Origin of the sequence: Pseudonocardia sp. ICBG162 (assembly GCF_020496225.1) — a bacterium.
Lineage (GTDB): Bacteria > Actinomycetota > Actinomycetes > Mycobacteriales > Pseudonocardiaceae > Pseudonocardia > Pseudonocardia alni.
This window is the reverse complement of sequence record NZ_JAHLJD010000013.1, coordinates 2,060,712-2,173,899: the sequence shown is the minus strand read 5'-3', so window position 1 is coordinate 2,173,899 and position 113,188 is coordinate 2,060,712. Positions and strand designations below refer to the sequence as shown.

115 protein-coding genes (2 of these 115 only partly in view) are annotated in these 113,188 nt (G+C 74.6%); 73 read left to right on the top strand and 42 right to left on the bottom strand.

Going from position 1 to position 113,188, the window contains the following annotated elements:
- From KPL60_RS13250 to KPL60_RS13185, 14 genes are all read left to right on the top strand, one after another.
- Window positions 1–627 carry the end of an ammonium transporter gene (locus tag KPL60_RS13250; RefSeq protein WP_226365986.1) on the top strand. Its footprint begins 702 nt before the window's first position, so the window shows 627 of its 1,329 coding nt (coding positions 703–1,329); its start codon lies beyond the left edge, outside the window; the stop codon is at window positions 625–627.
- A 3-nt stretch (window positions 628–630) separates the two neighbouring features.
- The gene (locus tag KPL60_RS13245) at window positions 631–969 is read left to right on the top strand and encodes a P-II family nitrogen regulator (protein WP_226365985.1); all 339 of its coding nucleotides are present in this window, start codon (window positions 631–633) and stop codon (window positions 967–969) included.
- A 138-nt stretch (window positions 970–1,107) separates the two neighbouring features.
- A complete protein-coding gene (locus KPL60_RS13240) occupies window positions 1,108–3,507 on the top strand; it encodes a [protein-PII] uridylyltransferase (protein WP_226365984.1) in 2,400 nt (799 codons plus the stop codon).
- A 99-nt stretch (window positions 3,508–3,606) separates the two neighbouring features.
- Window positions 3,607–4,899, top strand: coding sequence for an ammonium transporter (locus KPL60_RS13235; protein WP_226355742.1), 1,293 nt, complete (start codon window positions 3,607–3,609; stop codon window positions 4,897–4,899).
- Window positions 4,896–5,234 (top strand): P-II family nitrogen regulator, encoded by a 339-nt coding sequence (locus tag KPL60_RS13230; protein WP_226355743.1) that lies wholly within the window; start codon window positions 4,896–4,898, stop codon window positions 5,232–5,234. Before KPL60_RS13235 ends, KPL60_RS13230 begins: the two co-directional genes overlap by 4 nt.
- A 113-nt stretch (window positions 5,235–5,347) precedes the next feature.
- On the top strand, window positions 5,348–5,986 hold the full coding sequence (locus tag KPL60_RS13225) for an AAA family ATPase (RefSeq protein WP_226365983.1): 639 nt from the start codon (window positions 5,348–5,350) through the stop codon (window positions 5,984–5,986).
- Between the two features lie 10 nt (window positions 5,987–5,996).
- Window positions 5,997–7,565: a signal recognition particle protein gene (gene ffh, locus KPL60_RS13220; protein WP_062401008.1), complete on the top strand. Its 1,569-nt coding sequence runs from the start codon at window positions 5,997–5,999 to the stop codon at window positions 7,563–7,565.
- 15 nt (window positions 7,566–7,580) lie between these two features.
- Window positions 7,581–8,699, top strand: a complete 1,119-nt coding sequence (locus KPL60_RS13215) for an amidohydrolase family protein (RefSeq protein ID WP_226365982.1) — start codon at window positions 7,581–7,583, stop codon at window positions 8,697–8,699.
- Window positions 8,696–9,700: a CPBP family intramembrane glutamic endopeptidase gene (locus KPL60_RS34265; protein ID WP_226365981.1), complete on the top strand. Its 1,005-nt coding sequence runs from the start codon at window positions 8,696–8,698 to the stop codon at window positions 9,698–9,700. Before KPL60_RS13215 ends, KPL60_RS34265 begins: the two co-directional genes overlap by 4 nt.
- 147 nt (window positions 9,701–9,847) lie before the next feature.
- A complete protein-coding gene (gene rpsP / locus KPL60_RS13205) occupies window positions 9,848–10,351 on the top strand; it encodes a 30S ribosomal protein S16 (protein ID WP_226355747.1) in 504 nt (167 codons plus the stop codon).
- 5 nt (window positions 10,352–10,356) lie between these two features.
- Window positions 10,357–10,587: an RNA-binding protein gene (locus KPL60_RS13200; RefSeq protein WP_149663515.1), complete on the top strand. Its 231-nt coding sequence runs from the start codon at window positions 10,357–10,359 to the stop codon at window positions 10,585–10,587.
- Window positions 10,584–11,135, top strand: a complete 552-nt coding sequence (gene rimM / locus KPL60_RS13195; RefSeq protein ID WP_226365980.1) for a ribosome maturation factor RimM — start codon at window positions 10,584–10,586, stop codon at window positions 11,133–11,135. Before KPL60_RS13200 ends, rimM begins: the two co-directional genes overlap by 4 nt.
- A 94-nt stretch (window positions 11,136–11,229) precedes the next feature.
- Complete coding sequence (locus KPL60_RS13190; RefSeq protein WP_062401017.1) at window positions 11,230–11,445, top strand: helix-turn-helix domain-containing protein; 216 nt, start codon at window positions 11,230–11,232, stop codon at window positions 11,443–11,445.
- A 13-nt stretch (window positions 11,446–11,458) separates the two neighbouring features.
- Window positions 11,459–12,016: a Clp protease N-terminal domain-containing protein gene (locus tag KPL60_RS13185; protein WP_226365979.1), complete on the top strand. Its 558-nt coding sequence runs from the start codon at window positions 11,459–11,461 to the stop codon at window positions 12,014–12,016.
- A gap of 31 nt (window positions 12,017–12,047) precedes the next feature.
- Here KPL60_RS13185 and KPL60_RS13180 read toward each other — a convergent pair whose 3' ends face one another.
- On the bottom strand, window positions 12,048–12,806 hold the full coding sequence (locus KPL60_RS13180; protein ID WP_226365978.1) for an MgtC/SapB family protein: 759 nt from the start codon (window positions 12,804–12,806) through the stop codon (window positions 12,048–12,050).
- A 51-nt stretch (window positions 12,807–12,857) separates the two neighbouring features.
- Between KPL60_RS13180 and trmD the strand changes: the two genes are divergently transcribed.
- From trmD to KPL60_RS13130, 10 genes are all read left to right on the top strand, one after another.
- Complete coding sequence (gene trmD, locus KPL60_RS13175; RefSeq protein WP_226355750.1) at window positions 12,858–13,634, top strand: tRNA (guanosine(37)-N1)-methyltransferase TrmD; 777 nt, start codon at window positions 12,858–12,860, stop codon at window positions 13,632–13,634.
- A gap of 398 nt (window positions 13,635–14,032) precedes the next feature.
- The gene (rplS, locus tag KPL60_RS13170) at window positions 14,033–14,389 is read left to right on the top strand and encodes a 50S ribosomal protein L19 (protein WP_226355751.1); all 357 of its coding nucleotides are present in this window, start codon (window positions 14,033–14,035) and stop codon (window positions 14,387–14,389) included.
- A gap of 42 nt (window positions 14,390–14,431) precedes the next feature.
- Entirely contained in the window at window positions 14,432–16,693 is a 2,262-nt protein-coding gene (gene lepB / locus KPL60_RS34650; RefSeq protein ID WP_226365977.1) for a signal peptidase I, read from the top strand.
- Window positions 16,694–16,785: 92 nt separating this feature from the next.
- Window positions 16,786–17,556 (top strand): ribonuclease HII, encoded by a 771-nt coding sequence (locus KPL60_RS13160; RefSeq protein WP_226366078.1) that lies wholly within the window; start codon window positions 16,786–16,788, stop codon window positions 17,554–17,556.
- Entirely contained in the window at window positions 17,553–17,876 is a 324-nt protein-coding gene (locus KPL60_RS13155; protein WP_020627284.1) for a DUF2469 domain-containing protein, read from the top strand. Before KPL60_RS13160 ends, KPL60_RS13155 begins: the two co-directional genes overlap by 4 nt.
- A 134-nt stretch (window positions 17,877–18,010) precedes the next feature.
- Entirely contained in the window at window positions 18,011–18,373 is a 363-nt protein-coding gene (locus KPL60_RS13150; RefSeq protein ID WP_062401027.1) for a YraN family protein, read from the top strand.
- Complete coding sequence (locus KPL60_RS13145; RefSeq protein WP_226365976.1) at window positions 18,373–19,887, top strand: YifB family Mg chelatase-like AAA ATPase; 1,515 nt, start codon at window positions 18,373–18,375, stop codon at window positions 19,885–19,887. The genes KPL60_RS13150 and KPL60_RS13145 overlap by 1 nt, the downstream gene beginning before the upstream one ends.
- The gene (locus KPL60_RS13140; protein WP_226365975.1) at window positions 19,884–21,065 is read left to right on the top strand and encodes a DNA-processing protein DprA; all 1,182 of its coding nucleotides are present in this window, start codon (window positions 19,884–19,886) and stop codon (window positions 21,063–21,065) included. The genes KPL60_RS13145 and KPL60_RS13140 overlap by 4 nt, the downstream gene beginning before the upstream one ends.
- Window positions 21,066–21,096: 31 nt before the next feature.
- Window positions 21,097–22,170: a tyrosine-type recombinase/integrase gene (locus tag KPL60_RS13135; RefSeq protein ID WP_226365974.1), complete on the top strand. Its 1,074-nt coding sequence runs from the start codon at window positions 21,097–21,099 to the stop codon at window positions 22,168–22,170.
- A complete protein-coding gene (locus KPL60_RS13130) occupies window positions 22,145–23,188 on the top strand; it encodes a FliA/WhiG family RNA polymerase sigma factor (RefSeq protein ID WP_226365973.1) in 1,044 nt (347 codons plus the stop codon). Before KPL60_RS13135 ends, KPL60_RS13130 begins: the two co-directional genes overlap by 26 nt.
- Here the strand turns inward: KPL60_RS13130 and KPL60_RS13125 are convergent.
- A complete protein-coding gene (locus KPL60_RS13125; RefSeq protein WP_226365972.1) occupies window positions 23,145–24,020 on the bottom strand; it encodes a M23 family metallopeptidase in 876 nt (291 codons plus the stop codon). The two genes, KPL60_RS13130 and KPL60_RS13125, sit on opposite strands and share 44 nt — an antisense overlap.
- Window positions 24,021–24,394: 374 nt before the next feature.
- Here KPL60_RS13125 and rpsB point away from each other — a divergent pair, with 374 nt between their 5' ends.
- From rpsB to KPL60_RS13100, 5 genes are all read left to right on the top strand, one after another.
- On the top strand, window positions 24,395–25,258 hold the full coding sequence (rpsB, locus tag KPL60_RS13120) for a 30S ribosomal protein S2 (protein WP_062401033.1): 864 nt from the start codon (window positions 24,395–24,397) through the stop codon (window positions 25,256–25,258).
- 93 nt (window positions 25,259–25,351) lie between these two features.
- Entirely contained in the window at window positions 25,352–26,167 is an 816-nt protein-coding gene (gene tsf / locus KPL60_RS13115; RefSeq protein ID WP_226355759.1) for a translation elongation factor Ts, read from the top strand.
- A gap of 101 nt (window positions 26,168–26,268) precedes the next feature.
- Entirely contained in the window at window positions 26,269–26,826 is a 558-nt protein-coding gene (gene frr, locus KPL60_RS13110) for a ribosome recycling factor (protein WP_020622047.1), read from the top strand.
- 5 nt (window positions 26,827–26,831) lie between these two features.
- Window positions 26,832–27,767, top strand: coding sequence for a phosphatidate cytidylyltransferase (locus tag KPL60_RS13105; RefSeq protein ID WP_374203836.1), 936 nt, complete (start codon window positions 26,832–26,834; stop codon window positions 27,765–27,767).
- Window positions 27,764–28,516, top strand: coding sequence for a class I SAM-dependent methyltransferase (locus KPL60_RS13100; RefSeq protein WP_226365971.1), 753 nt, complete (start codon window positions 27,764–27,766; stop codon window positions 28,514–28,516). The genes KPL60_RS13105 and KPL60_RS13100 overlap by 4 nt, the downstream gene beginning before the upstream one ends.
- Before the next feature lie 22 nt (window positions 28,517–28,538).
- Here KPL60_RS13100 and KPL60_RS13095 read toward each other — a convergent pair whose 3' ends face one another.
- Complete coding sequence (locus KPL60_RS13095; protein WP_226365970.1) at window positions 28,539–29,021, bottom strand: Rieske (2Fe-2S) protein; 483 nt, start codon at window positions 29,019–29,021, stop codon at window positions 28,539–28,541.
- A gap of 172 nt (window positions 29,022–29,193) precedes the next feature.
- Between KPL60_RS13095 and KPL60_RS13090 the strand changes: the two genes are divergently transcribed.
- Window positions 29,194–29,772 (top strand): hypothetical protein, encoded by a 579-nt coding sequence (locus KPL60_RS13090; RefSeq protein WP_226365969.1) that lies wholly within the window; start codon window positions 29,194–29,196, stop codon window positions 29,770–29,772.
- A 31-nt stretch (window positions 29,773–29,803) separates the two neighbouring features.
- On the top strand, window positions 29,804–30,913 hold the full coding sequence (rlmN, locus tag KPL60_RS13085; RefSeq protein WP_226365968.1) for a 23S rRNA (adenine(2503)-C(2))-methyltransferase RlmN: 1,110 nt from the start codon (window positions 29,804–29,806) through the stop codon (window positions 30,911–30,913).
- An 82-nt stretch (window positions 30,914–30,995) separates the two neighbouring features.
- On the opposite strand, the gene KPL60_RS13080 is transcribed toward rlmN, so the two are convergent.
- From KPL60_RS13080 to KPL60_RS13065, 4 genes are read right to left on the bottom strand one after another with little or no spacing between them, the layout of a single operon-like run.
- Window positions 30,996–32,120 carry an ABC transporter ATP-binding protein gene (locus KPL60_RS13080; protein WP_208822439.1) on the bottom strand — a complete coding sequence of 375 codons (1,125 nt, stop codon included), beginning with the start codon at window positions 32,118–32,120 and terminating at the stop codon, window positions 30,996–30,998.
- Between the two features lie 30 nt (window positions 32,121–32,150).
- A complete protein-coding gene (locus KPL60_RS13075) occupies window positions 32,151–33,014 on the bottom strand; it encodes a carbohydrate ABC transporter permease (protein ID WP_178376840.1) in 864 nt (287 codons plus the stop codon).
- Complete coding sequence (locus KPL60_RS13070) at window positions 33,014–33,952, bottom strand: carbohydrate ABC transporter permease (RefSeq protein WP_373324099.1); 939 nt, start codon at window positions 33,950–33,952, stop codon at window positions 33,014–33,016. The genes KPL60_RS13075 and KPL60_RS13070 overlap by 1 nt, the downstream gene beginning before the upstream one ends.
- Complete coding sequence (locus KPL60_RS13065) at window positions 33,949–35,346, bottom strand: sugar ABC transporter substrate-binding protein (RefSeq protein WP_226365967.1); 1,398 nt, start codon at window positions 35,344–35,346, stop codon at window positions 33,949–33,951. The genes KPL60_RS13070 and KPL60_RS13065 overlap by 4 nt, the downstream gene beginning before the upstream one ends.
- Before the next feature lie 171 nt (window positions 35,347–35,517).
- Here KPL60_RS13065 and KPL60_RS13060 point away from each other — a divergent pair, with 171 nt between their 5' ends.
- Window positions 35,518–36,498, top strand: coding sequence for a LacI family DNA-binding transcriptional regulator (locus KPL60_RS13060; RefSeq protein ID WP_226355764.1), 981 nt, complete (start codon window positions 35,518–35,520; stop codon window positions 36,496–36,498).
- A 58-nt stretch (window positions 36,499–36,556) separates the two neighbouring features.
- On the opposite strand, the gene KPL60_RS13055 is transcribed toward KPL60_RS13060, so the two are convergent.
- Together KPL60_RS13055 and KPL60_RS13050 are read right to left on the bottom strand one after the other, a co-directional pair.
- Window positions 36,557–37,420 (bottom strand): type IV toxin-antitoxin system AbiEi family antitoxin domain-containing protein, encoded by an 864-nt coding sequence (locus KPL60_RS13055; protein WP_226365966.1) that lies wholly within the window; start codon window positions 37,418–37,420, stop codon window positions 36,557–36,559.
- A gap of 124 nt (window positions 37,421–37,544) precedes the next feature.
- Complete coding sequence (locus KPL60_RS13050) at window positions 37,545–38,609, bottom strand: ATP-dependent DNA ligase (protein WP_226365965.1); 1,065 nt, start codon at window positions 38,607–38,609, stop codon at window positions 37,545–37,547.
- 89 nt (window positions 38,610–38,698) lie between these two features.
- Here KPL60_RS13050 and mug point away from each other — a divergent pair, with 89 nt between their 5' ends.
- Window positions 38,699–39,271 (top strand): G/U mismatch-specific DNA glycosylase, encoded by a 573-nt coding sequence (mug, locus tag KPL60_RS13045; protein WP_226355767.1) that lies wholly within the window; start codon window positions 38,699–38,701, stop codon window positions 39,269–39,271.
- Here mug and KPL60_RS13040 read toward each other — a convergent pair.
- From KPL60_RS13040 to KPL60_RS13030, 3 genes are read right to left on the bottom strand one after another with little or no spacing between them, the layout of a single operon-like run.
- On the bottom strand, window positions 39,268–39,444 hold the full coding sequence (locus KPL60_RS13040) for a hypothetical protein (protein ID WP_226355768.1): 177 nt from the start codon (window positions 39,442–39,444) through the stop codon (window positions 39,268–39,270). The two genes, mug and KPL60_RS13040, sit on opposite strands and share 4 nt — an antisense overlap.
- A gap of 11 nt (window positions 39,445–39,455) precedes the next feature.
- Entirely contained in the window at window positions 39,456–40,436 is a 981-nt protein-coding gene (ligD, locus tag KPL60_RS13035) for a non-homologous end-joining DNA ligase (RefSeq protein ID WP_226365964.1), read from the bottom strand.
- A 9-nt stretch (window positions 40,437–40,445) separates the two neighbouring features.
- Complete coding sequence (locus KPL60_RS13030; RefSeq protein WP_226355770.1) at window positions 40,446–40,733, bottom strand: DUF2631 domain-containing protein; 288 nt, start codon at window positions 40,731–40,733, stop codon at window positions 40,446–40,448.
- 73 nt (window positions 40,734–40,806) lie between these two features.
- Between KPL60_RS13030 and dxr the strand changes: the two genes are divergently transcribed.
- The 9 genes from dxr to map all read left to right on the top strand — a co-directional run bounded on the left by dxr (window position 40,807) and on the right by map (window position 49,988).
- Window positions 40,807–41,952, top strand: a complete 1,146-nt coding sequence (gene dxr, locus KPL60_RS13025) for a 1-deoxy-D-xylulose-5-phosphate reductoisomerase (protein WP_226365963.1) — start codon at window positions 40,807–40,809, stop codon at window positions 41,950–41,952.
- Complete coding sequence (locus KPL60_RS13020) at window positions 41,949–43,268, top strand: site-2 protease family protein (RefSeq protein WP_226365962.1); 1,320 nt, start codon at window positions 41,949–41,951, stop codon at window positions 43,266–43,268. The genes dxr and KPL60_RS13020 overlap by 4 nt, the downstream gene beginning before the upstream one ends.
- Window positions 43,265–43,756, top strand: coding sequence for a hypothetical protein (locus KPL60_RS13015; protein ID WP_226365961.1), 492 nt, complete (start codon window positions 43,265–43,267; stop codon window positions 43,754–43,756). The genes KPL60_RS13020 and KPL60_RS13015 overlap by 4 nt, the downstream gene beginning before the upstream one ends.
- A gap of 55 nt (window positions 43,757–43,811) precedes the next feature.
- Window positions 43,812–44,969: a flavodoxin-dependent (E)-4-hydroxy-3-methylbut-2-enyl-diphosphate synthase gene (gene ispG / locus KPL60_RS13010; RefSeq protein WP_208623059.1), complete on the top strand. Its 1,158-nt coding sequence runs from the start codon at window positions 43,812–43,814 to the stop codon at window positions 44,967–44,969.
- Window positions 44,970–45,014: 45 nt separating this feature from the next.
- Complete coding sequence (locus tag KPL60_RS13005; RefSeq protein ID WP_226355774.1) at window positions 45,015–45,848, top strand: GNAT family N-acetyltransferase; 834 nt, start codon at window positions 45,015–45,017, stop codon at window positions 45,846–45,848.
- Between the two features lie 222 nt (window positions 45,849–46,070).
- The gene (locus KPL60_RS13000) at window positions 46,071–46,661 is read left to right on the top strand and encodes a CPBP family intramembrane glutamic endopeptidase (RefSeq protein ID WP_226365960.1); all 591 of its coding nucleotides are present in this window, start codon (window positions 46,071–46,073) and stop codon (window positions 46,659–46,661) included.
- Window positions 46,662–46,830: 169 nt separating this feature from the next.
- Window positions 46,831–48,663, top strand: a complete 1,833-nt coding sequence (locus tag KPL60_RS12995; RefSeq protein WP_226365959.1) for a penicillin-binding transpeptidase domain-containing protein — start codon at window positions 46,831–46,833, stop codon at window positions 48,661–48,663.
- 58 nt (window positions 48,664–48,721) lie between these two features.
- Complete coding sequence (locus tag KPL60_RS12990; protein WP_226355777.1) at window positions 48,722–49,105, top strand: DUF3054 domain-containing protein; 384 nt, start codon at window positions 48,722–48,724, stop codon at window positions 49,103–49,105.
- Between the two features lie 25 nt (window positions 49,106–49,130).
- A complete protein-coding gene (gene map / locus KPL60_RS12985) occupies window positions 49,131–49,988 on the top strand; it encodes a type I methionyl aminopeptidase (protein ID WP_226355778.1) in 858 nt (285 codons plus the stop codon).
- 24 nt (window positions 49,989–50,012) lie between these two features.
- Here map and KPL60_RS12980 read toward each other — a convergent pair whose 3' ends face one another.
- Genes KPL60_RS12980 through KPL60_RS12950 form a run of 7 tightly spaced genes read right to left on the bottom strand, consistent with a single transcriptional unit; the run spans window position 50,013 to window position 56,775 of the window.
- Window positions 50,013–50,477 (bottom strand): peroxiredoxin, encoded by a 465-nt coding sequence (locus tag KPL60_RS12980; protein WP_226355779.1) that lies wholly within the window; start codon window positions 50,475–50,477, stop codon window positions 50,013–50,015.
- 33 nt (window positions 50,478–50,510) lie between these two features.
- Window positions 50,511–51,320 (bottom strand): DUF1295 domain-containing protein, encoded by an 810-nt coding sequence (locus tag KPL60_RS12975; protein WP_226365958.1) that lies wholly within the window; start codon window positions 51,318–51,320, stop codon window positions 50,511–50,513.
- Window positions 51,317–52,681, bottom strand: coding sequence for a cyclopropane-fatty-acyl-phospholipid synthase family protein (locus tag KPL60_RS12970; protein WP_226355781.1), 1,365 nt, complete (start codon window positions 52,679–52,681; stop codon window positions 51,317–51,319). The genes KPL60_RS12975 and KPL60_RS12970 overlap by 4 nt, the downstream gene beginning before the upstream one ends.
- 11 nt (window positions 52,682–52,692) lie before the next feature.
- A complete protein-coding gene (locus KPL60_RS12965) occupies window positions 52,693–54,000 on the bottom strand; it encodes a cyclopropane-fatty-acyl-phospholipid synthase family protein (protein ID WP_226365957.1) in 1,308 nt (435 codons plus the stop codon).
- Window positions 53,997–54,773, bottom strand: coding sequence for a DUF1365 domain-containing protein (locus KPL60_RS12960; protein WP_226365956.1), 777 nt, complete (start codon window positions 54,771–54,773; stop codon window positions 53,997–53,999). Before KPL60_RS12960 ends, KPL60_RS12965 begins: the two co-directional genes overlap by 4 nt.
- On the bottom strand, window positions 54,770–56,050 hold the full coding sequence (locus KPL60_RS12955) for an NAD(P)/FAD-dependent oxidoreductase (RefSeq protein WP_226365955.1): 1,281 nt from the start codon (window positions 56,048–56,050) through the stop codon (window positions 54,770–54,772). The genes KPL60_RS12960 and KPL60_RS12955 overlap by 4 nt, the downstream gene beginning before the upstream one ends.
- On the bottom strand, window positions 56,047–56,775 hold the full coding sequence (locus KPL60_RS12950) for an alpha/beta hydrolase (RefSeq protein ID WP_226355785.1): 729 nt from the start codon (window positions 56,773–56,775) through the stop codon (window positions 56,047–56,049). Before KPL60_RS12950 ends, KPL60_RS12955 begins: the two co-directional genes overlap by 4 nt.
- A 350-nt stretch (window positions 56,776–57,125) precedes the next feature.
- Between KPL60_RS12950 and KPL60_RS12945 the strand changes: the two genes are divergently transcribed.
- On the top strand, window positions 57,126–57,935 hold the full coding sequence (locus KPL60_RS12945) for a 1-acyl-sn-glycerol-3-phosphate acyltransferase (protein WP_226355786.1): 810 nt from the start codon (window positions 57,126–57,128) through the stop codon (window positions 57,933–57,935).
- Window positions 57,936–57,938: 3 nt separating this feature from the next.
- Here the strand turns inward: KPL60_RS12945 and KPL60_RS12940 are convergent, their stop codons facing one another.
- A complete protein-coding gene (locus KPL60_RS12940; protein ID WP_226355787.1) occupies window positions 57,939–59,330 on the bottom strand; it encodes a mycothione reductase in 1,392 nt (463 codons plus the stop codon).
- A gap of 54 nt (window positions 59,331–59,384) precedes the next feature.
- Here KPL60_RS12940 and KPL60_RS12935 point away from each other — a divergent pair, with 54 nt between their 5' ends.
- On the top strand, window positions 59,385–59,852 hold the full coding sequence (locus KPL60_RS12935) for a GNAT family N-acetyltransferase (protein ID WP_226355788.1): 468 nt from the start codon (window positions 59,385–59,387) through the stop codon (window positions 59,850–59,852).
- A 7-nt stretch (window positions 59,853–59,859) separates the two neighbouring features.
- On the opposite strand, the gene KPL60_RS12930 is transcribed toward KPL60_RS12935, so the two are convergent.
- The gene (locus KPL60_RS12930; RefSeq protein ID WP_226365954.1) at window positions 59,860–60,792 is read right to left on the bottom strand and encodes a hypothetical protein; all 933 of its coding nucleotides are present in this window, start codon (window positions 60,790–60,792) and stop codon (window positions 59,860–59,862) included.
- 188 nt (window positions 60,793–60,980) lie between these two features.
- Here KPL60_RS12930 and KPL60_RS12925 point away from each other — a divergent pair, with 188 nt between their 5' ends.
- Window positions 60,981–61,409, top strand: a complete 429-nt coding sequence (locus tag KPL60_RS12925; RefSeq protein ID WP_073578144.1) for a lipopolysaccharide assembly LapA domain-containing protein — start codon at window positions 60,981–60,983, stop codon at window positions 61,407–61,409.
- A 45-nt stretch (window positions 61,410–61,454) separates the two neighbouring features.
- On the opposite strand, the gene KPL60_RS12920 is transcribed toward KPL60_RS12925, so the two are convergent.
- The 4 genes from KPL60_RS12920 to yaaA form a co-directional block, all read right to left on the bottom strand.
- Entirely contained in the window at window positions 61,455–63,245 is a 1,791-nt protein-coding gene (locus tag KPL60_RS12920) for a DEAD/DEAH box helicase (RefSeq protein WP_374228647.1), read from the bottom strand.
- Window positions 63,246–63,493: 248 nt separating this feature from the next.
- Window positions 63,494–64,420 (bottom strand): RIO1 family regulatory kinase/ATPase, encoded by a 927-nt coding sequence (locus KPL60_RS12915; protein WP_226365953.1) that lies wholly within the window; start codon window positions 64,418–64,420, stop codon window positions 63,494–63,496.
- Between the two features lie 247 nt (window positions 64,421–64,667).
- Window positions 64,668–65,138 carry a hypothetical protein gene (locus KPL60_RS12910; RefSeq protein WP_226355792.1) on the bottom strand — a complete coding sequence of 157 codons (471 nt, stop codon included), beginning with the start codon at window positions 65,136–65,138 and terminating at the stop codon, window positions 64,668–64,670.
- 38 nt (window positions 65,139–65,176) lie between these two features.
- Window positions 65,177–65,926, bottom strand: coding sequence for a peroxide stress protein YaaA (gene yaaA / locus KPL60_RS12905; protein ID WP_226355793.1), 750 nt, complete (start codon window positions 65,924–65,926; stop codon window positions 65,177–65,179).
- A 277-nt stretch (window positions 65,927–66,203) separates the two neighbouring features.
- Here yaaA and KPL60_RS12900 point away from each other — a divergent pair, with 277 nt between their 5' ends.
- Window positions 66,204–67,514 (top strand): bifunctional o-acetylhomoserine/o-acetylserine sulfhydrylase, encoded by a 1,311-nt coding sequence (locus KPL60_RS12900; RefSeq protein ID WP_226355794.1) that lies wholly within the window; start codon window positions 66,204–66,206, stop codon window positions 67,512–67,514.
- Between the two features lie 25 nt (window positions 67,515–67,539).
- The gene (locus tag KPL60_RS12895) at window positions 67,540–68,676 is read left to right on the top strand and encodes a homoserine O-acetyltransferase (protein ID WP_226356682.1); all 1,137 of its coding nucleotides are present in this window, start codon (window positions 67,540–67,542) and stop codon (window positions 68,674–68,676) included.
- A gap of 7 nt (window positions 68,677–68,683) precedes the next feature.
- Here the strand turns inward: KPL60_RS12895 and KPL60_RS12890 are convergent, their stop codons facing one another.
- Both KPL60_RS12890 and KPL60_RS12885 read right to left on the bottom strand, forming a co-directional pair.
- On the bottom strand, window positions 68,684–69,493 hold the full coding sequence (locus KPL60_RS12890; protein WP_224403183.1) for an SDR family NAD(P)-dependent oxidoreductase: 810 nt from the start codon (window positions 69,491–69,493) through the stop codon (window positions 68,684–68,686).
- Window positions 69,494–69,524: 31 nt separating this feature from the next.
- Window positions 69,525–70,547, bottom strand: a complete 1,023-nt coding sequence (locus KPL60_RS12885; RefSeq protein WP_226365952.1) for a zinc-binding dehydrogenase — start codon at window positions 70,545–70,547, stop codon at window positions 69,525–69,527.
- 136 nt (window positions 70,548–70,683) lie between these two features.
- Between KPL60_RS12885 and KPL60_RS12880 the strand changes: the two genes are divergently transcribed.
- The 3 genes from KPL60_RS12880 to KPL60_RS12870 all read left to right on the top strand — a co-directional run bounded on the left by KPL60_RS12880 (window position 70,684) and on the right by KPL60_RS12870 (window position 73,693).
- Window positions 70,684–71,628, top strand: coding sequence for a helix-turn-helix domain-containing protein (locus tag KPL60_RS12880; protein ID WP_062401101.1), 945 nt, complete (start codon window positions 70,684–70,686; stop codon window positions 71,626–71,628).
- 74 nt (window positions 71,629–71,702) lie between these two features.
- A complete protein-coding gene (locus KPL60_RS12875; protein WP_226365951.1) occupies window positions 71,703–72,242 on the top strand; it encodes a 2,4'-dihydroxyacetophenone dioxygenase family protein in 540 nt (179 codons plus the stop codon).
- An 11-nt stretch (window positions 72,243–72,253) separates the two neighbouring features.
- Complete coding sequence (locus KPL60_RS12870; protein WP_226365950.1) at window positions 72,254–73,693, top strand: MFS transporter; 1,440 nt, start codon at window positions 72,254–72,256, stop codon at window positions 73,691–73,693.
- 53 nt (window positions 73,694–73,746) lie between these two features.
- Here the strand turns inward: KPL60_RS12870 and KPL60_RS12865 are convergent, their stop codons facing one another.
- Complete coding sequence (locus KPL60_RS12865) at window positions 73,747–74,169, bottom strand: PPOX class F420-dependent oxidoreductase (protein ID WP_224403181.1); 423 nt, start codon at window positions 74,167–74,169, stop codon at window positions 73,747–73,749.
- Between the two features lie 66 nt (window positions 74,170–74,235).
- Here KPL60_RS12865 and KPL60_RS12860 point away from each other — a divergent pair, with 66 nt between their 5' ends.
- Window positions 74,236–76,014 carry a proline--tRNA ligase gene (locus KPL60_RS12860; RefSeq protein ID WP_226365949.1) on the top strand — a complete coding sequence of 593 codons (1,779 nt, stop codon included), beginning with the start codon at window positions 74,236–74,238 and terminating at the stop codon, window positions 76,012–76,014.
- Window positions 76,015–76,117: 103 nt separating this feature from the next.
- On the opposite strand, the gene KPL60_RS12855 is transcribed toward KPL60_RS12860, so the two are convergent.
- Both KPL60_RS12855 and KPL60_RS12850 read right to left on the bottom strand, forming a co-directional pair.
- Window positions 76,118–76,897 (bottom strand): hypothetical protein, encoded by a 780-nt coding sequence (locus tag KPL60_RS12855; protein WP_226365948.1) that lies wholly within the window; start codon window positions 76,895–76,897, stop codon window positions 76,118–76,120.
- A 95-nt stretch (window positions 76,898–76,992) separates the two neighbouring features.
- Window positions 76,993–77,403, bottom strand: coding sequence for a secondary thiamine-phosphate synthase enzyme YjbQ (locus KPL60_RS12850; RefSeq protein ID WP_208826695.1), 411 nt, complete (start codon window positions 77,401–77,403; stop codon window positions 76,993–76,995).
- A gap of 37 nt (window positions 77,404–77,440) precedes the next feature.
- Between KPL60_RS12850 and KPL60_RS12845 the strand changes: the two genes are divergently transcribed.
- Window positions 77,441–78,508, top strand: coding sequence for an aminotransferase class V-fold PLP-dependent enzyme (locus KPL60_RS12845; protein WP_226365947.1), 1,068 nt, complete (start codon window positions 77,441–77,443; stop codon window positions 78,506–78,508).
- Between the two features lie 13 nt (window positions 78,509–78,521).
- Here the strand turns inward: KPL60_RS12845 and KPL60_RS12840 are convergent, their stop codons facing one another.
- A complete protein-coding gene (locus KPL60_RS12840; protein WP_062401114.1) occupies window positions 78,522–79,004 on the bottom strand; it encodes a ferritin-like domain-containing protein in 483 nt (160 codons plus the stop codon).
- Window positions 79,001–79,546: a hypothetical protein gene (locus tag KPL60_RS12835; RefSeq protein WP_226365946.1), complete on the bottom strand. Its 546-nt coding sequence runs from the start codon at window positions 79,544–79,546 to the stop codon at window positions 79,001–79,003. The genes KPL60_RS12840 and KPL60_RS12835 overlap by 4 nt, the downstream gene beginning before the upstream one ends.
- 323 nt (window positions 79,547–79,869) lie before the next feature.
- Here KPL60_RS12835 and rimP point away from each other — a divergent pair, with 323 nt between their 5' ends.
- From rimP to KPL60_RS12790, 9 genes are all read left to right on the top strand, one after another.
- Complete coding sequence (rimP, locus tag KPL60_RS12830) at window positions 79,870–80,490, top strand: ribosome maturation factor RimP (RefSeq protein ID WP_062401120.1); 621 nt, start codon at window positions 79,870–79,872, stop codon at window positions 80,488–80,490.
- Window positions 80,487–81,530: a transcription termination factor NusA gene (gene nusA, locus KPL60_RS12825; RefSeq protein ID WP_226365945.1), complete on the top strand. Its 1,044-nt coding sequence runs from the start codon at window positions 80,487–80,489 to the stop codon at window positions 81,528–81,530. The genes rimP and nusA overlap by 4 nt, the downstream gene beginning before the upstream one ends.
- Before the next feature lie 35 nt (window positions 81,531–81,565).
- Entirely contained in the window at window positions 81,566–81,952 is a 387-nt protein-coding gene (locus tag KPL60_RS12820) for a YlxR family protein (RefSeq protein ID WP_226365944.1), read from the top strand.
- Window positions 81,953–82,049: 97 nt separating this feature from the next.
- Window positions 82,050–85,076, top strand: coding sequence for a translation initiation factor IF-2 (gene infB / locus KPL60_RS12815; RefSeq protein ID WP_226365943.1), 3,027 nt, complete (start codon window positions 82,050–82,052; stop codon window positions 85,074–85,076).
- Window positions 85,077–85,145: 69 nt separating this feature from the next.
- Window positions 85,146–85,439, top strand: coding sequence for a DUF503 domain-containing protein (locus KPL60_RS12810; RefSeq protein WP_226355805.1), 294 nt, complete (start codon window positions 85,146–85,148; stop codon window positions 85,437–85,439).
- Between the two features lie 111 nt (window positions 85,440–85,550).
- Window positions 85,551–85,997: a 30S ribosome-binding factor RbfA gene (rbfA, locus tag KPL60_RS12805; protein WP_226355806.1), complete on the top strand. Its 447-nt coding sequence runs from the start codon at window positions 85,551–85,553 to the stop codon at window positions 85,995–85,997.
- Window positions 85,994–86,992, top strand: a complete 999-nt coding sequence (locus KPL60_RS12800) for a bifunctional oligoribonuclease/PAP phosphatase NrnA (protein WP_226365942.1) — start codon at window positions 85,994–85,996, stop codon at window positions 86,990–86,992. Before rbfA ends, KPL60_RS12800 begins: the two co-directional genes overlap by 4 nt.
- A gap of 129 nt (window positions 86,993–87,121) precedes the next feature.
- Complete coding sequence (locus KPL60_RS12795; protein WP_373324103.1) at window positions 87,122–87,763, top strand: class I SAM-dependent methyltransferase; 642 nt, start codon at window positions 87,122–87,124, stop codon at window positions 87,761–87,763.
- Window positions 87,760–89,163, top strand: coding sequence for an MATE family efflux transporter (locus KPL60_RS12790; protein WP_226365941.1), 1,404 nt, complete (start codon window positions 87,760–87,762; stop codon window positions 89,161–89,163). The genes KPL60_RS12795 and KPL60_RS12790 overlap by 4 nt, the downstream gene beginning before the upstream one ends.
- Before the next feature lie 184 nt (window positions 89,164–89,347).
- On the opposite strand, the gene KPL60_RS12785 is transcribed toward KPL60_RS12790, so the two are convergent.
- Entirely contained in the window at window positions 89,348–91,087 is a 1,740-nt protein-coding gene (locus KPL60_RS12785; RefSeq protein ID WP_226365940.1) for an ATP-binding protein, read from the bottom strand.
- A 121-nt stretch (window positions 91,088–91,208) separates the two neighbouring features.
- Window positions 91,209–92,681: a cation:dicarboxylate symporter family transporter gene (locus KPL60_RS12780; protein ID WP_226365939.1), complete on the bottom strand. Its 1,473-nt coding sequence runs from the start codon at window positions 92,679–92,681 to the stop codon at window positions 91,209–91,211.
- 116 nt (window positions 92,682–92,797) lie between these two features.
- Between KPL60_RS12780 and KPL60_RS12775 the strand changes: the two genes are divergently transcribed.
- The 8 genes from KPL60_RS12775 (at window position 92,798) to KPL60_RS12740 (ending at window position 100,884) form a co-directional block, all read left to right on the top strand.
- A complete protein-coding gene (locus KPL60_RS12775) occupies window positions 92,798–93,457 on the top strand; it encodes a response regulator transcription factor (RefSeq protein WP_062404379.1) in 660 nt (219 codons plus the stop codon).
- 9 nt (window positions 93,458–93,466) lie between these two features.
- Window positions 93,467–94,363 (top strand): tRNA pseudouridine(55) synthase TruB, encoded by an 897-nt coding sequence (truB, locus tag KPL60_RS12770; RefSeq protein WP_226365938.1) that lies wholly within the window; start codon window positions 93,467–93,469, stop codon window positions 94,361–94,363.
- A 65-nt stretch (window positions 94,364–94,428) separates the two neighbouring features.
- The gene (locus KPL60_RS12765; protein ID WP_226365937.1) at window positions 94,429–95,391 is read left to right on the top strand and encodes a bifunctional riboflavin kinase/FAD synthetase; all 963 of its coding nucleotides are present in this window, start codon (window positions 94,429–94,431) and stop codon (window positions 95,389–95,391) included.
- A gap of 65 nt (window positions 95,392–95,456) precedes the next feature.
- Window positions 95,457–95,996 carry a helix-turn-helix domain-containing protein gene (locus KPL60_RS12760; RefSeq protein WP_226355812.1) on the top strand — a complete coding sequence of 180 codons (540 nt, stop codon included), beginning with the start codon at window positions 95,457–95,459 and terminating at the stop codon, window positions 95,994–95,996.
- Window positions 95,997–96,008: 12 nt separating this feature from the next.
- Window positions 96,009–96,530: a 2'-5' RNA ligase family protein gene (locus tag KPL60_RS12755; protein WP_226355813.1), complete on the top strand. Its 522-nt coding sequence runs from the start codon at window positions 96,009–96,011 to the stop codon at window positions 96,528–96,530.
- Between the two features lie 166 nt (window positions 96,531–96,696).
- Window positions 96,697–96,966 (top strand): 30S ribosomal protein S15, encoded by a 270-nt coding sequence (rpsO, locus tag KPL60_RS12750; RefSeq protein ID WP_020621572.1) that lies wholly within the window; start codon window positions 96,697–96,699, stop codon window positions 96,964–96,966.
- 242 nt (window positions 96,967–97,208) lie between these two features.
- Window positions 97,209–99,494 carry a polyribonucleotide nucleotidyltransferase gene (locus KPL60_RS12745; RefSeq protein ID WP_226365936.1) on the top strand — a complete coding sequence of 762 codons (2,286 nt, stop codon included), beginning with the start codon at window positions 97,209–97,211 and terminating at the stop codon, window positions 99,492–99,494.
- Between the two features lie 79 nt (window positions 99,495–99,573).
- On the top strand, window positions 99,574–100,884 hold the full coding sequence (locus KPL60_RS12740; RefSeq protein WP_226366076.1) for a pitrilysin family protein: 1,311 nt from the start codon (window positions 99,574–99,576) through the stop codon (window positions 100,882–100,884).
- 110 nt (window positions 100,885–100,994) lie between these two features.
- Here the strand turns inward: KPL60_RS12740 and KPL60_RS12735 are convergent, their stop codons facing one another.
- The 4 genes from KPL60_RS12735 to KPL60_RS12720 are packed head-to-tail and all read right to left on the bottom strand — an operon-like array spanning window position 100,995 to window position 106,738.
- Complete coding sequence (locus tag KPL60_RS12735; RefSeq protein WP_226365935.1) at window positions 100,995–102,683, bottom strand: ABC transporter family substrate-binding protein; 1,689 nt, start codon at window positions 102,681–102,683, stop codon at window positions 100,995–100,997.
- 44 nt (window positions 102,684–102,727) lie between these two features.
- A complete protein-coding gene (locus KPL60_RS12730; protein WP_226365934.1) occupies window positions 102,728–104,800 on the bottom strand; it encodes an ABC transporter ATP-binding protein in 2,073 nt (690 codons plus the stop codon).
- Window positions 104,797–105,753: an ABC transporter permease gene (locus KPL60_RS12725; RefSeq protein WP_226355817.1), complete on the bottom strand. Its 957-nt coding sequence runs from the start codon at window positions 105,751–105,753 to the stop codon at window positions 104,797–104,799. Before KPL60_RS12725 ends, KPL60_RS12730 begins: the two co-directional genes overlap by 4 nt.
- Window position 105,754: 1 nt before the next feature.
- Window positions 105,755–106,738 carry an ABC transporter permease gene (locus KPL60_RS12720; RefSeq protein ID WP_100880023.1) on the bottom strand — a complete coding sequence of 328 codons (984 nt, stop codon included), beginning with the start codon at window positions 106,736–106,738 and terminating at the stop codon, window positions 105,755–105,757.
- Between the two features lie 232 nt (window positions 106,739–106,970).
- On the opposite strand from KPL60_RS12720, the gene KPL60_RS12715 reads away from it, so the two are divergent.
- Together KPL60_RS12715 and dapB are read left to right on the top strand one after the other, a co-directional pair.
- A complete protein-coding gene (locus tag KPL60_RS12715; protein ID WP_020627871.1) occupies window positions 106,971–107,450 on the top strand; it encodes a DUF456 domain-containing protein in 480 nt (159 codons plus the stop codon).
- A gap of 145 nt (window positions 107,451–107,595) precedes the next feature.
- Complete coding sequence (dapB, locus tag KPL60_RS12710; RefSeq protein ID WP_226365933.1) at window positions 107,596–108,345, top strand: 4-hydroxy-tetrahydrodipicolinate reductase; 750 nt, start codon at window positions 107,596–107,598, stop codon at window positions 108,343–108,345.
- 3 nt (window positions 108,346–108,348) lie between these two features.
- Here dapB and KPL60_RS12705 read toward each other — a convergent pair whose 3' ends face one another.
- Window positions 108,349–108,879: a GNAT family N-acetyltransferase gene (locus tag KPL60_RS12705; RefSeq protein WP_226365932.1), complete on the bottom strand. Its 531-nt coding sequence runs from the start codon at window positions 108,877–108,879 to the stop codon at window positions 108,349–108,351.
- Between the two features lie 64 nt (window positions 108,880–108,943).
- Between KPL60_RS12705 and KPL60_RS12700 the strand changes: the two genes are divergently transcribed.
- Complete coding sequence (locus KPL60_RS12700; RefSeq protein WP_226365931.1) at window positions 108,944–110,191, top strand: winged helix-turn-helix domain-containing protein; 1,248 nt, start codon at window positions 108,944–108,946, stop codon at window positions 110,189–110,191.
- Window positions 110,192–110,195: 4 nt separating this feature from the next.
- Here KPL60_RS12700 and KPL60_RS12695 read toward each other — a convergent pair whose 3' ends face one another.
- The 3 genes from KPL60_RS12695 to KPL60_RS12685 form a co-directional block, all read right to left on the bottom strand.
- Window positions 110,196–110,639, bottom strand: a complete 444-nt coding sequence (locus KPL60_RS12695) for a nitroreductase family deazaflavin-dependent oxidoreductase (RefSeq protein ID WP_226355821.1) — start codon at window positions 110,637–110,639, stop codon at window positions 110,196–110,198.
- A gap of 66 nt (window positions 110,640–110,705) precedes the next feature.
- Entirely contained in the window at window positions 110,706–111,917 is a 1,212-nt protein-coding gene (locus KPL60_RS12690) for a DUF4097 family beta strand repeat-containing protein (RefSeq protein ID WP_226365930.1), read from the bottom strand.
- Window positions 111,914–112,486, bottom strand: coding sequence for a toxin-antitoxin system HicB family antitoxin (locus tag KPL60_RS12685; RefSeq protein ID WP_226365929.1), 573 nt, complete (start codon window positions 112,484–112,486; stop codon window positions 111,914–111,916). Before KPL60_RS12685 ends, KPL60_RS12690 begins: the two co-directional genes overlap by 4 nt.
- A 151-nt stretch (window positions 112,487–112,637) precedes the next feature.
- On the opposite strand from KPL60_RS12685, the gene thyX reads away from it, so the two are divergent.
- A protein-coding gene (gene thyX, locus KPL60_RS12680; RefSeq protein ID WP_062401161.1) for an FAD-dependent thymidylate synthase crosses the window boundary here: on the top strand, window positions 112,638–113,188 show its 5' portion. Its footprint extends 214 nt past the window's final position; only the first 551 of its 765 coding nucleotides appear in the window; the start codon lies at window positions 112,638–112,640; its stop codon lies off the right edge, out of view.

Here is a 113,188-nt window from a genome sequence, read left to right as displayed (position 1 = left end):
GCCTACGCCTTCACCAACACCATCGCCGCCACCGCCGCCGCCATCCTCGGCTGGCTGCTGATCGAGAAGATCCGCTACGGCAAGGCCACCTCGCTCGGCGCCGCCTCCGGCATCGTCGCGGGTCTGGTCGCGATCACCCCGGCCTGCGCCTCGGTCTCGCCGCTGGGCGCGCTCGCCATCGGTGTCCTCGCCGGTGCGCTGTCGGCCTACGCGGTCGGCTGGAAGTACAAGCTCGGCTTCGACGACTCGTTCGACGTCGTCGGTGTCCACCTCGTCGCCGGCCTCTGGGGCACCCTGGCCATCGGCTTCTTCGCCACCGACATCGCCCCCGACGAGACCAACGGCCTGTTCTACGGCGGCGGCGTCGACCAGCTGTGGCGCCAGGCCGTGGCCGCGCTCGCCACGCTGATCTACTGCGGCATCGTGACCGCGATCATCGCGTTCATCGTCAAGGCCACCCTCGGCCTGCGCGTCGACGACGAGGCCGAGCAGGCCGGCATCGACGAGGCGGAGCACGCCGAGACCGGCTACGAGTTCTCCGGCCTGCGCGGCGGCAGCGGTCTCGGCTCCTCGCCGAAGCCCGCCACCGAGGCGAAGGCCACCCCCGCCGCGAAGCAGGAGGTCTGACCCGTGAAGCTCGTGACCGCCATCGTCAAGCCGTTCGTCCTGGGCGACGTCAAGGACGCGCTCGAGGAGCTCGGGGTGCTGGGCCTGACGACCTCGGAGGTCCAGGGCTTCGGCCGCCAGAAGGGCCACACCGAGGTCTACCGGGGCGCGGAGTACTCGGTCGACTTCGTGCCGAAGGTCCGCGTCGAGGTCGTGGTCGACGACGCGCTGCAGGACAAGGTCGTCGACGCGGTCGTCGAGGCCGCCCGCACCGGCAAGATCGGTGACGGCAAGGTCTGGGTGACCCCGGTCGAGACCGTGGTCCGCGTCCGTACCGGAGAACGCGGCGCCGACGCCATCTGACCGACGGTCCCTCGCGACGGCCCGTCGTGCTCCCTTCCCGGAGTGCGGCGGGCCGTCCGCCGTCCGGACTCGAATCGGACATCACGGCATGTATGCGGTCCACTACTCGAACGAACAGGAAGCGGGTGGCGCGGGGCGATGACGGTCCTCGGGTCGGGCGAAGCGGCGGACCTGGTCAAGGCGAAATCGGTCCTCCTGGAATCCAACGGCCGGCACCACCACGGCCCGGAGGCGTTGCGGGCCGCGCTGGTCGACCTGCACGACTTCTGGCTCTCCTCCCGGTGCGCGGCACTCGGGGTCGGCGGTGAGGGCAGCGGGACGGCGCTGGCGGCCGTCGGTGCGCTCGGCCGGCGCGAGCTGTGCCCCTGGTCCGACCTCGACCTCGTGCTCCTGCACGACGGCCGGACCGACGTCGACGCGCTCGCGGAGAAGCTCTGGTACCCGCTCTGGGACGCCGGGATCGGGCTCGACCACTCGGTGCGCACCCCCGGACAGGCCGTCCAGATCGCGGCGACCGACCTGCGGGCGGCCTTCGGGCTGCTGGAGCTGCGGCACGTTGCCGGGGACGCGACGCTCACCGGCAAGGTCCGCGACGCCGTCCGCGCGGCCTGGCGGGCCGGGATGCGCAGCCGCTTCGACGAGATCGTCGACACCACCACCGACCGCTGGCGGCGCAACGGCGACGTCGCCCACCGCATCGAGCCGGACCTGAAGAACGGCCACGGCGGCCTGCGGGACGTTCAGCTGCTCGACGCACTGGCCACCGCCCAGCTCGTCGACCGGCCGGGGGCCGACGTCGTCGCCGCCCGTGGGCTGCTGCTGGACGTGCGCACCGAGCTGCACCGGCTCTCCGGCCGGGCCCGCGATGTCCTGCGCGCCCAGGAGGCCGACGACATCGCCACTATCCTCGACGTCGGGGACCGGTTCGACCTGGCCCGCGCCCTGTCCGGGGCGGCCCGCGCGGTCGCCTTCGCGACCGAGGTCGGGCTGCGCCAGGCACGCAACGCGCTGCCCCGCCGGGGGCTCGCCGCGCTCCGTCGCCCGCCGGTGCGCCGGCCGCTGGACTCCGGCGTCGTCGAGCACGCGGGGGAGGTCGGGCTCGCCCGCGACGCGTCCGCGACGAAGGACCCGGCCCTGGTCCTGCGGGTCGCCGCCACCGCCGCCCGCACCGGGCTGCCGATCTCCGCGGGCACCCTGTCCCGGCTCGCCGACACCGCCCCGGAGCTGCGCGCACCGTGGCCGCGGACCGCGCTGGCCGAGCTGCTCGCCCTGCTCGGGACCGGCAAGGCCGCCGTCGCGGTGGTCGAGTCGCTGGACCGCACCGGGTTGTGGGGGCGGCTGTTCCCCGAGTGGGGTGCGGTCCGCGACCTGCCGCCGCGGGACCGCACGCACGTCTGGACCGTCGACCGCCACCTCGTCGAGGTCTGCGCCGAGGCCGCCCGGCTCACCACCCGGGTCGCCCGCCCGGACCTGCTGCTGGTCGGCGCGCTGCTGCACGACATCGGCAAGGGCCGCGGCGGTGACCACTCGGTGGTGGGGGAGTCGCTGGTCCGGCAGATCGGCGAGCGGCTCGGGCTGCGCGAGGGCGACCTCGTGCTGCTGGCGGCGATGGTGCGTCACCACCTGCTGCTGCCGCACACCGCGACCCGTCGCGACCCGGAGGACCCGGCGACGGTGTCGCGGGTGCTCGAGACGCTGCGCGAGGCGGTCGCACCGGCCGGCCGGGGCGACGCCGACGTGGCGCTGCTCCTGGAGTTGCTCGACGCGCTGGCCGAGGCCGACTCGCTCGGCACCGGGCCCGGCGTGTGGAGCCCGTGGCGGCGCACCCTGATCCAGGGGCTGGCCGGGCGCTGCCTGTCCGCGCTCGACGGCCGTCCGTTCGTCGAGCCCGGCCCGCCGGACCCGGCCCACCAGGAGATGGTCGACGCCGTCACGGCGGCGGGGGAGCCGCAGGTCCGCTTCGCCGGCGAGGACGACGTCGCGTCGGTCACCGTCGCGCTGCCCGACGGGCGCGGGGTGCTGTCGGCCGTCGCCGGGGTGCTCGCCCTGCACTCGCTGCAGGTGCACACCGCCGACGTGAACGTGTCCGACGGGGTCGCGGTCGAGACGTTCGCGGTGACCCCGCGGTTCGGCGGCCTGCCCGACCCGGCGCTGGTCCGCTCCGACCTGGTGCGGGTGCGCGCCGGGTCGCTGGACCTGGTGCAGGCGCTGGCCCGCAAGGAACGCGACTACGCGCCGTCGACGCCGGAGGTGGAACGGACCGCCCCGCCGCGGGTGCTGTGGTTCGACGACGAGGCCACCGGCGCGGTCGTGCTGGAGCTGCGCGGCACCGACCGCATCGGGCTGCTCCACCACGTCACCGCCGCCCTCGAACGGACCGGGGTCGACCTCGTCTGGGCCCGGGTCGAGACCCTCGGCGCCTCGGTCGTCGACTCCTTCGGCATCGGCGGGTCCCCGGACCGGTCGGCCCGCAGCGAGATCGAGAAGGCGGTCCTCACGGTGGCCGCCGGGCGGGGGGAGGCCCGCCCCGCGACGTGACGCGGGTCGTGTCGCCTTGCAACAGCGGCAGCCCGGCGACGATCATGCTCGTCGCCGGTGCGGGCCCGCCCGGTGCAGCGTGCGACGAGGAGTGTCGACGTGGACACCGGGAACACCGCCTACCTGCTCGGCAGCGCCGCCCTGGTCATGCTCATGACCCCGGGGCTGGCACTGTTCTACGGCGGCATGGTCCGCGCCAAGAGCGTGCTCAACATGATGATGATGAGCATCGTCTGCCTCGGCGTGATCGGGCTCGTCTGGGTCGTGTTCGGGTTCTCGCTGGCCTTCGGCGACTCGCACGGCGGGCTGATCGGCGGGTTCGAGCTGGCCGGGATCACCGACCCGAACGCGCTGGTCGGCGACGTGCCGGTGCAGGCGTTCGCGATGTTCCAGCTGATGTTCGCCGTGATCACCGGGGCACTGGTGTCCGGCGCCGTCGCCGACCGGGCCCGGTTCCGGGCCTGGACGCTGTTCGTCGCGGTCTGGGTGGTCGTGGTCTACATCCCGCTGGCGCACTGGACCTTCGCCGTCGACGGCGCGGTGTCGCAGCGCGGCGGCTGGCTGGTCAACACCGTCGGCGCCCTCGACTTCGCGGGCGGCGCCGCGGTCGAGGTGAACTCCGGCGCCTCGGCGCTCGCGCTCGCGCTGGTCCTCGGCGCCCGCCGCGGCTGGCCGCGCGAGCCGATGCGCCCGCACAACCTGCCGCTGGTGCTGCTCGGGGCGGGCCTGCTGTGGTTCGGCTGGTTCGGGTTCAACGCCGGGTCCGCGCTCGCCGCCGGGGCCACCGCGGCCAACGCCTTCGTCACCACGATGACCGCCGCGTCCGCCGCCGTCGTCGCGTGGCTGGTCCTGGAGGACCGGCTCGACGGCCGTCCGACCAGCCTCGGGGCCGCCTCGGCCGCCGTCGCGGGGCTGGTCGCGATCACCCCGGCCTGCGGCTACGTCGACACCTGGGGTGCGCTGGCGATCGGCGTGCTCGCCGGGCTGCTGTGCCAGCTCGCGATCCGGCTGAAGTACCGGTTCGGTTACGACGACTCGCTCGACGTCGTCGCGATCCACGGGATCGGCGGGGTCATCGGCATGCTGATGCTGGGTCTCGTCGCGACCGACGCGGTCAACCCGGCGGGCGCCGACGGCCTGTTCTACGGCGGCGGCCTCGCCCAGCTCGGCAGGCAGGCGCTGTCGGTGCTGGTCGCGGCGGTCTGGGCGTTCGGGATGACGGCGCTGATCGCCTGGGTGGTGTCGCGGACGATCGGCTTCCGCGCCGCCCCCGACGACGAGCACGGCGGCATCGACGAGGCCGAGCACGCCGAGACCGCGTACGAGTTCAGCACGATGCGCACGGCGGGCCGCGGGCCGGCCGGGCGGATCACCGAGGAGGGGGACCGATGAAGCTGGTGACCGCGATCGTCAAGCCGTTCGTCCTGGGCGACGTCAAGGACGCGCTCGAGGAGCTCGGGGTGCTGGGCCTGACGACCTCGGAGGTCCAGGGCTTCGGCCGCCAGAAGGGCCACACCGAGGTCTACCGGGGCGCGGAGTACTCGGTCGACTTCGTGCCCAAGGTCAAGGTCGAGGTCGTCGTCGACGACGAGCAGGCCGACCGGGTCGTGCAGGCGGTCGTCGACGCCGCGCACACCGGCCGGATCGGCGACGGCAAGGTCTGGGTCGTCCCGGTGGAGAACGTCGTCCGTGTCCGCACCGGGGAGCGCGGCTCCGACGCCCTGTGACCGCCCGGTGACCGCCCCGTGGCCCTGCGGCCGACCGGGTGATCATCACCGGCGACCGGGCGGACACTCCGGGTGATCGGAACGATCCGGGCGTCCGGACCGTTTCACCACACATGACCACCGCCCGTGCCGTGCCGACCGGCGCCGTCCCGCCGACCCACGACACCGAGCCCCGCCCCGCCGTCCCCGACCCGTCCGACACCGGCGCGACGGACCCCCTGGTCGTCGTGCTGCCGGGGCGGACGCTGCTGCTCGTCGCGGGCCTGCCGGGGGCGGGCAAGACCACGCTGCTCGCCGGGCTCGACGCCCCGGCCGGCACCCGGGTCCTCGACTCCGGGGCCACCCGGGCCGTGCTCGCGCGGCTGCTCCCGGCCGCGACGCCGTACCCGGCCTACCGGTGGCTGACCCACCTGACCCACCGGGCGTCGGTGGTCACCGCGGCCCTCGGCCCCGCGGACACCGTCGTGGTCCACCTGCCCGCGACCGCGCCCCGGGTGCGCGCCGCGGTCCGCACGCTGGCCCGGCTCGGTGGCCGCGCACCGCACCTGCTGTGGCTCGACACCGCCCCCGACCAGGCACTCGACGGCCAGCACGCCCGCGGACGGGTGGTCCGGTCGCGACCGTTCGCGGCGCACGCGCGGCGCGCCCGCGACACCGCCGACGCCCTGCGGGCGGGCACCGAGACCGGCTGGTCCTCGGTCCGTCGCACCGATCGCTCCGGTGCCCGTGGGGGACTGGGGCTGGCCAAGTAGGCTGGTAAGGGTGTTCGACTCCCTCTCCGAGCGGCTCGGATCCACGCTGCGCGACCTGCGCGGCAAGGGCCGGCTCTCCGACGCCGACATCGACGCCACCGCGCGCGAGATCCGGATCGCGCTGCTGGAGGCGGACGTCGCCCTGCCGGTGGTGCGCGGGTTCATCACGCGCATCAAGGACCGGGCCAAGGGGACGGAGGTCTCCCAGGCCCTGAACCCGGCCCAGCAGGTCGTCAAGATCGTCAACGAGGAGCTCGTTGCGATCCTCGGCGGCGAGACTCGGCGGCTGCACCTGGCCAAGGAACCGCCGACGGTCATCATGCTGGCCGGTCTGCAGGGTGCCGGTAAGACGACCCTGGCCGGCAAGCTCGCGCGCTGGCTCCGGGGGCAGGGGCACACCCCGCTGCTCGTGGCCTGCGACCTGCAGCGTCCCAACGCGGTCAACCAGCTGCAGATCGTCGGTGAGCGCGCCGGCGTCCCGACCTACGCGCCGCACCCCGGCGCCACCGGCTCCGGTGAGCTCCCCGAGGGCCCCGGCGACCCGGTCGGCGTCGCCCGCGACGGCATCGCGCACGCCCGCGACAAGCAGTACGACGTGGTCGTCGTCGACACCGCGGGCCGCCTCGGCGTCGACGAGGAGCTGATGCGCCAGGCGTCCGACATCCGGGACGCGGTGCAGCCCGACGAGGTCCTGTTCGTCGTCGACGCGATGATCGGTCAGGACGCCGTGGCCACGGCCGAGGCGTTCCGCGACGGCGTCGGCTTCACCGGTGTCGTGCTCACCAAGCTCGACGGCGACGCCCGCGGTGGTGCCGCGCTGAGCGTCCGCGAGGTCACCGGCCAGCCGATCCTCTTCGCCTCCAACGGCGAGAAGCTCGAGGACTTCGACGTCTTCCACCCCGACCGGATGTCCTCGCGCATCCTCGGGATGGGCGACCTGCTCACCCTCATCGAGCAGGCCGAGCAGGTCTTCGACGCCGAGCAGTCCGCGGCCGCCGCCGCGAAGATCAGCTCCGGCGAGCTGTCCCTGGAGGACTTCCTCCAGCAGATGCTGCAGCTGCGCAAGATGGGGCCGATCGGCAACATCCTGAACATGCTCCCGGGGATGAACTCCGGGCAGGCCAAGGCCGCGCTCGAGCAGGTCGACGACCGTCAGATCGACCGCCTGCAGGCGATCATCCGCGGTATGACCCCCGCCGAGCGGGAGGACCCGAAGATCATCAACGCGTCGCGCCGCCAGCGCATCGCGACCGGGTCCGGTGTGTCGGTCTCCGACGTGAACGACCTGGTCAACCGCTTCTTCGAGGCCCGCAAGATGATGAAGCAGATGGCCGGCCAGTTCGGCTTCGGCGGCGGCGGGCGCAGCGCGACCAAGAAGGTCCCGAAGAACCCGCGCAAGGCCCGGCAGGCCAAGAAGGGCCGGCGCAGCGGCAACCCCGCGAACCGCGCCGCGGCCGGGGCGCCGGACCTGTCGAACCTGCCACCGAGCCTGCAGCAGCTCCCGCCCGGACTGGGCAACCTCGACCAGCTGCCGCCCGGTTTCGACCCGTCGAAGCTGAACTTCGGCAAGAAGAAGTAGCTAGGGTCGCCACCCATGACCGATCTTCCGGCCGCGGGGTGGCGGCTCCGCGGAACGCTGCTGGGCCCCGACGGTGCCGCCGGTGCCGACCTGTACGTCGACGGCTCCGGGCGGATCAGCCCGGAGCCGCTGCCCGGGGCGGAGGACCTGGTCACCGACGGCTGGATCGTCCCCGGCCTGGTCGACGCGCACTGTCACGTCGGGCTCGGCCCGGACGGCCCGGTCACCGACCTGGAGGAGTGCGCGGCGCAGGCCCGCACCGACCGCGACGCGGGCACCCTGCTGCTGCGCGACTGCGGGTCCCCGGTCGACACCTCGCCGCTGCAGGCCCGCGAGGACCTGCCCGAGATCATCCGGGCCGGGCGGCACGTCGCCCGCCCCAAGCGCTACATCCCCGGGCTCGCCGCCGAGCTCGACGACCCGCGCCTGCTCGTCGACGAGGTCCGGGCCCAGGCGGCCCGCGGTGACGGCTGGGTGAAGCTCGTGGGGGACTGGATCGACCGCGCGGCGGGCCCCGACGACGCCGACCTCGCCCCGCTCTGGCCGGACGAGGTGCTCGCCGAGGCCATCGACGCGGCGCACGGGGCCGGCGCCCGCGTCACCGCGCACGTCTTCGGCACCGAGGCGCTGCCCGGGCTGATCCGGGCCGGGATCGACTGCATCGAGCACGGCACCGGGCTCTCCGACGAGCTCATCGACGAGATGGCCGCCCGCGGCACCGCCCTGGTGCCGACCCTGATCAACGTCGAGACCTTCCCCGGCATCGCCGAGAAGGCGACGAAGTACCCGCGCTACGCCGGCCACATGCGCGACCTGCACGCCCACGCCTGGGAGACCGTCGGACGCGCGATCGAGGCCGGGGTCCCGGTCTACGCGGGCACCGACGCCGGCGGCGGCATCCGGCACGGCCGGATCGCCGACGAGATCGCCGAGCTGGCCCGCGCCGGGCACCCGGACCCGATCGGCGCCGCGAGCTGGGCCGCGCGGTCCTGGCTGGGCCGCCCGGCGGGTCCGGTGCCCGGCGCGCCGGCCGACCTGGTCGTGTACGACCGCGACCCGCGGGGGGATCTCGGCGTGCTGCGGGCCCCGTCGGTGGTCCTGATCCGCGGACGTCGGGTATCAACGGGGGCATGAGCAGTTCGCCCGGTTCGCCGCCGGGACCGCCCGGAGCCTCCGCCGACGACCCGGCCGGCTCCACCCCGTCCGACGCCACCGCGCCGCCGCCCGCCGGTACGCCGCCCGCCGGGTGGTCGCCCGCGGGGTGGCCGGCTGGGTCGGCGCAGTACGGCCCCGCCGGGCCCGGGCAGTACGGCCCCGCCGGGCCAACGCCCCACGGTCCGGGTGGGCCCGGGCAGTACGGTCCGGGTGGTCCGGCGCCCTACGGCCCGGGTGCGCCGTACGGTCCGCCGCCGCGGCGCGGGCTGTTCGGGATCGAGCCGTCGCCGCCCCCGCCGCGCCCGTTCCGCGGGCTGCTCGCCTTCCTGGTCGTCGAGATCGTGTTCCTCGGCTCGTCGTTCCTGCTGGCGCTGGGCCTGGGGGAGGTCGACTCCGCGCAGGAGGTCCTCCTCGCGATCGTCGTCCCGACGATCCTGGCCGCGCTCACCTGCGTCGTCTGGACCCGGGTGTTCGGCAGCGGGCCCGTGGCCGACCTGGGCCTGCGGTTCCGCTGGGAGGACGTCGGCATCGGGCTGCTGATCGGCGTCGCCGGGCTGTTCGTGACGATCCCGGCCGCGCTGGCCTACCTCTACCTGGTCGGCCCGGACCTGACGACCTCGGTCGGCGTCGCCTTCGAGGGCATCCGCACGACGTGGCCGGTCGCGCTGGCCGTGATGGTCGGCATCGTCGTGGTCGCCCCGGTCTGCGAGGAGATCGTCTACCGCGGCCTGCTGTGGAACGCCATCGCGCACTGGGTCGGCAACCGCTGGGTCGTGTTCGTGCTGACCACGGCGGTGTTCGCGCTGGCCCACCTGGAGTTCCTGCGTGCGCCGCTGCTGTTCGTCGTCGCGCTGCCGCTGGGGGTCGCACGGCTGCTGACCGGCCGCGTCACCGCCGGGATCGTGGCCCACGCGGTCAACAACTTCCTGCCCGGGCTGGCCCTGGCCCTCATGCTGGTCGGGGCCTTTCCCGCGGTCTGAACGACGTCTGGCAGAATGGCCGATCGGGTCCGTGGCCGGCCCTCTACCTGCCACGGCCGACACCTACGAGTGAGCGAGCCCGTAACCCCACGCGAGGCCGGCTGACTCATCGCAGCACGAATCGACATTCGCGAGGAGCACCACAGCGTGGCCGTCAAGATCAAGCTGATGCGTCTGGGCAAGATCCGTCAGCCGTACTACCGCGTCGTCGTCGCGGACTCCCGTACGCGCCGCAACGGCCGGGCCATCGAGACGATCGGCAAGTACCACCCGAAGAACGAGCCGAGCCTGATCGAGATCGACTCGGACCGTGCGCAGTACTGGCTGGGTGTCGGCGCGCAGCCGACCGAGTCGGTGCAGAACCTGCTCGAGATCACCGGCGACTGGCAGAAGTTCAAGGGCCTGCCGGGCACCGAGGGCACCCTGAAGCCGCAGGCCGAGAAGGTCGACAAGCTGGCCCGCTTCAACGAGGCGCTGGCGGCGGCGAACGAGGAGCCGACCACCGCGGCCACCACCCCGAAGAAGAAGGGTGGCGACCGCGCCGGCAAGACCGCTGACGCCGCCCCGGCCGAGGCCGCGACGAAGAGCGACGACGTCGCCGACGCGACCAAGGACGCGGCCGAGCCGGCCACCGAGTCGACCCAGTCGTGACTCTCATGGCGGACGCGCTCGAGCACCTCGTGCGCGGCATCGTCGACCACCCCGACGACGTCCGGGTGGACCTGGTCACCGGGCGTCGCGGCCGGATCCTCGAGGTCCGGGTGCACCCCGACGACCTCGGCAAGGTGATCGGCCGGGGTGGCCGCACCGCCACCGCCCTGCGCAACGTCATCGGTGGTGTGGGCGGTCGCGGCGTGCGCGTCGACGTCGTCGACACCGACCGGTGACGAACTCCGCACCCGACGACGCCGGCCAGGTCCTGGTCGGCGTCGTCGTGCGTGTGCACGGTCTGCGCGGCGAGGTCGTCGTCGAGCCCCGCACCGACGCACCGGCGGAGCGGTTCGCGCCCGGTGCCGTCCTGCAGGCCCACCGGCCCCGCGCGGCGGGCCCCGGGCCGCTCACCGTCACCGGTGCGCGCGCCCACTCGGGCCGCTGGCTCGTGCTCTTCGAGGGCGTCGCCGACCGCGACGCCGCCGAGGCCCTGCGTGGTGTGCAGCTCCGGCTGCCGACCTCCGCGCTCGCCGAGCCGGAGGACCCGGAGGAGTTCCACGTCCACCAGCTGACCGGTCTGCGGGCCGAGCTGGTCGACGGGACCGAGGCGGGCACCGTCACCGACGTCGTCCACGGCCCCGGCGGGTCCCTGCTGGTCGTCCGCCGGCCGGCCGGGCACGAGGCACTCGTCCCGTTCGTCGGGGCGATCGTGCCCACCGTCGATGTGGCGGGCGGACGCGTGGTCCTCGACCCGCCCGACGGGCTGCTCGACCCGGAGGACTGATCCCGGCCCGGCACCCTGTGGTGCCGGGCCGTTCTCGTGGTCGCAGTGTCAACCAGGGTTGACATCCTCGGAGTGTCAACCTATGTTGACAGTCATGAGTGATGCGACGGCGGTGGCCGCGGCGGCGTCCAGCACGGACCCGGCCGTGGGGCTGCGGGCGGTGGTGGCCCTGCGCGAGCTGCAGGAGTCCCTGGAGGAGCTGCAGGTCACCAGCGCCCGCAACCAGGGCTGGTCCTGGCAGCAGATCGCCGACGCACTGCGGATCAGCCGGCAGGCGGTGCACAAGAAGTACCGCAGGCTCGGCCTGTAGAGGGGAGACGCACGTGTTCGCACGGTTCACCGGCGAGGCCCGCAGGGTCGTCGTCCTGGCCCAGGAGATCGCACGGATGAGGCACGCGGGGCGGATCGGGACGGAGCACCTGCTGCTCGGGATCCTGCGCAGCCCCGGCACGCCGGGGGAGGAGCTCCTCGCCGCGGCCGGGATCGACGCCCGCGCCGTCGTCGAGGAGCTCGACCGGGCGGACGGCGTGCCCGACGCCGACGCCGACGCCGACGCCGACGCCCTCGCCACCCTGGGCATCGACCTCGACGCCGTCCGGAGCGCGGTGGAGGCGGGCTTCGGGCCCGGAGCGCTCGACCGTCCGCGGCGCGAACGGTGGCGGGCCGGGCACATCCCGTTCGAGCGGTCCTCGAAGAAGGCCCTCGAGCTGGCGCTGCGCGAGGCGATCCGGCTCGGCGACCGGTCGATCGGGACCGAGCACGTCCTGCTCGGGCTGCTGCACCCGGACACCGCGGCCTCGCAGGTGCTCGACCGGCACGGGATGACGCTGTACGGGACCCGGCGCGCCGTCGAGCGACGGCGGCCCCGCCGGGCGGGCTGAGCCGGGCCCGGTCGGCGGCCCGCTCGTCGGCTCAGTCGTCGGCGCGGTCCGGGTCGTCCGGGTCCTCGGTCGGGTCCACCCGGGTCTCCGCCGAGCGCACCCCGTCGGTCTCCGACAGCGCGGCGGCCAGGCCGGGCAGGTCGCCCCGGCCGTCGAGACGCAGGGTCAGCGCCGCGACCCGGACGCCGTCGGCGGCCACCGAGCCGCGGTGCACGGCCACCCCCGCCACCGAGAACCCGGCCGCGGTGCAGCGCTCCAGGACCCCGCGCAGGACGCCGTAGCCGTCGTCGTAGCGGATCCGCAGCACCGGCGGGCGGCGACGGTGCCGCCGCACCACCCGCGCGACCGGCTGCAGGCCCCGGGTCACCAGGAAGTGCGCCGCCGTCGCCAGGACGGCCAGCGGGGCCAGGCCCGCACCGCACGCTGTCCCGACCGCGGCGGCCAGCCAGATCGTGGCCGCGGTGGTGAGCCCGCGCACGACGTCCTGCCGGACGAAGATCAGCCCGGCACCGATGAACCCGATCCCCGACACGATCTGGGCCGCGATCCGGGACGGGTCCAGCGCGACGTGCTCGGTCGCGAGCAGATCGGCGAAGCCGTACTTCGAGATGACCATGAACACCGCCGCGCCGACGCCGACCAGCACGTGCGTGCGCAGACCGGCGCTCTTCGCGCCGGCCTCGCGCTCCAGGCCGATCGCCGTCGTCAGGAGCAGGGCGAGCAGCACCGGCGGCAGCAGGCTCCACTGCGCCGTCGTCGACCAGAGTGGCTCGGCCCAGGATTCCGACATCGCATGACCTCCTTCTGCACGGGGGGACGGGCGCCTGCGACGATCCGCGCCGTGCGGATCGACGTCGTCACCATCTTCCCGTCCTACCTGCAGCCGTTGCGCGAGGCACTGCTGGGGCGGGCGATCGACCGCGGGTTGCTCGACGTCGCGGTGCACGACCTGCGGGACTGGACCCACGACGTGCACCAGGCCGTCGACGACTCCCCGTACGGCGGCGGGCCGGGCATGGTCATGCGCCCCCAGGTGTGGGGCGAGGCCCTCGACGACGTGCTGGCCACGCCCGACCTGCCCGCCCGGCTGGTCGTCCCGACCCCGGCCGGACGTCCGTTCACCCAGGCCACCGCGCACGCCTGGGCGGCCGAGGAGCGGCTGGTGTTCGCCTGCGGCCGCTACGAGGGCATCGACGAGCGCGTGCTGCTCGACGCCCGGGCCCGCGGCATCACCGTCGACGAGGTGTCGATCGGCGACTACGTGCTCGTCGGCGGGGAGGTCGCCGTGCTCGTGATGGTCGAGGCCGTCGCCCGGCTGCTGCCCGGGGTGCTGGGCAACCCGCGCTCGGCCGCCGAGGACTCCTTTTCCGACGGGCTGCTCGAGGGCCCGTCCTACACCCGTCCGGAGGTGTGGCGGGAGCTGGCCGTGCCGGACGTACTGCGCGGCGGCAACCACGCCGCGATCGCCCGCTGGCGGCGCGACCGGGCCCTGGAACGGACCCGGGACCGGCGCCCCGACCTGCTCGATGCGCTCGGACCGGACGCCCTGGACGCCGCCGACCGCGCCGTGCTCGCCGCCGGGCGCCCCGACGACGACGCCGACGCCCCCACCGCCTGAGCGTTCCCGCCGGTGGGCGTCCCCGACCCGGCTCCGGGGCCCGCGCGGGGGACCGTTCCGCGGTCGCCCGGCGGGCCCCCACCGGCGACCGGCGGTGCCCGGTCCGTCCGGTACGACCGGGCCCGCGGAGCCGCTCCGGAGGGCCTCGCACCACCGGGTGTCCGGAGCGATCTGCCCGTCTGGCACTATGGACGGGTTGCCAGCGCCGCGTGTGGCGCCCGGTGACGGTCACGTGTGCCCCCGGTCCCGCCGGTGGTGCCGGCCGTACCGAGCCCGCCACGTGAGGAGCGTCGTCGCCGTACGGCACGACCGCCCCGTGGCCCGGGCGCGATCCCGGATCGACCCGGGACCGGCACCGCACGACCCGCACGAACGACACACGAGGACGGACCGTCGACATGAACACCCTGGACGCACTGGACGCGGAGACCCTGCGCTCCGACATCCCGAACTTCCGCCCCGGGGACACCCTCAAGGTGCACGTGAAGGTCATCGAGGGCAGCCGCACCCGTACCCAGATCTTCCAGGGCGTCGTCATCCGCCGCCACGGCTCGGGTGCCCGCGAGACCTTCACCGTCCGCAAGATCTCGTTCGGCGTCGGCGTCGAGCGCACCTTCCCGGTGCACACGCCGAACATCGAGAAGATCGAGGTCGCCACCCGCGGTGACGTCCGCCGGGCGAAGCTGTACTACCTCCGCGACCTCCGCGGCAAGGCCGCGAAGATCAAGGAGCGTCGGGAGACCACCGCGTCCTGACCGTCACCCTGTCGTGACGGACCGGTGACGTAATCTCGACGCGTGGCCTTCCCCGAGCTCCCCGACGACCGCCGGGCCCGCCCCCGGCGGTATCGCGGCAGCGATGTTCCCGAGCGCCCCGGTCGGCGGCGGGCCCCCGAGGACCCGCCGCCCGCCGGTGGTGAACCGGGCGGTGACGAGCAGCAGTGGCTGCTCGGGACCGCGCTGCAGCACGGGGTGCCGGCCCGGGACGGCTCCGTGGACGGTGAGCCCGAGGGCGCACCGCGCGGGGTCCGTACCCGGCACGCGGGCCCGGAGGACGGCGCCGACGAGGCCCGTCCCCGAGGGCGTCGCTACCGCAACGGTTTCGACGAGCTCGCCGCCGGACGTTCCGGGCGGCACGGCGTCGACGCGGGCGGCCCGCTCCCCGAGGAGCGGCCCGCCCCGGCCACCGAGGGCCCGGACACGCTGCGGGCCCGCTACGCGGCCCGGCTGAACCGGCCCGACGGCTCCGAGCCCGGCGCCGCACCGAACGGCAGGCCGTGGCCGCCGCCCGGCAGCCGCCCGGAGCAGGCCCCGGACCCCCGCCATCCGGCGCCGCCGGCCGGGCGCCCCGAGGGCACCGGTCGTCACGGCGTCCGCCCGGGCCCCGACCAGCCCGCCCCCGACGGCAGGCCCGGTCGCCGGGCCGCCGGGTTCGACCCGTCCGCCGCACCGCCCTTCCGCGGCCCCGACGCGCCCCGGCGCAACGGCCGGCCCCCCGCCGCCCCCGGCTTCGGCCCCTCCGGCCCCGTGCCCGGCGGCCCCGACGGCCACGCCCCCCGCGGCCACGGCGTCGACGGCTACCCGCCGGACGGTCGTGCACCCGAGGGCTACGGGCCCGACGGGTACGCGCCCGACGGCTACGGCCGCCCCGACCCGCGCGGTCGCGCCCCCGGCCGTCCGCCCGTCCGCGGCCCGTCCGCCGAGTACTCCGACGGCGCCCGCCCGGAGCCCCGCCCCGACGGTGGTGTCCCCGGTCGACGGCCCGTCGGCCCGCCCGTCGACGGTGCCGCCCCGACGACCCGCCGTCCCGTCCCACCGGACGCCGACAGCGCCCCGACCACCCGTCGCCCGGTCCCGCCGGACCCCGACGCCGCCGCGACCACGCGCCGCCGGGTGCCTCCGGAGGCCGACCCGCGGCGCGCCCGCGCGGCCGCCGCCCCGGTCGGCGACGACGTCGACGCCGACCCCGGGACCGCCGCCGTCCCGTACCCCGGCGCCGACGCGCCGGCACGGCCCCCGCGCCGCCGTCGCCCGGCCGCCGCCCCGGCGGAACCGGCCGAGGACCCCGACGACACCCCCGCCGACCCGCAGGACGCGACGGACGAGCCGGAGCGCGCCACCGGTGGCCGCGCCGCGCGCCGCAGCGGTCCCGTCGGCATCGGCGGCCGGATCGCCGCCCTGACCGGGCGCGGCTCGGCCGCGGCCGCGGCGGGCGAGGAGAAGCCCAAGACGGCGTTCTGGAAGGAGATCCTGCTCCTGGCCGGGGTCGCCATCCTGCTGACGGTCCTCATCCAGACCTTCCTCGCGAAGGTCTACGTCATCCCGTCGGGCTCGATGGAGACGACGCTGCACGGCTGCACCGGCTGCAACAACGACCGCGTGCTCGTCGACAAGGTCACCTACAACTTCACCGACATCACCCCGGGCGACATCGTCGTGTTCCGCGGCACCGACGGCTGGGCCAGCGAGACCTACAGCGGCGAGGGCACCGAGAACCCGCTGCTCAAGGGCCTGCAGTCGCTCGGCTCGCTGGTCGGCATCGCCCCGCCCGACGAGAAGGACTTCGTCAAGCGGGTGATCGCCGTCGGCGGCCAGACCGTCTCCTGCTGCGACGCGCTCAACCAGGTCGTCGTCGACGGGCAGCCGCTGGAGGAGCCCTACATCTACTACCTGCCCGAAGCGGGTCCGGCCCGGCAGATCCCGTTCGGTCCGATCACGGTCCCCGAGGGCCAGTACTGGATGATGGGCGACTCGCGGAACAACTCCGCGGACTCCCGGGCGGCCGGGCACGGCCCCATCCCCGAGGCCAACATCATCGGCAAGGTCCGGCTGATCGTGCTGCCCTTCGACCGGTTCGGCTGGGTCAGCGCGGTCGACCCGCAGACCACGGCCGAGGCGGCCGGGCTCCCGGGGCTGCCCGGCGGGCTGCCGCTGGCGCTGGGCATCATGGGGACCCTGCCGCTCGCGGCCGGTCGGCGACGCACCCTGCTCGCCCGTGCCGAGGCCGAGCGGTTCCTGCCCGCGACGCGCCCCCCGCACGGGTGGCGCCGGAGAGCCTGACCGGGAGCACCGTGCCGGTTCCGCCCAGCCGCGCCCGTCCCACCGGACGGCCGCGTGCCCGCCGACGCCCCGTACGGGTCCTGCCCGACGGGCTGCGTCCGCCGCGCGCCGTCGTCCGCGACGGCGGCACCTGGACCCTGCAGACGGTCCTGCAGCGCCACGGGCTCGGCCCGGTCGCCGGCGTCGACGAGGCCGGTCGCGGGGCGAGTGCCGGGCCGCTGGTCGTCGCCGCGGCGGTACTGCGGCCCGCGGACGCGAAGGCCCTCGACGGGCTGACCGACTCCAAGCTGCTGACCCCGGCCGCCCGCGACCACTGGTACGACCGTATCCGCGCCCGGGCGCTGGACCACGCCGTCGTCGTGATCCCGGCGGCCGAGGTCGACCGCCGCGGGGTGCACGTGGCCAACATCGAGGGCATGCGCCGCGCGGTGGCCGCGCTGAGCGCGGTCCGGCCCGGCTACGTCCTGACCGACGGCTTCCCGGTCCGCGGCTTCGGCCGCCCCGCCCTCGCGGTGCCGAAGGGGGACCGGGTGGCGGCCTGCATCGCGGCGGCGTCGGTGCTGGCCAAGGTCACCCGGGACCGCATCATGACCGCGCTCGACGCCGAGCACGACCGCTACGGCTTCGCCGTGCACAAGGGTTACAGCACCCCGGACCACGAGGCCGCGCTGCGCGCCCACGGGCCCTGTCCGGAGCACCGGTTCTCCTTCGCGAACGTCGCCGCGGTGGCCGGGCGCGAGGTCCCGGCGGGGCTGGTCCACAATGGGGCGCTCCCCGAGCAGGAACCCGACCCCGGAGACCCGGAGGACACGGTCGGGGCGTGGGAGCCGTTGGAGATCGTCACAGGAGGAGCGGGCCGGTGAGCGCCGAGGATCTCGAGAAGTACGAGACCGAGATGGAGCTCACGCTCTACAAGGAGTACCGCGACATCGTCGCCCAGTTCTCCTACGTCGTGGAGACGGAGCGTCGGTTCTACCTGGCCAACTCCGTCGACGTCGCCCCGCGCAACGCCGACGGCGAGGTCTACTTCGAGGTCCGCATGTCCGATGCGTGGGTGTGGGACATGTACCGCCCGGCGCGGTTCGTCAAGAACGTGCGGGTGGTGACGTTCAAGGACGTCAACATCGAGGAGCTCGACACCCCTGACCTGCGGCTCCCCGACGACGACCAGTTCCCGGGCTGAGCGCGTAGCAGACCTCACCGACGGTTCCGCCGCTCCGGCGGCGCGGCCGGCGGTGCCCATCCCCAACCGGCGGATCCGTCCACAGCCGGCCGATCCACCCCCGCGACGGGCCCACCCGGCCCGATCGTGGACCCATGGCAGCGAAGGACGAGCTCGGCCGCCGCGGTGAGGACACCGCCGCCGAGTACCTCGAGCGGGCACACGGCATGGTCGTGCTCAGCCGCAACTGGCGGTGCACGCACGGCGAGATCGACATCGTCGCGGTCGACCCGCAGCAACGGCTGGTGTTCTGCGAGGTCAAGACCCGTTCCGGGCTCCGCTACGGCGAGCCCGCCGAGGCGGTGACCCGCCGCAAGACACGCCGGATCCGGCTGCTGGCGAAGGCGTTCATGGCCGCCCACCGGGTGAGCTGGGTCGAGATCAGGTTCGACGTCGTGGCGGTCCTGATCCGGCCCGGCCGGCCGGTCACGCTCACCCACTACCCGGCGGCGTTCTGATGCGGCCCCCGGCACGGATCTGGTCGGTGGCGCTGCACGGCGTCGACGGCGTCCCCGTCGAGATCGAGGCGGTCATCGGCGGCGGGATGCCCGGCGTGCACCTCGTGGGCCTGCCCGACGCCGCCCTCAACGAGTCCAAGGACCGGGTCCGGTCCGCGATCGTGCACTCCGGCCGCACCTGGCCCAACGAGCGGATCGTGCTCGCCCTCTCCCCGGCGACCCTGCGCAAGACCGGTAGCCGGTTCGATCTCGCCCTGGCCCTCGGCGTCCTCGTCGCCGCGGACGCGGTGCCGCCCGACCGGCTGCGCGGCACCGCGCTGCTCGGCGAGCTCGCCCTCGACGGCAGGCTGCGCCCGGTGCTCGGCGTGCTGCCCTGTCTGCTCGCCGCGCGCGACGCCGGGATGGTCCGCGCCGTCGTGCCCCGTGCCGCGCTCGCCGAGGCCGCGCTGGTCGACGGGATCGAGGCGTTCGGTGCCGACAGCCTCGGCGACGTCCTGGACTGGGCGGCGGGCAACCGGCTGCTGCACCGGCACGACGGCGGGCAGGAGGATGCCCCGGCCGTCGCGGCGCCCGAGCTGGCCGACGTGCTCGGCCAGCACGACGCCCGGCGCGCCCTGGAGATCGCCGCCGCCGGCGGGCACCACCTGCTGATGGTCGGCCCACCCGGCACCGGCAAGACGATGCTGGCCCAGCGCGTGGTGGGGCTGCTGCCCGAGCTCGACCGCGCCGAGGCGCTGCAGCTCGCCGCGATCCGTTCGGTGGCCGGCAGGCTCGGCGACACCGGGGCGCTCAGCACGTGTGCGCCGTTCGTGGCGCCGCACCACTCGGCGTCGGCCGCGGCGCTGCTCGGCGGGGGCAGCGGCGTCGCCCGCCCCGGTGCGGTGTCGCTGGCCCACCGCGGGGTGCTCTTCCTCGACGAGTGCCCGCACTGGCCCGCCTCGGTCCTCGACGGGCTGCGCACCCCGCTGGAGGAGGGCGAGGTCCGGCTGTCCCGCGCCGACGGCACCGTGCGCTACCCGGCCCGGTTCCAGCTCGTCCTCGCGGCGAACCCGTGCCCGTGCGCACCACCGATCGACCGCGACTGCACCTGCCGCCCCGATGTCCGCCGCCGCTACATGTCCCGGCTGTCCGGCCCGCTGCTCGACCGGGTCGACCTGCGGGTGGCGATGGAGCCGGTGACCGCGCTGCGGGTGACCGAGCAGCGGGGCGAGGACACCGCGACCGTCCGCCGCCGGGTGCTCGACGCCCGCGCCGCCGCCGTCGCACGCTGGTCGGAGCACGGGTGGCGGTGCAACGCCGAGGTGCCCGGCCCCGCCCTGCGCACCCGCTTCCCGCTGCCCGCCCGGGTGATCGCACCGCTGGAGGCCCGGCTGCGGGCCGGGGATCTCAGCGCCCGCGGCGCGGACCGCGCGCTGCGGGTCGCGTGGACGCTCAGCGACCTCGCCGGGGCCGAACGGCCCGACCGCGGCCTGGTCGACGCGGCGCTGTACTTCCGTGAGCGGGGTGCCGCGTGAGCGCCCCGGTCCCGGCCGTCCGCCCGGGTACCGACGCCGGCGCGGTGCCCGAGGAGGTCCTGCGCGCCCGCGCCTACCTGCTGCGCTGCGTCGAACCGCCGAACCGGCATCTCGTCGCCCTGGTCGACCGGTACGGGCCGGTCGAGGCGGCCGACCGGCTGCGTCGCGGCGCCGTCCCCGACGAGCTGCTGCGCGCCGCGGCGGCCCGGCGGGGCACCGACCGCTCCGGGGCCGACCTGGAGGCGGCCGCGGCCGCCGGGGCCCGGCTGCTCGTGCCGGAGGACCCGGGCTGGCCGTCGTGGCCGTTCCGGTCGTTCGCCGAGGCCCCGCGGGCCGACCTCGCGCCCCCGATCGCGCTGTGGGCGCGCGGGCCGGGGGAGATCGCGACGCTCGCCGACCGGTCGGTCACCGTCGTCGGGTCGCGTGCCGCGACCCCGTACGGGCTGAACGTGGCCGCGGACTTCTCCGCGACGCTGGCCCGGCGCGGCGTCGCGGTCCTCTCCGGCGCCGCGTTCGGGATCGACGCCGCCGCGCACCGCGGGGCGCTCGCCGTCGACGGCGCGACGGTCGCGGTGCTGGCCTGCGGCCCGGACCGCGTCTACCCGGCCGCGCACACCGGTCTCCTGGAACGGATCGCCGCGACCGGTCTGGTGCTCACCGAGTACCCACCCGGCACGATCCCCGGGCGGCTGCGGTTCCTCGTCCGCAACCGGCTGCTGGCCGCACTCGGTGTCGGGACCCTCGTCGTCGAGGCCGGCGCACGCAGCGGGACGAAGCGCACCGCCGCCGACGCGACCGCGCTCGGGCGCCCGCTGATGGCGGTGCCGGGCCCGGTGACCTCGGGGATGTCGGTCGGCTGCCACGAGCTGGTCCGCACCCACCAGGCGGGCCTCGTCGGGCGGCCCGAGGACGTCCTGGAGGTCGTCGGCCGGCTGGGTGTGGACCTCGCCCTGCCGCCGCAGGGGGAGTCCCGCCCGACCGACGGGCTCGACCCGCGGGTGCTGGCGGTCCACGACGCGCTGCCCGCCCGTGCCGCGTGGCCGCCGGGACGGATCGGGGAGGCCGCGGGCGTCGGCCCCGACGAGCTGCGCGCGGCGCTGACCGAGCTGGAGGACCGTGGGCTCGCCGAGTACCACCAGGGGCTGTGGCAGCGTCCGGCACGCCGGGCGGGTCCTTGACCGGGGCCCCGCGGCGGCGGACCGTCCGGGCATGGCGCGCACAGAGTCCTCCGGTCCCGCGGGGTCGTCCGGTCCCGCGGCCACCGAGCCGGTCCCCGGCGCGGTCGACGGACCGGCCGTGGGTCCGGCGGGCGCCCGTGCCGCGGCCGACGGGTCCGCAGTGGGCGACGGGTCCACAGGGGGTGGCGGGTCCGCCGCGGGTGACGGGCTCGCGCCGGACGTCGCCACCGCGCTCGAGGAGTTCACCGGGCACCTGCGCCACGAGCGGAACCGCTCGCCGCACACGGTCCGCGGCTACCGCTCGGACCTCACCGACCTGCTCCGCGGGCTCCCCGGCCTCGGAGCTCTCGACCTGGACCACCTGCGCCGGCGGCTCGGCGCGACGCACGCCGCCGGCGCCGGGCGGGCCACCGTCGCCCGGCGCACCGCCGCGGCACGCACGTTCTGCGCCTGGGCGGTGCGCACCGGGCGGCTCGACCACGACCCGGCCGCCCGCCTCGGGTCGCCGCGCGCGGGCACCGTCCTGCCAGAGGTGCCCGGCGCGGCGGAGACCGCGGCGGTGCTGGCCGCCGTGACCTCCGGTGCGGCGGAGGACGCCCCGGAGGCGCTGCGCGACCTGCTGGTCCTCGAACTGCTCTACGCGACCGGGATCCGGGTCGCGGAGCTGTGCGGGCTGGACGTCGGGGCGGTCGACGAGTCCGCCCGTACGCTGCGGGTCCGGGGCAAGGGCGACCGGGAACGGACCGTCGTGTTCGGGGTCCCCGCCGCACGCGCCCTGCGCCGCTGGCTCGACCACGGCCGACCGGCGCTGGCGACCCCGTCGTCGCCGCCGGCGCTGCTGCTGGGCGTGCGGGGCGGGCGGCTGGACCCGCGCGTCGCACGGACCGTCGTGCACCGCGCGATCCGGGCGGTACCGGGCGTCCCCGACGTCGGACCGCACGGTCTGCGGCACGCCGCGGCGACCCATCTGCTCGAGGGCGGAGCCGACCTTCGTTACGTACAGGAGTTACTCGGTCACGCTACGCTGTCGACGACACAGCTCTACACGCATGTGACCGTCGACCGGTTGAAGGTGGTTCATGACCAGGCGCACCCTCGGGCCTGAGGCGTCCCCCACGACGTCCCGCCGTCCCGACGCGTTCCCCACCGCCCTGGCCACGGCCCTCGACCGGAGGGCCGCGGGGGCCGACACGCCCCGCGCGGCCGTCCTCGGACCGGTCCCCGACCCACCCGGGCACCCCCGCCGCGGCCCCCTCGACGCCACCACCGGACGACCGCCGGCGGGAGCGGCCCCGGCGTGCATCGCGCTCGTCCCGGCGACGGGCCGGGCGCCCCGCGACACGCCCGACGGCGCCCCGGGTCACCTGAACGAGACCGTCGAGGCGGTGGTCGTGCCGCTGTGGCGCGAGTTCCTCGCCACCCGCGCCCCCGCCGCGCGACGACGCCTGGTCGAGCACCACGCCCCGCTCGTGCGCGGTGTGGGGACGAAGCTGGCGGTGCGGCTGCCGTCGTCGATCGAGCTCGCCGACCTGCTGCAGTCCGGGACGTTCGGCCTGATGGAGGCCGTCGACCGGTTCGACCCCGCACGCGGGATCCGCTTCGAGGCCTACGCGGCCCAGCGGGTCCGGGGCGCCATGCTCGACGAGCTGCGTGCCCAGGACTGGGTGCCCCGCACCGTGCGGGCGCGCAGCCGCGAGGTCGAACGGGCCCGTGAGGCGGTGCAATTCCGCGCCGGGCGCCCCGCGACCGACGGCGAGCTCGCCGCGGAGCTGGGTGTCGGGGTGCGCGACCTCCGTCAGGCCCGGCGGCCGATGTACCTGGTCAGCGCCGAGGACCTCGGCGCGGGCGGCCCGGCGGGCTCGCCGCTGTCGACGCTCCCGGCCGACGACTCGGTGGACCCGGTGACCGCGGCGGTCCGGAGGGAGACCGGGGCGGAGCTGCGTGCCGCGATCGGGCTGCTGGGGGAGCGGGACCGGCTGGTCCTGCGCCTCTACTACGTCGAGAACCGGACGCTGGCCGAGATCGGCGGGGTCCTCGGGGTCACCGAGTCCCGGGTCTGCCAGCTGCACGCCCGGATGATCACCCGGCTGCGGGCGACGATGGAGCCGGCGCTGGCGGGCTGACCCTGTCCGGAGCGCCCTCCGCGGGCTCCGGCGCCCCCTCCCAGGGCAGCAGCCGCACCCGGGGAGGCCGCAGCAGGACCAGCGGGTCCAGGTGGTCGAGCCGCTCCCGGCGCACGCCCCAGTGCAGGCAGGCCGCGACCGGGCACCCGGTGTGCCCGGGTTCCAGCGTCCCCACCGGGTCGCCCCCGGCGAGCCGCGCCCCGGCGACGACGACGGCGGTCACCGGCTCGTAGGTGCTCCGCAGCCCGTCGGGGTGGTCGACGGAGACGACGCCGCGCCCGGCGATACGCCCGGCGAACACCACCACCCCCTCCCGTGCGACGAGCACCGCCTGCCCGGGGGAGCCGGCGAGGTCGGCGCCGCGGTGCCCGCGGCCGTAGCGGAACGCGGGCCTGCGGAACACCGCGGTGACCGCCGGGGGCGGGAGCAGCGGCCACGCGTAGTCCGCTCCGGGGGCCGGGATCCCCGCTCCGGGCGGCCGCGGCGGCGCGGGCGCCGGGCCCGCTGCGTCCGGTGGCCCGCCCGGAGCGGGCCCGCCATCGGGCGGAGGCGGGAGGCCGTCGGCCCCGGGAGGTGGCTCCGGAGTCGGGACGGCGATCTCCCGCGCCGCGACCGCCGGTGCCGCGACCGCCGGTGCCGCGACCACCGGTGCGGGGACCACCGGTGCGGGGACCACCGGTGCGGCGACCGCCGCCCCCGGCGGCACGAGCGCCACTCCGGTCACCACCACGGCGAGCAGCACCGCGCCCGCCCGCAGCCCGGCCCGCCATCCCGGGCGGGACAGGTGACGGGGCCCCCGGGGCGGAGGAGCGGACGACGAGGGGAGAGGCACCCGTCCAGCCTGCGACGACGACCGCTCGTCGCCGGGGTGGACCGTCGTCCTGTGGACGTACCGGCCGGTTGTGGACAGCCGCCGCCGGAACCGGGCTCCGCCGCGATCGGCCCGGAGGCCCCGGCGTACACTGGACCACGCACCACGTCCGTCGTGGTGACTTCGCGCGCCCGCTCGCCCGTCGCGCCGTTCCCCCAGGGTACGGCGTCGGGAGCGGAGGCCGGGCGGTCCTGCGATCCCGACGTCACGCTCACGTGTGACCAGGGGGAGCGGGTCCGGCTCCGCCGCGGGCGCCAGGGTGGTCCACCGACCGGTGGGCCCACGAACCGCCTGCGCGGCATCCGCCGCGCCCGACCGAGAGGTGATCGCAGGCCATGGCCGTCGTCACCATGAAGCAGCTGCTCGACAGCGGCGTGCACTTCGGGCACCAGACCCGTCGCTGGAACCCGAAGATGAAGCGCTACATCCTCACCGAGCGCAACGGCATCTACATCATCGACCTCCAGCAGACGCTGTCGTACATCGACCGCGCCTACGAGTTCGTGCGCGAGACCGTCGCGCACGGCGGGACGATCATGTTCGTCGGCACCAAGAAGCAGGCCCAGGAGGTCATCGCCGAGGAGGCGGCCCGGGTCAACATGCCGTACGTCAACCAGCGCTGGCTGGGCGGCATGCTCACCAACTTCCAGACCGTCCACCGTCGCCTGCAGCGCCTCAAGGAGCTCGAGGCGATGGAGCAGAACGGTGGCTTCGAGGGCCGCTCGAAGCGCGAGATCCTCACGCTGACTCGTGAGAAGGACAAGCTCGAGAAGACCCTCGGCGGTATTCGCGACATGTCCAAGGTCCCGTCCGCCGTCTGGATCGTGGACACCAAGAAGGAGCACATCGCCGTCGGCGAGGCCCGGAAGCTCAAGATCCCGGTCGTCTCCATCCTGGACACGAACTGCGACCCGGACGAGGTCGACTTCCCGATCCCGGGCAACGACGACGCGATCCGCTCGGCCGCGCTGCTGACCAAGGTCATCGCCAAGGCCGCCGCCGACGGTCTGGTCTCCCGTGGCCAGCGCCGGGGCGAGGGTGGCGAGGCCGCCGCCGAGCAGCCGCTCGCCGAGTGGGAGCAGGACGTCCTGGCGGGCAACGAGGTCGGCTCCGACGGTGCCAGCCTCTCCGCCGCCGGTGGCGACGGTGCGGCGGCCGCGGCCGCCCCCGCCTCCACCAGCAACGGCACCCAGAACTGAGTGCGCGCGTCCGGCGGGCCCGCACACCGCGGGCCCGCCGGGCGCGACCCGGTGATCCATTCCCGTCACGACCCAGAGGACGAGAGACACCCGATGGCGAACTACACCGCCGCCGACGTCAAGCGGCTCCGTGAGCTCACCGGCTCCGGGATGATGGACTGCAAGAAGGCGCTCGAGGAGTCCGAGGGCGACTTCGACAAGGCCGTCGAGCTCCTCCGCATCAAGGGCGCGAAGGACGTCGGCAAGCGCGCCGAGCGCGCCACCGCCAACGGCCTGGTCGTCGCCGAGGGCGGCACCCTGGTCGAGCTGGACTGCGAGACCGACTTCGTCGCCAAGTCCGACGACTTCATCGCGCTGGCCGAGAAGATCCTCGCCGCCGCCGTCGAGCAGAAGCCGGCCGACCTCGAGGCCCTCCGTGAGGCCAAGCTCGAGGGCACCACCGTCGGCGAGGCCGTGCAGGAGCTGTCGGCCCGCATCGGCGAGAAGTTCGAGCTGAAGCGCTACGCGCAGGTCGCCGGCCAGGCGGCCGTCTACCTGCACAAGCGCGCCACCGACCTGCCCCCGCAGATCGGCGTCCTGCTCGCCTACGAGGGCGACGACGCCGAGGCCGCCCGCGGTCTCGCGATGCAGGTCGCGGCGGCCCGGCCGGAGTACCTGACCCGTGAGCAGGTCCCCGCCGAGATCGTCGAGAACGAGAAGAAGATCGCGGAGGCGACCGCCCGCGAGGAGGGCAAGCCCGAGCAGGTCCTGCCCCGCATCGTCGAGGGCCGGGTCAACGGCTACTACAAGGACGTCGTGCTCCTGGAGCAGGCCTCCGTCGTCGACCCGAAGAAGTCGGTCAAGGCCGTCGCCGACGAGGCGGGTCTGACCATCAACGACTTCGTGCGCTTCGAGGTCGGCCAGAACTGATCCTTCCCATCCCCGCCCGGGTGGTGCTCCGCGCACCGCCCGGGCGGAGGGTGAGAGGATCGTGACCGCCAGCGAGTACGACCAGGCCGGGGGATGCAACCGTGATCGAGGAAACCCTCTTCGACGTCGAGGAGAAGATGGAGAAGGCCGTCACGGTCGCCCGTGACGATCTGGCGTCGGTGCGTACCGGCCGGGCCACTCCGAACATGTTCTCCCGGATCGTCGTGGACTACTACGGCGCGTGGACCCCGCTGAACCAGCTCGCCTCGGTGTCGATCCCCGAGGCGCGGATGGCGGTCATCAAGCCCTACGACGCCAGCCAGCTCAAGCAGCTCGAGAAGGCGATCGCCGACTCGGACCTCGGGGTCAACCCGTCGAACGACGGGCAGATCATCCGCGTGATCATCCCGCAGCTCTCCGAGGAGCGGCGCCGGGACATGGTCAAGGTCGCCCGCGGCAAGGGCGAGGACGCGCGCGTCGTGCTCCGGGGCCTGCGCCGCAAGGCGATGGACGAGCTGCACCGCATCCAGCGTGACGGTGAGGCCGGCGAGGACGAGGTCGCCCGCGCCGAGAAGGAGCTGCAGGGCGTCACGGACCGCTACGTCGCGCAGATCGACGAGCTGGTCAAGAACAAGGAATCCGAGCTCCTCGAGGTCTGAGACCGGTGCCCTCCTCCTTCGACGCCGCCGTCCCCGTGACCTCCGACCTCCCCGGTGACGGGCCGGCCGGTGTGTCGGCGAACCCCGACGTGCCGAAGCCCGTCCGGGGGCAGAAGGGGTACAAGCGGTCCCGGCTGGGTCGCAACCTCGTCGCGGCGATCGCGGTCGGCGTCGGGCTCGGCGTCATCATCCTGCTGAGCCTGCTGATCCAGCGTCAGGGCTTCGTCCTGGTGCTCGCCTGCGTCACCGCGGTGGGCACCTGGGAGCTCGCGGGCGCGCTGCGCCGGGGCGCCGACATCCGGGTCTCGCTGCCGGTGCTGCTGGTCGGCGGCCAGGCCGTCGTCTGGCTGTCCTGGCCGTTCGGCCTCCACGGGGCCGCGGTCGCCCTCGCCGCGACGGTGCTGGGCTGCCTGCTGTGGCGGATGCGGACCGGCGCGGCGCACTTCGTGCGCGACATCAGCGCCTCGCTGTTCGTCGCGGTGTACGTCCCGCTGCTCGTGGCCTTCGCCGTGCAGCTGACCGTCGCCCCGGACGGCGTGGGCCGGGTCCTGACCTTCCTGCTCTGCGTGGTCGCCTCCGACGTCGGCGGGTACGCGGCGGGCGTCGTCGCGGGCCGGCACCCGATGGCCCCCACGATCAGCCCGAAGAAGTCCTGGGAGGGCTTCGCGGGCTCGCTGGTCGCCGGGATGGCGGCGGGCTCGCTCTGCATCGGGCTGATGCTCGACGCGCCCTGGTACTGGGGGCCGCTCGTCGGTGCGCTGCTCGTCGCGACGGCCACCCTGGGCGACCTGGTCGAGTCGCTGGTGAAGCGCGACATCGGCGTCAAGGACATGGGCAACCTGCTGCCCGGGCACGGCGGTCTGATGGACCGCCTGGACTCGCTGCTGCCGACCGCGTTCGTCGCCTGGGCGATCCTCGGGATCGTCGTCCCGCTCGCGTGAAGCGCACCTACCAGGGGTTCGGCGGCCAGCCGAAGCCCGGCCCGGCCATCCCCAGCCCGAACATCTGGAACTGGCCCGAGGTCTACGAGACCGAGAACCGCGCCCAGGACGCCGACGGCGAGCTCTGGGCCGCGCTGTGGGACGGGACCGGCGGCTGGGCGGGGGCCGACGTCGTCGACGTCGGCTGCGGGGACGGCTTCCACCTGCCGCGCTTCGCCGAGCAGGCCGCCACCGTCACCGGTGTCGAGCCGCACCCGCCGCTGGTCGAGCGGGCACGACGGCGCGTCGCCGGTGACGACCGCATCACCCTGCACACCGCGGGCGCCGAGCGGCTCCCGCTGCCCGACGCCTGCGCGGACCTGGTCCACGCCCGCACCGCGTACTTCTTCGGGCCGGGCTGCGAACCGGGGCTCGCCGAGGCCGAGCGGGTGCTGCGCCCGGGCGGGGTGCTCGCCGTCGTCGACCTGGACTTCACGGTGCGGCCGTACGGGACGTGGCTGCGTGCCGACCTGCCCCGCTACGACCCGCCCGCGGTCGACCGGTTCTTCGCCGCCCACGGCTTCGCGCTGCGCCGGGTCACCTCGACCTGGCGGTTCGACACCCGCGCGGACCTGGAGGAGGTCCTGCGCATCGAGTTCTCCGCCCGCACCGCGCGCCGGGCGATCGACGACGTCGCCGACCGCACCGTGCGCGTGGGCTACCGGCTCCACACCCGGCGCCGCGCCGACGGCCTCGTCCTGCCGTCCTGAGCCCGCGGCGCCGGGAGCGACCTCAGGCCAGGGTGATCGACCCGTCCGCGACGGTGACCTGCCGCGGGTCGAGCGGCCGCTGGGCCGGCCCGTCGACGACGGCGCCGTCGAGGGAGAAGCGGCTGTTGTGGCACGGGCAGACGATCTGGCCGTCGGTGACCTGGCTGACGGTGCAGCCCTGGTGCGGGCAGATCGCGGACAGCCCGGTGAACGTCCCCTGCTGCGGCTGGGTGACGACGACCTGCGCGTCGGCGTAGATCGCGCCGCCGCCGACCGGCACCGCGGACGCCGGGCCGAGGACGGTGCCGGGGGAGCCCTGCGGGGCGTCCCCGGTCTGGGCCTGCCCGCCGTTGTCGGTGGTGGTGGAACCGCCGCCACCGCAGGCGGCGACCGCGCCGATCGCGGCCACGCCGGCCCCGGCGATCATCGCGCGGCGGCCGAGGGCGGACCCTCCGGCGCGCGGGGCGGGGTCGGGCTCGGTGGAGGACGTCGTGGGGAGGGTCATGGCTCTCCTGGGGGAGGCCGGGCGGGGGCCCGGCGGTGTGGTGGTGGCGGCCCGGGGTTCGGGGACCCGGGCACGTGACGAGCCTCCCATGATGTCCGGTTCGAGGTAGGGCGGGTGTGTCGTTCCGCCACACCCGCGCCGTGTCCCGGGCCGCTCTCGCTACCGTGGGTGCATGCCGTACACGATGCGCCAGCCGTCGCTGGGCGTTCCCGTGCCGAGCCTGGAGATCGTCCTGGGCCTGCTGGCCTGGGTGGTCGGTGCGGGCGGTCTCGGGAACGGGTTCGCCACCGTCCTCGTCGCGCTCGGGATCTTCCTGACCGCGTACCTGTGGATCGTGCGCCGGCGCAACGCCGCGATGGCGGTGACCCTGCACCCCGAGCGGAAGCGGCGGATGCAGCGGCTGATCGTGATCGGCGTCGCCGGGGTCGTGCTGCTTCCGTCGCTGCTGTCCCTGGTCGGCTACGGCGAGCTGGCCACCGCCCTGTCCGCCGCCCTCGTCGGGGTGCTGCTGATCCAGGCGTCCACCGTGCTGGAGGAGCGCAGCCTCGTCGCGACCGGCGGCCTGGTGCTGCTCATCGCCGCGTTCGGCGCCTTCCTGGCCCTGACCTACCAGGGGCAGGGGACCGGGTCCGCGGTGCCGGTGACCGGGCTCTGCGCCGGGATCGTGCTGTGGGTCGCGGCCGCGCGCAGGCTCGGGATCCTGGAGGACCTGTCCCGGCGCTACAACGTGCGGATCCCCGGGATCCGCTGACCCGCGGCCGGGCTGGCACACTGGAGGTGCCATGTCCAGCCTCCCGCTCGTCTTCGACGCACCCCGCCGCGGTACTCCGCCCCGCCACCTCGCCGACGTCGACCCGGCCGACCGTGCCGCCGTCGCGCAGGAGCTCGGCGTACCGCGGTTCCGCCTCGACCAGTTGGCCCGCCACTGGTTCGGTCGTCTCACCGACGACCTCGACACCATGAGCGACCTCGGCGGTGACGTCCGGGAGAAGCTGCGCCCGCTGCTCCCGCCGCTGGTCACGCCGCTGACCGAGAAGGCCTGCGACGGCGGCGCCACCCGCAGGACGCTGTGGCGCGGCCACGACGGCGTGCTCGCCGAGAGCGTGCTGATGCGCTACCCGGACCGGGCGACGGTCTGCATCTCCAGCCAGGCCGGCTGCGGGATGGCGTGCCCGTTCTGCGCCACCGGCCAGGGCGGGCTGCAGCGCAACCTGTCGACCGCCGAGATCGTCGACCAGGTCCGCCGCGCCGCCGCCCAGGCCCGCGACGGCGTGCTGGACGAGCCGACCCGGCTGTCGAACGTCGTGTTCATGGGGATGGGCGAGCCGCTCGCCAACTACAAGCGGGTCGTCGCCGCCGTCCGCCGGATCACCGAGCCGGCCCCGGACGGGCTGGGCATCTCCGCGCGCGGGGTCACCGTGTCCACGGTCGGGCTCGTCCCGGCGATCGACCGGCTCCGCGAGGAAGGCATCCCGGTCACGCTGGCCATCTCGCTGCACTGCCCGGACGACGAGCTGCGCGACACCCTCGTCCCGGTCAACAACCGGTGGAAGGTGGCCGAGGTCCTCGACGCGGGCCGCCGCTACGCCACCACGGCCGGCCGCCGCGTCTCCATCGAGTACGCGCTGATCCGCGACGTGAACGACCAGCCGTGGCGCGCCGACATGCTGGCGAAGGTCCTGCGGCAGCACATCGGCACGTCCCGGGTGCACGTCAACCTCATCCCGCTGAACCCGACGCCGGGCAGCGAGTGGGACGCCTCGCCGAAGCCCGTCGAGGAGGAGTTCGTGCGCCGGGTCCGCGCGGCCGGCGTCGCCTGCACCGTCCGCGACACCCGCGGCCAGGAGATCGACGCGGCCTGCGGGCAGCTCGCCGCGTCGCACCCGGGCTGACCCGCCCGGCGACCCCCTCGGCAGCTCGCCGCGTCCGGGCCGACCCGCCCGGCGACCCCCTCGCGTCGCCGGGCGGACCCGCTCAGAGCCGGTCGCCGCTCTCCGGGTGGAACAGGTGCAGCCCCTCGGTCGACGGGGTCAGCGCCACCCGGTCCCCGCGCCGCGCCCCGGTGCGCCCCGCGGTCCGCACGACGACGGCGTCGTCGCGCGAGCCGGTCAGCGACGCCGTCGCCGACAGGTCACCGGAGGACTCGGCCAGGGTGCCGTAGAGGTAGGCGTCGGACCCGAGCTCCTCGACGACGTCGACCCGGGCCGGGATGCCCTCGCCGCCGTCGGGGGAGACCGTCCACTGCTCGGGACGGATGCCCAGGGTCACCTCGGTGAGCTGGTGCGCCCCGATCGTCGACCGGACGTCCTGGGGCAGCGCGACCTCCCGCCCGGCGAGGGTCACCCCGCGCTCGGTCACCTTCGCGGTGAACAGGTTCATCGCCGGCGAACCGATGAACCCGGCGACGAACGCGTTCTGCGGCCGGTCGTACAGGTCGGCCGGGCTGGCGAACTGCTGCAGCTTCCCGTCGGCGAGCAGCGCGACGCGGTCGCCCATCGTCATGGCCTCGACCTGGTCGTGGGTGACGTAGACGGTGGTGACGCCCAGGCGTCGCTGCAGCGCCGCGATCTCGGTGCGGGTCTGCACCCGCATCTTCGCGTCGAGATTCGACAGCGGCTCGTCCATCAGGAAGACCCGCGGCTCGCGCACGATCGCCCGGCCCATCGCCACGCGCTGACGCTGACCGCCGGACAGGGCACGCGGCTTGCGGTCGAGGTAGTCGGTCAGGCCGAGGATCTCGGCGGCCTCCTTGACCTTGACCGCACGCTCGGCCTTGTCGATCCCGGCCATCTTCAGCGGGAACGCCATGTTCTCCCCGACGGTCTTGTTCGGGTAGAGCGCGTAGTTCTGGAACACCATGGCGATGTCCCGGTCCCGGGAGGCGACCCCGACCATGTTCTCGCCGTCGATGCGGATCGAGCCGCCATCGATCTCCTCGAGGCCCGCGAGCATCCGCAACGCCGTCGACTTGCCCGATCCGGACGGCCCGACGAGCACGACGAACTCGCCGTCCTCGATCGTCAGGTCCAGCCGGTCGACGGCCGGCTTGGCTCCGGGGGTGTAGATCCGAGATGCCTGGTCGAACACCACGTCAGCCACGGCGGGCTCCCATCCTGTTCACGAACACGATCACTTGACGGCCCCGAAGGACAGGCCCTGGACCAGCTTGTTCTGGGCGATCCAGCCGGCGATGACGACCGGCAGCGCGGCCACGGTGGCCGCCGCGCAGAGACTGGCGAAGTACAGGCCCTCGGAGGTGATGAACCCGACGAGGTACACGGGCACGGTCGCGGCCCGCGAGGCGGTCAGGTTCACCGCGAAGAAGAACTCGTTCCAGGCGAAGATCATGCAGATCAGCGCGGTGGCGGCCATGCCGGGCGAGATGATCGGCAGCACGACCTCGCGCAGCGAGCGCCACAGCGACGCCCCGTCCATGCTCGCGGCCTCCAGGAGCTCCTTGGGGACCTCCAGGAAGAACGACCGCATCATCCACACCGCGATCGGCAGGTTCATCGCCGTGTAGAGCACGACGAGCGTCCAGATGTTGTCCAGCGCGCCCAGGTAGTTCACGACGACGTAGATCGGCACGATCGCCGCGACGACCGGCAGCATCTTGGTCGAGATGAAGAAGAACAGCACGTCCTGGGTCTTCTTCACCGGCCGCAGCGACAGCGCGAACGCGGCCGGGGTGCCCAGCAGGAGCACCAGGACCGTCGAGGCGACCGTCGCGAACAGCGAGTTGAGCAGGTAGGGCCCGACCCCGCCGCCGAACACCTCGGCGAAGTTGTCGAACGTGGGGACGAAGAACACCGTCGGCGGGATCGTGACGGCCTGCGCCTCGGTCTTGAAGGCGGTCATCACCATCCACAGCACGGGGAAGAAGAACCCGAGCCCGACGATCCAGGCCAGCACGCTCAGCAGCGGCCCGGCCCCGCGCGGGGCCTTCCGCGGCGTCGTCGCGGGGGTGGAGGTCCGTTCGGCGACTGCGGTCATCACGCCTCCTCGGCGGCGGAGAAGCTGCGGAAGATCAGGCGCAGCGCCAGGGTGGCGACGATGATCGTCGCGACCACGGTGACCACGCCCATCGCGGCGGACTCGCCGATGTCGAAGCCCAGGAACGCCCGCTGGTAGATGTAGAACGGCAGGTTCGCCGACGCCGTACCCGGACCGCCCTGGGTCATCATGTAGATCGTGTCGAACGTGTTGACCAGGTAGATCGCGCCGAGCACGACACCCAGCTCGATGAACCGCTGCAGGTGCGGCAGCGTCACCTCGCGGAACACCGCGAACCCGGTCGCCCCGTCCATCCGGGCGGCCTCGAGGACCTCCTGCGGCTGGGAGCCGAGCCCGGCGAGGATCAGCAGCATCATGAACGGCGTCCACTGCCACACCAGCGCGATGATCACCGCGGCCCGCGGGAAGGTGGACACCCAGTCGGTCTGCCCGGCGCCGAACGGCGAGAGCAGGAAGTTCACCAGGCCGTAGGTGGGGTCGAACAGCACCGACTTCCACAGCAGCGCACCGGCGACCGGGGTGATCAGGAACGGCGTGATGATCAGCGTCCGGACGATGCCGCGGCCGAGGAACGCGCGGTTGAGCAGCAGCGCGATCAGCAGCCCGAGCACCATCGCGATCGCGACCGCGCCCAGGGTCAGCAGGATCGAGTTCAGCGCGACGCCGCGGAACTGCGAGTCGGTGAACACCGTCGCGTAGTTCTCCAGCCCGACGAAGCGCTGGCTGCCGGGGCGCACCAGGTTCCAGGACTGCAGCGAGTACCAGATCGTCACCAGGAACGGCAGCTGCGTGACGATGATCGTGAAGATCAGCGCGGGCAGCAGCGGGGCCCGGCGGATCCAGCCGTCGCGGCGCTCCGCGGCCGGTGAGGTCTGCCGTTCCGGTGCCGCCTGCGGTGGTGCCTCTGTGGTCGTCACCGGTCGCCCCCGCTCTGCTGGTAGGACTCGCCGACGGTCTCGGCGTACTGCTGGGCCTGGTCGAGGGCCTCGTCCGCGGTCTGCTGCCCGGCGATGGCCGCGGAGATCTGCTGGCTGACCCGGGTCCCCAGGTCCTGGAACTCGGGGATCCCGACGAACTGCAGCCCGGTGTACGGGACGGGGTCGCGGGTCGGCCGGTCCTGGTCCGCGGCGTTGATCGCGGCGATGGTCTGCGGTGCGTAGGCCTTCGACGCCGCGACGTACTCGGGGATCCGGTAGGTCGACTGGCGGGCGCCGGGCGGGACCGAGGTCCAGCCGAGCTCCTCGCCGACCATCTTCTGGTACGGCTTGGACGTCATCCAGGACAGGAACTTCCAGGTCGCGTCGACCTGCTCGGGGCCCTTCTCCGCGGTGGTGCGGGGGATGGCCAGCGCCCACGAGTACAGCCAGCCCGAGGACAGGCCGTCGACGCCGGTCGGTGCCGGCGCGTAGCCGACCTTCCCGGCGACGTTGGACTGGGCCGGGTCCTCCAGCAGGCCCGCGGCGACGGTGGCGTCGAACCACATCGCGGTGTTGCCCTGGCTGAACTGGTTGCCGCACTCGGAGAACCCGGAGCCCGCGGCGCCGGCCTGGCCGTCGCGGCGGACGAGGTCGACGTAGAAGTTGACCGCCTTGCGCACCTCGGGCGAGGTCAGCTGGGCGTTCCACTGGTCGTCGAACCAGCGGCCGCCGTAGGAGTTGATCATCGCGTCGACCGGGGCCATGACCTCGCCCCAGCCGGGCTTGCCGCGCAGGCAGATGCCACCACGGCCCTGCTCGCGGTCGGTGAGGCGGTCGGCGAACTGCGCGACCTGGTCCCAGGTCGGCTTCGCGGGCATGGTCAGCCCGGCCTGCTCGAACAGGTCCTTGCGGTACATCAGGAACGCGGACTCGCCGTAGAACGGCACCGAGTACATGTGTCCGTCGGGGCCGGACAGGGCGCCGCGGATGGTCGGTGTGAAGTCGTCCCGGTCGTAGCCGGGGGTGGCGTCCATCAGCGGGTCGAGGTCGACCAGCCAGCCGTTGCGGGCCCACTGGGGGGTCTCGTAGTTCGAGATCATCACGGCGTCGAACTCGTCGCCGCGGGTGGCGACCGACGCGGTGATCTTCGCGCGGGCCTCGTTCTCCGACAGGCTCACGAAGCGCACGGTGATGCCGGGGTTCTCGGCCTCGAACCGCGGGCTGAGCTCGATCGCGTCCTCCATCTGCGGGTTGGACACGATCGCGATCGTCACGATCCGCGTGCCCTCGGGCAGGCCGAACGTGCCGGCCCCGGCGCAGCCGGTGAGGGCGAGACCGATGACCGCCAGCAGCGCGGTGAGGACGGCGGGACGCGACCTGGTTCTCGGGCGCACGGGCACTCTCCTCGTCGTCGAGGGCTCCGACGGGTGTGCAACGGTGTGGTCCGGGACACGTCCGTCCGGTATGACCGGTGCACGGTATGCGTGGAGCAACCGCTTGCGCAACCGGTTGCCTGTACGCTGTCGCCAACCCGTGACCCGCCTCGGAGGTGTGTGATCGCGACCATGGCCGAGGTCGCCCGGCTCGCCGGGGTCTCCACCGCGACCGTGTCCCACGTCCTGAACGGCACCCGGCCCGTCCGGGAGACCACCCGCGAGCAGGTGCTGGCCGCGATGGCGCAGGTGCACTACACGCCCAACGCCGCCGCCCGCTCGCTCGCGACCGCGCGCACCCGGACCGTCGGGCTCGCGCTGTCGGCGATCTCCAACCCGTACCTGGGCGAGCTGCTGCACGCGATCGAGGACGAGTCCGCCGCGGCCGGGCACACCCTGCTGCTCGCCGACCCGCACGACGACCCGGGCTACGAGGCGACGGCCGTCGCACAGCTCCGCAGCCGCGTCGACGGTGTGCTGTTCGCCCCCTCGGGCAACTCCACCGCGACCCTGGAGGCGCTCGCCGCACAGGGCGTGCCGACGGTGCTGGTCGACCGGATGCTCGACGGCGAGCTGGACGAGGTCGGCTCGGAGAACGTCGAGCCCGTCGCCGGGCTGGTCACCCACCTGGCCGAGGCCGGGCACACGAGCATCGGCTTCGTCGCGGGCCTGGCCGGACTCGCGACGACCGTCGAGCGCCTCGCGGGCTACCGCCTCGGGATGCGCCGGGCCGGCCTCCCGCCCGGGCCGGTGGTGGAGGGCCGCTCGGACAGTGAGCCCGCCCGCGCCGTCGTGCGCGAGCTGTTGGCCTCGCCCGTGCGGCCCGCCGCGCTGGTCACCGGCAACAACGCGATGACGATCGGTGCCGTCCAGGCCGCCCACGACCTGGGTCTGCGCATCCCCGGGGACCTGGCGCTGGCCGCGTTCGACGACTTCCCGTGGGCCGACGCGTTCAGCCCGCGCCTCACCGTCGTCGCGCAGCCGTTCGCGGACATCGGGCGTGAGGCGGTCCGGCTGCTGCTGCGCCGCATGGCCGAGCCCGAGGCGCAGCGGCGCTCGCTGCGGCTGCCGACGACCTTCGTGCACCGGGAGTCCTGCGGCTGCCGACCATGATCCTTCTCCGCGGAGCGTGCGATACCCCGCAGGGTGCGCCGGGCTCCGCGGAGAAGGATCACCGCAGCGCCGACCGGATCCGACCCACCGTGTCGCCCGGCCTGTCCCTGACGTCCTGCCAGGTGAACCGCAGCACCGTCCACCCCGCGGCGACCAGGGCGTTCTGCTTGCGCCGGTCGGCCCGGAATCGGGCCGGGTCCGAGTGGAACGCCCAGCCGTCGATCTCCACCGCGAGCCGCTCCGCCACGAACGCGACGTCCACCAGCCACGGACCGAAGGGCCATCCGAGGACGAACCCGGTGAGCCCCGCCCGTCGCAGGTGCACGACGAGGCGCCGCTCGGCCCGCGAGTCGGCCCGGTCGGCGGCCTCGACGACGAGCTCGCGGGCCCGAGCCCAGCCGTGGGTGCCGACCCCGCGCTGGAACGCGGCGAGCAGCTCGGGGAAGGGCAGTCCCCGCTGCAGCACCCGGTCGAGGAAGGTGGCGCCGTCGGCGAGGGCGACGGCCGTCTCCAGCGCGGTCAGGGCCGGTGCCGTGACGGCGACACCGCGCCGTTCCGTCCGGTCCGCCGCGTCCAGGGTGCGCCGGCGGACCCGGATCCCGTCCGGCGGTGTGCGCCGCGCGTGCGCGGGCACGGTCACCCCCACGACCGGGAACGCGGTGGTGGGCACCGACATCCGGTGCAGGAACGCCGCTGCGGGCCCGTCGACGACGGCGCCCGGCCCGGCCCACAACGCGGCGGCCACCACCCGTCCCCATGCGGTGGGCCGGTGCGACGACGCCCGGTACACCCCCGGTGCCACGACCACCAGGGCGCCGCGGGCGACCCGGCCGCGCAGTGCCTTCGCCGAGACCCCGCACGCCAGCGCCTGCCCCCGGGAGAACACGCCGTCCTGACCGCGCAGCACCGTGTCGAGGTCCATGCGGCGCACCCTGGCCGGGAGCCGCGCGCGCCACGGGCGAACGCGGGGAGCCGTTCGCAGTAGTGATCCTTCTCCGCGGAGTCCGGGGTCCCCCGCAGGGCGGTGCGGGTTCCACGGAGAAGGATCACCCGCGCCCGGCGAGCACCTCCGCGAGGTCGAAGGTCACCGGGCGCTCCAGCTGCTCGTAGGTGCACGAGGCGGGCTCGCGGTCCGGGCGCCACCGCACGAACTGGGTGGTGTGGCGGAACCGCTCGCCCTCCATGTAGTCGTAGCGGACCTCGACCACCCGCTCCGGACGCAGCGGGACGAAGGACAGGTCCTTGCCGGCGTTCCACCGGCTCGTCTCGGACTTGCGCGGGGTGCGCTCGCCCTCCAGCTGCTTCGCCCAGGCCCACGGGTGGTCGTCGAAGTCGGTGACCAGCGGCTGCAGCTCGGTCATGAGCTCGCGGCGGCGCGCCATCGGGAACGCCCCGACGACCCCGACGGACACCAGCACCCCGCGGGCGTCGTGCAGGCCGAGCAGCAGCGACCCGACGGCGTCCGGGCCGGACTTGTGCACCCGGTACCCGGCGACGACGCAGTCCGCGGTCCGCTCGTGCTTCACCTTGGTCATGACGCGCTTGTCGGGCTGGTAGGTCCCGGCCGGGTCCTTCGCGATGAGCCCGTCGAGCCCGGCACCCTCGAACTTCTCGAACCAGCGGCGCGCGGTGCCGGTGTCGTCGGTGATCGGGGTGAGGTGCACCGGCGGGGCGACGCCGGCGAACGCCTCCTCCAGCAGCGCGCGGCGCTCGGCGAACGGGCGCGCGGTGAGGTCGTCGTCGCCGAGGGCCAGCAGGTCGAAGGCCACGAACGACGCCGGCGTCTCGGTCGAGAGCAGCGTCACCCGGCTGGCCGCGGGGTGGATCCGCTGCTGGAGCGCCTCGAAGTCCAGCGCGTTCCCGGAGGCGACGACGATCTCCCCGTCGACGACCGCGCGCGGCGGGAAGTGCGCCTTCACCGCCTCGACGACCTCGGGGAAGTAGCGGGTCATCGGCTTCTCGTTGCGGGAGCCGATCTCGACCTCGTCGCCGTCGCGGAAGACGATCGAGCGGAAGCCGTCCCACTTGGGCTCGTAGAGCCTGCCCTCGGGGATCGACGGGGCGGGCTTGGCCAGCATCGGCTTCACCGGGGGCATCACGGGCAGGTCCACGGCGGACGAGTCTCCTCTCGATCGTCGGGGCGAGCATCCCGGCTCGCCCGTCCGAGGGGGGACCGGCCGGGTGGGCCAGACTGATCGGTGTGGGACGACTGCCCGACCGGGAGGCGCTGGAGCGGGCGCGGGACGCGACGATCGACGACGTCCTGCCCGGGCCCGGCGACCCGCCGCTGCGGGTGCTGTTCTGCGGCATCAACCCCGGCCTGGTGTCGGCGGCGACCGGGCACCACTTCGCCCGTCCCGGCAATCGGTTCTGGCCGGTGCTGCACGGGGCCGGGTTCACCCCGCGCCTGCTGGCACCGGCCGAGCAGGGCGAGCTGGCGCGGCTCGGGCTCGGCATCACGAACATGGCGCCCCGGGCCACCGCGCGGGCCGACGAGCTGTCCGACGACGAGGTCGTCGCCGGTGGGGAGCGGCTGCGCGCGCTGGTCGCGGCGCGGGAGCCGGGGTGGCTGGCCGTCGTCGGGATCGGGGCCTACCGGACCGCGTTCGGGCGGCGCGACGCGGCGGTGGGGGAGCAGACCGACCGGCTGGGGGCGACCGGGATCTGGGTGCTGCCGAACCCGTCGGGGCTCAACGCGCACTGGTCGCGCGCGGCGATGGTCGCCGAGTTCGCGCGGCTGCGGGCCCGCGCCCGGGAGCAGGGGCCGGGCTAGGCCCCCGGGGTCGTCGCGCGCAGGAACAGCCCGAGCGCCAGGCCGACGGCGAGGAAGACCAGCAGCCACCACCACGTGCCGGACAGCACCCACACGGCGGACCCGACGGCGAGACCGCCGCCGATCCCGTACCCGAGGCGGTTCAACCTGTCCTTGCGTGGCCCGTCGTCCATGGGCGCCGAGCCTAGCGGCCGCCTCCGTCGAGATCGGGCAGATCGGGCGTCTCCGCGCCGTCGCGCTCGTCGCGGTCGGCCCACTCCAGCAGCGGCTCGATGCCGAACACGGCCTCGTCGATGCCGGCGTGCAGGTCGCCCAGCTCGGCGTAGCGGGCCGGGACGGTGGCGATCGTGAAGTCCCGGGGCTCGCAGTCGTCGACTTCGTCCCAGGTCACCGGGGCCGACACCCGCGCGTCGGGGGTGCCGCGCACCGAGTAGGCGCAGGCGATCGTGTGGTCGCGGGCGTTCTGGTTGTAGTCGACGAAGACCGTCGACGGGTCGCGGTCCTTGCGCCACCAGGACAGGTCGACGCGGTCGCAGCGTCGCTCCACCTCGCGGGCGAACGCGTGCGCGGCGCGGCGGACGTCGGCGAATCCGTGGTCGGGCGGGATGCGCACGTAGACGTGCAGCCCGGAGCCGCCGGAGGTCTTCGGGAACCCGGTCGCGCCCAGCTCGTCGAGCACCTCGTGCACCACACCGGCGACGCGGCGGACGTCGGCCCAGGACGCGTCGGGCATCGGGTCCAGGTCGATGCGCCACTCGTCGGGGGACTCGACGTCGGCGGCGCGGGAGTTCCAGGGGTGGAACTCGACCGTCGACATCTGGACCGCCCAGACGACGTCGGCCGGGTGGGCGACGCACAGCTCGTCGGCGGTGCGGTTGTACCGCGGGAAGGTCACGCGGACGGTGCGGACCCAGTCGGGGGCGCCGCGCGGCAGCCGCTTCTGGTGCACCTTCTCCCCGGTGACGCCGGTGGGGAAGCGGTGCAGCATGCACGGCCGGTCGCGCAGCGCGCGGACGACGCCGTCGCCGACGGCGGTGTAGTAGTCGGCCAGGTCCCGCTTGGTCTCGCCCCGCTCCGGGAAGTAGACGCGGTCGGGGCTGGACAGCCGCACCACGCGGTCGCCGATCGTCAGCTCGACCGGCTCACCCGCACCGCGCGCGGCCACCCGACGGGGTCAGAGCCGGCGACGCCGACGGTAGACCGGGAGCGCGACCGCACCGATCAGGCAGACGACGGCGGGCACGGCCGAGAAGAGGAACTCGGTCCAGCTGGTCGGGTGGCCGATCGTGAACAGCAGCAGCGCGATGCCGGCGACGGCGGCCGCGATCGGCAGACCCTTGGAGAAGTTCTGGTGCCAACCCCAGTCGACCGACGGCTCGTCCGCCGGGTCGACGCCGGACCTGATCGCGATCTCGCGCGTCCTGCTCGGGACTGCGTTGCTCGCCACTGCCTTGCTGGCCACTGGGGTTCCTCCTGGTCCGGCTCCGTGCGGGGTCATCGTCGCACAGCTCGCGGGGCGAGGATGATGTGCCGTGATGAAGTCACTCGTCGTGTTGGGCAGCACCGGGTCGATCGGCACCCAGGCCCTGGACGTGATCACCCGCGCCGGCGGGTTCACGGTGTCCGGGCTGGCCGCGGGCGGATCGGACGTGGACCTGCTGGTGTCCCAGGTCCGCGCGCACCGGGTCGGGCGGGTCGCGGTCGCGTCCGCCGCGGCGGCGGTGCGGCTGCGGGAGGAGCTGCCCGGCGTCGAGGTGCTCGACGGCCCGGACGCCGCGACCGAGCTGGTCACCGCCTGCGGCGCCGACATCGTCCTGAACGGCATCACCGGCTCCCGTGGCCTCGGCCCGACCCTGGCCGCGCTCGCCACCGGCGCCCGGCTCGCGCTGGCGAACAAAGAGTCGCTGGTCGCGGGCGGCCCGCTGGTGTCGGCGGCGGCCGCGCCGGGCCAGATCGTGCCGGTCGACTCCGAGCACTCCGCGCTCGCGCAGTGCCTGCGCGGCGGACGGGAGTCCGAGGTCGACCGGCTGGTCCTCACCGCCTCGGGCGGCCCGTTCCGCGGCCGGTCGCGCGCGTCGCTGCGGGACGTGACCGTCGAGCAGGCCCTCAAGCACCCGACCTGGGACATGGGCCCGGTCATCACGATCAACTCGGCGACGCTGGTGAACAAGGGCCTCGAGGTGATCGAGGCGCACCTGCTGTTCGGGGTGCCCTACGACCGCATCGACGTCACCGTGCACCCGCAGTCGATCGTGCACTCGATGGTCACCTTCACCGACGGCTCGACGATCGCGCAGGCGTCGCCGCCGGACATGCGGCTGCCGATCGCGCTGGCGCTCGGCTGGCCGGACCGCATCGCCGGCGCCTCGGCGCCGTGCCGGTGGGACACCGCGCAGAGCTGGACCTTCGAGCCCCTCGACGACGACGCGTTCCCCGGTGTGCGGCTGGCCCGCGCCGCCGGGACCACGGGCGGCTGCCTGCCCGCGGTGCTCAACGCGGCCAACGAGGAGCTCGTCGAGGCGTTCGTCGCCGGGGCGATCGGCTACACCGACGTCACCGACCTGCTCGGCGGGGTACTGGAGGCGGCCGACGCCTGGACGGGTGACCCGGCTACCGTGGACGACGTGCTGGCTGCCGAGACCTGGGCCCGCGCCCACGCGCGCGAGAAGGCGGGAACGTGACCATCGTCTGGACGGTCGTCGGTATCGCGATCTTCTTCTTCGGGCTGCTGCTGTCGATCGCCTGGCACGAGCTCGGGCACTTCACCACGGCTCGCTGGTTCGGGATCAAGGTCCCGGAGTTCATGGTCGGCTTCGGCCGCACCCTCTGGTCGGTGCGGCGAGGCGAGACCGAGTACGGCATCAAGATGATCCCGCTGGGCGGCTACGTCCGGATGATCGGGATGCTGCCGCCCGCGAAGGGCGGGACGCTCGGCCGCAACCGTCGCACCGGTCCCTTCCAGGGGCTGATGGACGACGCGCGGCGCCAGTCGCAGGCCGACGTGCTCCCGCAGGACGCGGACCGGCAGTTCTGGACCCGGTCGCCGTGGAAGCGGATCATCGTCATGTTCGCCGGGCCGTTCATGAACCTGATCCTGGCGATCGCGCTGTTCTTCGTGACGCTGATGGGCGTCGGGGTGCTCACCCCGACCACCCAGATCTCCGCGCTCGAGGAGTGCGTCCTCCCGGTCACCGCGGTGCAGAACGGCGCGCCCGACCGCTGCCCGGCGGGCGCCCCGCGGGCCCCGGCGCTGGCCGCGGGCGTGCAGCCCGACGACCGGATCGTCGCCGTCGCCGGCCGCGAGTTCGGCGCGGACGAGGGCGAGGCCGTGCAGGACGCGATCCGCGCGTCGTCCGGGCCCACGCCGATCGTCGTGGAGCGCGGCGGGCAGCAGATCCCGCTGACCGTGGACGTCATCCCCAACACGCTGCCGGACCGCGAGTCGGACGACCCGAACGCCACGATCACCGCCGGCTACCTGGGCGTGCTGCTGAACACGAACTACCAGCCGCTCACCGCGGGGGAGACGGTCGGGCGGATCGGCGACGGCATGGCCCGCACCGCCGAGGCGGTCACCCAGATCCCGGCCCGGATCCCGGCGCTGTTCGGCGCCGCGTTCCTCGGTGAGGAGCGGGGCGAGAACAGCCCGATGGGCGTCGTCGGCGTCTCCCGGATCGGCGGCGAGATCCTCGCCCAGCAGAACGTGCCCTGGCAGCAGGACGTGTCGCTGTTCCTGAACATGCTCGCCGCGGTGAACCTGTCGCTGTTCTTCCTGAACCTGCTGCCGGTCCCGCCGCTGGACGGCGGCCAGATCGTCCCGGCGATCTGGGAGGCGATCAAGCGCAACACCGCGAAGCTGCTCGGACGCCCCGACCCCGGGCCGGTCGACGCGGCCAAGCTGCTACCCGTCGCCTACGTCTTCGTGATCGTCTTCCTGGGGTTCTCGGTCATGGTCGCGATCGCCGACATCGTCAACCCGGTGCGGCTGTTCGGGTGAGCGCAGCACCCGAGGGCGCACGCCCGCTGGCGGTCTTCGACATCGACGGCGTCCTCGCCGACGTCTCGCACCGGCTGCACTACCTCGACGTGCACCGGTGGGAGAAGTTCTTCGCCGCCGCGCACGCCGACCCGCTGCTCGACGAGGGCGCGGACCGGCTGCGCGCGGCCCAGGGCGAGTACGACGTCATCTACCTGACCGGCCGCCCCGAGCGGAACCGCAGGCTGACCGAGACCTGGCTGAAGGGCTTCGGCCTGCCGACCGGGCCGCTGTTCATGCGCCCCGACGACGACCACCGCCCCGCCCGCTACGTCAAGCGCGAGGTCCTGCGGCTGCTCGCCCGTGAGCGGGAGATCGCGATGATCCTTGACGACGACCCCGCCGTGGTGCGGGTGCTGACCGACGACGGGTGGCCGGTGGAGCTGGCGACCTGGCTGCCGCACAGCTCGACGCTGCAGGACGCGCAGGAGAACCAGGGCCGCACGTAGTGCCCCTGCTCACCGGGTACGGCGGGTCCCGCGGCGCGGTGGGATAGTGGAGGTCGTGAGCGTCTCCCTGGGTATGCCGTCCGCGCCCGCGCCGACCCTGGCCCCGCGCCGGAGGACGCGGCAGCTGCAGGTCGGCCCGGTCGGTGTCGGATCCGACCACCCGATCTCCGTCCAGTCCATGACGACCACCCTGACCTCCGACGTCAACGCGACCCTCCAGCAGATCGCCGAGCTGACCGCGGCCGGCTGCGACATCGTGCGCGTCGCCTGCCCGTCCGCCGACGACGCCGAGGCCCTGCCCGCGATCGCGCAGAAGTCGCAGATCCCGGTGATCGCCGACATCCACTTCCAGCCCAAGTACGTGTTCGCCGCGATCGAGGCCGGCTGCGCCGCGGTGCGGGTGAACCCGGGCAACATCCGCAAGTTCGACGACCAGGTCAAGGAGATCGCGCAGGCCGCGAAGGACCACGGCACGCCGATCCGGATCGGGGTCAACGCGGGCTCGCTCGACAAGCGCCTGATGGAGAAGTACGGCAAGGCGACGCCCGAGGCGCTCGCCGAGTCGGCCATGTGGGAGGCGGGCCTGTTCGCCGAGCACGACTTCCACGACATCAAGATCTCGGTCAAGCACAACGACCCGGTCGTCATGGTGCGGGCCTACGAGCTGCTCGCCGAGCAGTGCGACTACCCGCTGCACCTGGGCGTCACCGAGGCCGGGCCCGCGTTCCAGGGCACGATCAAGTCGGCCGTCGCGTTCGGGGCGCTGCTGCGCCAGGGCATCGGCGACACCATCCGGGTCTCGCTGTCCGCGCCGCCGGTCGAGGAGATCAAGGTCGGCCAGCAGATCCTCGAGTCGCTGAACCTGCGCCCGCGCAAGCTCGAGATCGTGTCCTGCCCGTCCTGCGGGCGGGCCCAGGTCGACGTCTACACCCTCGCCGACGAGGTCACCGCCGGTCTGACCGGCATGGAGGTCCCGCTGCGCGTGGCCGTCATGGGCTGCGTCGTCAACGGTCCCGGTGAGGCCCGCGAGGCCGATCTGGGCGTCGCCTCCGGCAACGGCAAGGGCCAGATCTTCGTCAAGGGCGAGGTCATCAAGACCGTCCCCGAGCACAAGATCGTGGAGACGCTGATCGAGGAGGCCATGCGGCTCGCCGAGGAGATGGGCGAGAGCGTGGACGGTGCGACGGGTGAACCGCAGGTGACCGTCGGCTGAGCGAGTGCCGGTACCGGACGGGCGTCGGCGTGGCATCATGAACCCGTGCTGAGGGTGGCCGGAGCACGGCTTCTCGACGATCGTCACCGCTCCGGGGTGCACGACGTGCTCGACGCCGACCCGGTCGCCGCGTGCATGGTCGCCTCCCGCATCGAGGCGGTCGGCCTCGACCCGTGGCGGCTGGGCGGTGAGCTGTGGTCCCACGGGGCCCCGGCGGACGGTCTGTGCTTCTCCGGGGCGAACCTGGTGCCGCTGCGCGGTGACCGGGCGGCGCTGCGTGCCTTCGCCGACCGGGCCCGCCGGGCCGGACGGGTGTGCTCGTCGCTGGTGGGGCGGGCCGAGCTCGTCCTGCCGCTCTGGGAGGAGCTCGCACCGGGCTGGGGCCCGGCCCGCGAGATCCGGCCCGACCAGCCGCTGATGACCCTCGAACGGCCACCGATGATCGCGCCCGACACCCGGGTGCGTCCGGTCCGCATCTCCGAGCTCGACCGCTACCTGCCGGCCGCCGTCGCGATGTTCACCGAGGAGGTCGGCGTCGACCCCCGCGAGGGCGACGGCGGGGCGGGCTACCGGGCCCGGGTCGCCGAGCTGATCACCTCCGGGCGGGCGTTCGCCCGGTTCCACGACGGCGAGGTCGTGTTCAAGGCCGAGATCGGCGCCCTGTCGCGCACCGTCGGCCAGATCCAGGGGGTCTGGGTGAACCCGGCCTGGCGCGGGCACGGGCTCGGCACGGCCGGGACCTCGGCGGTCGCGGTCGCGCTCGCCGGGATGGGCCGCCGCGCCAGCCTGTACGTCAACGCCTTCAACGCCCCGGCCAGGGCCGCGTACCAGCGGGTCGGGTTCGTGCAGGTCGCGCGGTTCGCCACCGTCCTGTTCTGACCACGATCGGGTCACGGTGGTTGACCGTGCCGCAACGGCACGGTGTCGACTCGGCCGTGGCCGCGGACATCCGCCGCGCCACCACGAGCAGGGAGGTCGTCGTGTCCCGTTCCAGCTCCGCGTCGCCGGTCACCACCGGGACCGGTCCGCGCCCGGGGTGGGTGGAGGTCGTCGTCGGCCTGGTCGTGCTGGCCGCCGTCGCCTACGGGGGGCGGACCGCTGGTGCTGCGGACCCTCGACCCCGGTCCGCTCGCCGGGGGCCTGTTCCTCGCGGCGCTGTCGGGGATCGCGGGCATCGCCGGGTTCGCCGCGGCCGTCGCGGTCCGGCGTCGCCCGCTGCCGGAGTTCGGCGTGCGGGCGACGACCGTGCGCTGGCTGCTGCTCGGCGCCGCCGGGGCGGTCCTGGCCTTCGTCGTCAGCCGGCTGCTGGTGGTCGGGATGGTCGCGCTCGGGATCGAGCCGGAGAACATCCAGGGCGCCTACGCCGACGCGGGCAGCGGCGGGGCCTGGTCGGTGGCGCTGTCGCTGCTGTTCCTCGCGGTGCTGACTCCGCTGGGGGAGGAGCTGCTGTTCCGCGGGGTGGTCACCTCGGCGCTGCTGCGCTACGGCGCCGTCGTCGGTGTGGTGGGCAGTGCCGTGGTGTTCGCGCTGGCGCACGGGCTGAACGTGGTGTTCCTGACGGCGCTGGTCGTCGGGCTGGTCGCTGGTGAGCTGCGACGACGCAGCGGTTCGGTGTGGCCGGGGGTGGTCACGCACCTGGTGCACAACGCCATGGCCCAGGTCGTCGCGCTGGCGTTCGCCGGGGTGCTGTGAGCGACGGGCACCTACCAGGCGCCTGACGGCGTCGGTCCGTGCCCGACGAGGACGTCCCGCTCCGGGAGCTCATCCGACCGCACCGTGCGCGAGACCCTGGCCGCGGCGGAGGACTGACGGGGCGCCCGGACACCCGGGCCTCACACCGGGCGCGGCATACTCGCTGATCGTGATCGCCACCCTGCGGAAGCGCCCCCTGGTCCTGGCCGCCGCGATCGTCGTGCTCGTCGCGGTGGGTGTCGTGGTGGCGCTGCTGCGCCCCTGGGGTGGTGCCGGGACGACCGCCGAGCGGTACGTCACGGCCTGGGCCGCGGGGGACGCGCCGGGTGCGGCCGTCTACACCACGGACGCGGAGACGGCGGGCGCCTACCTGCAGAAGTCCCGCGACGACCTCGCCCCGGCCGGCATGACCGCCCGGGTGACCGGCACCCGCACCGACGGCGACCGCGCCACGTCGACGGTGGAGGTCGCCTGGGACCTGGGGCAGGGCCGGGCCTGGAACTACACCCTGGACCTGCCGCTCGTCGCCGCCGACGACGTCGCGGGCAACGACACCGGCTGGGCGGTCGACTGGTCGCCCGCCGCGTTCGCGCCGGGGCTCACCGACGGCCAGCGCCCGGTGACCCGCACCGTGACCGCCGCCCCGGCGCCCGTCCTCGACGCCGGCGGGGCCACGCTGCTCGCGCCCACCCCGGTCGTCACCGTCACCCTGGACAAGGCGCAGGTCGGGCAGGCCGCGGCCGGGCTCGGCTCCGCACTGGGCACGATCGACCCCGCGATCACGGCGTCGAGCATCACCGCGGGCGCGAACGCCGTGCCGGACGGGCAGGCCTACACCGTCGTCGTGCTGCGGGAGCCCGACTACCAGCGGGTCCGCGACCGCATCTACGACCTGCCCGGCGTCCGGTTCGTGTCCTCGACGCGGCTGCTGCCGCCCGACCAGGGCTTCGCGGGCCAGCTGATGCAGGGCGCCCGCGCCGACATCGAGAAGGCCGCCGGCGGGACGCCCGGCTGGTCGGTCGACGTCGTCGGCGCCCGCGGCGAGACCGTCCGCTCGGTGGCCGGGCAGCCCGCCGGGCCGGGGAAGCCGGTCACCCTGGAGCTGGACCGCACCGTGCAGGACGCGGCGCAGGCCGCCGTCGACGCCGACTCCAAGCAGGCGATGATCGTCGCGATCCGGCCGTCCACCGGGGCGGTGCTCGCGGTGGCGCAGAACGCGGCCGCCGACCGCGACGGCACGCTGGCCCTGACCGGCCGCTACCCGCCCGGCTCCACCTTCAAGATCGTCACCGCGTACGGGGCGATGCCGGCGGAGAACCTCACCCCGCAGTCCCCGGTCGAGTGCCCCGGCACCACCGTCATCGACGGGCGCACCATCCCCAACGAGGACTCCTTCGTGCTCGGCACCGTGCCGCTGACCGAGGCGTTCGCGCAGTCCTGCAACACCACGTTCTCCCGGCTCGCCCTCGGCCTGCCCGCCGGCGGCCTCCCGGACGCCGGGAAGGCGCTCGGCTTCGGCGCGGACTGGAAGATCCCCGGGATGACGACGATCACCGGCACCGTCTCGCCCGCCACCGACGACCTGCAGCGGGCCAGCGACGGCTTCGGCCAGGGCGACGTCCTCGCCTCCCCGTTCGGCATGGCGCTGGTGTCGGCGACCGTCCAGCACGGCGCGCCCGTCACGCCGTCGCTGATCCGCGGGGCGACGACCGAGGCCGCCGTCGCGCCCGGCACCCCGGACCGCGCGGTGCTCGACCAGCTGCGGCCGATGATGCGCGCCGTCGTCACCTCCGGGACGGCGCGGGCCGCCGCCGGGCAGGGCGAGGTGTACGGCAAGACCGGCACCGCCGAGTACGCGGGCCCCGACGGCAGCAACCGCTCGCACGGCTGGTTCACCGGCTACCGCGGTGACCTGGCCTTCGCCACCCTCATCGTCGACGGCGGGTCGTCCGGGCCCGCGGTGCAGATGACGGCGCGCTTCCTGGCCGGCGTCCCGCGCTGAGCGACCCGGCCGGGCGGCGGCGGGACGACGTCTTGTCGGGCGCCCTACCCTGGTCGTCGTGCACCCCAGCCGGATCCCCGCCCTGGCGTTCGTGGCCGACCTCGTCGCCGTCGTGGTGTTCGCCGCCATCGGGAGGCTGAGCCACGCCGAGGCCGACAGCGTGCTCGGCCTGCTCGGCACCGCGCTGCCGTTCGCGCTGGGCGCCGCGGCGGCCTGGGCGACGCCGTGGGTGCGGTCGGCGCCCGCGTCGCTGCGAGCCGGGGCGGTCGTGCTCGCCGGGGCCGTGGTCGTCGGGCTCCTGCTGCGGCTGGGGTTCCTGGGGCGGCTTCCGCTGTCGTTCGCGATCGTCGCGACGATCTCGCTCGCGGTCCTGCTGCTGGGCTGGCGCGGGATCTCCGCCGCCGTCGCGCGGATGCGGGCCCCGCGCACCCCGACCCGCTGAGGGTCCCGGACGTACGATGGGGGTCATGTCGACCCGCACGCTGCTCGTCCCCGGCACCCCGACCCCGATCCGCGAGGTGCCGTCGCACATCCCGCGTCCGGAGTACGTCGGCAAGCCGGCCCCGGCACGCAGCCGCCGCGGCGACATCCAGACGCCCGAGACGATCGAGCTGATGCGCCACGCCGGGAAGGTCGCGGCCCAGGCGCTGCAGCTCGCGGGGGAGACCGTCCGCCCGGGCATCACCACCGACGAGATCGACCGCGTGGTCCACGAGTTCCTCGTCGACCACGACGCGTACCCCTCGACGCTGGGCTACCGCGGCTTCCCCAAGTCCTGCTGCACCAGCCTCAACGAGGTCATCTGCCACGGCATCCCGGACACGACCGTGATCGACGACGGCGACGTGCTCAACGTCGACGTCACCGCGTTCGTCGGCGGGGTGCACGGCGACACCAACGCGACCTTCCTCGCCGGTGAGGTGTCGGAGGAGGCGCGGCTGCTCGTCGAGCGCACCCGCGAGGCCACGATGCGCGCCATCAAGGCCGTCCGCCCCGGGCGCGAGCTGAACGTCGTCGGCCGGGTCATCGAGTCCTACGCCAAGCGCTTCGGCTACGGCGTGGTCCGCGACTTCACCGGCCACGGCATCGCCCACGAGTTCCACTCCGGGCTGGTCGTGCTGCACTACGACCAGCCCGACGTGCACACCGTCCTCGAGCCGGGGATGACCTTCACCATCGAGCCGATGATCACCCTCGGCGGTATCGACTACGACACCTGGGACGACGACTGGACGGTCGTCACCAAGGACAAGTCGTGGGTCGCGCAGTTCGAGCACACCATCGTGGTGACCGACGACGGCGCGGAGATCCTGACCCTGCCCTGAGGCGGGTCCGCCCGGCGTGCGGGGTCAGGCGGCGGCGCGCTCGCGCAGCAGGGCCAGCGCCTCGTCGGCGTGCTTGTTCATGTCGGTCTCGGACCCGATCTCGGCGAGGACCGCGCGGTCCTCGCCGATCACGAACGTCTTCCGGCGGGTGTGGAAGTTCCCCGGCAGCCAGGCGCGGTAGGCACCGAAGGACTTCGCGACGGTGTGGTCGGCGTCGGACAGCAGCGGGAACCCGAAGCCGTTCGCGGCGGCGAACATGTTCTGCTTGTCCGGCCGGTCCGAGGAGATCCCGACCGGCTGCGCCCCGATCTCGGCGAACTCGGCCGCGAGGTCGCGGAAGTGGCAGGCCTCGGCGGTGCAGCCACCGGTCATCGCGGCCGGGTAGAAGAACAGGACGACGGGCCCGGCGGCCAGCAGGTCGGACAGCCGACGCGGTGCGCCGGCCTCGTCGGGCAGCTCGAAGTCGGTGGCGGTGTCGCCGACGGCCATGATGTCTCCTCGGGTCGCGGGTGCGGGGGTGGGTCAGGAACGTGGGGGCAGCGGGAGGAACCCGCTGGTGCGGCGGACGTAGTCGGCGTAGCCGGGGCGCCGGTCGGCGATGTCGCGTTCCAGCAGCGCCGCACCGGTGCCCTTCATCAGGTTCGCCGTGATCACGGCGACCCCGACCAGGCCGATCAGCCCCGCCGGGTGGTGCAGGGCGAGGATGCCCAGACCCCACCAGACGCAGGCGTCGCCGAAGTAGTTGGGGTGGCGGGTGAACCGCCACAGACCGCGGTCCATCACCTCGCCGCGGTTCGCGGGCTCGGCGGTGAAGCGGGCCAGCTGGGCGTCGCCGACGGACTCGAAGGTGAACCCGACCGCCCAGACGAGCACGCCGAGCACGGTGACGGCGACCAGCCATCCCGTGGCCGCGGTGCCGTACTGGGCGACCTGGACGGGCAGCGAGACGACCCACATCACCGCGCCCTGGGTGAGGTAGACGCGCCGGCCGATCGAGCCGCGCTCGCGCAGGTCGACGTAGCGCCGGTCCTCGGGCTTCCCGTGGTTGCGCCGCGCGATGTGGCGGGCCAGCCGCCCGCCCCACACCGCGACGAGCACGACCACCAGGGCGCGCCGCCAGCCGTCGCCGGTCGGGTCGAGGGCCGTCGCGGTCACCGCGGTGACGAGCGCGACCCACACGAACCCGAGCCCCCAGACGACGTCGACGCCGTCGTGCCGGCCGCGCCGCACCCCGATCGCGTAGGCCAGCGCCATGAGCAGCGCGACGGCGACAGCGGCGACGCCGAGGTTGACGGCCCAGGCCGCCCAGGGGAACGGGTTCACACCGATCATGCTGTCGCGGCCGGCGACGGCGCGCCCGCCGGGGCGGACCCGACAGCCGGGTCGAGCCCCAGGATCCCGGTGCGGCTGCGCGGCAGCCCGGAGGTGCCGTCGACGCCGGGGCGCACGGTCAGGATCTGGTGCACGCCCATCCGGTTCTCCTCGAACGCCAGCGCCGCACCGGCCAGGTACAGCAGCCAGATGCGCCACTGCTCCTCGCCGATCATCCGGACCGCGGTGTCGCGGTGCGCCTGCAGCGTCTCCAGCCAGGGTCGGACCGTCCACACGTAGTGCTCGCGCATCGAGTGGACGTCCACGACCTCGTGCCCGGCCTGCTCCAGGAACCCGAGGGTCTCACCGAGCGGGCGCATGTACATGTCCGGCGCGACGTAGGCCTCCATGAACGCGCCGCCGCCGGGTGCGGTGTTCGACCCGACCGAGCCGCGCGACATCTGCTGGAGCAGCAGGCGTCCGTGCGGGCGCAGCATGCGGTGCAGCTGCGCGGCGTAGACGCCGTAGTTCTCCTGCCCCACGTGCTCGCCCATCTCGATGGAGGAGACGGCGTCGAAGGGCTGGTCGTCGATCTCGCGGTAGTCCTGCAGCCGGATCTCCACCCGCTCCGACAGCCCCGCCCGGCGGACGCGCTCGACGCCGTAGTCGCGCTGCTGCGCGGACAGGGTCACGCCGGTGGCGTGCACGCCGTAGTGCTCGGCCGCGTGCACGAGCAGCGAGGCCCACCCGCAGCCGACGTCGAGCAGCCGCATCCCCGGCGCCAGGCCGAGCTTGCGGCAGATCAGGTCCAGCTTGTCGCGCTGCGCGTCGACCAGGCCGTAGCCGGGCCCCTCGTCGCGGGTCCAGTAGCCGCACGAGTACGCCATCTGCGGGTCGAGCAGGAAGGCGTAGAACTCGTTGGACAGGTCGTAGTGGTGGCTGATGGCGTCGCGGTCGCGGCGACGGCTGTGCCGCCGCCCGCCCAGCCGGGCCTCCGACGCCGGCGGCCGCGGCGGGGTGCCGACGGCGCCGAGCCGGGCCGCGGTGCCCAGGGCGCCGAGCTTCTGGCGCAGGTCGAGCCGCACCGCGCCGGTCCCGGGCTTCGCGAGCTGCCAGAACCGGGACAGCCCGTCGGCGATGTCGCCGTCGAAGGACAGGTCACCGGAGACGAACGCGCGGGCCAGGCCGAGCTCGCCCGGCGCCCACAGCAGCCGGCGCAGGGCCCGGCGCCGGTTGACGATCACCGTCGGCGGGGTCGGGTCGTCGGGGGTGCCGGTCCGGCCGGCCTCGCTGCCGTCCCAGGCGCGCAGCCGCACCGGGAGCGGGGCGCCGAGGACGTCCTCCAGGAGCGAGGTGAGACGCTCCGCGGGGGTGGTGGTCATGGGGGCACCTCTCAGAAGGACGGGCGGCGCTGCAGCGAGAACTGGAAGACGTCGAGGTAGCCGACGCGGAACCCGGCCTCGCAGTAGCCGAGGTAGAACTCCCACATCCGCCGGAACGTCTCGTCGAAGCCGAGCGCCTCGACCTCGTCCCACCGCTCGAGGAAGCGGGTGCGCCAGTGGCCCAGGGTGCGGGCGTAGTCGTAGCCCAGGCTCCGGCGCTCGGCGACGTGCAGCCCGCCGGTGTGCCGGGCGAGGTTGTCCTCGATGGACTCGACCGACGGGATGATCCCGCCGGGGAAGACGTACTTGTGGATCCAGGTGTAGTCGTTGCGGGAGACCATCATCCGGTCGTGCGGCATGGTGATCGACTGCAGGCCGACCCGGCCGCCCGGCTTGAGCAGCCGGTCCAGCGCGGCGAAGTACGTCGGCCAGTACTCGACGCCGACGGCCTCGATCATCTCGACCGACACGACGGCGTCGTAGGAGCCCTGGGCCTCGCGGTAGTCGCGCAGCAGCACCTGCACCCGGTCGGCCACGCCCGCCTCGGCGAGCCGCGCCTCGGCGAGGGTCTTCTGCTCCTGCGAGATCGTCAGCGTGGTGACCCGGGCGCCGCGCTGCGCGGCCCGCGTCGCGAGCCCGCCCCAGCCGGTGCCGATCTCCAGTACGTGCATCCCGGCCTCGACGCCCGCCATGTCCAGGATGCCGTCGATCTTGCGTTCCTGGGCGAGGACGAGGTCGTCGGAACCGTCGGCGAACCAGCCGGCGGAGTAGGACATGGTGTCGTCGAGGAACAGCGAGAACAGCTCGTTGGACAGGTCGTAGTGGCGGTGGATGTTCTCCCGCGACCCCTCGACCGAGTTGACCTCGGCGGTGGGCTGGCGGGCCTCGGCGAACCGGCGGCCCAGCCGCTGCAGGGCGGGCGGCACCAGCGTCGACAGCCGGGCGGCGAACGGGGTGAGCAGCCCGGGCAGGTCGGTGGTCGTCCAGTCGCCGACCATGTACGACTCGCCGAAGCCGATCTTCGAGTCGGCGCCGAGCCGGTGGAAGAAGGCCGAGGGCCGCTCGATCCGCATCACCGGCGAGGACGGACCGCCGGACCCGATGCGCTCCCCGCCGGGGAACACCACACGGACCGGCAGCGACCGGACGGCGTTGCGGAACAGCGACTCCGCGATCCGGGCCTTGGCCGGGGCCACGGGCGGCGTCGCCAGACCGGGCCACACGCCCTCGTTGGGGCGGGGGACGGCGTGGGTGCGGGGCCGGGCGCCGCGCGCCCCGCCGGTCACCGGCACGGCGATCCCGTCGTGCTGCATCGTCATCGCGAGAGCCCTTCCTGAGGCTGATCCTGTGTGGAGTGTTCGTCGGGGAGGCCCGCGCGGTTCTGTGGTGGCCGGGCCGGTTTCGGCACGACCGGCAGCTTCGTCCACAGCGCGATGCCGTGGCGCCGGATCAGCGCCGCGGTCCGCTGGGTGACCAGCGGGCGGCGCAGCACCGTGCGCGCCACCTGCCGGGTGGTCGCGGGCCTGCGGATCCCGGCCAGGGTGGCGACGAACGCGGGCGCACCGTCCTGGTGCAGCGTGATCGCGATGCCGAGCCGGTCACCGGGCTCGGGCAGGCGCATCGTGTAGTGGCCGTCGACGGTGAGGAACGGCGAGACGTAGAACTCCTTGTCCACCTCCGCCCGCCCCGACGGGTCGGGGTGCAGCAGGTAGCAGTGCCGCTCGCCGTAGGTGTTGTGCACCTCCGCGACCACGCAGGCGAGCGTGCCGTCGGCGCGGTGGCACCAGAACACCGAGATGGGGTTGAACACGTAGCCGAGCACCCGGGCGTGGGCGAGCATCAGGACCCGGCCCCCGGCCAGGTCGATGCCGTGCGCGGCCAGGTAGGTGTCGACGTTCTCCCGGATTCCGCGCTCGGGGTCCCCGAGGTGGTCGCGGGCGTCGAAGCGGGCGAACGGGCGCAGCCAGAACGGCAGCCGCGGCAGCGCGTCCAGGTCGACGAGCCAGTAGTAGATCGGGTGCGAGAACGCCGTCTCCAGGTCGCGCCGGCGGGCGTGACGGACCTCGGCGTCGTAGAGCGCCGGGGTGCTCACCAGCTCACCCCGAGCGCGCGGGCGGCGCGCACGCCCGAGGCGCAGCCGTCCTCGTGGAAGCCCCAGCCGTGGTAGGCGCCGGCGTAGGCGGTGACCGGGGTGTTCAGCTCCGGCAGGCGGCGCTGTGCGGCCACCGAGTCCGGCGTGTACACCGGGTGCTCGTAGGTCATCCGCGCGACGACGGTGTCCGGGTCGATCCGCCCGGTGCCGTTCAGGGTGACCACCCAGTCGTCGGGGTCGGTGAGGCGCATCAGCCGGTTCATGTCGTAGCTGACCAGCACCGGGGCCTCGGTCGAGTCGGCGCAGGAGGGCTTGAGGTAGTTCCACGACGCCCGGGCGCCGCGCCGGCGCGGCAGCAGCGAGGTGTCGTGGTGCAGCCAGGTCTCGTTGCGGGAGTAGGTGAACGCCCCCAGCACGGCCCGCTCGTCGGCGGTGGCGCCGTCGCCGAGGACCGCCAGCGCCTGGTCGGGGTGGGTGGCGAGCACGACGTGGTCGAACGCGGCGACGGTGTCGGCGTCGTCGCGGACCTCGACGCCCGCGGTCGAGCGCAGGACCGAGCGGACCGGCGTCGCGGTGCGCACCGCCGGGAGCTGCTTGACGACACGGTCCACGTAGGAGCGGGACCCGCCGGTGACGGTCCGCCACTGCGGCGACCCGCCGATCCCGAGCATGCCGTGGTGGTCGAGGAAGGTGAACAGGTAGCGCGCCGGGTAGTCCAGCGAGAGCGCCGCGCCCGCCGACCACACGCAGGACACCACCGGGATCATGAAGTGCTGCACGAAGTAGCGGGAGTAGCCGCCGATCGCGAGGAACGCCCCGAGCGTCACGTCGCCGGCGGACTCCTCGGTCAGGACCCGCCGTGCGTGCCGGTGGAACCGCACGACCTCGCCGAGCATCCGCAGGTAGGCCGGCCGGGCCACGTTGGAGGCCTGCGGGAACAGACCGCCCAGCTTGCGGGCGCCGGCGTACTCCAGCCCGCAGCCGTCGCAGCGCACCGACATCGACATGTCGGAGTCCTGGGTGGACACCCCCAGCTCGCCGAACAGGCGCAGCAGGTTCGGGTAGGTGCGGTCGTTGTGGACGATGAACCCGGAGTCGACGTGGGTGGTCCCTCCGTCCGACGACGCCAGCTCGTGGGTGTGGGCGTGCCCGCCGGGGCGGGCGTCGGCCTCGTACAGCGTCACGTCGTGGCTGCGGGACAGCAGGTAGGCGGCCGTCAGACCGGACACCCCGCTGCCGACGACGGCGACGGTCGGACGCGCCTGCGGTGCACTCACCTGTCAACTCCTTCGAGGGCGACCCGCAGCCCGGCCGGGGCGGGTTCCGCCATGGCGTTCGAGATGACCGGGTCGCGGGGTTCGGCCCCGAGCTCGCCGAGTGCGAAACGTCGCACCAGGGAGGTCCAGTCACCGGCGCGGCGGAGCATGGCGTGGCCGTCGCCGAGCACGTCGAAGCGGGCGACCCGGTCGGTCACCGACCGGGCGCGCAGGGCGTAGGCGTAGGACGCGGCGGGGTCGGTCATCCGCTCCCGGTCGCCGTGGGCGATCAGCACCGACCGTCCGGCGAGCTGGTCGACCGGGTCGGAGCCCTCCAGCCAGGGGGCGAGCCCGCACACCGCGACGACGCCGGGTGCGCCCGCCGCCCGCAGCACCGCGCGGGCACCCATCGAGTGCCCGACGAGCACGACCGGGCGTCCCGGGTAGCGGCGCGCGAGCTCGTGGACGGCCCACTCGGCGTCGCGGTAGGCGTCCATGGCCGGGCCGTTCCAGCCCTTCAGCCGGTAGCGCAGCAGGTGCACTGCGACGCCCGAGCCCACCTCGGTCCGGTGGGCGCGCCCGCCGCGCTCCAGGGAGTGCGCGAACGGCAGCATGCGCAGCAGGGCCAGCCCGCGCCGGGCGGGCGCCGTGGAGTGCGACTTCCCGCCGTGGGCGACGAGCACGACACCGGCCGGTTCGGGGTGTCGGTCGCCGGCGTTCTCCAGCCACGGACTCGGATCGGGCACGGGGCGCCTCGCAGGGGACGGGGTGCACGGGGCACCGGAACGGTCTCGGCGCGTGTTCGTCCGGCGGCCCGGTGGTGGCCGGTCGGTGGGACCGTCCTCACATCGGGTCGGCCCGGACACGGTCCGCGACCGGTGCGTACCCGTCGACCCTAGATCGGGTCCGCGGTATCTCGCTCGTCGAGACATCTCGGCACGCGGGGATCGCTCGAACGGGTGAGGTGTGCGTCACCTCCCGTGGTCACGGCCGGGGTGGGTAGGACCACGGACGCACCCGGTCGTCGTGAGGGGCGAAGATGGTCGTGTGCCCGGGACCGGGCGCCGTGGACGGACGGGCGGGGAGGACGACGACGATGGGCGTGCCACCGGAGCTGACGGTGTGGCAGAAGGTCGTGGCGACGGTGCGACGCCGGCGTCGCGGGTCGGGCTTCTGGTTCGGGCTCGCGATCGCGGTGATCTGGCCGTTCGTCGTCTTCGGGACCCGGCTGGGCTGGCGCGGCGCGGAGCACCTGCCGCGCACCGGCGGCGCCCTGCTGGTCGGCAACCACGTCTCGTTCTCCGACCCGATCTTCGACATCGCCTTCGGCACCGCGCACGGCCGGATCCCGCGGTTCCTGGCCAAGGGCGAGCTGTGGTCGGTGCCGGTGGTGAAGTGGGTGCTCGGGCACGGCGGGCACATCCCGGTGTACCGGTCGTCGAAGCGGGCGGCGGAGTCGTTCACCGGCTCGATCGACGCCCTGGAGCGCGGGGAGATCGTCGCGATCTACCCGGAGGGCACCTACACCCGCGACCCCGGGCACTGGCCGATGAAGCCGAAGAACGGCGTCGCCCGGATCGCGCTGCGCTCCGGCGCCCCGGTGATCCCGATGGCGAACTGGGGCACCCAGGACTTCCTGCCCGCCGACGGGAAGCCGACGCCGTTCCCGCGCAAGCGGGTCACGGTCGCGCTCGGCCCGCCGGTGGACCTCTCGGAGTTCGCCGGGAAGCCGCTCACGAAGACCACCCTCGACGCGGCCACCGCGAAGATCATGGACGCGGTGACCGGGCTGCTCGAGGAGCTGCGCGGCGAGACCCGCCCGGCGACGACGTACGACCCGGAGGCGCGGCCGCGTCCGGAGGCGCCCGGCGAGCCGCTCGACCCGGCCGAGCGCGCCGCCGGCTGAGCCTCAGATCTCCAGCCCCAGCAGGGCGTTCTCGATGACCTCGGGCAGCGCCGGGTGGATCCAGTACTGCCCGGTCGCGATCTCGGAGACGGTCTGGCCGAACACCATCGCCTGGATCAGCTGCTGGACCAGCGTCGACGCCTGCGGCCCGAGCAGGTGCGCGCCCAGCAGCCGTCCGGTGCCCTTCTCCGCGACCAGCTTGCAGATGCCGGTGCGGTCCTCCATCGCCCAGCCGTAGGCGACGTCGCCGACGTTCTGCACCTTGACCGCGATGTCGAACCCGGCGTCGCGGGCCTCGGTCTCGGTCATGCCGACCGAGGCGATCTGCGGCTCGGTGAACACCGCCGCCGGGACGAAGTCGTGGTTGGTGGCGCGCAGGTCGTCCGGGTGCGCCAGGTTGTGCCCGACGATCTTGGCCTCGTGGTTGGCCACGTGCTTGAGCTGGTGCGGGGAGCTCACGTCGCCCAGCGCCCACACGCCCGCGGCGGAGACGCTGCGCTGGTACTCGTCGACGGCGACCCGGCCGTCGGCGTGCACGGTGACGCCGCCCCGGTCCAGGTCCATCCGGTCGCCGTTGGGCATCCGGCCGGTGGCGACGAGCAGCGTGTCGGCGACGACGGTGGAGCCGTCGTCGAGGGTGATCTCGACCTCGCCGGGCCCGCCGCTGCCGTCGCCGGACAGCGCGGTGACCTGGCGGCCCAGCCGGCAGTCCCAGCGGGCGGTGGCGACCTCGGTGAACCGGTCGGACAGCGTGTCGTCGAGGTGGCGCAGCAGCTTCGGCCCGCGGGCGATCACGGTGACCTCGGCGCCGAGCGCGGAGAACACGTGCGCGAACTCGGAGGCGATGTAGCCGCCGCCGAGGATCGCGAGCCGGCGCGGGACGTCGTCGATGCGCATCACGGTGTCGGAGGTCTCGAACGGCACACCGGCGTCGCCGACCAGCGGCGGGATGCTCGGCCGCGACCCGGCGGCGATCACGATCCGGTCGCCGCTGACGGTGTCGGTGCCGGAGCCGTCGGTGCGCTCGACGCCCAGCTCGCGCTCGCCGGTGAAGCGGGCGTGCCCGAAGTACACGGTGACGTTGGGGCTGCGGTCGACCCGGTAGGAGCGCCCGCCGTCGGAGATCGGGTCGATCCGCCCGAACACCCGGTCCCGGATGTCGGTCCAGCGGATCTTGTCGACGGTGCCGTCGACGCCGTAGGTGTGCGCGTGCCGGATGGTCTCGGCGACGTCCGCGGCGTAGACGTACATCTTGGTCGGGATGCAGCCGACGTTCAGGCAGGTCCCGCCGAACACCCCGTGCTCGACGATCGCGACGTCGAGACCGGCGAAGCGTTCGTCGATGAAGGTGTTTCCGGAACCGGTGCCGATGACGACCAGATCATGGTGGGCCACGTCGCGAGGCTAACCGCTTCCGCGGGCCCGCGACGCTCTGGTACCCCTCTGCAGATGACCGTTCCCACACCGGCCGCGGCGACGACCCCGACCCTGCACCGCGCCTGGGCCGCCGACCTCGACCCGGCCACCCTGTACGCGCTGCTCGCACTGCGCACCGCGATCTTCGTCGTCGAGCAGGAGTGCCCCTACCAGGAGCTCGACGGGCGCGACCTCGAACCGCGCACCCGGCACCACTGGCTGGCCGACGGCGGCACGGTCGTCGCGACCCTGCGGCTGCTGGCCGACCCGGGCGGGGTGCTGCGGATCGGCCGGGTCTGCACCCGTGCCGACGCGCGTGGGCGCGGGCTGGGGCACCGGCTGATGGACTCGGTGCTCGCCGAGGTCGGCGACCGCCCCTGCGTGCTCGACGCCCAGGAGGTCCAGGAGCCGTTCTATGCCCGGCACGGGTTCGTGCCTGCGGGGGAGCGGTTCGTCGAGGACGGCATCCCGCACGTCCCGATGGAGCGCCGCCGCTCCTGAGCGGGGCTCAGCCCGCGGCCCGCTTGCGCAGGTCCGGCGGGAACTGCCCGGCGTCGATGCAGGCCTGCGACCAGCGGTCCAGGTCGGCGGCGACGCCGTCGAGGTCGTCGCCCAGCGCGGCGACCAGGTCGTCCTGGGACGCGTCGGTGGCGGCCTCGACCCGGTCGCGGAAGCGGCGGCCGTCGTCGGTGAGGGCGGCGTCGGACCCGGCGGAGGTGGTCAGGCCCTCCTCGGCGAGCCTGCGGGCGCCCGCGTCGGCCATGTCCTGCGGCCAGGCGCGGGTGCCGGAGTACTCGCCGAGCGGGTAGCCGACCCACAGCTCGGCGAGGATGCCCATCCGCACCGGGTCCAGCCCGGCCGCGACGGAGGCGGCCACGTGGCCGTCGCCGCGGTGCTCGCGCACCAGGTCGGCGGCCCGCCACAGCCGCCCGGCCGGGTCCTGGGGGCGGGGCCGGGCACGCAGGGCGGAGAACAGCGGCTTGCCCGCGCCGGACACCGCGTCGACGGCGCGCTCCAGGATCCCGGCGACCTCGGCGACGCGGCCCGTGTCGGTCTCGTCGCCGAGGACCGCGCGCAGGCTCGCGGCGGTCTCGGCGTCGCGCAGCCGCTGCAGCTCCTCGACGTCGACCAGACGCAGCGCGTCCTCCCAGGTGGAGCCGACGAACCCGGGCTCGAACACGGCGAACGCGGCGGCGACCAGCGCCCCGGGCGCCCGGCCGCCGAACGGTCCGCCGCGCCCGCCGACGTAGGCGGTGAAGAAGTCCAGGCCGCGGGCGCCGACGGCGTCGCCGACCCGGGAGGACCAGACGTCGTGCATGGCGACCGGTTCGAGCGCGTCGCGCAGCCGGCGGGCCGGTGCGCCCCCGGTCACCGCGCCGGACACCTCGATCCCCTCCGGTGCGGCGGCGAAGAAGATCCGGACGGCTTCGGCGTGGTCCACGTGCGCTCCTCGCGGGGTTCGGCGGCGCTGCCGGCCCGACGGTAGTCCCTCGGCCGGTGGCGCACGACCGGACGGCGGGCGTGCCCCGCGCGTCGCCGTCGCCGGGACGCCGAGTGCGCGATACTCCCGCGCGTGCCCGGACCCAGAGGGTGCACGATCGGACACGCTGGGAGAGGAAGGCGGAACGGATGAGCGACGACCGACGGGGCGGCGACTCCCCGGCCTGGGGGCGGGTCGGACCGGAGGACCCGACGGCGGACCCGGCGACCCATCCGGCGCTGCGCACACCCGACCCCACGGCCGATCAGCCGACCGTGGCGGTGCCGGTGGAGGGCGGCGGCCCGGACTCCGAGGCCACCACCGAGAAGCGCGCGATCCCGCACACCCGCACCGGCGGGCTGTGGGCCGCGCTGATCCTCTCGGCGGTCGTGCTGATCTTCCTGCTGGTGTTCATCCTGCAGAACACCGAGCCGGTCGCGATCAACTTCCTGTGGCTGACCGGGACGCTGCCCACCGGGGTGGCGCTGCTGTTCGCCGCGATCGCCGGGATCCTGCTGGTCGCCGTGCCCGGGACGGGCCGGATCCTGCAGCTGCGCCGGCAGGCGCGGCGGGGCTGACCCGCACGGGTCGCGGCCGGGGATGCGGCCGCGACCCGGGGGAGGTCAGCGCCGGCGGCGCGGCCGGTCGGTGCGCGCGGCCCCGCCCGCGGCCGGGCGGCGGCGGGGCGCCGGCTTCGGCGGCTTGGCGACGACGATCGGCTCGCCGGACGGCTCCCGCGCACCGGTCACGCGGACCAGGTCAGGGTGCCCCGGGCGGACCGTCGAGACCTCGGCGGAGACCCCGGCCTGGCGGGTGAGCAGGTCCACCTCGGCGCGCTGCTCGGGCATCGCCAGCGTCACCACGACGCCGTCCTCACCGGCCCGGGCGGTACGCCCGGCGCGGTGCAGGTAGGCCTTGGGGTCGGCGGGCGGGTCGACGTGCACGACGAGCCCGACGTCGTCGATGTGGATGCCGCGGGCCGCGACGTCGGTCGCGACGAGCACCGGCACCGCGCCGGAGCGGAAGTCGTCGAGCGCGCGGTTGCGCTGGCTCTGCGAGCGGCCACCGTGCAGCGGCCCGGCGGCGACGCCCTCGCGGCGCAGCACCCGCACCATCCGGTCGGCGCCGTGCTTGGTGCGCACGAACAGGATCGTGCGGCCCTCCCGGGCGGCGATCTCGGCGACGACGCGGGACCGGTCGTCGCGGTCGACGACGAGCACGTGGTGCTCCATCGTCGCGACGCTGCCGGTCGGCGGGGCGACCGAGCGGGTCACCGGGTCGGTGAGGTGGCGCCGGACCAGGGTGTCGACGTCGCCGTCGAGGGTCGCGGAGAACAGCAGGCGCTGCCCGTCGGCGGGGGTGCGGTCGAGGATCGCGCGGACCTGGGGCAGGAAGCCCATGTCGGCCATGCGGTCGGCCTCGTCCAGCGCGGTGATCGTGACCTCGGACAGGTCGCAGGTGCGCTGCTGCAGGTGGTCGGACAGCCGGCCCGGGGTGGCGACCAGCAGATCGACCCCGCGCCGGAGCTCGGCGACCTGCTTGTTCATCGACATCCCGCCGACGATGTCGGTCACCCGCAGGTCGACCGCCTTCGCCAGCGGCTTCAGGACCTCGACGACCTGGGTGGCGAGCTCGCGGGTCGGGACCAGCACCAGGCCGCGCGGGGCGGTCGGGCGGGAGCGCTCCCCGGCCAGGCGGGCCAGCAGCGCGAGCCCGAAGGCGAGGGTCTTGCCGGACCCGGTCTGGCCGCGTCCGAGCAGGTCGCGCCCGGCGAGGGTGTCGGGCAGCGTGGCCGCCTGCACCGGGAACGGGGCGGTGAAGCCCTGCTCGGCCAGTGCCTTGGTCAGGCGCTCGGGCAGGCCCAGCTCGGCGAACGACGGCATGCCGTCCTCGGGCTCGACCCACTGCGGCTCCGGCTCCGCCTTAGGGGCGGCGACGGCGGCGGCGCGGGCCGGGGCCGGACGGGACGTCGCGGCGCCACCACCGCGGCGGCCGCGGCGCGCGGCCGGACGGTCACCGCCGCGCTGCGCGGACCGGGCGGGGCCGCGGTCGACCCGGCTCCCGTCCTGGAGGTGCTCGCGACGCTCGGCGCGGTTGCCGCCGCCGTCGCCGGAGCGCTCGCCCCGGGCGGGGCGGTCCCCACGGGGGGCGCCGGAGCGCTCGCCGCGGGCGGGGCCGCCGGTGCGGGCGCCCCGGGCCGGACGCGGGGCGTCACGGCGGTCGTCGTCCCGGGTGGGACGGTCGCGGCGGTCGTCGCCGCGGGTCTCGGTGCGACGGTCGTCGCGCCGGGCGGACCCGCGGTGGGCGCCGCCGTCGGCGGACGGCCCGGACGGGCGGGTGGCCCGCCGGCGGGCGGGACGGTCGGACGTGGTGCCGGCGTCGGACGACGGCGGGCGGAACTGCGGCCTGGTCAAGACAGGTCTCCTCGAGAACGTGGCACGTCCTGCGGAGACCTCGGGGGAGGTGTGCTCGGCCGACGGGCCCGGGCGCGGCGGCGCGTCGTCGCGGTGCGCGCTCCGTGATGGAAGGGCTCGGCCCGACGGCTCTGGCGGCCGGGCGCTCGTCGATCCACACTACGCGCCGTACCCGTGCTCCCCGGTGCCGGGCCGCCGGGACGCGACGCGTGACGCCGCGTCGCGCCCCGGGGGAGCGGCGGGCCGGGTCAGCCCAGCAGGGCGCGTTCCCGCAGCTCGGCGAGGAGTCGCCCGGGTGCGGCGGGGTCCAGCCCGCGGGCGACGAACCACTCGCCGATGCGTCGGACGTCACGGTCCAGGAACTCCGGTCCCTGCGGGTTCCCGACGACGTCGACGACCTGCGGCAGGTCGATCAGCACCGCCCGGCCGTGGTGGACGAGCACGTTGTAGGCCGACAGGTCGCCGTGCGCCCAGCCGAGGTCGGCGAGCACGCCGAGGGCGTCGACGAGGTCGTGCCACAGCGCGGTCAGCGCGCCCGCGTCCGGGCGCAGCGCGGCGAGCCGGGGTGCGGCGCGCCCGTCGGGGGTACCGAGGAACTCCAGCAGGACCTCGGTCCCGTCGACCGACACCGGGTAGGGCACCGGGGCGCCCGCGGAGTGCAGCCGGGCGAGTGCGGCGAACTCGGCCGCCGCCCACTGCCTGGCGATGAGGTCGCGGCCCAGCGCGGTGCGCTGCGCCATCGCCCGTGTCTCCCGGGAGCGCCGGACGCGGCGCCCCTCCAGGTAGCCGGCGTCGCGGTGGAACATGCGGTGCGCGGGGTCGCGGTAGCGCTTGGCGGCGAGCAGCACCCCGGCACGGCCGGGGAGACCGCGTTCGACGAGGTGTACGTCGGCCTCCTTGCCGGTCTTGAGCACCCCGCGCTCGTGGTCGACGGCGCCGGCGTCGGTCACCAGCCAGCCGGGGCGGGGGTGCGGGCCACGGGCACCGGCGGGCAGCCCGGGCCAGGTGGACCAGCGGTCACCACCGCCGGGGACCTCGGCGGTGTCGGGGTCGTGCCCGGCCCGGCCGTCCAGGGCGAGCGCGGCGGTGTCGGCGCGGCCGGGACGGGGGCGGGGCTCGTCGTCGTCGAAACGGCGGCGACGGCGGACGGGATCGGGACGGTCGGAGGAGTACACGTGCGGCTCCGGAGGCGGCAGGGAGTGCCGCGCGGAGCCGGTCCTCAGGGACCGGTCGTGCCGCGCGACGGGGACGGTGGGGGCGGGCAGGCGCTGCGCACCCGGATACGACGGACGGCCATCGGTACGCACCTCCCCGCTCGCACCGCGCGGCCCTGCCGCGCCACCGGTCCCTCCGGCCGGTGGCGACCCTGCCGGACGCCGTCCCGGCCCGCCACCGGTTTTCCGCGCCGCGCGGGCCCTGCGCTCAGCCGAAGGCGCTGAGTGCGCCGAGCCCGATCGCGGCGAACAGCGCCGCCCACACCACGACGGCCACGACCTGCCAGATCACGACCTGCCGCCGGTCCAGTCCCGCCGCGACCATCCCGAACGCGGTCAGCGAGATGGCCATCAGGGTCGGGGCGAGCAGCGACGCGACCGGGACGCCGTAGCGGTCCACCCGGGCGATCACCTTCTGCCGCCGCTCCGACGGCGGCCGCGACGCGCGGCGGCCGAGTCCCCGCCGGGCCCGGTCGCCCAGTCGCACCGCGACGACCAGGGCCAGCACGTTGCCCGCGATCGCCCCGGCGGCGGCGAGGAGCACCGGCATGCCGGTGATCGTCCCGACCAGCGTGCCCGTGTAGGACTCCAGGAACGGCACCACACCGATCACGAACACCGCCAGGAACTGCCACACCGGGTGCAGGGCGTCGACCCACAGGTTCAGCTGCTCGACCATGCCCGGATCATGCCGTATGTCCGACTCGGTGCGCGGGTTCAGGCCGGGATGACGAGATCCAGGTGGTCGCCGTCGCGCTCGACGAGGTGCCCCGCCCGCCGCGCGATCCGGGCCACCGCGCCGGCGTCGGCGGGCTCGGCCCGGGAGGTCGCCAGCAGCCGGGCCAGGCCGCCCTTGTGCGACTTGTTGTGGTGGCTGACGACCGACCGGCTCCCGTCCGGGCGCTGGGCCAGCACGTTCACCGTCACCGCGCCGGGGACCGTGCCGAGCGCGGCGTAGCCGCCGGAGCGGAGGTCGACGACGAGCTCGCCGTCGGCGATGCGGGCCAGCAGCGGGTCGAGCGTCGGGCGCCAGCGCGCGGCCAGCGTGCCCGAGCCGGGCAGCCTGGATCCCGCCGAGAGCCGGTAGGGCGGGATCGGGTCGTCGGCCCCGAGCAGCCCGAACAGGGCCGAGCACACCGCGAGCCGGGACCGGGCCCGGTCCCGGGTGGCGCGGGTGAAGGAGCCGGCGTCGAGGGCGTCGTAGAGGACCCCGGTGTAGCGGTCCAGCGCGGGCAGCGTCGGGTTCGTGCGCAGCGCGGCGTTGCGGTCGATCTCGGCGTCCTGGCGCTGCGACACCCCGAGCGCGGCGCGCGCGGCCGGACGGTCGCCGGCCAGCGCGACGAGCTCGTCGCACAGGTCCGTGCGGACGGGGCCGAGGTCGGCGTCGTGGGAGAGCGCGGCGAGGTCGAGCGGCGGGCCGTCGCCGCCGTCACGCTTGGTCTCCGAGGGCGGCAGCAGGACGAGCACGGCGCATCAGAGTAGTGATCGCCGCGCGCGCCCGTTGTGCCCGCCGGGGGACCGCACTAGGTTCGGGCCCGTGACCTGCCTGGTGGCGCGCATCCACGTCGACTGCATGCGGATCACGAGCGCGGCCTGTCGCCCCTGCCGCTGACCCGCGCTCGTCCGAGGGCCCACGTACGCGTCCGCCCCGCCACAGCCCATTAGCCGCCGCGATCGACCGACCCGGGCCCGGCCCGCCTCGGCACGCTCACACCCGGCGGTCGACCCGAAGAGGAGTCCCACCGTGACCGACCCCGACACCACCGCCAACTGGTCGTTCGAGACCAAGCAGGTGCACGCCGGCGCCGCACCCGACCCGACCACGAACGCCCGGGCCACGCCGATCTACCAGACGACGTCCTACGTCTTCCGCGACACCGACCACGCCGCGAACCTGTTCGGCCTCGCCGAGTTCGGCAACATCTACACGCGGATCATGAACCCCACCCAGGACGTGCTGGAGCAGCGCGTCGCCGCACTGGAGGGCGGGGCCGCGGCCCTGGCCGTCGCGTCCGGGCAGGCCGCGCAGGCGCTCGCGGTCCAGAACATCGCCGAGGCCGGGGACCACATCGTCTCCAGCGCCTCGCTCTACGGCGGCACCTACAACCAGTTCCACTACACCTTCCCGAAGATGGGCATCGAGGTCACCTTCGTGGAGGACCCCGACGACCTGGAGGAGTGGAAGGCCGCGATCCGGCCGAACACCAAGGCCCTCTACGGCGAGACGCTGGGCAACCCGCGCGGCAACATCCTCGACATCGCCGCCGTCGCCGGTGTCGCGCACGACGCCGGGGTCCCGCTGATCGTCGACAACACCGTCCCGACCCCGTACCTGGTGCGGCCGATCGAGCACGGCGCCGACATCGTCGTCGAGTCCCTGACCAAGTTCCTCGGCGGTCACGGCACCTCGGTCGGCGGCATCATCGTCGACTCCGGGAAGTTCGACTGGGTCGCGAACAAGGACAGGTTCCCCGGCCTGACCAGCCCGGACCCGAGCTACCACGGCGCGGTGTTCACCGACGCCGTCGGCCCGATCGCCTACATCATCAAGGCCCGCGTGCAGCTGCTGCGCGACCTCGGCCCGGCGATCTCCCCGCAGAACGCGTTCCTGATCATCCAGGGCATCGAGACGCTGTCGCTGCGGATGGACCGGCACAACCAGAACGCCCAGGCGCTGGCCGAGTGGCTGGAGGCCCGCGACGAGGTGGAGAAGGTCCACTACGCCGGTCTCCCGTCCAGCCCGTGGCACGCCCTCCAGCAGAAGTACCTGCCCAAGGGCGGCGGCGCGATCGTGGCGTTCGAGCTGCAGGGCGGCATCGAGGCGGGCAAGAAGTTCGTCAACGCCCTCGAGCTGCACAGTCACCTCGCCAACATCGGCGACGTCCGCAGCCTGGTCATCCACCCGGCGTCGACCACGCACAGCCAGCTGTCGGCGGAGGAGCAGCTCGCCTCCGGCGTGACCCCTGGCCTGGTCCGGCTGTCGGTGGGCCTCGAGGGCATCGAGGACCTCAAGGCCGACCTGGACGCCGGGTTCCGCGCCGCGAAGGGCGCCTGAGAGCGGATCTGATTACCTGGTGTCCGTGAACGACATCGAGCTCCCTCCCGCCAGCGGCGCCTGGCGGGAGGGGGACGACCCCGGCCGCCGCCACTTCCTCGACCTGCCCGCGCCGCTGAAGCTGGCGGCCGGCGGGGAGCTGCCGGGCGTGCGCCTGGCCTACGAGACCTGGGGCGAGCTCGCACCGGACGGCTCCAACGCCGTCCTCGTCCTGCACGCCCTCACCGGCGACGCGCACCTGGAGGGCCCGGCCGGCCCCGGGCACCCGACGTCCGGCTGGTGGCCCGGGCTGATCGAGCCGGGCGGCCCGCTGGACCCGGCCCGCTGGTTCGTCGTCGCGCCGAACGCGGTCGGCGGCTGCCAGGGCAGCACCGGTCCGGCGTCCCGCGCGCCGGACGGGCGGACCTGGGGCAGCCGGTTCCCGACGGTCACCGTGCGGGACACGGTCGTCGCCGAGCAGTACCTGGCCGACGCACTCGGCATCGACGCGTTCGCCTGCGTGATCGGCGGCTCCATGGGGTCCATGCGGTCCCTGGAGTGGGCGGCCACCGAGCCCGACCGGGTACGGCGGCTGTTCCTGCTCGCCGGGCCCGCGGCGTCGTCGGCGGACCAGATCGGCTGGGCGAGCCCGCAGATCCAGGCCATCACCTCCGACCCGCACTGGCACGGCGGCGACTACCACGACACGCCCGAGGGTCCCTGGCGCGGGCTGGGTGTCGCGCGGCGGATCGCGCACCTGTCGTACCGGTCGGGCTTCGAGCTGGCGACCCGGTTCGGCCGTGACCCGCAGTCCGGTGAGGACCCCCTCGACGGCGGCCGCTACGCCGTGGAGTCCTACCTGGACCACCACGCGCACAAGCTGGTGCACCGCTTCGACGCCGCGTCCTACGTGCGGCTGACCCAGGCGATGAACCACCACGACGTGGGCCGCGACCGGGGCGGGGTGGCGTCGGCGCTGTCGCGGGTCCGGGCCAGGACCTACGTCGCCGGGGTCACCTCCGACCGGCTCTACCCGCTCGCCGAGCAGCAGGAGCTGGCCGACGGCATCCCCGGCGCCGACCCGCTCAAGGTGATCGACTCGCCGTACGGGCACGACGGGTTCCTGGTGGAGACGCCGACGGTGGCCCGGCTGCTGGCCGAGCTGCTCGACGAGGCGGTCTGACGCCCGCTCAGGCGGGGGTGTGCGAGAGCGCCAGCGCACCCCCGTCGATCGGGTACACCCCGCCGGTCATGTAGCTCGACGCGTCCGAGGCCAGGAGCAGCGCGAGGCCCTTCAGCTCGTCGGTGTGCCCGATCCGGCCGAGCGGCACGGTCTCCCGCCACACCGCCTCGCCCGGGTCGAACCCCTCGCCGATGTTCGTCCGGAACGGGCCGGGCGCGATCACGTTGACCGTCACGCCGGAGCCGGCAAGGTCCAGTGCGGCCTGCCGGCCGAGGCTGACCACCGCGGCCTTCGTGCTCGTGTAGGAGTAGGCGACCATCGGGTCGGTGCGCAGGCCCGCGGTGGACGCGGTGAGCACGATCCGGCCGCGGCCGCGCGGGCGCAGGATCGCGGCGGCGGCGCGCACGGTGTGCAGCACGCCGTCGAGGTTGACCGCGCGCACGGTGTCCCAGGAGTCCATCGGGAACTCCTCGATCCGCCAGCCCGGCTCGGTCCAGCTCGCGCCGATCGAGATCCCGGCGTTGGCGAACACCCCGTCGAGGCGGCCCGCGTCGGCGTCGGCGTCGGACAGCGCGCCGGCGACGGCCGCGCCGTCGGTGACGTCCACGACGTGCCCGGAGACCTTCCCGCCGCGGTCCCGCAGGCGGGCGGTCTCGGCCCCGACCCGGTCGGGGCTGCGGTCCAGCAGGGCGACGTGCGCGCCGGAGTCGGCGAGCACCTCCGCGATCGCGAGGCCGATGCCGGACGCACCGCCGGTGACGGCGTAGCTGCGGCCGGCGACGTCGAACAGCGACACGGCGGGGACGGGCTGGGACACGGTGGTTCCTCTCGTGGTGGGGATGGTGGGATCAGCCGGTGACGTCGACGAGGGTCTTGACCACGTCGTCGGCGTCCCGGCCGGACAGGGCGGACACGGTGTCGGCCAGGCCGATGCGGCGGACCGGCAGCGCGCCGACGGCGTCGGCCCAGCGGCCCACCAGCGCGGCGGCGGTGGCGAACTCGGCGCCGGTGCAGCAGCTCGACCCGAGCACCGCGACCTCCTTCGCCGCCAACAGCCCGGTGTGCACCGGACCCGCGGCGGAGGTCAGCCCGACCGCGACGACGGTGCCGCCGGCCCGGACCAGATGCAGCGCGGTGTCCAGCACGGCGGGGACGCCGGTGGCGTCGACCACCAGGTCGGGCCCCTGCCCGCCGGACCAGGCCTCGACCTCGGCGGCGAGCCCGTCGCGCGTCGTCGTGGTGGTCCCGGCGGCGCCCCACAGCGCGCCCGCCCGGACCCGCGCGGGGGCGGGGTCGACGAGCAGGGTCGGGACGCCGGCGTCGGCGAGGACCAGGCAGACGCCCTGACCGACGGCCCCGCCGCCGAACACGACCGCCCGGTCGCCGGGGCGGACCCGGCCGCGGGCGACGGCGTGCACCGCGACCGACACCGGCTCGGCGAGCGCGGCGGTCGCCGGGGCCACGTCGCCGACCGGGACGACGTTCGCCGCGGGCACGGCCAGCGCCCCGGCCAGGCCGCCGTCCAGGTGCACCCCGATGACGCGCAGCGACGGGCAGGCGTTGACCGCCCCCGCGGTGCACAGTCGGCAGGTCCCGCAGGACAGCAGCGGCCACACCGCGACGCGGGTCCCGGCGGCGAACCGGCCGGACGGGTCGTCGAGCACCTCGGCGGCGATCTCGTGGCCCTGGATGCGGGGCAGTCCGCGCTCGGCGCCGGACAGCGCGCCGGCGTCGCCGTCGAACAGGTGCAGGTCCGACCCGCAGACCCCCACGACGAGCGGCCGCAGCAGCACCTCGCCCGGGCCGGGGACCGGGTCGGGGACCTCGGTCACGACGAGGCGTCGCGCGTCGGTGGTGACGGCGGCGATCATGGTTCTCCTCTGGGCCGACGGCGGTGTCGGGCCGTAACGTAGGTCGACCGATCGCCGAGCGACATGGCGCGCAGCGCAGCGCACCCGGCAATCCGCGCAGGGCGAGCGGCCGTGGTACGAGGAGGTACGACGGACGATGAGGATCGACACCAGCGCGCTCGCGCCGCACCGGCAGGCCCGGCACTGGCAGTCGGTGATCAGCGACGTCTACGTCCCGCTGGAGTTCCGGCCGCACACCACCGGCTCGTTCGCCGCCGAGCTGGAGGTCCACCGGGTCGACGACCTGGAGGTCAGCACGCTGCGGGCGGACCCGCACGCCGTCGTCCGGGCGCCGGACCGCGACGCCGCCACGATCTTCGTGATGCTGCCCCGGTCCGGGGTGCTGCACGTCGAGCAGGACGGGCGCACCGCGCTGCTGCGCCCGGGCGACCTGGCCTCCTACGACGCGTCGCGGGCCTGCCTCATCGAGTCCCACGAACCGTTCGACCTCACGGTGCTCAAGGTGCCCGCGGAGCGGTTCCGGACCGCGGGCTTCGCCGCGCCCCCGAGCTGGTCGACCGCGGTCCGCATCGGCGCCGAGAGCCCGGTCGGGTCGCTCACCGCGCCCTTCGTGCTGCGACTGGCCGAGCTGGGCCGGATGCACGACCACGTCGGGGTGCGGGCGTCGACGATCGCGCTGCTCGCCGCCGCGCTCGGCTCGGCCGGGGAGGACCCGGGAGACGCCCGGGCGGTGCTGCGGGCCCGCGCCACCGCGGTGCTGCGCGACCGGCTCGGCGACCCGTCGCTCGACCCGGCGCGGATCGCGGCCGCGCTGCACGTGTCGCTGCGGACGCTGCAGGTCGCGTTCGCCGAGGTCGGGGCGTCGCCGGCGCGCGAGCTGCTGGCCGCCCGCCTGGACCGGGCCGCGGACCTGCTCGCCGACCCGGCGGGCCGGACCGTCACCGAGGTCGCGCACGCCGTCGGGTTCGGCGACCCGTCGCAGTTCTCCCGCTCGTTCAAGGCACGGCACGGCGCGTCGCCGCGGGACTGGCGCGACGCGCTGCGCGAATCGGCAACCGCTCCTGCGCGCACGCACATGTGAGCCGGGCCACCGGCCGCCTACGTTCTGCCGGTCCCGCTCGGCGGGACTCCGATGCAGAGACGCAGGGAGTCACCATGACGCAGCTGTTCGACCCGCCCACCACACCCGATGCCGACCCGGCAGGCCCCTACCCGGCGTCGCGGCTGGCGATCACCCGCGAGTTCGAGGTCCCCGACATCCACGTGCCGCCGTCGGAGGAGGCCTCGCCGTGGGTCCCGTGGGGCGACAACGCGGCGATCCGCCACCTCGCCTTCGACGTCCGCAACAACAAGTTCTCCAACATCCTGTGGGTCAAGGGCGGCGGCCGGCTCGGCGTGCACCGGCACTCCGGCGCGGTGCGCGGCTTCTGCCTGGAGGGCTCGTGGCGCTACGAGGAGTACGACTGGGTCGCCACCCCCGGCGCCTACGTGCACGAGAACCCGGGCGTGCAGCACACCCTGGTCTGCGACGACCCGAACGGCATGAAGACCCTGTTCTGGATGGAGGGCACCCTCGAGTTCTACGACGACCACGGCGCCCTCGACGAGATGATGGACGTCTTCTGGTTCATCGAGCACTACGTGACGTACTGCCGTGCCCACGGCATCGCTGTCAACGACGCGCTGTTCGTGTGAGGCCGGACCCGATGACGACGACCTCTCCCGCCACGCCGCTGCCCGTCCGCTCCGAGGCCGACGTCGTGGCGGCCATCGAGGCCTCCCGCGGCACCACCGGCCGGATGCGCTGGGTCTGGGTGCTCGCCCTGGGCGGCATCTTCTTCGAGGCCTACTCCAGCGCCGCGCTCGGCTCCGCCCTGGACGCGCTGAACCGCCAGCTCGCGCTCACCCCGCTGGAGCTGTCGGTCGTCACCAGCACGTCGATGCTCGTCGCGCTGCTGCTCTGCCCGGTCGCCGGACGCCTGTCCGACCGCTGGGGCCGGCTGCCGATGATCCTGCTGGCCAAGGTGCTCGCCGTCGTCTCGACGGTGCTGGCGATCGCCTGGCCGTCGTTCGAGCTGCTGGTCGTGTCCCGGGTCCTGGCCGGTGCCTCCTGGGCGCTGGACTTCGCCGTCGTCATGGCCTACATCGCGGAGTGGCTGCCGCGCCGCCACCAGGGACGGCTCAACCGCTGGCAGGGCATGTGGTACGTCGCGACGACGTCGAACCTGCTGCTCACCGTGGCCGTGTACTCCCTCGGCGTCGGCGACGACATCTGGCGCTGGTCGCTCGCCAGCGCCGGCGTGATCGCGGCCCTGCTGGGTGTCGCGCAGTGGTTCCTGCTGCCCGAGTCGCCGCGCTGGCTCGCCGCCCGCGGCCGGGTCCGCGAGGCCGCCCGCGCGCTGCGCACCGTCTACGTCGTCGACGTCGAGCAGCCCGACGCGGACGTGCCGCCCGCCCGCGACGTCGTGCAGGTCACCGGCATGCAGGGGATGGCCGAGATGTTCGGCGGGCGCTACCGGCGCCGCACCCTGCTCGCGTCGATCACCTTCATGATGCAGGGCCTGGAGTACTACGCGATCGGCTGGTACCTGCCGATCATCGCCCTGCAGCTGTTCGGTGAGGGCTTCGTCGCGGCCACGCTCGGCGCGGTCCTGTTCAACGTCTTCGGCATCATCGGGGGGTTCGGGTCGACCCGGGTCGCCGCCGCCCTGCGGATCCGGCGGTCGATGCAGATCGGCTTCGCCGGCGTGACCGTGCTGATCGTGCTGCTGGGCCTGTTCTTCCACACGCTGCCGACCTGGGCGGCCATCGCGATCCCGGCGGCGTTCCTGCTGCTGCACTCGGCGGGCCCGGCGCCGGGCGGCGCGAGCCTGGCCGCGCTGGCCTACCCCAGCCACCTGCGGGCGCTGGGGTCCGGTGTCACCAACACCGCGGGCAGCACCGGTGCCGCGATCGGGCTGTTCGTGTTCCCGCTGCTGCTGGCCACGGTCGGGCCGCAGGGCGCGATCCTGGCGACGGCGATCGCCCCGGCCATCGGGTTCGTCGCCTCGACGGTGCTGCGCTGGGACCCGGAGCGGGAGCCCGCCGGGACCGTCGCGGGGGAGGGCCCGCCGGTCACGGCCGGGGAGCCCCCGCTCGTGCACTGAGCCACCGCGGGACGGGGCGGGCGGGGCCGACGGCCCCGCCCGCCCCGTTGCGGTCAGCCCAGGTTCTCGCCGTAAACGCGCTGCACCCGCATCGTCATCAGCACCCGCCGGTCCCGGACCATGACCTCGCGGTACTCGTCCCAGTCCGGGTGCTCCCCGGCGGCGGCGCGGTACCAGTCGACCAGCGCCTGCACGGCGGGGCCGTCGGGGGAGTCGTCGGGGCCGAGCAGCTCCACCGGGCCCTCGGCCGTCGCCCAGGAGCGGCCGTCGGTGCTCTCCACCGACAGCGCCGCCCGCGGGTCCCGCCGCAGGTTCGCGGTCTTCGCCCGCCCCTCGGTCATCGACACCTGCACCGTCCCGGCCGCGCGGTCGTAGTACGGCGTCACCGGCGACAGCTGGGGCATGCCACTGCGCTTGATCGTCGCGAGGACGCCCTGGCGTGCCCCCGCGAGCAGCTCGTGCTGTTCGTCTCCCATGCCCCGAGTCTGCCCGCTCCGGAACCGGGATGAGCGGCTCCGGGGTCCCTCGCTACCCTTCTGCAGGTGTTGACCCGGATGTCGTCGCTGTTCCTGCGCACCCTGCGTGAGGACCCGGCCGACGCGGAGGTACCCAGCCACAAGCTGCTGGTCCGCGCCGGTTACGTCCGTCGCGTGGCCCCGGGCGTGTACTCCTGGCTCCCGCTCGGTCTCAAGGTGCTCCGCCGCATCGAGAACGTGGTGCGCGAGGAGATGGACGCCATGGGCGGCCAGGAGATCCAGTTCCCGGCGCTGCTGCCGCGCGAGCCCTACGAGGCGACGAACCGGTGGACCGAGTACGGCCCGAACCTGTTCCGCCTGAAGGACCGCAAGGGCGGTGACTACCTGCTCGGCCCGACCCACGAGGAGCTGTTCACCCTCGCGGTCAAGGGCGAGTACTCGTCGTACAAGGACTACCCGGTCATCCTGTACCAGATCCAGAACAAGTACCGCGACGAGGAGCGGCCCCGCGCGGGCATCCTGCGCGGCCGCGAGTTCCTCATGAAGGACTCCTACTCCTTCGACCTCACCGACGAGGGCCTGTCGGAGTCCTACCGCAAGCACCGCGACGCCTACGTGAAGATCTTCGACCGGCTCGGGCTGCGCTACGTGATCGTGTCCGCGACCTCGGGTGCGATGGGCGGGTCGGCGTCGGAGGAGTTCCTCGCCGAGTCCGAGACCGGTGAGGACACCTTCGTCCGCGGTCCCGGCGGCTACGCGGCCAACGTCGAGGCCGTCACGACGCCCGCGCCCCCGGCGATCCCGCTCGACGGGCTGCCCGCGGCACAGGTGCACCACACCCCGGACACCCCGACCATCGAGTCGCTGGTCGACTTCCTCAACGCGCACCGCGAGAGCAGCGTCAGCGGAACGAGCCTCGGCGCCGAGCGGACCTTCACCGCGGCCGACACGCTGAAGAACGTGCTGGTCAAGACGCGGCAGCCGGGCGCGGCCGAGTGGGAGCTGCTGGGGATCGGCGTCCCCGGCGACCGCGAGGTCGACATGAAGCGCCTCGAGGCCGCGCTGGAGCCGGCCCAGGTCGAGCTCCTCGACGAGGCCGACTTCGCGCGCAACGCGTTCCTCGTGAAGGGCTACATCGGCCCGGGCGCGCTCGCCGCGAACGGCGTCCGCTACCTCGTCGACCCGCGGATCGTCACCGGCACCGCCTGGGTCACCGGTGCGGACAAGTCCGACCACCACGTCGTCGACCTCGTCGCGGGCCGCGACTTCACCCCGGACGGCACGATCGAGGCCGCCGAGGTGCGCGCCGGGGACCCGTCCCCGGACGGCACCGGCGTGCTGGAGGCCGCCCGCGGTATCGAGATCGGGCACATCTTCCAGCTCGGCCGCAAGTACGCCGACGCCTTCTCCCTCGACGCGCTGGGCCCGGACTCCAAGCCGGTCCGGATCACGATGGGCTCCTACGGCATCGGCGTGTCCCGGCTGGTCGCCGCGGTCGCCGAGCAGTCCCACGACGGCTCCGGCCTCGTGTGGCCGCGCTCGGTCTCGCCGTTCGACGTGCACGTCGTCGTCGCGGGCAAGTCCGCGGAGCTGCTGGAGGGCGGCGAGGCCGTCGCCGCCGAGCTGGAGGCCCACGGCCTGTCGGTCGTCCTCGACGACCGCAAGGCCAGCCCCGGCGTGAAGTTCGCCGACGCCGAGCTGATCGGGGTCCCGACGATCGTCGTCGTCGGGCGGGGGCTCGCCGACGGGAAGCTGGAGCTCAAGGACCGCGCCACCGGCGAGCGGAGCGAGATCGACCGCGCCGGTGCCGCCGAGCTCGTCGCGGGGATCGTCCGCGGGGCCTGAGCGGCACCGCCACCCCGCGCCGCCGCCACCCCGCGTCCGCACGAACGGGCCCTTCGTACGAACCCTTCGTACGAAGGGCCCGTTCGTGCGAACCAGGCGGGGGTCAGCCGGGGCGGACCGCCGAGGCGGCGAGGTCGGTGAGGGCCGAGCGGGGGACCGCGTCGCCCGGGCCGCCGCCCGCGTCCGCGGCGACGACCAGCATCGCGACGCCGACCGACCCGTCCCGGGCCTGGGTGCGGGGGACCGCCAGCACCCCGACCGCGCCGTCGGTGGCGCGGCACCCGCCGGCCCCCGATGCGGTGCCGTCGGTGCGGACCGTGGCCTCGACCCACGTCCCCGGCTCACCGCTGCCCGGGCGCGGTCCGGGCGGCCCGACCGCCACCTGCGGAGCGGAGCCGGCGTAGGCCGACTCCCCGGCGCCGCGGGCGAAGGCCTGCGCGGCCTGCTCGACCGTCGTCCCGGCCGGGACGGCGACGAGTGCGGCCGCGGCGACCCCGCGCGGCGCGGCGCCGACGGGGCAGTCGCCCGCGGCGAACGGCGGCGCCTCGCCGAGCCGGGCGAACGGCACCCCGAACACGTCCAGGGCGGGCGCGCCGGCGGTCGGGGCCGTCCATCCGGGCGGGGGCGTGACGGCGAACGCGGCGGGCTCCGCGGCCGGGGCGGGTGCGGGGGCGGCCGGTCCGGCCGATCCGGCCGGGGTGGCGGTGGTGGAGCCCGGGCGGATGCCGCCGAGCCCGGCCACCGCGCCGGCCACGACCAGCACGGCGACGGCGGCGGCCAGCGCGGGACGCAGCCGTCGCCCGGAACCGGGGGAGGGGGCGCCCGGGCGCGACGGTGTCGCGGGAGCCGGGCGGTCGGTCGTCGTCGTCCGGCCGGAGGTCACCGGCGCAGCGTACGGCGGTGTCGCGCGACCCCGGTGCGGTGTTCCGTCGGGCGGGCGGCCGTGGTCGCCCGGCGGTCCGGGGCGTGCGGCGGGGCTCAGCCCGGCAGCAGCGTCAGCCGCACCGACCGCGTCGGGTTGTCGATGTTGGTGTCGACCAGGCAGATCGACTGCCAGGTCCCCAGCGCCGGGCGGCCGTCGATCACCGGCACCGTCGTCGACGGCGGCACGAACGCGGGCAGTACGTGGTCGCGCCCGTGCCCGGAGCTGCCGTGCCGGTGCCGCCACCGGTCGTCGGCGGGGAGCAGCTCGCGCAGATGCTCGAGCAGGTCGGAGTCGCTGCCCGCGCCGGTCTCGATGACGGCGATGCCTGCCGTCGCGTGCGGCACGAAGACGTTGAGCAGGCCGTCACCGGCACCGCAGTCGGACAGGAAGCGTTCGATCCGGTGCGTCAGGTCCACGACGGTCTCCTCGGAACCGGTCCGGATCTCGATCAGCTCGCTGTGCACGCCGGAGACACTAGGACGCTCACTACGCTCGGGCAGCGTGGACGACACCGTCACCTTCGCCGGGTGGGAACTGCCACACCGGCCCGGCTACCTGAACACCGCGAGCATCGGCATCCCGCCGCGACGGGCGTCGGCGGTGGTCGCCGACGTCGTGGCGCGCTGGGCGGTCGGCGCGGCCTCGCCGAAGGACTTCGACGACGACGTCGAGGCGGCCCGCGCCGGGTTCGCCGCGATCACCGGGGTGCCGGTCGCCGACGTCGCGCAGGGCGCCACGACCTCCGGCCTGATCGGTCCGCTCGCCGCGTCGGTGCCCGACGGCACCCGCGTGCTCGTCGCCCGCGGCGAGTTCTCCTCGGTGACCCGGCCGTTCGCGGTGCAGGCCCACCGCGGGGTCCGGGTGACCGAGGTGCCGCTCCCGGAGCTGGCGGCCCACGCCGGTGACCACGACCTCGTCGCGGTGTCGGTGGTGCAGTCCGCCGACGGCGCGATCGCCGACGTCGACGCGCTGCTCGCCGCCCGCGCCCGCAGCGGCGTGCGGCTGCTGTTCGACGTCACCCAGGCCGCCGGGTGGCTCCCGCTGCGCCTGCACGACGCCGACGCCGTCGTCGGGGCCGGGTACAAGTGGCTGCTCGCGCCGCGCGGCACCGCCTGGCTGGCCCGTCGTCCGTCCTGGGTCGACGGGCCGCCCGCCGGGTCGCGCTGGCCGGAGCCCGTCCCGCACTCCGCGGGCTGGTACGGCACCCGGGACCGGTGGGGCGGCGGGCTCTACACCCCGGACCCGCCCGCGCTGCCCGGACCGGCCGGCGGCGAGGAGGCCCCGGTCTGGTTCGCCCACGCCGGAGCCGCGGTGACGCTGCCCTGGCTGGCCTCGCTCGACGCCGACGGCCTGCGCGCGCACTGTGTCGGTCTCGCCGACACCCTGCGCGAGCGGCTCGGGATGCCGCCGGCCGGGTCGGCCATCGTGTCGGTGCGCGCCGAAGGGGCGGCCGACCGGCTGGCCGCGGCCGGGATCACCGCAGCCGTGCGCGACGGGGCCGCCCGGCTGGCGTTCCACCTGTCGACCACCCCCGACGACGTCGAGGCGGCCGCCGCGGCGCTCCGCTGAGCGCCGCGACCCCTCAGCTGCGACCGGGGAACACCGGCACGACGGGGGACCGCTCGGTGACCCCGCGCCAGTACGCGAGCCGGCCGGTGCACTCGACCATCGCTTTCAGCCCGGCCTCGCGCAGCGGGACCGACGACGACCGCTCGGTCACCGACCGCCAGGCGGCGATCGCGTCGGTCTCGGCCGACACCAGCAGCGCCCCGGCCGACACCCCGTCGACGACGGGCTGCGGGGCCGCGTACGCCGGCTGCGCCGAGACCGGCCGCTGCCCGATGTCGGACAGGGTCTGGGTGATCTGGCCGCGCAGGGTGGTGTGGGCCTCGATGTCGCCGCGGGCCCGGGTCGCCCACTCCGGGGGGATGAACGCGAGCGCCATCTTGTACGCCCACAGCGCCGCGTGCTCGCAGGCGAGTGCCCGCTGCAGTGCCTCGACGGTGACCTGGGGGACCTGCGGCTCGTCGTCGGAGGACTGCCGCGGCCGCGGACCCGCGCTCACGCCGGCGCCCCGGTCAGGACGGCCGCGTAGGTGGCGCAACAGGCGGCGACCTCGGCGACCAGGCCCACCTGCAGCGCCGAGGCGCGGGGGACGACCTCGCCCGCGCTGCGGGCCGACCCGGCGACGGCGTCGCGCACCGCGGCGAGGTCACCCGACGGCGGTGTCGCGGGGGCGGCGATCTGGCCCGGGGTGCGCCCGCCCGCCTGGTCCAGCGCGGCGGCGTGTTCCATCCGGGCTGCGCGCAGCGGCTCCAGCCGGCCCGCGAGCGACGGGTCGCCGGTCACCGCGGCGACGATCAGCGCGGCGTCGGACCGGGCGGCGTCGGCGAGCGCGAGCAGGGCGTCGAAGGCGTCCTCGGTGCGCGTCGTCGCGCTCGAGCAGCCCGCCAGCGGCACCGTCGCGACCACCGCGGCCGCGGTGGCCAGCACCTGACGCCGCGTCGGGCGGACACCGCCGCGGCGGGTCACCGGCGACGGGGCCACCGACGGCGGCGGCCCGGCCGGGGACACCCGGGGCGACACGGATGGCTCGCGGTCGTTCACGTCGGGTCATGCTGCCAGCACGTGCCGGGCCGCCCGGCACCGACCGTGCCCGCCCGGGCCGCGGACGACCGCCCACCGACGGGCCACCGACCGGCGGCCCGCCGGGCCGACGCGCTAGGCTCGTCGGCCGTCCCCAACCGTCACCGGCACCGTCCGGTCCCGGCCGGACGCGTCGCGGTGTGCGGCGCCGACGTCGCATGCCGTCCGCACGCGTCCGACGTGCCCGCCCACCGGCGGTCACGGCACCACGATCGACGCCCACCCGAAGCCCCGCCGACCGGTCGCCACCGCGGCGGGCACCCTGACACGAGGAGAGTCACCCGATGCGCAGTCCGGACCCCGCACAGCTGGCAGACCAGCTGCGCGGCGTGCTCGAGCCGGTGGTCCACGGGGCCGGGCTGGAGATCGACGCCGTGGAGGTCCGCACCGCCGGGCGACGGCACTCGGTCAAGCTCGTCGTCGACCTGCCCGAGTCCTCGCCCGCGACCGGCATCGACCTCGACGTCATCGCCCGGCTCAGCCGCTCCGCGGCCGCAGAGCTGGACCCGCACGAGCACCTCATCGAGGGCTCGTACACGCTCGAGGTGACCTCGCCCGGGATCGACCGGCCGCTCACCGAGCCCCGGCACTGGCGGCGGGCCTACCTGCGCCTGGCGCGGATCACCCTGACCGACGGCACCGTCGTCGAGGCCCGGGTCGGCCGGCTCGACGGCGACACGGTCGCCGTCGCGGTCCCCGGCCGGAAGGCGCCGGAACGGCGGGAGATCCCGCTCGCCGGGATCCGGCACGCCCAGGTGCAGGTCGAGTTCAAGCCCGCACCGCCCGCCGAGACCGCACTGCTCGACCCGGACGCGCTGTCCGGCAGCACCGACGGGGCCGACGGGGCCCCCACGAACCACGACGGCGGCGCCGTCGAGACCGTCCGCGACGAGGAGAACCGGTGAACGTCGACATCCCCGCGCTGCGCGCGATCGAGCGGGACAAGGAGATCCCGTTCGAGACGGTCCTCTCGGCCATCGAGACGGCGCTGCTCACCGCCTACCGGCACACCGACGGCCACCACCCGGACGCCCGCGTCGACATCGACCGCAAGACCGGTGTGGTGCGGGTCATGGTCCGCGACGCGGCCGACGCCTCCGAGGACGGCACCCCCGGCCCGGAGTTCGACGACACCCCGGAGGGCTTCGGCCGCATCGCGGCGACCACCGCCCGCCAGGTCATCCTGCAGCGGCTGCGCGACGCCGAGCACGAACGCACCTACGGCGAGTTCTCCACCAAGGAGGGCGAGGTCGTCGCGGGCATCGTGCAGCGCGACGCGCGCGCCAACGCCCGCGGCGTCGTCGTGGTCGAGCTCTCCGGCGGCACCGAGGCCGTGCTGCCCGCCGCCGAGCAGGTGCCGGGTGAGGTCTACCGGCACGGCGACCGGATCCGCTGCTTCGTCATCGGCGTGAACCGCGGCCCGCGGGGCACCTCGATCACGCTCTCGCGGACCCACCCGAACCTGGTGCGGAAGCTGTTCGCCCTCGAGGTGCCCGAGCTCGTCGACGGCTCCGTCGAGATCGTCTCGGTGGCCCGTGAGGCCGGGTTCCGGTCCAAGATCGCGGTGCGCTCGACCCGCTCCGGGCTCAACGCCAAGGGCGCCTGCATCGGCCCGATGGGCGCCCGGGTGCGCGGTGTGATGGGCGAGCTGGCCGGCGAGAAGATCGACATCATCGACTGGTCCGAGGACCCGGCCGAGTTCGTCGGCAACGCGCTCTCGCCGTCGAAGGTGGTCTCGGTGACCGTGCTCGACGAGCGCGCCCGGATCGCCCGCGTCGTCGTGCCGGACTTCCAGCTGTCGCTGGCGATCGGCAAGGAGGGGCAGAACGCCCGTCTCGCCGCCCGGCTCACCGGCTGGAAGATCGACATCCGCAGCGACGCCGACCCGCGCGACCCGGTCACCCCCGACGGTGGGCCGGCCGACCCCGCCGGGGAGCCGTCCTGACCGACGGAGATCAACAGCAGGGGTCGGGCGAGGGAATGCCCGACGATCGCCCTGCGCTACACTCGTCATCGGCCCGCGGTCGCGGACCGTCGCCCACGCACACCCGGTCGGTTCCGATCCGGACCTGTGTGGGGTGCCGGACCCGGGAACGGGCCGACGTACTGTTGCGGGTGGTCGTGGAGAACGGACGTTGCATTCCGGATCCGCGCCGCCGTCTCCCCGGACGGGGTGCCTGGTTGCACCTCTCGACGGGGTGCCTGGACAGGGCCGAGCGACGCTCGGCGTTCGCCCGGGCGTTACGCGTCCGTTCGGCACCGGACGTCGCCGCCGTCAGGCGGTGGCTGCAGGAGCCGCGCGACCCGCTGGGGCCCGGGAACCTCTCGGACCCGTCATCGGAAGAAAGCAAGGTCGACCAGTCATGAGCCAGCAGTGAAGATCGCACCATGAACGTGCTTCGACACTAGGTTCGAGGTCGAGCGGGATGCTGCCGCCCGGCCTCCGGTCAGGATGAGGAGAGCAGTGGCAGGCAAGGCCCGCGTGCACGAGCTCGCGAAAGAGCTCGGAATCAGCAGTAAGCAGGTCCTCAGCAAGCTGCAGGACCTGGGGGAGTACGTGAAGTCCCCCTCCTCCACCGTGGAGGCCCCGGTCGCGCGCAAGCTGCGCGACGCGATGGCCTCCGGTGGGGGCGCCGCCGGCGGTCAGCGCCGCGGTTCCGGCGCGCCCGGTGGCGGTCGTCCGCGCGCCGGTGGCTCCGGCGCCCCGTCGCCGTCGCGCCCGACCCCGGGTCCGGCCCCCAAGCCCGGCCCGCGTCCGGGTCCGCCGGCCCCCGCGGCACCCACCCCGGGTGCCCCGTCGCCGGCGCAGCCGGCGGCGCGCACCGACGTCCCGAAGCCGGGACCGGCCGCGCCCAAGCCCGGCCCGCAGGCCCCGGCGGCTCCGGCCGTCGAGACCCCCGCCGCGGCCGCCGAGGCCCCGGCCGCGCCGCGGCCCGGGTCCGCCGCGCCGAAGCCCGGTCCGGCGGCCCCGAAGCCGGGTCCGGCCGCGCCGAAGCCCGCCCCCGCGCCCCGTCCGGGCCAGGGACAGGGTGGTCAGGGCGGTGGCGCCCCGCGTCCCGCCGGTCAGCCCGGTGAGCGTGGCGCCCGTCCGGGCCCGCGCCAGCCGCGCGTCGGCAACAACCCGTTCGGCGTCGGCCAGGGTTCGCCCAAGCCGGGCCCGCGTCCCGGCCCGCCGCAGCCCCAGCAGGGCGGTGGCGGCCAGCAGGGCGGCGGCCGTCCCGAGGCTCCGGCCGCGCGTTCCGGTGAGGCCCCGCCGCGTCCGCCCCGTCCGGGCGGCGCTCCGGGTGCGGGCGGTCCCCGTCCGAACCCGGGCAACATGCCTCCGCGGCCGAACCCGGGCATGATGCCCGCGCGTCCGGCTGCGGGTCGTCCCGGCGCCGGTGCCGGTGGCCGTGGTGGCCCCGGCGGCGGTCGTGGTGGCCCCGGCGGTGGCCGTGGTGGCCCCGGTGGCGGTCGTCCCGGTGGCGGTGGCGGCGGTTTCCGTCCCGGTGGCGGCGGTCCCGGTGGTCCGCCCCCGGCCGGCGGCGGTTTCCGCGGTCGTCCCGGTGGTGGCGGTGCGCGTGGTCGCGGCGGTGCCGCGGGTGCGTTCGGCCGTCCCGGCGGTCCGGCCCGCAAGGGTCGCAAGTCGAAGCGGCAGAAGCGCCAGGAGTACGACGCCATGGCCGCGCCCTCGGTGGGCGGCGTCCGCCTGCCCAAGGGCAACGGCGAGACGATCCGGCTGCCGCGTGGCGCGTCGCTGACCGACTTCGCCGAGAAGATCAACGCCAACCCGGCCTCGCTGGTGCAGGTGTTGTTCCACCTCGGTGAGATGGTCACGGCCACCGCGTCGGTCTCGGACGAGATCCTGGAGCTGCTCGGCCAGGAGATGAACTACCGCGTGCAGGTCGTCTCCCCCGAGGAGGAGGACCGTGCGCTGCTGGAGTCGTTCGACATCGAGTTCGGTGACCCGGGCGACGAGGACGCGCTCGAGGCCCGTCCGCCGGTCGTGACCGTCATGGGTCACGTCGACCACGGTAAGACGCGGCTGCTGGACACGGTCCGCAAGGCGAACGTCCGCGAGGGCGAGGCCGGCGGCATCACCCAGCACATCGGCGCCTACCAGGTCGCGGCCGAGCTCGAGGGCGAGGAGCGGCTCATCACGTTCATCGACACCCCGGGTCACGAGGCGTTCACCGCCATGCGTGCCCGTGGTGCGAAGTCCACCGACATCGCGGTCATCGTGGTGGCGGCGGACGACGGCGTGATGCCGCAGACCGTCGAGTCGATCAACCACGCGCAGGCGGCCGGTCTGCCGATCGTCGTCGCGGTCAACAAGATCGACGTCGAGGGTGCGAACCCGCAGAAGATCCGCCAGCAGCTCACCGAGTACAACCTGGTGGCCGAGGAGTACGGCGGCGACACCATGTTCGTCGACATCTCCGCGAAGCAGGGCACCAACATCGAGGGTCTGCTGGAGGCGGTCCTGCTGACCGCCGACGCGGCGCTCGACCTGCGGGCCAACCCCGAGATGGAGGCGCAGGGCGTCACCATCGAGGGTCACCTGGACCGCGGTCGCGGCCCGGTGGCCACGGTGCTGGTCCAGCGCGGAACGCTCCGGGTCGGCGACTCGGTCGTGGCCGGCGACGCCTCCGGGCGCGTCCGGCGCATGGTCGACGAGCACGGCCAGGACGTCACCGAGGCGCTCCCGTCGCGTCCGGTGCAGGTCATCGGTCTGACGTCGGTGCCGGGTGCGGGCGACACGTTCCTCGTCGTGGACGAGGACCGGGTGGCCCGCCAGATCGCCGACCGGCGCCGCGCCCGTGAGCGCAACGCCGAGCTGGCGAGCCGTCGCAAGCGCGTCAGCCTGGAGGACCTGGACGCCGCGCTGAAGGAGACCAACACCCTCAACCTGATCATCAAGGGTGACAACTCGGGCACCGTCGAGGCGCTCGAGGAAGCCCTGATGAAGCTGGACGTGGGTGAGGAGGTCGAGCTGCGGGTCATCCACCGCGGCGTCGGCGGTATCACCGAGGGCGACATCAACCTCGCCATCGCGGACAACGTCATCGTCATGGGCTTCAACGTCCGTGCCGAGGGCAAGGCCACGGAGCTGGCCAACCGCGAGGGCGTCGAGATCCGCTACTACTCGGTGATCTACCAGGCGATCGACGAGATCGAGGCGGCCCTCAAGGGCATGCTCAAGCCGGAGTACGAGGAGGTCGAGCTGGGCCGCGCGGAGGTCCGCGAGGTCTTCAAGTCCTCGAAGTTCGGCACGATCGCCGGTTGCCTGGTGATGGGTGGGGAGATCCGCCGGAACGCCCGGGCGCGCCTGCTGCGCGACTCGAAGGTGATCCACGAGAACCTCCCGATCTCGTCGCTGCGCCGGTTCAAGGACGACGTGGTCGAGGTCCGCGAGGGCTTCGAGTGCGGTCTGACGCTCGGTACCTACGGCGACATCAAGGTCGACGACGTCATCGAGACGTTCGAGATGCGGGAGAAGCCGCGCGACTAGCGGCTGACGAACGCGCTCCGACGGGGCGGCCGGTCACCGGCCGCCCCGTCGGCGTCAGCGGAGGTGTGTGTGTACGTCGGCTCCCTGGAGTGTGACGTGCTGCTCGGCGACGTCCGGTCGCTGAAGCAGAAGCGCTCGGCGGTGCGTCCGCTGCTGGCCGAGCTGCGCCGGTTCGAGGTGGCGGCGGCCGAGGCGGGCCATCTGGACCTGCACCGGCGTGCGCTGATCGGGGTGAGCTGTGTCGCCGCCGACGCGGGGCACGTCCGTGCCCTGCTGGAGCGGTGCGAGCGGCTGGTGGCCGCCCGCCCCGAGCTGGAGCTGCTGTCGGCCCGGACCCGGCTGTTCGGCCCCGACGAGGACTGAGCCCCGGCGGTGGCCGGGGGACGGACCAGCAGGACCGAGAATCGAACGCGGCGTGACCCCGCGACCCGTGCCTAGACTCGGGCTCGCACGACCCGCTGGAAGGAGCAGGACATGGTCGACCAGGCCCGCGCGCGCAAGCTCGCGAAGCGGATCTCGCAGATCGTCGCGGAGGCCCTCGAGCACGAGGTGAAGGACCCGCGGCTGGCGATGGTGACGATCACCGACACCCGTGTCACCGGCGACCTGCGCGAGGCGACCGTGTTCTACACGGTCATGGGTGCCTCGCTGGAGGAGGAGCCGGACACCGCGGGGGCCGCCGCCGCGCTGCAGAGCGCGAGCGGGGTGCTCCGCAGCCGGGTGGGACAGCAGACCGGGGTGCGGCACACGCCGAGCCTCGCGTTCGTGCTGGACGCGGTGCCGGACACGGCCCGCCGGATGGAGGAGCTGCTGGCCCGCACCCGCGCCTCCGACGAGGAGGTGGCCCGGCTGGCGGCCACGGCGTCGCCGGCGGGGGAGGCGGACCCGTACAAGGCCCCGCGGGAGACCGACGCCGAGTGACCAGCGGCGCGCACGAGACCGTCCCGGGTCCCGGTCCGGTCGATCCGGCCGGGGCCGCGGCGGTGCTGCGCCGGGCCCGTGACGTGCTCGTGGTCGGGCACGTCCGGCCCGACGCGGACGCCGCGGGCAGCGCCCTGGCCCTGGCCACGGCGCTGCACCGCGCGGGGACCCCGGTCACCGTGTCATTCGGCGGGCCGGACCCGGTGCCCGCCGGGCTGGTCGACACCCTCGACCCCGACGGGCTGGTCGTCGCCTCGGTGGACGCGCCGCGCGCGCCGGACCTGCTGGTCTGCTGCGACATCTCGTCGTCCCCCCGGCTGGGGGACCTGGAGCCGGTGCTGGACACGGCCGGGTCGTCGCTGGCGGTGGACCACCACGCGTCGTTCGTGGCGTTCACGGACCGGTACCTCGTCGACCCGGGCGCCCCGGCGACGGTGACGCTCGTCCGGGCGGTGCTCGCCGAGCTGGGCACCCCGCTGGACGCGGTCCTCGCCCGGTCCCTGTTCGCGGGGCTCTACACCGACACCGGTGGTTTCCGGCGCGGCGGTGCGGAGGCGCTCAGGCTGGGCGCCGAGCTCGTCGACGCCGGCGTCGAGCCCGCTCCGCTGCTGCGTGACATCGGCGGTCCGGTGCCGTTCGCGTGGCTCGCCGCGCAGGCCACGGTGCTGGCCGGGGCCCACCGGGAGGCGGGCGTCGCCGCGGGGGCGGACCTGGTGTGGGCCGCCGTCGACGTGGCGACCGCGACCCGGTTCCGCGACCGCACGGTCGCCCTGGTCGGGCCGCTGCAGGCCGCGGCCGGGGGCGGGGTGGCGGCGCTGCTGACCGAGACGGCGCCGGGGGAGTGGTCGGTGTCGCTGCGCGGCAACGGGTCCCCGGACCTGTCCCGGGTGGCGACGGCGCTCGGCGGTGGCGGGCACACCGGTGCCGCCGGGTTCGAACGCTCCGGTACCCGCGACGGGCTCCTGGAGCTGCTCCGGGCGGAGCTGGCCCGCTGAGCACGTGCCCGGTTGATCGGGTTCATCCGGGGTACATCGCCGCGACACCACGATCGGGTGGACCTCGGGGCGGTCCGGTGTCGCGGCACCGGGGCACGTAGCGTGTCCCGCGAGACCAGGAGGTGTGCGGTGCGATCCGAGCCCGCTGCGGCCCGCGGGGGCGACGACAGTCACGGCAACGAGCCCAGCGGGTGGCCGGAGTTCCTCCGGGCCTGGTTGCGCAACCCGGCCCAGGTGGGTGCGGTGTGGCCGAGCTCGCCGCGGCTGTCGGCGAAGCTGGCCCGTATCGCGCCGGGGCACGGCGCGCCGGTCGTCGTGGAGCTGGGGCCGGGCACCGGCGCCGTCACCACGCAGGTCGGCAGGCGGCTCCCGCCGGAGGGCCGGCACCTGGCCGTCGAGCTCGACCCGCGGATGGCCCGCTTCCTGCAGGACCGCCACCCGGGCGTCGAGGTCGTGAACGGTGACGCCCGCAAGCTGGGGTCGCTGCTCGCCGAGCGCGACATCACCTCGGTCGACGCGGTGATCTCCGGGCTGCCCTGGTCGCTGTTCGACCGGACGATGCAGCAGGAGATCCTCGACCAGGTCGTCGGGGCGGTGGGGGAGACCGGCGCGTTCGCGACGTTCGCCTACTCCCACACCCTGCCGATGCCCTCGGCGCGGCGGTTCAAGGCGGCCCTGCACGACACGTTCGACGAGGTCGTGATGACCCGTACGGTGTGGCGCAACCTGCCGCCCGCGTTCTGCTTCCTCTGCCGTCGTCCCCGTCGGTGACCCGGCCCGCCCCCATCGCGGGCGGGCCCCGTGACATCCTCCGGCTCGCCCTGCCCGCGCTCCCGGTGCTGGCGGCCGAGCCGCTGTTCCTGCTGGTCGACACGGCCGTCGTCGGACGGCTGGGTGGGCTGCCGCTGGCCTCGCTCGCCGTCGCCGCGGTGCTGTTCGCGCAGGTCACGACCCAGCTGACGTTCCTGTCCTACGGGACGACGGCGCGCGCGTCCCGGTTCTACGGCGCCGGGCGCCGGTCGGCCGCGGTGGCGGAGGGCGTGCAGGCGACCTGGCTGGCGCTGGGCGTCGGGCTGCTGGTCGTGGTGCTCGGACAGCTCGCCGCGGCACCGCTGGCGGGGCTGCTCGCCGGGGACCCGGTGATCGCCGAGGGCGCGGTGTCGTGGCTGCGGATCGCGCTGCTCGGCGCCCCGCTGGTCCTGGTGACGCTGGCCGGCAACGGCTGGATGCGCGGGGTGCAGGACACCCGTCGCCCGATGTGGATCGTGATCGGCGGCAACCTGCTGTCCGCTCTGCTCTGCCCGCTGCTGGTGCACGGGGCGGGGGACTGGGCGGGCTGGGGGCTGGAGGGCTCGGCGATCGCGAACGTCGCGGGGCAGGCCGTCGCCGCGTCGCTGTTCCTGCGGGCGCTGGTCGTCGAACGACGGCGCGCCCCCGCCGGTGACCCGGTCCGCTTCGCCCCGGACACCGCGGTGCTCCGTTCCCAGGCGACGATGGGCCGCGACCTGATCGTGCGGTCGCTGGGGTTCCAGGCCTGCTTCCTGTCCGCGACGGCGGTCGCCGCCCGGTTCGGGTCCGAGTCCGTCGCCGCGCACCAGATCGTGCTGCAGCTGTGGGTGTTCCAGTCCCTGGTGCTCGACGCGGTCGCGATCGCGGCGCAGTCGCTGGTCGGGGCCGCCCTGGGTGGCGCGGACGGCGAGCACGGTGCGGACGGCGAACACGGCACGGACGGCGACCGTGCGGACACCGGACCGGCGCGGGCGCTCGCCGCCCGGGTCACCCGCTACGGCCTCGTGCTCGGCTGCGGGTTCGGCGTGCTGTTCGCCGCGCTCTACCCCGTCCTGCCGCCGGTGTTCACCCGCGACGCGGCGGTCCTCGCGGCGATCCCCGCGGCGTGGTGGTTCTTCACCGCGCTGCAGCCGATCGCCGGGGTGGTGTTCGCCCTGGACGGCGTGCTGCTCGGCGCCGGTGACGCGGCCTTCCTGCGCACCACGACGCTGCTCGCCGCGCTCGGCGGGTTCCTGCCGATGATCTGGCTGTCGCTGCTGTTCGGGTGGGGGCTGGCCGGGATCTGGACCGGGCTCGCCGCGTTCATGGTGGTGCGCCTGGTCGCGGTGGGGCTGCGGGCACGGTCGGGGCGCTGGGCGGTCCCGGGCCAGATCCGGGCCTGACCGTCCGTCCCACACCGGCGGTGGCGCGGCACCGGGCTCCTCGCGGCGAGTGGCACACCACGTACCCGGCGGTGGGGCCCGGAGGGACGTGACGTACCACTCGGCGGGGGCCGCGGCGGGGCGCGGCGGGCCATGGCGCGGCGCGATGCGGTGGGGTGCGGCGGAGCGCGGGCCCCGGCGTGGTTCAGGTCCGGTCGGTGACCGGCACCTCCGACGACCGTGGCGTGACGCCCGCACCGGGTTCCGGGCCCGTGTCCTGGGAGGGGAGGGGCAGCCGCACGGTGAACACGGCGCCGCTGCCGTCGTCGCGGGTACCGACCGTCACCGACCCACCGAGGCGGCGGGCGATCCGGTCGACCAGCGCCAGCCCGATGCCGCGGGGGCGGCCGCCGGGCGTCGCGCGGGTGCTGAACCCGAAGGTGAACAGCTCGCGGGCGGTGTCCGGGGGCACCCCGGGGCCGCTGTCGGCGACCTCCAGGAGCAGCTCGCGGCCGTCGGGCCCGGTGCGCAGGACGACGGCGACCGACCGCTCCCCGGCGCGCCCGGTGACGACCTCGACCGCGTTGTCGACGAGGTTGCCGACCAGGGAGACCAGGTCGTCCGCGGCGAAGGGCAGCCGCAGGTCCGGCAGTACGTCGGGGTCGCAGGCGTCGGTGACGGCGAAGGTGACGTCGTGCTCGGAGGCCTGCCACGCCTTGTCCGCGAGCAGCGCGGCGAGGACCGGGTCGTAGACCTCGGCCACGACCCGTGCACCGGGTCCGCGGGTGCGGTCCAGCGCGGCGGTGCCGGCCGCGGCGGCGTCGGCGGTGTCGCCCAGCTCGATCAGGGTCAGCACGGTCTGCAGCCGGTTGCCGAACTCGTGCGCCTGCCCGGACAGCGCGGCGACGGTGTCGCGGGCCTCGTCGCGCTCGCGCAGCACCCCGGCCAGCTCGGTGCGGTCGCGCAGGGTGAACACCCGCGTCCCCGGTCCCGCGGCCGGCCCGGCGTGCCTGCTGTTGACCAGCAGCACCCGCTCCCCGGCCAGGGCGGCCCGGTCGCGCAGGTCCGAGCGCAGCCCGCTGGTGAGCACGGCGGCGACGGCGGGGTCCATGCCGAGCCCGGCGAGCGGCCGCCCCGGGACGGCGGGGTCGTCGGGGGAGTCGTGGCCGGGCAGGCCGAGCAGCCGCCGGGCCTCGGCGTTGACGACGACGAGCCGCCCGTCGCCGTCGACGACCAGCAGCCCCTCGCCGACGGCGTGCAGCACCGCCTCGTGGTGGGTGTAGGCGGCGGTGATGTCCTCGGGTTCCAGCCCCAGGGTCTGGCGGCGCAGCCGCCGGGCCAGCAGCACCGCCAGCCCCGAGCCGACGAGCACCGCCACCGCGGCGGCCGCGATGATCCCGGGCAGCGAGCGCAGCGCGAGGTCGCTGATCCGGGTCTGCAGCACGCCGACGGAGATGACCGCGGCGATCCGGCCGTCGACCAGGACCGGGGTGACGGTGCGGACCGAGGGCCCCAGGGTGCCGGTGTAGACCTCGGTCGAGGTCTCCCCGGCCAGCGCCGGGGCGATGTTGCCCTGGTAGATCAGGCCGATCTCGGCGGGGTTGTAGTGGCTGTAGCGGACGCCCTGCGGGGACATCACGACGATGAAGCCGGTGTTCGTGGCCCGCCGGACCCGCTCGGCGACGGGCTGGAGGCGGGCGGAGAGGGCGGCGAGACCGCCGCCGTCGCGGACGGCGTCGACGACCTCGGGGTCCGAGGCGAGCGACAGCGCGGTGGCGGTGGTGAGCCGGCCCGCGGCGTCGTGCTCCAGGCGGCTCGCGCCGTAGCCGCCGAGCGCGGCGAGCCCGCCGACGGTCAGCAGCACGGTGACGACCTGCAGCAGGAACAGCCGCCGCACCAGCCGCGACCGGCGCAGCGGCGGCGAGGAACGGAACGGCCGGCGCACGGGCCCAGCCTGCCACCGCGGGAGCGGCAGGGGGACCCGTGCACCGGCCGGGACGTCGACACCCCCGCGGGCCTCGGGGCTCCGCGGGGGTGCGACGGTCATGGGAGGAGGACGTGCCCGGTCAGGAGCCCGCGCCGACCTTCTCGCGGCGGGACTCGTCGGCGTCCGGCTTCGCGGCGCCGTCGGCGGCCTCGTCGATCTCGGCGTCCGCGGCGCCGCCACCGTGCGCGGCCTCCATGTCGGCCTCGACCAGCGTCGGGTCGTCGAGCACCGCGGCCAGCCGCTCACGGTCGAGCTCGCCGTTCCAGCGGGCGATGACCAGGGTGGCCACGACGTTGCCGATGGCGTTGGTCAGCGCGCGGCCCTCGGACATCATGCGGTCGATGCCGACGATCAGCGCGAGGCCGACGACGATCGCCTCGGGGGTGAAGAACTCCCCGCCGAAGGCCTGCAGCGACGCGGCCAGGGTGACCAGGCCGGCGCCGGTGACGCCCGCGGCGCCCTTCGAGGTCAGGACCATCAGCACGGCCAGCGCGATCTGCGCGCCGATCGGCAGGTACTCGTTGCCCGCCTGGATGATGAACAGCGCACCCAGGGTCAGGTAGATGCAGGTGCCGTCGAGGTTGAACGAGTAGCCGGTCGGGATGACCATGCCGACGGTCTGCTTCGAGGCACCGGCGGACTGCAGCTTGGTGAGGAAGCGCGGCAGCACCGACTCCGACGACGAGGTGCCGACGATGATCAGCAGCTCATCCTTGATGAGGCGGACGACCTTGAGGATGTTGATCCCGGCCATCCAGGACACCGCGCCGAGGACGACGACGATGAAGAACAGGCAGGTGCCGTAGAAGACCAGCATCAGCTTGAGCAGGTTGATCAGCGACCCGCCGCCCATCTGGCCGACGGTGTAGGCCATGCCGCCGAACGCGGCGACCGGCGCGGCCCACATGATGATCTTGATGATGCCGAAGATGACCTGGGCGATGCCCTCGATGCCACCGACCAGGCGGCTGCGCAGGGCCGGGTTCAACGAGGAGATGGCGCAGGCGGCCAGGATGGCCAGCACCAGGACCTGCAGGACCGAGTTGTCGACGAACGGGCCGAAGAAGCTCCTCGGGAGCAGCGAGTCCTGGATGAACGGGATGACGCCCGACTCCTGCGACCCGGTCTCGAACTGGCCCTCCGCGCGGGTCAGCTCCGCCGCGCTCGGCTGGCCCTCGAAGCCGGCACCCGGCTGGAAGACGTTGCCCGCGATGAGGCCCAGGGCCAGCGCGATCACCGTCATGATCAGGAAGTAGCCCATGGCCCGCGCGGCGAGCCCGCCGGCCCGGGCGAGGTTGCCCAGCGAGGCGATGCCGACGACCACGGTGCAGAAGATGACCGGACCGATGATGACCTTGATCATCTGGACGAACGTGTCGGCGAGCCACTTCAGCTCACCGGCGAAGTCGGGAGCGAGGAACCCGACCGCGATGCCGGACGCGATGCCGACCAGCACCCAGAACCAGAGCTGGGTGTAGACCTTCTTCTTGGTCCGGGTGGGGGTGGTGGACCCCGTCCCGGACGAGCCGTCTGCGTTGGCGACCTCGGCCATGTCCGTCCTCCTCGACGTGTGCGGTGGGGAAACGATGGGGCCGGGGCGTGTCGTGGGGCAACCGCGGGGACGCCGGGCTTGAGGAAGCTTTGAGGAAACGTGGCTAGGGTGTGCGCGTGCGGGTGCTGCTGGTCGAGGACGACGCGATCCTCGGCGACGCGTTGCGCCGCAGCCTCGTCCGCGAGGGCTACCCGACCGACCTCGTGACCAGCGGGTCCGCGGCCATCGCGGCCGTCGCCGAGCGGGAGCCCGACGTGGTGCTGCTCGACATGGGCCTGCCCGACCGCGACGGCATCGGCGTCTGCCGGGAGATCCGGGAGCGGTCCCGGGTGCCGATCCTGGCCATCACCGGCCGCGGCGACGTCGCGGCGCGGGTGCAGGGACTGCGCTCGGGCGCGGACGACTACCTGGTCAAGCCGGTCTCGACCGAGGAGCTCGTGGCCCGGATCGAGGCGGTCCTGCGTCGTGCCACCGGCGCCGCGGTGGCCGCGACGGTGAGCGTCGGCGACGTCGTCGTCGACCTCGACCGGCGCGCGGTGACCGCGGGCGGCGCCGAGGTCGCGCTGACCCGCAAGGAGTTCGACCTGCTCGCCGCGCTCGCCCGCCGCGAGGGCGCGGTGCTGCCGCGCACCGAACTGCTGGAGCAGGTGTGGGGGATCGCCGACGCCTCCGCGGCACGCACCCTGGAGGCGCACGTGGCGTCGCTGCGGTCGAAGCTGGGCGCCCGCGACGTCGTGGTGACGGTCCGTGGAGTCGGCTACCGGCTGGCGCGTTAGCGTCCCGGCGTGCCCGCACGCAACCCGCCCCCGCCGCCCGGACTCGTGATCGTCGACAAGGACCGGGGCCCGACCAGTCACGACGTCGTCGGGAAGCTCCGCCGGATCATGGGCACCCGCAAGGTCGGCCACGCCGGGACGCTGGACCCGATGGCGACCGGGGTGCTGGTCGTCGGCATCGAGCGGGCCACCAAGCTGCTCGGGCACCTGTCGCTGGACACCAAGGCCTACACCGCGACCGTGCGGCTCGGGCAGGCCACCGACACCGACGACGCCGAGGGCACGCCCGTCGGCGAGCCCGTCCCGGTCGATGCCGACGGCGCCGCTCTCCGGACCGCGATGGCCGCGCTGACGGGCGGGATCATGCAGGTCCCCAGCGCGGTCTCCGCGGTCAAGATCGACGGGAAGCGCGCCTACCAGCGGGTCCGCGACGGCGAGACCGTCGAGATCCCGGCCCGCCCGGTCACCGTGTCCGCCTTCGAGCTGCTCGCGGTGCGCCGCGAGGGGCCGTGGTGCGACCTGGACGTCGCCGTCGACTGCTCCTCGGGCACCTACGTCCGCGCGCTCGCCCGCGACCTCGGCGCCGCGCTGGGCTCCGCCGGTCACCTGACCGCGCTGCGACGCACCCGGGTCGGACCGTTCACCCTGGAGCACGCGCGCACCGTCGGGCAGCTCGCCGACGACCCGGGTCTGTCGCTGGACCTCGCCGCGGCCGTCGCGACGGCGTTCCCCCGCGTCGACCTCGACGCCTCCGCCGCCACCGACGTGCGGTTCGGCAAGTCGCTGCCCGCGGCCGGGATCGAGGGCACCTACGGCGTGTTCGCCCCGGACGGCGCCGCGCTGGCCCTGATGGCCGACCGCGGCGCCGCCGCCCGCCCGGTCGTCGTGCTCGCCCCGGCCGGCTGACCCCCCGGACCGGCCGCGGTCGCCCGCTGCGCGGGATCCCACCCGGTTCGCCTAGGCTCGCGGCCGTGCAGCGGTGGCGTGGTCTGGAGGCGGTTCCGCCCGGCTGGGGCCGGTGCGTCGTCACCGTCGGCGTGTTCGACGGGGTGCACCGGGGACACCGGCAGCTGATCGCCCGCGCGGTGGAACGGGCGCACGAACGCGGCCTGCCCGCCGTCGTCGTGACTTTCGACCCGCACCCGGCCGAGCTGGTCCGGCCGGGCACGCACCCGGCGCGGCTGTCCACACTCGACCGGCGGGCGGAGCTCGTGGCCGAGGCGGGCGCGGACGTCTTCTGCGTCATCCCGTTCACCGAGTCGCTGTCCCGGATGGCGCCCGCCGGGTTCGCGCACGAGGTGCTGGTGGACCGGCTGCACGCGGCCGTCGTCGTCGTGGGCAGCAACTTCACCTTCGGCCACCGGGCCGAGGGCGACGTCGGGACCCTCACCGAGCTGGGCCGTCGCTTCGGGTTCGCCTGCGAGGCCCTCGACCTGGTCTCCGACCACGACGTGACCTTCTCCTCCACCTACATCCGGTCCTGCATCGACGCCGGGGCCGTCCGCGACGCCGCGCACGCGCTGGGCCGCTGGCACCGGGTGGACGGCGTGATCGTGCACGGCCACAAGCGTGGCCGTGACCTGGGCTATCCGACGGCGAACGTCGCCAGCCCCCCGCACACGGCGATCCCCGCCGACGGTGTCTACGCGGGCTGGTTCCGCATCGGCGACCGCCGCCTGATGGGCGCCGTCTCGGTGGGGACCAACCCCACGTTCTCCGGGCGGGTGCGCACCGTCGAGGTCTACGTGCTCGACGTCGACGAGAACTTCTACGGCCACGAGGTCGGCGTCGAGTTCGTCGAGCGGCTGCGCGGCCAGGAGCACTACGACGGCATCGAGGCGCTCGTCGCGCAGATGGGCCGCGACGTCGCGACCTGCCGCGAGATCCTCACCGCGGCCGGCGACGCGACCGGACCCGACGGGGCGCCGGGTTAGGTGAAAACCCCCTGCCGGGGTCGAACGTCCACGCCCGCACCGCGTGGTCGCCGACGCTGTCCGGCATGGACGACCCCCGCACCGCGGACCCGGTGGCGCAGGAGATCGCGCGCAACCGCGACCGCCAGAGCGCGATCTACGGCGAGCCCCTCGACGAGCGCATCCGCCGGCTCACGACCGGTCTCGGCATCACCCAGGCCCGCCTCGCCGCCGCGGTCGGGCTGAGCCCGGCGATGCTGTCCCAGCTGGCGGGCGGGCGCCGGGTCAAGATCGGGGACCCGGCGGTGCTGGGCCGGATGACCGCGCTGGACCGGCGGCTCGCGCACGGCCCGGTGCCCGACGCCGAGCGCGACGTGCTGCTGGCCCGGGTCCGCCAGGAGCCGACGCCGTGGGGCCCCACCGGCGGCTGCCGCTGCGCCGAGCAGACCCCCGCCACCGGGCAGGCGGTGCCGCAGCCGCGACGGGCCCCCGCCGAGCCGACCGCGGAGGACGCGCTGCGCGGGGTGAGCGCGCCGGCCCGGCTCGTCGCGGCGGCGGCCGAGCTGGCCCCGGCGTTCCCGGAGATCGCGGAGGTGCTGCGCCGTGCCGCCGCCGGACGGCGCTGACAGGCTGTGCGGATGCGGCTGTTCACCGCGCTGTGGCCGCCACCGGAGGCGGTGGCGGCGCTGACCCGCGCGCTCGACGAGGTCCCGCCCCGGCTCCCGGACGGCGCGCGCCCGACCGACCCGTCGACCTGGCACGTGACGCTGTGCTTCCACGGCGACGACGACCCGGACACCCGCGCCTCGGCCCTGGACGACGCCCTGGCCCGCGCCGTCGCGCCGCGGCTGCGGATCGCCGGGACGGGCACCTTCCCCGGTGTGCTGTGGGCCGGGGTCGAGGAGAGCGGGGGACCCGTCCTCCCCGGCCTGGCCGCCCGGGCCGGTGCGACGGGGCCGCGGCCGTACCGTCCGCACGTCACCCTGGCGCGGTGGGACCGGCGCCGCGGCGACGCGACCGTGGCCGGCGACGGCATCGCCGCGGGCCCCTGGTGGACACCGGGGGAGGCGGTGCTCGTGCGCAGCGACCCCGGTGCGCGCTACACCGTGGTCCACCGGGTCCCGCTGTGCCCCGGCACACCGGACCACACACCGGGGTGACGCGGGTCGGCGGCGGTCGGCGCACCCGTCGCTGGTACCGTTTCACTCCGGGTCCGGCTGCAGTCCGTGGCGGCCGAGACCGACTTCCTGCCGTCCCACCGGTTCATCCGGGTTTCGTCGGACGTCATGGCCCCACGGACCGTCTCAAGGATGAAGGAGTTGAGCAGTGGCACTGACCACCGCCGAGAAGAAGAGCACGCTCGAGCAGTACGGCACCCACGCCACCGACACCGGGTCCCCCGAGGCCCAGGTCGCGCTGCTGACGCAGCGCATCGTCGGCCTGACCGAGCACCTGAAGCAGCACAAGCACGACCACCACAGCCGGCGCGGCCTGCTGCTGCTGGTCGGTCGTCGTCGCCGGCTGCTCAAGTACCTGCGCGAGGTGGACGTCGCCCGCTACCGCGCGCTGATCGAGAAGCTGGGTCTGCGCCGCTGACCCGCCCGGCCGACCCGGCACCGGATCCCGGTGCCGGGTCGTTCCGTAACACCGAGCGACACAACTGAACAGAGCCCGCCACTCGGGCGACCGGACATCCGCCGGTCCTCGGTAGTGGCCTCCGGAGCGCGACGCGCGGCCGGGGGCTTCGATCGAAGACCGGCCCAGCAGGGGATCGAGCCGGCGCCACGGTGGTGGGGGTAGACGAAGACCACTCCCAACGACGAGGAGAACACCCCCGTATGACTGACGTCATCTCCGAGGACGGCGTGCACGAGAGCACCGCCGTCATCGACAACGGCACCTACGGCACCCGCACCGTCCGGTTCGAGACCGGCCGGCTCGCCCGCCAGGCCGCCGGGTCCGTCGTCGCGTACCTCGACGACGAGACCATGCTGCTGTCCGCCACGACCGCCTCGAAGCGGCCGAAGGACCAGTTCGACTTCTTCCCGCTCACGGTGGACGTCGAGGAGCGGATGTACGCCGCGGGCCGGATCCCCGGCTCGTTCTTCCGCCGCGAGGGCCGCCCGGGCACCGACGCGATCCTGACCTGCCGCCTCATCGACCGCCCGCTGCGCCCGTCCTTCGTCGACGGTCTGCGCAACGAGATCCAGGTCGTCGTGACGGTCATGTCGCTCGACCCGAAGGACCCCTACGACGTCGTGGCGATCAACGCCGCGTCGGCGTCCACCCAGCTCGCCGGCCTGCCGTTCTCCGGCCCGGTCGGCGGCGTCCGCGTCGCGCTCATCGCGAACGAGGCGGGCACCGACACCCAGTGGGTCGCCTTCCCGACCCACGACCAGCTCGACCGCGCCGCGTTCGACATGGTCGTCGCGGGCCGCATCGTCGGTGACGACGTCGCGATCATGATGGTCGAGGCCGAGGCCACCGAGAACACCATCGACCTCGTCGCCGGTGGGGCCACCGCCCCGACCGAGGGTGTCGTCGCGGACGGGCTGGAGGCGGCGAAGCCGTTCATCCGCAGCCTGTGCGTCGCCCAGCAGCAGCTGGCCGACGTCGCGGCCAAGCCGACCGCCGACTACCCGGTGTTCCCGGCCTACCAGCCGGACGCCTTCGAGGCGGTCTCCGAGGCCGTCGAGCAGGAGCTGGCGCAGGCGCTGACCATCGCCGGCAAGCAGGAGCGCGAGACCCGGACCGACGAGATCAAGGCGTCGGTGCTGGACAAGCTCGGCGAGCGCTTCGTCGGCCGCGAGTCCGAGCTCGGCAACGCGTTCCGCTCGCTGAACAAGAAGCTGGTCCGCCGCCGCATCCTGACCGACCAGGTCCGGATCGACGGCCGCGGCCTGACCGACATCCGGCCGCTGTCGGCCGAGGTCGAGGTCGTCCCGCGGGCGCACGGCTCGGCGCTGTTCGAGCGTGGCGAGACCCAGATCATGGGCGTCACCACGCTGAACATGCTCCGCATGGAGCAGCAGATCGACCAGCTGGGGCCGGAGACGCGCAAGCGCTACCTGCACCACTACAACTTCCCGCCGTACTCGACCGGTGAGACCGGCCGTGTCGGCTCGCCGAAGCGCCGCGAGATCGGCCACGGCGCGCTCGCCGAGCGGGCCCTGATCCCGGTCCTGCCGAACCGCGAGGAGTTCCCCTACGCGATCCGCCAGGTCTCCGAGGCCCTGGGCTCGAACGGCTCGACCTCGATGGGCTCGGTCTGCGCGTCCACGATGTCGCTGCTCAACGCCGGTGTGCCGCTGAAGGCGCCGGTCGCTGGCATCGCGATGGGCCTGGTGTCCGACGAGGTCGACGGCCAGACGCGCTACGTCGCGCTGACCGACATCCTCGGTGCCGAGGACGCCTTCGGCGACATGGACTTCAAGGTCGCCGGCACCAAGGAGTTCGTCACGGCGCTGCAGCTGGACACCAAGCTGGACGGCATCCCGTCCGAGGTGCTCGCCGCCGCGCTGAACCAGGCCAAGGACGCCCGCCTGACCATCCTCGAGGTGATCGGCGAGGCCATCGACGGCCCGGACGAGATGAGCAAGTACGCGCCGCGGGTCACCGCGGTGAAGGTCCCGGTCGACAAGATCGGCGAGGTCATCGGCCCGAAGGGCAAGATGATCAACTCGATCACCGAGAAGACCGGCGCCGACATCTCGATCGAGGACGATGGCACGATCTACGTCGGTGCGAACGACGGCCCCTCCGCGGAGGAGGCGATCGGCATGATCAACGCGATCGCCAACCCGCAGCTGCCGAAGGTCGGCGAGCGGTTCCTGGGCACGGTGGTCAAGGCCGCCGCGTTCGGTGCCTTCGTCTCGCTCGTCCCCGGCAAGGACGGCCTGGTCCACATCTCGAAGCTCGGCAACGGGAAGCGGATCAGCAAGGTCGAGGACGTCGTCAAGGTCGGCGACAAACTGCGCGTCGAGGTCACCGACATCGACAACCGCGGCAAGATCTCGCTGATCCCGGTGGTCGAGGAGTCCGCCTCCGCGGACGTCACCGAGACCCCGGCCGCCGAGGGCGCCGTCGACGCCGAGGCCCCGGCCGAGGCCGCCAACCCGAGCTGAACTGTTGGCACCTGAGAACGACCACGCGGCGGCGGCCCGGGACTCCTCCCGGGCCGCCGCCCGCGTGTCCCCGCCGCCCGTGGCCACCGCCGACGACACCACCGACACGGTCCGCCGCAGCGACCTGCCCGGCGGGGTCCGGCTCGTCACCGAGACGGTGCCGGGCGTCCGCTCGGTCGCGCTGGGCATCTGGATCGGGATCGGCTCGGTCGACGAGACCCCCGAGCAGGCCGGCGCCGCGCACTTCCTGGAACACCTGCTCTTCAAGGGCACCCGGCGGCGCACCGCGGCAGGCATCGCCGAGGAGATGGACGCCGTCGGCGGTGAGCTGAACGCGTTCACCGCCAAGGAACACACCTGCTACTACGCCCACGTCCTCGACACCGACGTGGCGCTGGCGGTGGACGTGCTGGCCGACGTCGTCACCGACGCCGAGCTGGCCCACACCGACGTCGAGCTGGAACGGGGCGTCGTGCTCGAGGAGATCTCGATGCGCGACGACGACCCGGAGGACCTGCTCGGCGACCTGTTCGACGAGACCCTGTTCGGCGACCACCCGCTCGGGCGCCCGGTGATCGGCTCCGAGGACTCGATCCGGGCGATGAGCCGCGACACCCTGCACAGCTTCTGGCGCGGGGAGTACACGGCGCCGCGGATGGTCGTCGCCGCGGCCGGGAACCTGGACCACGACCACGTCGCGGTGCTCGTCGCCGCCGCGCTGGACCGGGCGACGCAGGGACACCGCGGCGCCCGCCCGGTGCCGCCGCGGACGGCGACCGGGGCCCGCCCCGTGCGCACCGGAGCCCTCGGCCTGCTCGACGACGACTCCGAACAGGCCCACATGATGCTCGGCGTGCCCACCGCGGGCCGCGCCGGACGCGGCCTGCCGGTGCTGGCGGTGCTGAACTCCGCCCTCGGCGGGGGACTGTCGTCGCGGCTGTTCCAGCAGGTCCGCGAGCAGCGCGGGCTGGCCTACCAGGTCTACTCCTCGACCGTCCGCTACGCCGACGCCGGCGCACTGTCGGTGTACGCCGGGTGCGCCCCGGAGCGGCTGGGCGAGGTCGTCGCCGTCGTGCGGGACGTGCTCGCCGAGGTCGCGGCCGACGGCCTGACCGAGGCCGAGGTCGTCCGCGCCCGGGGCGCCCTGCGCGGGGGACTGGTGCTGGGCTGCGAGGACACCGCGTCGCGGATGAACCGGCTCGGCCGCGCCGAGCTGGACCACGGGCGGCAGCGGTCGCTGGCCGACAGCCTGGCCCGCATCGACACGGTCACCCCGGGCGAGGTCGCGGCGCTGGCGGCGGACCTGCTGGCCCAGCCGCTGACGGCGGCGGTCGTGGGGCCCTACGCGGAGCTCGACGACCTGCCGGCCGCGCTGCGCGACCTGGCCTGAGGCGAGACGCACCGAGGTCCGGGGCGCGCATTCGCGCCGGGGCCTTGAAGACGGGCGGAGCCCCGGACCCGTACGGGTCCGGGGCTCCGCGCCTGTCCGGGGGTGGCCGGTCAGGAACCGTTCTGCCAGCCGAGGGTCTCGGGCAGCGGCGGGAACGCGAACAGCGCCGAACCCCAGTTCGCGAGACCGGGCTTGGTCGCCCAGATCGACGGGCCGGAGTAGACCGGCAGCACGCCGTAGGTGGCGAGCGCCTTCTTCTCCGCGGCGGCGGCCGCGGCGTACTGCTCGTCGGCGGTGGGCAGGGTGTTGACCTTGCGCAGCTCGGCGTCGAGCTCCGGGGTGCCGGTACCGGAGCTGTTCAGCGTCGAGTCCGAGCAGTACTGCTGGCAGATGTAGGCCACGCCGTACGGGTCGGTGGACTTGAACCCCAGGAAGACCATGTCGAACTCCTTGTTCGCCAGGACCTTGGAGAAGTCGGTCGACGGGACGACCCGGACCTGCAGATCGACGCCGATGTTCTTCAGCATCGCCACCATGGCTCCGGAGGAGGCCCGCTTGGTCGGGGTGTCACCGGTCTGCACGTAGGTGAACGTCAGCTTCTGCCCGTCCTTGGTGCGGACACCGTCCGGACCGGCGACCCAGCCCGCAGCCTCGAGCCCCTGCTTCGCGGCCTCGGGGTCGAACGTCACGGCGCTCGCGAGGTTGTCCTGATAGCCCTTCTGGTAGGGCTGCAGGGTCAGGGAGCCGCCGAGGTCCTCGGTGTAGTCCAGGCCCTGGAAGGCGATCTTGGCGAGCTGCGCGCGGTCGATGGTGTCGAACACGGCCTTGCGGACCGCCGGGTCCTTGAGGATCGGCGTGGTGCTGTTGAGCATCAGCAGGTAGTTCGCGGGGGTTCCGGAGATGCGGATGTCGGCGTCCGGCACGGAGCGGGCCTGGGCGAGGAAGTCGGCCGACTCGGCCTCGGTCGCGTCGAGCTGGCCGTTGCGGAACGCGTTGATCTTCGCCTGCTGCTCCATCTGGACCAGCGTGATGCGGTCCAGCTTGCCCTTCTTGCCCCACCACTTCGGGTTGCGCTCGAAGGTGAGGGTGGAGTTCTGCTTGTCGTAGTTCGCCACGGTGTACGGGCCGGCACCCCACTCGGCGTGCGGGTTGTTCAGGTACCCCTGGTTGAACGCCTGCGGGGTGGCGGCCTTCGGGTGCACGAGGTTGTTGAACAGGCTCGGCCACCACGGGTTCGGGCCGGTGAACGCGACGACGGCCTGCCTGTCGTCGGCGCCGCGGGTGACCGAGGCGATCCGGTCGTAGCCGTCGGTGGCGCTCGGGATGAACGCGGTGTCCTTCCCGTTGTTCGCCTTCCAGGTGGCCTCGAACGCGCGCCAGTCGATCGGCGTGCCGTCGTTGAACACGGCCTTCGGGTTGATCGTGTACGTGACGGTGGTCTTCCCGGCGTTGTCGACCGGCTCGGCCTTCGTCACGTAATCCGGGTTGATCACCGGATCACCGGTGGGGGTGAAGGTGATGACCATCGGGTTGTAGAACCCCCAGGCGAGCCGGGTGTCCGTGGTCGAGTCGCCCTGGAAGACGTTGAACTGCGGGTTCAGGTCCGAACGGAACGGCAGGGTCACCTGCCCGCCGTCCTTGACGTTCTCGTACGGCTGGGCGTTGTACGACGGCGTCGTGGACAGCGACTCGCCGGTCTGCGCGGGCCCGCCGGAGCCACCCCCGCCACAGCCCGCCAGCACCAGGGCCAGCGCCGCGACGGCGGCGGTCATCGCCCCGCGTCGGATCGGTCTGCGCATGTCTCTCCTTCGTTCGGTTCCCCGGTGTCGGGGTGGGAGGTGGTTCAACGGAAGTGGCAGGCGTTGCGGTGGTCGGAGTCGGCGTCGCTGGCCCCGTCCTTCACCGTCAGCGCGGGGGTCTCACCGGCGCAGCGGGACCGCTCGTGCTCGGACAGCGTCCGGGCCAGCGGGCAGCGGCCCAGGAACGCGCAGCCCGGCGCGTCGTCGGTCGGGCTGGGCAGGTCCCCGGAGAGCACCACCCGCTGCCGGGTGCGCTCCACCTGCGGGTCCGGCACCGGGATCGCCGACAGCAGCGCCTGCGTGTAGGGGTGCTGCGGGTTGCCGAACACGTCGGCGACCGCGCCGGACTCCACGATCCGGCCCAGGTACATGACCGCGACCCGGTCCGCGACGTGCCGCACCACCGACAGGTCGTGCGCGACGAACAGGTAGCTCAGCCCCAGCTCGCGCTGCAACGCGGTGAGCAGGTTCAGCACCCCCGCCTGCACCGAGACGTCGAGGGCGGACACCGGCTCGTCGAGCACCAGCAGCGACGGCTTCGTCGCCAGCGCGCGGGCGATCCCGATGCGCTGGCGCTGCCCGCCGGAGAACGCCGCCGGGAACCGGTCCACGTGCTCCGGGTCCAGACCGACCAGCGCCATGAGCTCGTCGACCCGGGTGGCGACCCGGCCCCGGTCGGTCCAGCCGGCCGCCCGCAGCGGCTCGGTGAGGATGTCCCCGACCGTCATGCGCGGGTCGAGCGCCCCCATCGGGTCCTGGAAGACGATCTGGATCTCCCGGCGCAGCGCTGCGATGTCGGCGCGGCCGCGCAGCGTCGCGACGTCGGTGCCCGCGACCTCGATCGTCCCGCCCTCCGGCGGGAGCAGGTTCATGATCTCCAGCAGCGTCGTCGTCTTGCCGCAGCCGGACTCGCCGACCAGACCGAGGGTCTCGCCGCGGCGGATCTCGAGGTCGACGTCGGCGACGGCGTGCACCGTCCCGACCCGGCGCCGCACCAGGGACCCCTTCATCAGCGGGAACGTCCTGCGCAGGTGGCTCACCGACAGCACCGCGGGACGGTCCTCGCGGTCGCCGGCACGGTCGTCGCCGAGGGGAAGGTCGGGGACGGCGAACACCGGCTCGCCACCGATCGCGCCGTCGACGATCTCGCCGGTCCGCACGCAGGCGGCGGCGTGGCCGTCGCGGCCCGGGACCGGCACCAGCGGGGGCTCCGCGGTGCGGCAGGCGTCGACGGCGACCGGGCAGCGCGGCGCGAACGGGCAGCCCGGCGGCAGGTCGGTCGGTGCGGGCGGGGTGCCGGGCACCGGGACCAGCGGGCGTCGCTCGACGCTGTCGACGCGGGGGACCGCGCCGAGCAGGCCGATCGTGTACGGCATCCGCGGTGCGGCGAACAGCTCGTCCACCGGGGCGGTCTCGACCGGGCGCCCGGCGTACATGACGAGCACGTCGTCGGCGACCCCGGCGACCACACCCAGATCGTGGGTGATCATGACGACGGCCGCGCCGGTCTCGTCGCGCGCCACCTTCAGCACGTCGAGGATCTGCGCCTGCACGGTGACGTCCAGGGCGGTCGTCGGCTCGTCGGCGATGATCACGGTCGGGTCGTTCGCGATCGCCATCGCGATCATGACGCGCTGGCGCATGCCGCCGGAGAACTCGTGCGGGAAGGCGCGCACGCGTCGCCGGGGGTCGGGGATGCCGACCAGGTCGAGCAGCTCGACCGCCCGCTCGCGGGCCTTCGCCCGGCCGATGTCGCGGTGGATCTGCATCGCCTCGACGAGCTGGTCGCCGACGGTGAAGATCGGGGTGAGCGAGGACAGCGGGTCCTGGAAGATCATCCCGATGTCGTCGCCGCGGATCCCGGACATCGCCTCGTCGGACAGCCCGACCAGCTCGCGGCCGGACAGGGTGATCGAGCCCGTCACCGACGCCGTCTCGGGCAGCAGCCCCATCACGGCCAGCGAGGTCACCGACTTGCCGGACCCGGACTCGCCGACGATGCCGAGCGTGCGCCCGGGCAGCAGGTCGAAGCCGACACCACGGACGGCCTCCACCCGGCCGGCCTCGGAGGGGAACGCGACGGTCAGGTCGCGCACGGACAGCACGGGGGTGCTCATGCCCTGCCTCCCGCGCGCGACGTCGGGTCGAGGGCGTCGCGCAGGCCGTCGCCGACGAACGCGAGCGACGCCGTCAGCAGCACCAGCAGCACCGACGGCACGATGAAGATCCACGGCGCGGTCGCCATCGAGGAGCCGCCGTCGGCGAGCATGGTGCCCAGCGAGACGTCGGGGATCTGCACGCCGAACCCGATGAACGACAGCGCCGTCTCGCTCTGCACGGTGCCCGCCACGTTCAGGGTGAAGGTGACGATGAGCAGCGAGCCGATGTTCGGGATGAGGTGGCGGAACACGATCCCCGGCCCGGACACGCCCATGAAGCGGGCGGCCGAGACGTACTCGCGCTCACGCAGCGTCGTCGCGACCGTCCAGACCACGCGGGCGGTGGTCATCCAGCCCAGCAGGGTCAGCGCGACGATCAGGATCCGGTAGTCGCCCGACCCCCACTGCGAGGCCAGCGCCAGGATCAGGAACGACGGCACCACCATCAGGAAGTGGACGACGGTGAGCAGGGCGCGCTCGCCGCGCCGCGCCCACGTCCGCCCGCCGCCCAGGTAGGCCGCGCCCGCCCCGACCACCGCGGCGATCAGGGTGGTCAGCAGCGAGACCGTGACGGCGATGGTCAGCGACCGCTGCAGGCCGTGCACGGCCTGGGCGTAGACGTCGTTGCCGCCGGCGGTGGTGCCCAGCGGGTGGTCCAGCGACGGCGCCGCGGTCAGCGCCGCGAAGTCGACGTCGGTGTGGCCGTAGGGGGAGAGGAACCCGCCGACCAGGGAGAACAGCACCAGCAGTCCGAAGACGACCAGGCCGGCCATCGCGGGCCGGTTGCGCCGGTAGCGGCGCCAGACCAGTGCGGCGCGGGCGCCCCGGCGACGGCGGGGCGCGGTGACCCCGGGGCCGCCGTCGGCGCCGTCGCCGACCGTGGGGGCGAGCTCGGGCATGTTCAGGCTCATGTCAGCCCACCCGCACCCTCGGGTCGAGGGCGACGACCGCGACGTCGGCGAGCATGGCGCCGACCGCCGTCGTCACCGCGCCGAACGCCGCCGTCGCGACGACGCCGTGGATGTCGTTGGTCGAGATGGTGCGGATGAAGTAGTCGCCCATGCCCTGCCAGGCGAAGGTCTTCTCGGTGATCACCGCGCCGGTGAACAGCGCCGGGATCGCGAACGCCACCTGGGTGGCGACCGGGATCATCGAGCTGCGCAGCCCGTGGCGGCGGATGGCCTGCCTGCGGGTCAGCCCCTTGGCCCGGGCGGTCCGCACGTAGTCGGAGTTGACCACGTCGAGCAGCATCGAACGCTGCAGCAGGTGGTAGCCCGCGTAGGAGATGATCAGCAGCGAGATCGTCGGCAGCACCAGGTGCTGGGCCCGGTCGAGGAGCAGCGGCCAGAACCCGGTGACCCCGGGCGACTCGGACCCCGCGACGTAGAACAGCGTCCCGCCGACACCCTGGTTGATCGCGATGGCGACGAACACGACCGCCAGCGCCGCGACCGCCGACGGGATGTTCAGGGTGAACACCGAGGTCAGCTGCGCGGCGCGGTCACCGAGCCGGTACTGGCGCTGGGCCGAGTAGACCCCGAGCGCCACCCCGATCACGATCGACAGCAGCAGCGAGAAGAACACCAGCTGCCCGGACACCACGACGCGGAACGCCACCTGCGCGTTCACCGGGTCGCCGATCGGGCTGGTGCCCCAGTCCCAGCGGGTCACGATCCCGGTGACCCAGATCCACCACCGCTCCAGGACCGGGACGTTCGAGTCCAGGTTGTACTGGCCCAGCGAACGGGCGATCTCCGCGTCGGTGCGCGGCGGCCGCAGCTGCAGGTAGTTGACCCGGGGGTCCAGGAACGAGTTCGCGAGGAAGTAGACCAGGTTGGTCGCGACGACGATCATCGCGAGCCACCCGGCGCCCCTGCGCAGGAGGTACCGGAGCACGCTGCTCTTCTCTGTTCGTCCGCGGTGCGGTGGTGGTGACCGGCACGCGCGGGTGGTGGGACGACCGCAGGTGAGCGGGTGTCACTGTTTCGGGTGACATCGAGGCTGGCACGCCAGTACCAGAAATCGGTAGACCCGGCTCACAGCGTTTACCCATTCGTGATGATGACAGCCGGCCGTCACCGCGGGTTCGTCCGCTCGACGCGTGTGACCTGCTGGCAGGCTGGGCGCCATGACCGCCCTCGCCGTCGTCGCCGGCCTGATGATGCTCGTCGGCCTGGCCGGGATCGTGCTGCCGGTGCTGCCCGGGCCGCTGCTGATCGTCGGTGGGGTGGCGGTCTGGGCGGTCCCGCGCGGCGACGCGGTCGGCTGGTGGGTGCTCGGCATCGCGGTGCTCGTCACCGTCGCCGGTCAGGTCGCGAAGTACCTGCTCCCCGGACGCCGGCTCAAGGCCGCCGGGGTCCCGACCCGCACCCTGTTCGCGGGGCTCGTGCTGGGGGTCGTCGGCTTCTTCGTCGTGCCCGTCGTCGGGCTGTTCCTCGGGTTCGTGCTCGGGGTGTGGCTGGCCGAGCTGGCCCGCCTGCCCGACGCCGCCACCGCCTGGCGCTCGGCACGCGAGGCGCTCACCGCCGTCGGCTGGAGCATCCTCATCGAGCTCGCGGCCGGGCTGGTGACGGTCGCGGTGTGGATCGGCGGCCTGGTCGTCGGCTGAGCCCCGGCCGGCGGTGCCCCGTGATCACCGATCGGGAACCCTCCGCGTCGGCGTGCGACCGGTCCGGTGCCGGATCCGTGATCACGGCGGGCCGCTGCATAGACTCCCCGGCGGTCCACGACGTCGAGGTGCGCGAGGTGTACGGGTGAGCGGGACGATCAAGGTGGCGGTCCTCGGGGCGAAGGGCCGGATGGGCTCCGAGGTGTGCCGGGCGGTCGAGGCCGCCGGGGACACCGAGCTGGTCGCCGCGCTGGACGCGGGCGACGACCTGTCCGCCCTCGACGGCGCCGACGTCGCCGTGGACTTCACCCACCCCGGCGCCGCGGTCACCAACATCCGCGAGTGCCTGGCGCGCGGGGTCGCCCCCGTCGTCGGGACCAGCGGCTTCGACGCCGCCCGGTTCGACGAGGTCCGCGCGATCCTCGACGAGCGCGGCTCCGGCAGCGTGCTCGTCGCCCCGAACTTCGGGGTCGGCGCCGTGCTGATGATGCACTTCGCGGCGCAGGCTGCCCGCTTCTTCGACTCCGCCGAGGTCGTCGAGCTGCACCACGCCGGCAAGGTCGACGCGCCGTCCGGCACCGCCGCGCGGACCGCGTCGGTGATCGGCGCGGCACGACGCGAGGCCGGGCTCGGCGAGGTCCCCGACGCCACCACCGACGACCCGCACGGCGCCCGCGGCGCGGTCGTCGAGGGTGTCCACGTGCACGCGGTCCGGATGCCCGGGCTGATCGCGCACCAGGAGGTCATCCTCGGCACCGACGGCGAGGTGCTCACCCTGCGCCACGACTCGATGAACCGGACCAGCTTCATGCCGGGCGTGCTGCTCGCGGTGCGCGCCGTGCGCGACCGCCCGGGCCTGACGATCGGCCTGGAGCCGCTGCTCGGGCTCGGCTGAGCCTCAGTCGACCAGGTGCAGGTCCAGCGTCCCGGCGTGGCGGACCTCGCGCAGCGTCGACGAGCCGGTGTCCAGCGTGCGCACCGCGCCGTCGGGCGCCCAGCCGGCGCGGCTGTAGAAGTTCCGTGAGGCGGTGTCCGCCTCGGCCACCCAGGTGCGCCCGGAGTCCGAGCCGGACTCCCGCAGCGCGGCCGCGGCGGCGGCGAGCAGTCGTCCGCCGTGCCCGCGCCTGCCCCAGCGCGGCTCCACGAGCAGCGTGCTGACCTCGGCGATCGCCATGCCGTCGGCCCCGGCGTAGCGGGCGGCGGCGGCGAACCCGACGGTCTCGTCTCCCTCGACGGCGACGAACAGGTGGAAGCCGTCCCCGGCGTGCACGGCGTCGCTCCAGTGCGAGCGCGCGGCGTCCGAGGTGAGCCCGGCGAACGCCTCCTCGGGCAGCAGCCCGGCGTAGGCGGTGCGCCAGGTGCGGTCCTGGATCGCCATGATCGCGCCGACGTCGTCGTCGGTGGCGGGGCGGACGGTCGCGGTGGCCATGGGACATGCCTACCGTGCGACCCGGTCGCCCGTTCCTGTCGGGGGTGGATGGCACGATCCCGGCGTGCGCACGATCTCAGCCGACGTCGCCCGTCGGACGTTCCTCGCGGCCCAGGGCTTCACCGACCCACGGCCGTCCGGGCCGGTCACCCGTCGCCATCTCGGACGGGTGCTGGACCGGGTGAAGCTGCTGCAGCTCGACTCGGTCAACATCGCGGTGCGCGCGCACTACATGCCGCTGTTCAGCAGGCTCGGTGCCTATCCCGCCGCCCTCCTCGACGACGCCGCCTGGTCGCCCGACGCGCGCCGCCCGCGGCTGCTGGTGGAGACCTGGGCGCACGAGGCGAGCCTCGTCCCGGTCACCGACCGGCCGCTGCTGTCCCACGAGACGCTGCCGCGGCGGTGGTGGAAGCACTACGGGCCGCTGCTGGAGAAGCACCCGCAGCTGGCCGGGGACATCCTCGACGTCGTCGCGGAGGCGGGGCCGATGGGCGCCGGGGCGATCGAGAAGGCGCTGGCCCCGGCCGGCCGGGCCGGTGAGGTGCGCCCGCGCCCGCCCGGCGCGACCTGGTGGGAGCGCTCGGAGGTCAAGCGGGTCTGCGAGTACCTGTTCGCGACGGGGGAGCTGTCGGTCGGCACCCGCGTGCACTTCGAACGCCGCTACGACCTGCCCTCGCGGGTCCTGCCGCCGGAGATCCTGGCGCTGCCCGAGCCGGACCCGGCGGACGCCGCGCGCGAGCTCGTGGCCAAGTCCGCGTCCGCGCTGGGGATCGGCACCGAGACCGACCTGCGCGACTACTACCGGCTCGGCCCGGAACGCACCCGCACCGCGATCGCCGAGCTGGTCGACGCGGGTGCCCTGGAGCCGGTGAGCGTGCGCGGCTGGGACCGGCCCGCCTACCGGGACCCGGCGGCCCGGATGCCGCGCGCGGTGACCGGGCGGGCGCTGCTGTGCCCGTTCGACCCGCTGGTGTGGGAGCGGGACCGGACCGAGCGGATCTTCGGGTTCCGCTACCGCATCGAGATCTACGTGCCGGAGCCGAAGCGGGAGTACGGCTACTACGTCTTCCCGTTCCTGCTCGACGGCGAGCTCGTCGGCCGGGTCGACCTCAAGGCCGACCGGGAGGCCGGGGTGCTGCGGGTGCCCGGCGCGTTCGCCGAGCCCGGGGCGGGCGCCCCGCGCCCGCGGATCGCGGCCGAGCTGGCCGGGGAGCTCGCGACGATGGCGGGCTGGCTCGGGCTCGACGGCGTCGCCGTGGGGGAGCGGGGCGACCTGGCCGCCGAGCTCCGGGCCGAGGTCGCCGCCGGCTGAGCGCTCAGGCGGGGTCGAGGCGGAACACGGCGATCGTGTCCAGGTGCTCGGCGACCTGCTCCTCGGTGGCGTCGGCCGGCACCGGGAACGCCGACAGCGCCCACGGCACGTCGAGCGCCCGGAGATAGCCGACGACGGCGGCCGCGGCCTCGGCGCGCCCGGGCTCGACCGCGCGGTGCGGCTCGTCACCCGTGGCGGAGCGGATCGCGCACTCCGGCGTCGCCCGCAGGTTGCGCACCCAGTCCCGCCCACCGGTGGGGGAGACCAGGTAGCCGGCGCCACCGTGCCCGACGACGCCGATCGGGGTGTCGCGCGGCTCCCCGCTGCGCCGCCCGCGGGTACGCAGCACGCGCAGGGCGTAGCCGCCGTCGGGGACGGGGGTGGCGGGCATCTGCAGCACCCGGGCGGTCATGGAGGCGTTCGTCGCGGCGATCTCGGTGCGGTCCACGGCACCGAGCCTACGCCGGTACCTCGCTCGCCGATCATCTCGACGAACGAGGTACCGGTCGCGGGGTCAGACCGCGGCGGCGGAGGCCCGGGTCACCAGCACGTCGCCGCTGCCGGTGCGCCCGGACAGCCGCACCGCCGGTGCCGTGGACGGGGTGTCGTGGCGGACGTCGAGCTCGGAGCGGGCGCGGCCCGACCCGGTCGACAGGTCCAGCTCGGCGGCCACACCGGAGTGCACCCCGACCCGGACCGACCCCGACCCGGTGCCGAGCCGGACGTCACCGGAGACCGCGTCGGCGACGACGACGTCCCCCGACCCCGAGCGCACCTCCAGGTCCGCGGTGAGCTCACCGACGCGGACGTCGCCGCTGCCGGTCCGGATGCGCGACGCGCCGCCGAGCGACCCGGCCTCGACGCCGCCGGAGCCCGCGCGCAGGTGCGCCCGGCCCGAGCACGTGCCCAGGTCGATCGACCCCGACCCGGTGGTGACATCGGCGTCGCCGTGCACCTGGGCCACCCGGGCCGCGCCGGACCCGGTCCGCACCGCGGCCCAGGACGCCCGGCCGGTCAGCTCGACCGAGGCCGCGCCGGTCCGCACCGCGGGCCGCGACCCGGCGGGGGCGGAGACCGTCACCACGAGCGGCACCGCGCCGAGGGCCGGGTCCTCCGGACCGCGGACCACCAGGCGTCGCGACGAGGCCGACCACTCGATGGTGACGGCGTCGACGGCGTCCGCCGACGGGTCGCCGGTGGCCTCCCAGGGGGCGCCGACGATCGGGTCGAACCCGCGGCCGGACCAGCCCGCCCCGGCGCGGGGCACGCCGGAGCCGCCGGTCATCGAGCTGCCGATCCAGTCGAGCAGCCCGCCGAGGCCGCCGGACCACGGCGCGGCGCTGCGGTCGGCGGTGACCTCCGCGCGGACCTCGTCGGCCCCGTCGACCAGGTCGATCCGGACCCGGCCGGCACCGGTCGTCACCTCGATCTCGGCGGCGCCGGCGCAGTCGAACCGCTCGCTGCGGGAGGGGGTGCTGCCGGGGCCGGCGCTGCCGGTGTCGCCGGTCGGCGCGTGGCCGGTGTCGCCGCTGTCGCCGCCACTCGCGCCGGTGGAGCTGCCACTCGCGCCGGTGGAGCTGCCACCTGCGCCGGTGGAGCTGTCACCGGCCCCGGTGGGGCTGCCACCTGTGCCGGTGGGCCCGCCGGAGCCGGTGGGGGCGTCGCAGCCGTGCGTGGCGTCACCGCTGCCGTCGTCCGGCCCGGGGCCCGTCCGCTCGTCGCTCATCCCTGCACCCATCCCCTCAGGTTGCGCCCGTCGCGGTGCGGGCGGCCGGTGCGTCCCTCCGCGCCGGCCAGTGCCCCCTGCACCGCCTGGGACACCCAAGTGTTGAGCGAGACGCCCTGGGACTGGGCGGCGCGCTCGGCCTGGGCCTTGATCTGCTCGACGATGCGCAGGGTGACCCGGCTGATGTCCCCGGCGTCACCGGAGAACGGCGAACCACCCGAGGCCGGGCCACCGGAGGTGCCGCCGCCGAAGGGGAAGCCGCCGAACGGCGACGTCCCCTCGCTCGCCGGGGCCGGGTCCGGGGTGGGGGAGTGTCCGGGCTCCGGGTCGCCCCCGGACACCGACACGCGCACCTCCCGGCCGTGCAGGCGGACCTCGACCGAGCGGTCGCCGAGTGCGGCGGTCGCCTCCGAGGCCAGGTCGGACAGTGCGTTCATGATCGCGAGCCGGGCGGCGGGCTCGATCGCGGAGCCGAGCAGGGCCGCCGTGCGACGGGTCTGCTCGTCGCCCGCGGCCGCTGCGGCGGCGAGGTCGTCGCGCAGCTGCGCGACATACGGCGTGAGGTCCATGACACCACTATGGCGTCACTCCTGACATCACGCCACCCGTTCGTGGCGTCGGTTGCGACGTCGCAGCGCACCGGGGGTGCCGTGGCCGCCACAGTGGGTGCGGGCGCGGGGCCCGGCGGGTGCCGGGGACGCCGGTCGTTACCCTCGCGGCATGCCGGAGACCGCGCCGAAGACCGTCCCGCTGACCGTGCAGCTCGTCGCGAAGACCGAGTTCACCCCGCCCGCGGACGTCCCGTGGTCCACCGACGCCGACGGCGGCCAGGCGCTGGCCGAGTTCGCCGGCCGCGCCTGCTACCAGTCGTGGACCAAGCCGAACCCGCGCACCGCGACCAACGCCGGCTACATCGCCCACATCCTCGAGGTGGGGCACCTCTCGGTCCTCGAGCACGGCTCGGTCAGCTTCTACCTGACCGGCATCTCGCGCTCGCTGACCCACGAGCTGATCCGGCACCGCCACTTCTCCTACTCCCAGCTCTCGCAGCGCTACGTGCCCGAGCGTGACGCCGCGATGGTCGAGCCCGACGTCATCGCCCAGGACCCGGAGCTGCACGAGCTGTTCCTGCAGGCCTCGGCCGACGCGCTCGCCTCCTACGAGAAGCTTCTCGAGGGGCTGGAGGCGCGCTTCGCCGACGTGCCGAACGGGACGCTGCGCCGCAAGCAGGCCCGCCAGGCCGCGCGGTCGGTGCTGCCGAACGCCACCGA

Excerpts from the sequence above, each read along its gene's own strand:
- KPL60_RS13240 (WP_226365984.1), top strand. The coding sequence starts at position 1,108 with ATGACGGTCCTCGGGTCGGGCGAAGCGGCGGACCTGGTCAAGGCGAAA.
- KPL60_RS13230 (WP_226355743.1), top strand. The coding sequence starts at position 4,896 with ATGAAGCTGGTGACCGCGATCGTCAAGCCGTTCGTCCTGGGCGACGTC.
- KPL60_RS13225 (WP_226365983.1), top strand. The coding sequence starts at position 5,348 with ATGACCACCGCCCGTGCCGTGCCGACCGGCGCCGTCCCGCCGACCCAC.
- KPL60_RS13215 (WP_226365982.1), top strand. The coding sequence starts at position 7,581 with ATGACCGATCTTCCGGCCGCGGGGTGGCGGCTCCGCGGAACGCTGCTG.
- KPL60_RS34265 (WP_226365981.1), top strand. The coding sequence starts at position 8,696 with ATGAGCAGTTCGCCCGGTTCGCCGCCGGGACCGCCCGGAGCCTCCGCC.
- KPL60_RS13200 (WP_149663515.1), top strand. The coding sequence starts at position 10,357 with ATGGCGGACGCGCTCGAGCACCTCGTGCGCGGCATCGTCGACCACCCC.
- KPL60_RS13190 (WP_062401017.1), top strand. The coding sequence starts at position 11,230 with ATGAGTGATGCGACGGCGGTGGCCGCGGCGGCGTCCAGCACGGACCCG.
- KPL60_RS13180 (WP_226365978.1), bottom strand. The coding sequence starts at position 12,806 with ATGTCGGAATCCTGGGCCGAGCCACTCTGGTCGACGACGGCGCAGTGG.
- rplS (WP_226355751.1), top strand. The coding sequence starts at position 14,033 with ATGAACACCCTGGACGCACTGGACGCGGAGACCCTGCGCTCCGACATC.
- KPL60_RS13150 (WP_062401027.1), top strand. The coding sequence starts at position 18,011 with ATGGCAGCGAAGGACGAGCTCGGCCGCCGCGGTGAGGACACCGCCGCC.
- KPL60_RS13145 (WP_226365976.1), top strand. The coding sequence starts at position 18,373 with ATGCGGCCCCCGGCACGGATCTGGTCGGTGGCGCTGCACGGCGTCGAC.
- KPL60_RS13135 (WP_226365974.1), top strand. The coding sequence starts at position 21,097 with ATGGCGCGCACAGAGTCCTCCGGTCCCGCGGGGTCGTCCGGTCCCGCG.
- KPL60_RS13130 (WP_226365973.1), top strand. The coding sequence starts at position 22,145 with ATGACCAGGCGCACCCTCGGGCCTGAGGCGTCCCCCACGACGTCCCGC.
- rpsB (WP_062401033.1), top strand. The coding sequence starts at position 24,395 with ATGGCCGTCGTCACCATGAAGCAGCTGCTCGACAGCGGCGTGCACTTC.
- tsf (WP_226355759.1), top strand. The coding sequence starts at position 25,352 with ATGGCGAACTACACCGCCGCCGACGTCAAGCGGCTCCGTGAGCTCACC.
- KPL60_RS13095 (WP_226365970.1), bottom strand. The coding sequence starts at position 29,021 with ATGACCCTCCCCACGACGTCCTCCACCGAGCCCGACCCCGCCCCGCGC.
- KPL60_RS13090 (WP_226365969.1), top strand. The coding sequence starts at position 29,194 with ATGCCGTACACGATGCGCCAGCCGTCGCTGGGCGTTCCCGTGCCGAGC.
- rlmN (WP_226365968.1), top strand. The coding sequence starts at position 29,804 with ATGTCCAGCCTCCCGCTCGTCTTCGACGCACCCCGCCGCGGTACTCCG.
- KPL60_RS13075 (WP_178376840.1), bottom strand. The coding sequence starts at position 33,014 with ATGACCGCAGTCGCCGAACGGACCTCCACCCCCGCGACGACGCCGCGG.
- KPL60_RS13060 (WP_226355764.1), top strand. The coding sequence starts at position 35,518 with ATGGCCGAGGTCGCCCGGCTCGCCGGGGTCTCCACCGCGACCGTGTCC.
- KPL60_RS13055 (WP_226365966.1), bottom strand. The coding sequence starts at position 37,420 with ATGGACCTCGACACGGTGCTGCGCGGTCAGGACGGCGTGTTCTCCCGG.
- KPL60_RS13040 (WP_226355768.1), bottom strand. The coding sequence starts at position 39,444 with ATGGACGACGGGCCACGCAAGGACAGGTTGAACCGCCTCGGGTACGGG.
- dxr (WP_226365963.1), top strand. The coding sequence starts at position 40,807 with ATGAAGTCACTCGTCGTGTTGGGCAGCACCGGGTCGATCGGCACCCAG.
- map (WP_226355778.1), top strand. The coding sequence starts at position 49,131 with ATGTCGACCCGCACGCTGCTCGTCCCCGGCACCCCGACCCCGATCCGC.
- KPL60_RS12980 (WP_226355779.1), bottom strand. The coding sequence starts at position 50,477 with ATGGCCGTCGGCGACACCGCCACCGACTTCGAGCTGCCCGACGAGGCC.
- KPL60_RS12975 (WP_226365958.1), bottom strand. The coding sequence starts at position 51,320 with ATGATCGGTGTGAACCCGTTCCCCTGGGCGGCCTGGGCCGTCAACCTC.
- KPL60_RS12970 (WP_226355781.1), bottom strand. The coding sequence starts at position 52,681 with ATGACCACCACCCCCGCGGAGCGTCTCACCTCGCTCCTGGAGGACGTC.
- KPL60_RS12965 (WP_226365957.1), bottom strand. The coding sequence starts at position 54,000 with ATGACGATGCAGCACGACGGGATCGCCGTGCCGGTGACCGGCGGGGCG.
- KPL60_RS12945 (WP_226355786.1), top strand. The coding sequence starts at position 57,126 with ATGGGCGTGCCACCGGAGCTGACGGTGTGGCAGAAGGTCGTGGCGACG.
- KPL60_RS12935 (WP_226355788.1), top strand. The coding sequence starts at position 59,385 with ATGACCGTTCCCACACCGGCCGCGGCGACGACCCCGACCCTGCACCGC.
- KPL60_RS12925 (WP_073578144.1), top strand. The coding sequence starts at position 60,981 with ATGAGCGACGACCGACGGGGCGGCGACTCCCCGGCCTGGGGGCGGGTC.
- KPL60_RS12910 (WP_226355792.1), bottom strand. The coding sequence starts at position 65,138 with ATGGTCGAGCAGCTGAACCTGTGGGTCGACGCCCTGCACCCGGTGTGG.
- KPL60_RS12885 (WP_226365952.1), bottom strand. The coding sequence starts at position 70,547 with ATGATCGCCGCCGTCACCACCGACGCGCGACGCCTCGTCGTGACCGAG.
- KPL60_RS12880 (WP_062401101.1), top strand. The coding sequence starts at position 70,684 with ATGAGGATCGACACCAGCGCGCTCGCGCCGCACCGGCAGGCCCGGCAC.
- KPL60_RS12875 (WP_226365951.1), top strand. The coding sequence starts at position 71,703 with ATGACGCAGCTGTTCGACCCGCCCACCACACCCGATGCCGACCCGGCA.
- KPL60_RS12870 (WP_226365950.1), top strand. The coding sequence starts at position 72,254 with ATGACGACGACCTCTCCCGCCACGCCGCTGCCCGTCCGCTCCGAGGCC.
- KPL60_RS12865 (WP_224403181.1), bottom strand. The coding sequence starts at position 74,169 with ATGGGAGACGAACAGCACGAGCTGCTCGCGGGGGCACGCCAGGGCGTC.
- rimP (WP_062401120.1), top strand. The coding sequence starts at position 79,870 with ATGCGCAGTCCGGACCCCGCACAGCTGGCAGACCAGCTGCGCGGCGTG.
- KPL60_RS12820 (WP_226365944.1), top strand. The coding sequence starts at position 81,566 with ATGCCCGACGATCGCCCTGCGCTACACTCGTCATCGGCCCGCGGTCGC.
- rbfA (WP_226355806.1), top strand. The coding sequence starts at position 85,551 with ATGGTCGACCAGGCCCGCGCGCGCAAGCTCGCGAAGCGGATCTCGCAG.
- KPL60_RS12780 (WP_226365939.1), bottom strand. The coding sequence starts at position 92,681 with ATGGCCGAGGTCGCCAACGCAGACGGCTCGTCCGGGACGGGGTCCACC.
- KPL60_RS12760 (WP_226355812.1), top strand. The coding sequence starts at position 95,457 with ATGGACGACCCCCGCACCGCGGACCCGGTGGCGCAGGAGATCGCGCGC.
- KPL60_RS12755 (WP_226355813.1), top strand. The coding sequence starts at position 96,009 with ATGCGGCTGTTCACCGCGCTGTGGCCGCCACCGGAGGCGGTGGCGGCG.
- KPL60_RS12745 (WP_226365936.1), top strand. The coding sequence starts at position 97,209 with ATGACTGACGTCATCTCCGAGGACGGCGTGCACGAGAGCACCGCCGTC.
- KPL60_RS12735 (WP_226365935.1), bottom strand. The coding sequence starts at position 102,683 with ATGCGCAGACCGATCCGACGCGGGGCGATGACCGCCGCCGTCGCGGCG.
- KPL60_RS12730 (WP_226365934.1), bottom strand. The coding sequence starts at position 104,800 with ATGAGCACCCCCGTGCTGTCCGTGCGCGACCTGACCGTCGCGTTCCCC.
- KPL60_RS12725 (WP_226355817.1), bottom strand. The coding sequence starts at position 105,753 with ATGAGCCTGAACATGCCCGAGCTCGCCCCCACGGTCGGCGACGGCGCC.
- KPL60_RS12715 (WP_020627871.1), top strand. The coding sequence starts at position 106,971 with ATGACCGCCCTCGCCGTCGTCGCCGGCCTGATGATGCTCGTCGGCCTG.
- KPL60_RS12705 (WP_226365932.1), bottom strand. The coding sequence starts at position 108,879 with ATGGCCACCGCGACCGTCCGCCCCGCCACCGACGACGACGTCGGCGCG.
- KPL60_RS12690 (WP_226365930.1), bottom strand. The coding sequence starts at position 111,917 with ATGAGCGACGAGCGGACGGGCCCCGGGCCGGACGACGGCAGCGGTGAC.
- KPL60_RS12685 (WP_226365929.1), bottom strand. The coding sequence starts at position 112,486 with ATGGACCTCACGCCGTATGTCGCGCAGCTGCGCGACGACCTCGCCGCC.